Source organism: Pseudomonas sp. PAMC 26793 (genome assembly GCF_000313235.1).
Classification (GTDB): Bacteria; Pseudomonadota; Gammaproteobacteria; order Pseudomonadales; family Pseudomonadaceae; genus Aquipseudomonas; species Aquipseudomonas yamanorum.
In genome coordinates, this window is sequence record NZ_AMXG01000051.1 from 1 (window position 1) to 110202 (window position 110202).

The window sequence follows — 110202 nt, forward strand, 5'->3', positions numbered from 1 at the left end:
GATTGCGAACATGGGGTGTCCTTGCCGCGCTGAGCGGCTGTCGGAAATATTTGATAATCATTATCAGTTGAGAGTATCTTTGCCGCGCTCACCCAGCAGGAGAGGCTCTTTACCGGTCTATGGATGGCGAGGCTAACCCTGCTGGGTGAGCACCTCGCCCGCAGGGGGATTGGGGTGAGGGGTAGTTCTTGCTGACGCGCTGGGCGATGTCTTCGAGCCTTTCGGACATGCTCCACATGTCGTCGTTGTTGTCGGGGCGGGATACCACTGCTGCGCGCTGGACGTTGCGACCGATCAGGATTTTTGCGGCCAGCAGGATCAGCCAGGCCTCCGCCTTGCGGCGCATGAAATTACTCATGGCTTCGGCCCCTTGTAGATGAAGGCGTAGGCGAACCAGAGGGTGGCTGGCACCGTGAGCAAGATCATGGCGTCACCCGCTTGAACTCGACCACCCAGACCCACGGGTTGGCGTCCCAACTGCCTCCGACGGAGTTCCACAGATTGGCGAACGCCCAGCGCGGACTCCCGAGGCATTCCTCATGGCTGGTGGTTTTGTCCCAGGCCCATCCGGTGCGCTGCTGGTGGCCGACCACCGCCGGACAGATGCCTATGTCTTTCCAGCCGGTGCCGCCATGGGCGCACTGCTGGCCATAGTCGGTGAAGAAGCAACCCTCTGCCTTGGCCTGGTCCTCGCTGATGTCCTGCAACCGCTCGACGCGCACAGCGGTGATTTCCAGCAGGATGCGGCAGGCCCAGCGCGGCATGTGAATGCTTGGTCGCCACCGGATCAGTTCCTCTTCGCCCCCCAGTCGGGTGGTCCGTCGGCCCGGTAGATGATCTGGCAGTCTGCGCGCTCAGCCTCGGGCACCCCTCCGTCGCGGAAATCATTGATAAGGCAGGTCTCGCGCACCCACAGGCGGTCGCCGATCTGTCCGTATGGGCAGTCTGCGGTTATTTGCTGCTTGGCATTTGGGTAAAGCCAGTGGCCTCCGCGTTTATTTTTAAAAGTCAGCATTGGGCCGATCATGTCGACCATGCGTACTTCGGGCTGCACCTTCACCGCCCGGCGCGTGACCGTCTTCCGGCCTTCCAGGATGGCGCGCACCATCGGCGCCGAGAACAGGATGGGGCGTTCCTTTATTTCAGGCATGACTTCGTCCTTGCCGCTATAGAGGCTGACTTTGAAGGGGGAGTTGGAGGGGGTTTAATTCTTACGGGGTATTTCGTTCAAGTTGGTTCAAGGAGCATAATCCGCACCTATCAATTCAGGGACAAAACCCATGAGGATCAGGGGCGTTACATATTGGAACTGGGCCAATCCTAACTTGCACGCTCGATCTCATGACGAGCGGCTCACCGATGGGACGCTGATCAATATCCAAGTGCGCACCTCAAGCCTTGGACACACTCAGTTGTTCGTTGGTGCCTACGGTCCAAAAGGCGTGATGATTTTTGAAGAGGCCTTCGACTCTCGTCCCGGTGAAACCATGACCCAAGCTATGGCTTGGGGATTAAGTCATGCGATGGGACGTGTCACAACGAGTACAAATGACCGGACATCCGACGGCCAAGCTCCGCGATCCAGGGGGCGTAAACCCAGCGCCTGATTGATAGCCCGCTAAGTTAAATATTTCTTTAGTCTTGCGAGCGTCCATACTCATCAGTGTGTATACCGACTCGCAGTTCCGAGTCAGACCCATCACAGGCGGTACCAGTGATGAGCGTCAACGAAGAGTTCAGACAAAAATCCCACCTCCTTTTACTTGAGCTGGACGCTGCAACTATCGGAATGATGATGCTTGTGTCCGCCCGGGATATGGGGGGTATCGAGTGGGATGTGGCGACTAAACGCCACCATGACGCGTACGAAGTCTGGAACAACTTCCTGAATGAACCGGTGGCGGGCTGACCTGGTAGGTGTCACTCGCCAGATCATGGGCATTCACAACCGTCATGCCGAGGCGTTCGGCTATCAGGACCTCCAGGCGGGCACCCTTTGAATTTTCCCAGCCGGGCAGGGTGGCCACGGTGTCGCAGTCCATCAGGGCGGCAATGTCGCGGCGCATGCAGTCGTTCCAGGTGCCGCCGTCGGGGTTGAGTTCGGCGGGGTTGGTGACGGTGTGGCCACCGGCGCGCAGGTTGGTGGTCATTGCGTGGAAGGCGGCAAAGTTGAGGCCGGGCAGGCCGGTCATAGGCCCGCTGAGGTAAATGCGCTTCATGCGGCCTCCGCGACTGGCTGGCGAAACACCGGAAGGGCGCCGGCCTGCTCGCGCACAGCCTTCATGCCTTCGGCGTCGTAACCCCAGATGTTGCTGTCGCCGAACCGCTCAGGCCCAAGGTAACCAAGGTGCATTGGCTCCCCGGTGCGGATGTAATCCCGGAACTCCTCAACGAGCGACCGAAGCGTGCCGCCATGGCTGAAGCCTCGCCACCGGCCACCCCAGGTTGTTTTGTGCGTGAAGATCCGCCGCGCGCTGTAGTCGTCGATGAACCAGACCTTGCCGCGGTGATCCACTTCCATTCTCGCGTAACGATTGGCGACCTGGTTGAAGAAGAACCGGCGGCCGTGGGCACCGATGATCCGGATCACCTGGTTCACCCGTTCCGTGCGTTGCTGCTTCAGGGTGAGTTTGTTTTCTGTAGGCATGGGGAGTCCTTGCCGGGCCATGCCCGGGCGTTGGAGTAGGGCATTTATAAGTTGCTGATGCGCATTACCTCTTTCATCCATTGAGGTTTTGCATATGCGACGATTGAAGCGTCTTCTGGGGCTGGTCATAACCATCCTTCGGCTCATCGATGAACTCGACCAAGACGGAGGTGACAAAGACGGGGGCCGATGAACCGAGGTGATACGATGGGCCTTCTCTGAAGTGGGAAGGCCCATGACCAAGCACGATATTTACGATGAGATCGAAGGCTTTCAGGTTTGGAACTACATGGAGTGCGACAAGGACGAGGAAGGCCGGGAGACCTGGCGTATCAACGTCGAGGTAAAGCGCAGTGGTGAGGTGGTGGTGCCGGTTGTTGCGGGTGAACGAACCTATGTTGACCGCGGCCTGGCGCAGGTTGCTGGGCGTGAGGTCGGGGGCCGGCTGGTCGCCGCTATCTAAAATCTAGAATGGCTCTATCTCAAGGCTTTCGGGCAGGTATACAACCCTCAGATTTTTTTCATCATGATTTAGCAGGCCCCGAAATCATTCGTGTGGCCTGTCATCTTGTATGAATAGAGGGTTTGAGAATGAGTCAGCAACTGAAAACGTTCAAAGGTGTGGGCGGTGTTTTGGTGGAGTTCGTTGAGGAAACACGGCATACCTCAGCCGGGTTCGAATTCCACAGGCTATCTATCTGGCGATTCACTGCTGCCCAGCTGAGCGCGCTTCGAGACGCGCCGCGCCGTCGGAGCGATATCTAAGCGCCGCTGAGCCCGATGCCGGAATTCCGGCATCGGTCAGGCGGCCTGGCTTTCGAGCTTCGGCGGCCATTCCGTAAACCCAACCTTTGGCGCCTTCGTCTTCGGGTTGATGAGCTGTTCGCCATGTGCGTCGAGCAGCGTGCGCTTGGTCTTTATCCGCATGTCGCGGCACTTGCTGCCCTTGCGCGCCAACTCAATGAAGTGCTCTGCATACTGCGGTGCATCGAAGAGTGGGCTGAGCTGCTTTACCCTGACCCCCCCCATGATCTGTTCGGCCTTCTGGGTGACCTTGATCAGCCAGTCTTCGACCGAAAGCTCTATCTTGTGACCGGGACGCTTTGGGTCGGGCCGAGTGGTTTTGACGGTCTTCCTGGCCTCGGCCATGGCGACATCAAGGGTCATTCCAAACACTGCAAAGGTGCTCATGGGGTATCTCCAAGCGTGCGCCTGCCTCGCCGGCTGGCGTGATTGATTAAATTGAGTCTGTCAGGCAGAAAGCTCGACCAAGGGGATGCGGCTCATGTGCATCGTGTAGCCGGTCCTTTTCTCCATGGTGTCGTACTGGGCCAGCAGGCCAGGGTGATGCCGGCGACCATTGCGCAGATCCCCCTTGCTGCCGAACATGCAGTACACACAGCTGAGTCGCTCGTTGCCCTGGGCATATGCGTAGTGGGGCGCCTGGCCGGCGGCGGCGATGGTGCTGAACACCTCTTCGGTCTTCATGTCGTGCACCACCAGCCACTCGTACCAGGTCAGCACCGAATTGCTGATGCCCATCCGGCCAAACTCTTTGCGCTTGGCCCGCCCAGGGGATTCTTCGGCGCGCAGGCCCAGGCAGTTGACCACCACCTTGTATCCGTTGGCCTTGGCATACCGGCGAACTTCGCGCTGGATCGGGCCCCGCTTGAGGTCGCTAGTGCATTGCCTGGTGGATGCGGAGGGCCAGCTCGGCACCTCCGGGCGACTTTCGAAACGCCGCTCGACCATTTCCAGCAGGGTCTTGGATGCTCTGGCGACTATGAAGGGGATGCCTGCTGCTGCCGCCTGGTCGCGCGCCAGCTCAAGCGCGCCGGGCCATTCCATATCACCCAGGCAGGCATGGGCGACGATCAGCTGGCTGGCGGGTATCACCTCTAGCAGCTTGATCAGTTGGGCCTGTGAGTCCTTGCCGCCCGAATGATTGGCGACAAAAAGCGCGCCGGAAGCCACCAGGGCCTCAACGTCAGAATTGAGTTTCATGGATACCTCGCCGGCTGGCGTGATTCGTTGATATGGGGTATTACGAGTGACCGGCATGGAGCCGGATCAAGCGGTGAGGCGTTCGCCAATCACCGTCGTGGTGAACTGAATTGTGTACTCAGTGACAAGCTCGAACTCGCCGCCGCAGGTGTCGCAGGTCATTTTCTTGTCGCCGTAATCTTCAGACTCGATGTGGATGACCGCGGCGCAATGCGGGCATTTGCATTCATCCTGGCTGCGATAGTCCCACTCGTCGTATTCGCTCTCGGCTACCTTGGCCAGCGCTTCGGCTTTCACAACGGCGTCTTCTGCGTCCTGGCAAGGTTTGCAGGTGAAGCCGTCAGGATGGCCCCATGGAGTTTCCGTGAGCTTCGAGCGGTGGGTGCTGCACAGGCGGCAAACGTTGTGCTTGTCGCACACCGAGTAGCTGTACTTCTCACCTGTTCCGTTGCATTTAGCGCAGCCGGATACCCAGTACCAAGCACCATCGATACGCTCGGCATACAGGCCGTTTTCCGGGGGCCGCAGGCTGACTTCAGGCAGGTCAGTAGTGGTACGGTGAAATCGGTGATGATCCGCCCCGTTCCACACGTTGAGGCTGCCGTTACGCTGGCGCTGGGTCCACTCGCCCGGGATCTCCGGGATCAGGATCTTGGTGTTCTTGTCCATGGCACTCTCCCTTTAGGCAGCCTTCCGCTGATCCAGCACCAGTTGGCGAGCCGCTTCAAACTCGCTGCCAAGGATCTCGGCGGCGCCTTCGATGTTCTCGTGCCCATCCTCAAGCCTGAGGCCGAGATTCAGGTAAACAACCCCATCCAGCTCGAAGAACACACCGCCGCACATCCACAGTGCGCCCGGGTTCAGGCCGATCGCCTCCCAGGCTTCGTCCATATCGATGCTGGCAGGGCAATGTTCCTTCCAGAGAGCCGACAGGCGCTCATGCTCGGCGACCTGGGTGGCGCGCGCCTCCTTTGGCGTTCCTTTCGCAGGCTTGGAGCTGGAGCGGAGCGAGCGGTACCCGTATTGGTCGGGGCGGCACCAGTGCACGTCCAGCTCGCGGCTATCACTGATCTTCACGCCGCCGACGTAGCTTCGATTGCCTGAGCGCATCGGCGAGGCCGCCCCACCAAACGCCTGGCCAAGCTTGGCGCGCTGGGCGTCCCACTCTTTGCGTTTGGCTTCCCAGGCGATTACCGCGGCAACCACGGCCGGGGCGGTGGTCTTGTACATGTAGTTGCTCATGGATTATCTCCAGTCAGGCGCCGCCCTCCGTGACCGGTGGTGGCAATTTGGTTGGGGTTGGGGTATGTGTCTTCGGCGAAGGAGTGCGTCTCGTGCGCCCCACTCGAAAAGGAGTAAGGATATGGCTGGATCAGTGTGGGAGGCGCTCTCGGCTATTGGCACGTTGGCAGCGGTAGGTGTTGCCTTGTGGTTTTCCGTTCAATCAATGAGGGCAAGTAGCCGGATTGAAACCGATCGAGCTCAGTTGGTGGCCGCCAAGATGCTCAGTCCAATCTCAGCTCTTGAGCGAAAGGTGTCTTATCTTTTTCTTTGTTTTGCCTTCAATAATGAAGACCCTCCTGATCAGTACCTAAGCGTTTTGTTTGGTATTCAGGAACTCGACGTGATGGCCAAGGCGATTACCATAGAGGACTTGTATCCTCTACTTCATTTGGACAATCACGCAGCAAAACGAGCAGCAAGGGCGTTAGGTCTGATTCAGACATTTACTAGTGACGCTAACGCGATGCTTTCGCATCACTCTTGGAGCATTGTCGAGGCGCGTGAGATTCATCGCAAGAGATGGATTGTGATGCTCTCTGAGATTCAAGATCACCTGATTGTCGCGGTAAAAGTCTGCGATTTGGCTGCCGCGACGGGGGCACCCAGACCTACATCAGAAGAAATTCACGGGGAATAGCTGTCCATCTTCCGTTACCGGATGCAGCGAGTAGGGTGGGTTATTCGTCGCCGTCGTCTTCGGCGTTCATTTGGAGCGATTCGGCGAAGCCTGCTTGCCGTAATTTACGCGCCACATTTTCAGATACGGTCATATCGTGGCGCGGAATTGCTAGCAGGTAGGCGGACTTCTCGGCACCAAGCGAGTGAGCGTGTGCGATCAACCGCCAGATGGTGGACCGGTCTTTCGTCTCGCCCAGGTCGGCGGTGAGCGCCGCCAGTCGTTCACGCATCCTCTCGCGGAAGTAGTGGCGGATGATGTCGGACGGGCCTTTGACTTTCGGCGGCGCCGGCGGCAGATCCTCGGCCCGAACATTCAGCACCAGCAGTTGCACCGCTTCGCTGACTTCCTCGATCTCATGCCAGCGCATCAGCTCGTCGAGCATCTGCCGGGTGCCGTACGGGACCGTGTGCCGCAATTCCTGCTCGCCCAGTTCCTGCCGTTTCTCGGCAAGTTTGGCTGTGCGCTCCTTCTGTTCGGCAGCCATGGCCTACCTCTTCTATTCCGCTGGCCGGCAGTGCGAGCCAGGTTTGACGTTTGCGTTGCTGGGAGAGGGCTATGCGGCGCATGAAGTGCTGCCACGTTGCGCTTTGGGGTAGTCGATGCCGTGGGCGGCGATGATCCGCTCGAAGGCCTTGTTGCCGATCGCCAGCTTTCCGCAGCACTGGCGGCGGGTGATGCCCAGCTCAAGGAAGACGCGAATCCGCTCGGCGTACTTCGCGTCGCGGGCCTGGACCTGTTCGCTTCGAACTGCGCCATTGGCACCGCCCCGGGTCGGCTTCTTGAAGGTGATGCCGTACTCCCTTGCGAAGCTGTAGAGGGTGCGCCGGCTCAGGCCCAGGGCAGCCGACGCTTCTGTCTGCGTGTGCGTGGTGCCCAATTCCCGGATGCGCTCAGCAAGTTCGTCGCGTTCCTGCTGGCGAATATCCTTCGAGTGCAAGGGCAGGGGAGCTGCTTCAACCCGTCGCCGAACAAACGGCTTCGGCGCCGGCGGCATCTGGTTGCTGTAGGTGATTGGCTTGGGCTTGTAGCCGATGGGTGCCGCTTCTTCGATCTGGCCGCCGCCGGCCAGGAACTTGGCGACCTGGGCCGCCAGTTCATCCGAGGCCGGGCGCAGCGCCTCGACCAGGCTGAGGTGGTTGCTGATCATGCTGCCGCCTTGGCCAGCGTCACCCCGGCCATGCTGAAGGTTGAACCCTGCGCTGCGACCATCGCGTCGAGCGCTTCCCAGTTGACCAAGAGTACGGTGATCGGCGCCTGACCATATGCCACGGCCTTCACCAGGGCCTCGAAGTCCGTCACGTTGGCCTGCAGCGCTACCTGCTCCACGGTGTGGCTCGCCGCAGGCTTTGTGGCCTGGCCAACGGGTGCCGCCTGGACCGGAGCGGTGCGGACCGGCTCTGGCGTCGCCACCTTCTCCACGACCGGCTCTGGCTTGATGGCCGCCAGGCGCTGGGCTTCCTGCTCTTCAGCAATGCGCTTCGCGTCGGCCTTTTCCTTCTCTGCCTTCTGGTGTTCGGAGATTCGGAATTTGATCAGCGTCACCAGGTCATCGTTGGCTTTGGTCACCAGTTGCTGCACGTCGCTGAACAGGAAGGCGTAATCAACGGCGAGCTCCGCCAGGCTGGTCAGGTTCAAGCGAATGCTGTCCGCTGCCTGACTTGCGTCGATCTTTGCCCGGGCCAGCTCGGTATCGGCCGCGTCTTGGAGGCTGGCGATGGTGCGCTTGTTTTTCATTGCGCCAGCGAAGTCGACTTGCACATGAGGCAGCGCCACCTGGCCCAACGTCCTGTCGATCCCGGCGATGTGTTCCGCAAGTGCGAGCTCGGCCTTTTGCTTGATGGTGGTCTTCACCAATAGCTCCTGGGCCTGCACGAGCTTATTGACCTTCAAGCGCGTCTCGCGGGCGTGGGCACTGATACGATCCAGCGACGAGAACAGTTCGTCGATGCTTTGGGTCTGCGACAGGGCCTGCTTCTTGGCGGTAGCGACAGCCTCTTCAACGTCACCACACCATTTGACGGCCTTCTTCGCGTCGGCGAAGTCCTGGTCGGTGGAGAGTGTGGTTTTCACCGTGTCGATGACCGCCAGGGCCGAGTCTTCAAACACCTTCAGGTTGCTGGCGGTGACCATGCCGGTCAGCTCGATACACAGGGCTGGCAGCTCATCAGGCGCCTTGCCGACTACGATTGAAGGCGCGTCGGCCATTTCGAAGTTGGCCAGGTCTGCCTCGAACTGTTTCCAGCCTTCGATCAACTGGGCCGCGCGCCCGGCGACGGGCCGGTACTCCATGTGCACGAAGTTCTCCGGCGTGCCGTCCGAGCAAACAAATATGACCCGCTCAGCGCCGCTCACCAGCAGTTGCTGCTCAAGCTGCCAGTAATAGTGCGGAGCCAGGTCGCCCGCTTTCACCTGGGCGACAACCGACTCATTCCACAGCTTGTGCTCGAACAGAGTCTCGCCGAGCATCGTGGCGCCATCCATCGAGGCGAGCAGGTTGCCTGAAGTCCCAACGACCGGATACAGCTCTTCGCCGATCATCCCCTCAACCAGGGGGCGAGCCATCGCTTCGGTAGCGTGGCCTTTGTCGAAGATGTACTGCTGCGACTGCGTGACTTCTGGCGCAATGCCTGTCTTCTTCAACATCAGCAGGTCTGTGCGGGTCTGGTACTTCGAGGCGCCCATCATTGCCGGTGCTTCGGATGCGGTGAAGTGCTTGCCGCGCAGCGCATGCCACTCGGCGGAGCCTTGAGCTACGTTATGGATTTTCATGCTGACTCTCCGTCGATAGGTGTCATTCGATTGATTCTGTCGATTTGCGCTTCGCTGAGCGTGTATCGGGATTGAAGAAACGCGATCAGCGTCTCCGAGTTGGTCTTTCCTTGGTCAATGCCGGCCTGCCAGGTCGGAAGCATCGTTTCGAACTTTTCATCCGAATAGCTTGGATTTGCTTCAGTCTCTTTGGCCGCCGACGGCTTTGGCGTTACATCGCGCGGCGCTTCCTCGAAGGTCTTGCCTTCCATTTCGTCGGCGGTTGGCGCCGATCCCACTTCAGGGAAAGCTTTGCGCAGGGCCTGGGCCTCGGCGCATTTGGCGAGCTGGGCAAATGCCCGGCGCTTCCACATGGCGTTGGGCGCCGCAGTGTCCTTGCTCGACGTCGCGTAGTTTTCGAGCCAGCGTTCATTGGCCGTGTATTCGGCAACCAGGCCGTTGCTCATCTGCCGCTTAACGGTCACGCGGCACCACTCGGGATACGTGACTTCTACGCCGCTCAACTTTGCCGTTACTGGGGGGCCATATTCTGGCTCACTGATTCCGGCGTACTGGCCGGTGCGTGCCGCCTGGATGCGGTAAAGGCCGATGCCGGGCATCACTGTGTCCTGCATCTTTTTCGTCTTCGAGTTCCAGATCGGAACGATGTGCACCGGCTTCAACATTGGGTCCAAGTGCGCGGCCTGGCAGTAAGCCAACACCATCACTACAGAGTTCTTTTCTGCGCCGGGGTAGAGGCTGCTGCTTAGCACTTCAACGAGCGCGGCCTCCGACATCGCAGGCGTGTTGTCGTCCTGCTTCATTACTGCGGACATAGGGAATCCTTGCCGCGATGCTCGCAGCGATTGAAGGTGTTGGTTATTGAGTGATTCGATCAGATAGGGCGCTGGATTGATGTCACGCCGCGTCGGCCTTGCGCTGCTCAGCCAGGTCGGCGGCGCGATCCGCTGCCACCTCTTCGGCGCGGGCCCGGCCATATTCGTTGGCGTGCGGCCTGATCAGCGCCTCAGCAACATCGTGCAGGGCGGTGGGGCTGTACTTGCCTTTTGGCTGGCCCATCGCCTCGCAGGCAAGATCATGGGCGCCGCCGTGTACCCTGCGGCCGTCGGCGACGATTGCGCAGATCATGCGCTCAATAGGGTATTCACGATTGTCGGTCAGCAGCGGAGCGATGTGCTCCTGCGCGCCGAGGTGTTCGGCAAGTGCTTCCCACAACGACTGCGGAGTGACCAGGGCGACCGACTTACCGTGGGCTCGGGGCGCTGTGACGTTGTCGCCGCAGATCAGCGAGTTGATCGCATCGTGGAGCCAGTCGGGCCCCTCTGGTGTCTCGAGAAAGTCGATCATGATTCACTTCCTTCAAGGCGGCGAGCCAGGGCGCAGGCTTCGTTGTGGTTGCGGCGAAACCCTTTCACCTTGCCGGTGGCGGAATCAACGACGTGGAAGAACTCATTCCCGGCCGGGATGACTCGAAAAAGCGGCGATTTCTTCGGAGCGCTGGAGCCGACCAGCCCAAGACAAAGGGCCAAGGACATATTGCGGCGCTGGTGCATTGCGAGCGCTACATCACAGTAAGCGTGGTGACTTTGGTTCATGGTCGTCTCCAGGGGGGGGGCAGGTTACTCGGCGAGCTGTGTAAGGCGGTGGAGTGCTGCATCACGGCGCGCCACAAGGTCTCGCGGGTCTTGGTAGTGGGGCGTACGAGCCCAAGCGCAGCACTCAAGCCACCAGGAACTGTATTCGTGCGGCGATGCGCCATGGCTCATCGTGCCGTCGTTGTAGCGCTTGGCGCCTTTCAGCGCCGGCACCTTTTCGCAGTACGGGCAAGCGCATGGCTTGACGCCCTCTACGACCACCTCGCCATAGCCGTGCCACTGCACATCAGTGACGCCTTCTGCGGACTGCCACTGGACACCCTGCGGCAACAGAAGCCGGTAGCCGTCCCAGTAGTCAAACGAGGGCGATACAACGTTTTGGTAACCGGCACCACGGAGGCGCATGTGAGCCAGGAACGTTACAAACAGGCCGGGCGTGCCGGTGGAAGGCAGTCTCCAACGATAGGCGCCCGCCGTCTCAGGCTGGCGCTCGGTGTATTCAATCCAATCGCTCATGGCGACCTCCAGTGCTTGGGATTAGGCGGTGGCTTTGGCCGCGATTAGCCGCTTGGCCTCTATCTCTTCGTCGAATGACAGAAGGTGAGGCGCTGCTCGGTAAAGGTTGAGCAATCGTTCGCTTTCATCCGTTGACCATGTCTGGTCGGCTAAGCGTTCTTCGTCGCACTTGGCATAAGCCAAAAGAGCCGATTCGATAACTCCACTCATGGTTCGGCGCTGGATGCGACCCACTACATCAAGCATGTACTTAACGCGGGGGCTGATTCGAACGCCGATTTGGGCGCTCCTGGTTTTTACGCCAACCTTCTTGGCCATAATTTCTCCGTTCGTTGGTTCACCTGTATTCGTCAACACTCATGCCTCCCGCTGGTTGCCGATGGGCGCGGGGAGGAGTGCTGACGGGTAGAGGCGCACAGGGGCATTAGCGTTTTGTCTTGGCAGCTAATATCATCCAAGCGCTGCATACATGGATGATCATTACTTTCCCTATGGGGCTGCTTAAATGGAAAGAAGCTACTTTTTGACGATGCTTTTACTGGTCCTTCATCAGATAGATGCTGCCTTTTGGCGCGAGTGGGAGTTGTTTTTCTTGCCCGGTGGTGTTCAAGGCTTTCTGCTCTTCAATGCCTTAGTCATACCCGTGTTAATGATTGGGTATCGGCATGTTTTACTGGGCACGAGTCGCGCGTCGTTCTTTGCCAAGATCTGCGCTGGTTTAGGTACGCTGACATTCGTTATCCATGCCGGACTCGCTCTGGCTGGCGCGCATCAGTTTCATTTGCCCGCTTCTATTGCCGTCATAATTCTTTGTTTGATCAGCTCGATATGGTTGCTGGTCAATACCCGAAATCACGATGCTAGGCTTGCTGACTCTCCTGCGATCTGATGCGTTTAAGCGGCTAGGCCGCGCCTTCGTACGCATCGGACTGCTCTCAGGCTTCCGGTGGAGGTTCTTGAACAGTCTCAAGCCTGCCGTGAAAGGTGGAGAGCAGTCCGATGCGCTCTCATAGAGAGGATCGGGCAGTTAACGACAGGCTGTCGTGGCTGCTACAGGTGCCGGTACTGAGCAGAAGCTCTTCCATGGTTAGCGTGGAATCCGTACTCAAGCTCTGCTGCCTTACGGGCTGCGGCTGCGTCATTGATATCGGCGAACATCCCCAGGTAGATGTACTTCCCATCTACGCGGATCTGAGCGATCCACTTCCCGAACCTCTTGTGCCAGCAAACACCAGTCACTCCGCTTTTATTGCCTGACTGGAGCCGTTGATTTCTGCCGTTTTGCTTGTTGGAGACCAATCTCAAATTGCAAAACCGGTCATCCGAGCGAATGCCATTGACGTGGTCGATCTGTCCGTCAGGGTGTTCGCCAGTCATGTACAGCCAAGCCAGCCGGTTGGCGCGATGCTTGACCCCGTCAACCCGAACCACTAAATACCCTTCGATATCACTAGCCCCAGCCTTTGAGCCGTGCTTTACGCCCATTCTTCCCAGGTGATGCATATGTCCGGTGACTGGGTCGTATACCAGCACTTGCTTCAACCTCTCTTGGGTCAAACTTGAAGTCTTTGCCGTCATAAGTGACTCCCGGTTGTTTTCCCAATGCTCACCGCTCTGGATGGGCATCAGTGAAAAGGTCCGTCATGCGGCGAACAGCTCTTGCTGGCGTGGCTGCTGCATGCAGCGCTGGAGCCCGGCGTGTATGGCCGATTCCAGCAATTCGGCGTCTTGCTCAAGCTCAGGGAATTGCCCGGAAAATTCGCTCACTGCACTGCGCAGTCCGGCTGCCTCACGCTGCAGAGTTGGAATAACGATGCTGATCATGTTGCCGATCGTGCGCAGATCCAGGCTGCACTCCCGGCAAAGCCGGATGTAGTCGAGCATGTACTTCGGCATTTCACTTACTCCCGGTTGTCATCCCAAGCAGCCCTCGCGAGAAGGCTGCTCAGTGATGCTGTCCAGTTGAACCCCCGAGAAATCCTCGGTAGTTCATTTCTCCACCACGCGCATCGCCCGATTCATATCTCTGGCCGGCGTCACACATTTCGTGGACGGTGTTCTTCGCCGACCGGCTTGCGTGGTTTCGCGTACTCACATCTGGTGAGCACGGCCAGTTCCAGAGCTGGCATGGGGATCGAATTTGTTTTTCGCGCTGTTCGCCGTATTGGCGATGCCTCAAGGGCTTCCCGTTTCCGGGGATCGATCCGCGAAGATTTCAGGTTTTTAAAGAGCGGCGGGCGGAGGCCCTTCGCAGTGGCTGTGTGTCGCTGCGATGGAGTTAATTTAGCCGCAAGCTAAAATATCGTCAATAGCTCCAAGCTAAATATTTAGCGATGGGCGAAAATATTGCGATCCGCCAGGTCTCGCCGAGCCGATGTCTGAGGTTCATAAACGCTTTACGCGTCAGTTAGCAGTGAGCTATGATTTTTCCATTAGCTGTATGGATATACAGCATTTAACCGGGAGGGGATTTTATGGCGAAGAAGCAGGCGGCACCGGCAGCACGACAGGAAATGAGCGGTATGGCGCGCCTGGGTCTGCGCGTCTCATCGATGATCAATCACCCGGTCGCGCAGGCGCAGCGCTGGGTGACGATTCACCGCCTGGACACGGACGGGGATCGAGAGTGGGAAGAGGTTCTAGGGGTGATAGCCGAAACCGACGAGCTTGAGCTTACGCTCAATGATGACGGCAGCGTGACGGTGAGATGGGAGCAGCAGGAAGTCGAGGTAGCGGGGAGGGGAGAGGTCGAGTTTCAGCCAGAAGAAGAGGCGGCGCCTTTCTGACAGGCAACAAAAAGCCCGCATGTGCGGGCCTAAGTCGAGCATAGAGGGGGAGTGGTAGCTCGACTAAATGAGCTTAGACCAGGCTAGGCGAGGATCAAGGCAGACAAAGAAAAGCCCGCGATGGATAGGGCGGACTTAAAGGCTTTCAATAAGAGCCGGGGTAACCAAATGTGCATCATGGCGTAAAGCCACCATTGGTCTAAAACTCGACTTGATACTTGCCGCCGCGACTATGCTGAATTCAATCATAATCGTGATCGAGGCCCCAATGAGAGAGGCACAGCGAAGATTGGCCCTGACAGCCTGGCGCGAGCTTTCTGCGGTGGCTGGAGGTCGAATGGACCCAGATGATAAATACTTTGAATTACTGAGGCGGGCCGACTCCATGGAGCGAGCGGACCTCATCGACAGTGATGAGTGGAGAATACTTGTGCAGCGCGCGGGAGCATTGCTTTGCAGCACTGCGCAATGTATGGGCGGGTCGGGGTAGGGCAGATACAAGAAGCTCGACGCTAAATTATTCGTCCGCAGCAGGAAGGACTAAAGCCCTATAAAGTGCTAAAAACCAGCCGACTCCGGTCCACCCAGCTAGCAGGTTCAGCTTGAATACCGATATGCGCACATTCCTAGCCTGGCCGATTACACATATCGACGGGTAGAAATACAACGCCGTAGCGCTGGAGAAGAAGAGAATATTGGCAAATAGCGCGACCTCGTTGCCGCCGCTAATACCTAAATAGCTGAATCCGCAAAGTGGAATCAGCATACCAAGCGAAAAAACCTTCACCGATCCGCCCTCTACGCATGAATACGATCACGCCGGTAGGCGGCGTAATAGCATCAATGTACATAGGCGCATTTGGATAGTGAAACGAAGAAAAAACTATCCGTTCGATGGTCGTAAACAAGAAGCCCGGCGCTGGGCCGGGCTCACTAGTCGAGCAGATGGGTACCTTGTCGTGACATCACCATCTCTTCCAGGATCTCGCGGACAAGCTTATTGATTCCCTCTTCTCCGCAATAATGGCTGCGCTCTATCTGTGAGATGGTGAACTGGTTTGTGCCTGGTCCAGCCACGTTTATCGACAAGCACCCGTCTTCGTTAATCGAGCATGTGACAGTGCACTGCGGAAGCCGACCAGAAAGGAGGTGTTCGAGATCGAGCTTGCTTAGCGCGTCCATTAAGATTCCGTAATTATAGGCGTTAACACCTAAGCCTAGCTGCCAGGGGAAGTGTGTAAATGGTGGCCTATCGCTCGGTGAAGATGAGCCCGCGCTTTGTCAGGGAAACTCCCGAGACAGATGAGAGGAGCGGACCAATAGGGTCGCAATCCACGCTGTAGTGATAAGCCCCTGAGACCATCCCCAGCGTGATCATCTCTCGCAGACCAAATAAAACAAGGCCCTGATCGCCGACCAAGTTCACGGAGTCAATTTTGATCACAGCATGAATTTGCTTCAGTAAGGCTTGGATCAATTGGGCGTTGTCGTCTATGTACATAGCACTACGAAAGGTGGCGTGATGGCAGTTCGATTCTACACGGTGTCTAGAAGTTCATTCCGACCGCCTGTTTATATCAGGAGTGAGTTAAACCTCCAGGGCAGGCTTGGATATGGCTCCATTTCGGAGAGTGGAACACGTTGCCGCGGGCAAAAAAAAGCCCGCTTATGGGCGGGCCTAAAGGGAATTCTTCAAAGGAGTAGGGGGAGTTTGGCCCCGGCCCTGTAAATGCCAGGTGAAAAGGATGTCGCAAAAGCAGAAAGCCCGTGGTGTGCTGGCTGCTGCGATTGGTCCTTGTCGTTTGCAACACAAAGCTTACCAAGTCGCTACACGAAAAATATGACGTAACCCATTCTGCAGCTGTCATAAATCACGCGAATCAACTGTTTCTGAATAGAGAGCGTAGTTATGACTTTAAATCGATTGGTCAAGGTTGCAGCAGTTGTTGCTCTGCTGTCTTCTCTGTCGGGATGCTGGATTTTTATGCCGCCAGGAGGTGGTGGCGATGGTGGTCACGGTGGCCACGGTCAAGGCGGTGGACCTGGTGGGGGCCCTGGCGGTGGTCCCGGTAGTGGTCCGCGATAACGGATCAGTATCTGAAGGCAGTCGAGAGGAGTAGAGGCGATCATGAAGATCGCCTTCGCCGCGCGGGCTGATCTAATCGTGCCGAGCGCGGCTGGGTGGCGAGCATCTTGTAGCGGGCAGTGAATGGCCGAGACAAGAAACCCGGCAGCGGTCACGCTTCACACGATCAAATTTCAGGCAAAGAAAAGCCCGCTCTGTGGCGGGCTCTCTTTGACACTTGGGGCGCCGATCCTTCAGCGCACCCAGTGTGCAATCACGCGGATTGCCAGCTCAATGGTGGCACGACGAAGGGCACAAACAAGGAGCCCGGCGCTGGGCCGGGAGCTCTTCTCTTGATCGGAAAGATTAGGTGCCGACTTGCTGCAAGTCCAGAGCGTGCTATTATCGGTTAACGGTGAAAAAATAAAGAAAATCCAGATTGCGGGAATTGATCAAGATATGGCCAAAATTGATATTCAAGAAGAGGTTGAGAGCCTACTGGTAGCTCATTTCCCAAGAGATTTTTGGGTCAGGGCATTGGACGATCTGCATGCGGCATATGGTATGGCGTACGACACTATGACCGAACGTTTGCAGCTTCATAAGCATGAACTTGTCAGGGCATTGCCGCAGGCTAGGCACTATAAGCTGAGCTCAACCATGCGGAGCATCGCCGAGTCATCCGGGCTCGAAGTCCTAGATTTGAAGGCAGATAACTCGGGGGAGAACTACGTTGTATTAAGGTCTGGACCTCTTCAGCTTGGTCGAATTGGCGTGAATCAAGGTAGTTCTCTGCCTCGAGGGGCGAAGCATCGAGCGCTGATTGCAGCATTGAACGCAAGGCTTGAGGGTGTCACGCACGATTTGTTTTCACCAACTGTACATATGCTTCCCTCAAGCACGCTTGGCTTGCTCTTAGTTAACGTAAATCCTAAGCAGAACCTCGATCAAGACCGGATGATTGATCTTCAAGTCGGAGTTCCATATAGCGATCTTTCAGGCTGGCACTATCTTCAGCCATGCTCGAAAGTTCTGACAAAGTACTCAGATGTGCCGGCTGTAGAACAGCCTGCCGTACTGAAAGATAAGGCAGTAATTCGATTGAAAGAAGTGATTAGCGAAATCGAAGCATCGGAATCCAGAGATAAGTCATGAGAGTCGGAGTCTCGGGTTTTGTACCTGCTCGCCTCACCCAGGCGCGAGTACTGGCTTCACTGACCAGGCTTGAGTTGAGCGAGCGCATCGGAAAATCGTCTTCTTCTATTTCGCGATGGGAGAAAGGAGAGAGTGCTCCCGAGTCAGAGGCTCTCGAAAGTATTTCTTTTGTGCTTGGCTTTCCGGTTGCCTGGTTTACTCGTCCAATCTCAAGCAAGCCGCTATCGCCAGTTTTTTATAGAACACTAGCGAGTACGAGCAGCGATCTGCGCGGGAAAGCTGGAACAAGGATGGATTGGTTGCAGGAGATTGCAGGGTATCTGTCTACTTGGCTCGACTGGCCTGAATTGAATTTACCTAGCTGTGAGGTCACCGATCACCGAGAGCTAGATTTTCCCGAGATAGCGAGAGCTGCTTTAAAATGCAGGGAAATGTGGGGGCTTGGGCTCGGCCCAATAGCTGATCTGTCCATGGCAGCAGAAGGTGCTGGCATAATCTGTGCGCACGTCCATCAAGGAAATACAAAAATGGACGGGCTGTCTCAGTGGGACGAATCTCAGAAAAGGCCGTTTATTCTGCTTTCTAGCGATAAGGGTAACTATTATCGCTCTAGATTCGACCTTGCACATGAGATCGGTCATGTAGTTCTTCATAAAAATATAAAGACATTTGATATTTTACATCTCAAAGAGATTGAAAAGCAGGCAAACTATTTTGCTAGTTGCCTTTTGCTGCCTGAGGAGCTTCTGTCTATAGAGCTTCCAAGATATCCGTCCCTGGAGAATTTGCTTTCATTGAAGCGGCGCTGGAATGTATCTGTAGCTGCGATCATTTACAGAGCCGAGAAGATGCTGTTAATCGGTGAGCAAGAGGCGTTAAGGCTTAGGAAAAGCTACTCTGCTCGTGGGTGGATGAAGGGCGAGCCGCTCGATAATGATTTTGCTCTAGAGAGCGTTCGGCTAATGCCGAGAGCAATAAACGCCATTTTGGATGCGAAAATAAAAACAAAGGTATCGATAGTTCGAGACTTGATGATGCCTGTTAAGGATGTTGAACAGCTGTGCGGACTCGCTGACGGTTTCCTAGCGTTTCAGCCTAAGTTAATTAGTAACCCGCTTCCAAAGCTTAAGAGTCTCCAGGATGACTCGGGCTCTAATGTGTTCGAGTTTAAAAAGAAAGGTTGAGTTTTTTCTCAGGGCTGGGGTGGGCGACGCCCCCCAGCCTTTCAATGTAATGCTAACAATTCAGCGCTCGATTTATAAACCCTCCGCATAATCCTTCCCGCCTTCACCTCATCCGCATAGCCTACGACGGACTTCGTTAATCATTTTGGGCGTGGAGAAACAGGTGGGCTTGAAAATTTCCCCATATCACGTGCATCCATCTCTGCTTGACTGCAACCCATGCGCTTGGCCCGTTCCCGGAGCGCCCAGATTTCCCCGCCCGAATCTACCGGTCTGCCCTGCAATTTAAGGACGAATTCGTGCCCTTTAATGACGTTGCTTGTTCCGGCACATTCCCAAACTCGCTGCGCATCAGATGTTGGCATTGGCGCATCTAAAGTACCCTTTGCGCCCTCGGATAGCGAGGGAGGCGTGTTGGTACAACCCGTAAGGGCAAACGCGAGCAGAATAAAGGTAAATCTCATCTAAATTCCTTTTTTTTTGACGGATTATTCGCGCGACTTTCAAGAGCTGTCGTGCGTTCAACAGGGGGTTAGTTTGGCAGGTTTAGACCACCCGCGAGATTAAATTAACTCTACTGCTATTGAGCGCTGAGCCGCTTCATTGACCATCTCACAGTTTCTAGCGAAACCGGAGTTCCATCAGCCCAAACGGAGTTACCACTTTGCTCCATTTCCAGGCTGTCACCGCTAAAGTGCCCGGTGAAAGTTTGTGTAACCGTGAGTTGCAGAACCCCCTCACTGTTTTTATTAACAATACGCCGCTCGCCTTTTATCCAATCACCTTTGCGCGTGAAGATAACGGGGTTATTAACACCGGGGTGGTCATTGGTGTAATAGGTCCATCGCTTAAAGACTACTGCTTGCGCTTCTGTGGTACGCCACCATATGAAGCTGCTGGCGTCTTTGAAATAAACATATACATGATATCGCGAGCCAGGGTCTTCGTTATCTGCGTACCAAAGCCCCTTCGGTACGGGGACAACGGGAGCTGTGGCGCAACCCAAGAGAAGCAAGCTGATACAAAACGAGAGAAGTATTTTTTTCATAAAGTCCATTTTCAGTTACAAGGCGAATCGCCTAAACGCGTTTAGTGCACACCGGCATAGATGTAATTCAGCGTTATCAGCTCAACCACCGCCACGAAAACGCACAGAGCAATGAAATTAGGGCTGAACACCCGCTTGCGGCCGGAAGAGCCTCCGCCCAGCCCAGCGACATCGGAATAGCCGGGGAGCATCATAAGGAAAGCCAAGCAAGCAATGACCCCTACCTTGCTCCAGAAGGTCTGCTCTCGCCATGCAGTCACCTATCTTGCCACCCACGGTAAGGGCAATTCATCGCTTTAAGGCGGCGTCTAAGCGCTGGGGATTCAGAGGAATCGTATACCCAGAGGTCAGAGGTGGCACGTGGGGAGAACTGAAGTGCGTCTCTAACAAACGCCTGGCTTGCGAGCCTCTGGAATTCCCGACATTGCTCAACTCGCTCGGCTTCCGTAGCTGGCATTGGTATGGCTTCGATTTTCTTTTCGTACTCAGTTTTTTCAAATAGCTTGCTGTAGCAGCCTGAGACAAATAGTGGGGCGACTATCAGTGCCGCGACCCGTAAGGCATTCATTCCACATTCCCTTGTGCACGCGAGCGCTACTCAGCTCGCAGTAGTTCGATTTAGGTTGCCGCATAAGACCATGCGCCTACTCGGGCTTGCTCCGGATTATTTGCCCAGCCTTCACCTCATCCGCATACCCCGCCAGCTTGTCCTCTGCCTCCTGAAAGCTCAGCGCGATCTTCATCAGATCGTTGGCGCCTTGTTCATCACCTGTCGCCAGAAGGCGCTTGGCGAAGACAAACAGATCGACGCCCGACCATTTGAGCAGCGCCGCAGCCTCTTTCAGGTCGCGGCGCAGTTGCTGGTTGGGTTTAGTGAGGGCCATAACGTCACACCGGTTGTCCGTTCCACACGTAAAGCACTCGGGCAAGGATGTGGGTGTCATCAACCCGGATGTCCTCGGCGTCGTGGTGCTTGTTGTCCGAGATCATCTTGAAGCGGTCCTTGCCTTTCTTTTGCAGGCGCTTCACGTACAGCATGTCGTCGTGGGAGAAGAGGTAGATGCCGTCGCCTGTGAACTCCCGGATCGTGATGTCGACGAGCAGCGGGTCGCGGTCTTTGATCGTTGGAGCCATCGATTGACCCCAGCCGGTGATCATCTTCAGATGGAAGTGCTCTTTGAAGGTGACGCCCAGGTCGCGTAGATGCTTTGGGCTGACCCTGATGTCCTGAAGCATTTCCGGGTATTCGTGCGGGATCTGTCCGCCGCCCATCGCCGCGCGCACATCGTAGTGGGCAATCCACACCTCATCGCCGACCTGGCCAGGGCGAGAGAAGTCGACGGTTATGACGTTGCTCGACTCGTCAGCGGCCGCAATGATCCTGTCACGAGCCGTGCTCGTTAAACCTTTGACCTTCGAAAGCATCTGCTTTATCTGGTCCGCCGCTGTCTGTGCGGATGTCTCGCCTGCGCGATCGCTCGAAGTCAGCTCTTCAGCTGGAGTTATCGACTCACCTGGCGATATGGAGTCAAACCAACCTCTGGGCAGCCCCTCGATCGCCTCGATTCTCCGCGCTACATCGTCTCCCAAATTCTTCGCTGTCTTGTCCGACAAAATCTGGCTCAGGTGCGCAGGCGCCATCCCCCAGCGCTCGGCGCACGCGCCTTTTCGCTGGTTGCCTATGAGGCTGATCAGTTGCTGTTTACGAATCGCATAAATATCCATGCGGGCAAGAATGCCAGCGTTTAGCTCAATGCTAAATGTGCTCAAAGCTAAATATCCCTTGCTACCATATTAGCCATAAGCTAAATTTCTCCCATGTTTAAGGAGAGATCCCATGAATGACCATCTGCGTGACTGGCTCGCCAGCGCTTCAAACGAACGGCGCCAGTCAGTGGCTGCCGCTGCCAAGACGACGGTAGGGCACCTGTGGCAGTTGGCAGGCGGCCATCGAAAGGCCTCGGCTGACCTGGCGGAACGCCTTCAAGACGCATCAGGAGGCGAGATCACCATCGCAGGTCTGCGCCCGGATCTTCTCGACCTCGCCCACAAAGTCCTGCGCGGCGCCGCCTGATACCCCTGCCCTTCGATCCATGAACAAAGTTTCGCCCACCCACTGGCAGGGCGCCACGGAAACAAATTTGAGGTTTTACGAATGGAAGATTTTCTGCGGGCTTGCCAGAGCGCTGTTCTGGATAACGAGGCAAAGGTACTGGCGGCAAAGATGGGTGTTCCACACGTTGGCTTGCTTCAGCGTGCGAACCCGGACAACGAGGCTCACCACCTGACCGTGGAGCATCTGTTCGGGATCTTGCTGCACACCGGCGATATGCGCCCACTGCTGGCTCTGGCCAACGAGTTCGGCTTTGACCTGGTATCGAAGTCAGCGCCGGAGCCGCAAGCGCTCACCAAGTCACTGATCAGCGTGAGCAAGGAAGTCGCCGACCTGACGATCGCCGTTCACGAAGCGCTGGACGACAACCACGTAAGCACTTTCGAAAAGAGCCTGATCCGCCAAGAGATCAATCACGTACGCCAGAGCCTGGACGTGATGGATTCGTCGGTAAAGGCGGCCTGAATTGCAGACACAAAAAAGCCACCGGACGAGGGTGGCTTTTTCTACAGCGGTAAACAACTGGAGCGAATCATGCACCAACACACAGAATCGATCAATACCCCCAACATTTCCGCGCCACGTTTTCTGCAATCGCAAAACGTGGCGCGGGACAAGATGAGCAGTTTTGATCTGCTCGAACTTGTAAATTCCGCGCGCACCGAATTTGGCGAAAGCGAAGTTCGCCGCAATGATTTTACGGCCCGGTGCCGTGATGAGCTTGAAGGTGAATACTACGAAACTTTCGTAGTAAAGAATCAGCGCGGTCCAGCGTCCGAGGGGCTGATGCTTACCAAGGATCAGTGCTTACTGGTCTCCATGCGAGAGTCGAAAGCGGTTCGCCGCAATGTTGTCGCCAAGATCAATGCGCTGGAAGCACCTGAACTTTCCACCATTCAGATCCTGCAGATCGCCATGGAGTCTGAAAAGGCCCGCTTGATGCTCGCTGCCCAGGTTGAGCAGCAGGCGACCAAGATCCACTCCTTGGAGAACCTGTTCAAGGAAGGCATGACCCACACCCAATTCTGCAAGGGCCTCAATGGGGTCAACGTCATGCAGGTGGGCAAGTACCTGGAAGCCCGAAGCTGGCTCTACAACGAGAGCAAGTCCGGCCTACGTCACCGTGTTGGCTCCTACGCCCGCGACAAGTACATGACCGAGCACCAGCACGAAGTCACCCCACACGGCAAAGACCCCTTCATCTCCTACACGCCGATCCTGCTGAAGAAGGGCGCCGCACGCCTTTATGACCTGTACCTGTCCAACGAACTGCCTATGAAGAAGACCTGGGACGGTCTGTTTACCCATGACAAGGCTCTACGAGGTGCAGCGTGAGCGTTCAATCCATGACCTGGGCCCTTGATCAGCGAGATATTCGTGACGCTACTGCGCGTCATGTGCTGCTCTGCCTGGCGAACTATGCAGACAAGAATGGCAAGGCGGCTTTCCCTTCCGCAAACAGCCTGAGCGAAGACACGGGCCTTTCCGTTCGTACCGTTCGCTACAAGCTCGACCACCTTGAAGAGATCGGAGCAATTCGTCTTGGTAATCAAGCCATTGCTGCTGCCTACATTGACCGTCACGACCGTCGCCCAGTTGTCTATGACCTGTGCATTGAACGGGGTGCATCTCCTGCACCCGGTGATAAGCGGGGTGCAAATGAAGACACAACGGGGTGCAGATCAGAACACAACGGGGTGCAGCTCACGACCGAACGGGGTGCAGGAGCTGCAGCCAATCCACCCTCTAACCATCCATTAACCATCAATGAACCGAAAGAGCAGGGCGCTGACGCGCCGCGCAAGCCTGCCAGGTTTGATCCGCTGACTGCCAAGCCGGGAAACGTGACAGCCGAAACCTGGGCTGACTGGTGCCAACACCGCAAGGAAATCCGCAAGCCACTGACCGCAAAGAGCTGCGAGCAACAGGCTAAGGCACTAGTGGGGCACGCAGCGCCGGACCAGGTCCTCGCCACCTCGATCGCCAACGGCTGGACCGGGATCTTCCCAGAGAAAGGCCCGAGCAACGTCCACCAGTTCCCGCAATCCCGTCACACCGGCTTCGCTGACCGCGACTACACCGCCGGCCTGACTCAGCGGGAGGATGGCACCTATGCGTTCTGACAAGATCGTTTCGATACCAAGCACCACACCGGCGCCGCAGCAGGCCACTGGCGTGTGCGAAGACCACGGACAATTCCCGCAGAAGCTCACGGTGATATTCGGCAAGGAATTCAGGACGACATGCCCTGAGTGCCAGCGCATCCACGCCGAAGAGGAAAAGACTCGTAGTCAGGCGCACGAAGCCGCTCTCGCGCAGCTGCACATGTCGCAAAAGCTGGGTGCCGCGCTGATCCCTAAACGCTTCGCGGGCAAGACATTCGGCGGGTACATCGCCGACACCGCCGAGCAGCAGAAGGCGCTGAAGACCTGCACTAGGTACGCCGGCGACTTCAAGCAGATCGCCGCCGCCGGCCGGTGCCTGTTGCTGCTGGGTAAGCCCGGCACCGGCAAGACGCATCTGTCGGTCGCCATCGCCAACGAGATCATGGCCACGTCCAGCGCAACCGCCGTGTACCGCACGATCGGCTCTGTCCTGCAGGCCATTCGCGCGACCTACGACCACAGCGGCGACAAGTCAGAGAGTCAGATCCTCGCGAGCCTCATCAGCCCCTCGCTGCTAATCCTCGACGAGATTGGCGTGAGCAAGGAGAAGCCCAGCGACTTCGAGCTGACCACCCTGTTCGCCATCATCAACGGTCGGTACGAAGAGCTACGACCCACCGTCATCGTCTCCAACCTCGACGCGAAGGCCTTGGCTACCGCTATCGGCGAGCGTTGCGCTGACAGGCTCCGGGAGGGCGGGGTGATCGTGATCCCGTTCGAGTGGGAATCACAGCGCGGCAAGGAGGGTTTCTGATGAGTAGCGAAAAATTGATGTGCTGGGTTTTCGGTATCGGCTTCTGGGTGATGTTCATCCTCCTGCAATTTACGTTCAGCCAGCGAGACGATGCTCGCAAGTTCCAGGCTCAGTTCAATGACATGCAGCTGGTCTGCCGGATGGTGAAACCATGAAACGAGCAAACCCAGCCCAGCTACGCCAATCCCTCGAGATGGCCAACACCATGGTCAAGCACGGGATCCGCTTCGTGTGCATGCCGGTGGTGGATGAGGCGGACTTGGCCAATCTCGCCAGCCAGGCCGCTGAGCGCTTTGAGCGCATGGCATTGATCGCAGAAGCAGCGGAGCGACGGACATGACCATCGACAAGCAGAAACTTCAGAAGCTGCTGTGGAGTGAAGTCGCTTCTTGGAAGGCTGACTGCGCGGAGTGGAAGCAGAACACGGAAGCGCTCGGTGAGTTCCTCGGCGAGAAAACCGTGGAGGAGGTGGCGCTGGGGCTGCTAGTCGAGAACGAAGACCTAAAGAGCGCCTGTGCTGCCCTTGACCGCGATAATACCAAGCTCAAGGCGGAGGTCGAGGCGCTGCGTGAGGATGACGTGCGATTTGTCGCCCTCATGGCCCAAGGAGAGCAGTCATGACCTACGCCAAGCCAGAAAGCTACACCGACGCCGACTGGGAAATGGTCCAGGGCTACATGCGCGGAAAGGACTCGCTACCACCGCAGCGCCGGAACGCAGCCTACATGCATGGGCACCGCAATGGCGTGTCGGATGCGGCTGGCGTGCCGCATGAGCGAGCCAATGTCCTGATCCGTCGGGCGAACATGATCCCAGGCATCACGCCAATGGCGCCGATAAATGCGGGTGGGCGCCATGGCTAAGCCAGCCAAACCCCGCCCAATGCCCGTGTACCTGGTGCTGCGCCGCCTGGTCGATCCGGCTACCGGCAAGGAGGTGGCCGCGTTCGTGCCGTCCTCCGACGCCGACCGGTCGATCCTGCGGGAGCGCGAATTCAAGATGAACGCGAAGATCCGCGCCGACCTCAAGCAGCCGCGCAACCCACGGTTCAATGGTTTGGTCCACGGCCTGGGCCGGGTGCTGAGCCAGAACATCGATCGGTTCTCTGGCAAGCAGTCCCACGACGCGATCAAGGCCCTGCAACTGGAGTCGGGCGTGTACTGCGACGAGGAAGCGTTCGACATCCCTGGCCTGGGCCAGCTCACCCGCAAGACACCCCGCAGCCTTTCCTACGACTCGATGGGGGAGGAGACATTCCAAGACTTCTGGCGCCAGTGCTGCGCGTACCTGGTGCTGCACGACTGGCCGACGCTCACGGAAGAGCGATTGACCGAAATGGCCGAGTTCGAAGCATTCAAGGAGGCCGCATGAGCCATAACTTCAAGCCGGGCGATCTGGTGATCATTATCAAAGCGCTCCCTGAGTGCGCCGAAAACATTGGCCGGAGTGTTGAAGTCGTCGAGGTTGATAGCCCGGCCATCGATGATTATCCGATTCGTGTCGGGGGCGAAAACCTTCTGGGCTTGAATCAATTTACCGGAGCTCCAGAGCTGACAGACCAGTGTTGGGGTTCCTCTAAATGTTTTATGCCCCTACGTGGCGACTTCACCCAAGACCAGCAGAAAGCCAAGGAGGCTGAGCCATGCTTGTAACAACCAAGGAACGGAAAAAGAAAACCTGCAAGAACCCAGCATGCGGCATCAGCTTCCCGCCGCAGCGACTGGGCCAGGCCGTATGCAGCCCTAAGTGCGGCCTGGCCATCAAGGACGTGAACCAGGCCAAAGCGCGTAAGTCGCTGGCCCAGGTTGAGCGCCGCGAGATCAAAGTACGCAAGGAGAAGCTGAAGAGCCGCGGCGAACACATGCGCGAGGCTCAGCAGGCGTTCAACGAATACATCCGCACGAGGGACCAGGCTGCCGGCCATCTCTGCATCTCCAGCGGCAAGCCGTTGGACTGGAGCGGCAACGCAGTCGATGCCGGCCACTACCGCAGCGTTGGCTCCGCGCCGCACCTGCGCTTCGATGAGCGCAACTGTCACGCCCAGAGCAAGCAGGACAACCGTTTCCTGTCGGGCAATGCCGTGGACTACCGGATCGGCCTGATTGCGCGAATCGGCCAGGAGGCCGTCGACGCTCTGGAAGCAGACCAGAGCGTGCGCAAGTACTCCGTCGAGCAGATCAAGGGCATCAAAGCCTACTACCGGGCTAAGACAAGAGAACTGAAGAGGGCTGCAGCATGAAGATCAATTCAGCGCGCCAGGCGTGGCATGACTGCAACTACAGCCCCGCGCCGGGCCAGTCCTCAGATGCCGCGGAGCTTGGGGTGGTGGTGCAGAGCAGCGAACGGGGGCCTACGGCAAATCATGCGGTGCACGGTGCTTTGGCCGGCCATATCCAGTCGGCGATAGCGCGTCTCCACTACCAGTTGCGGGCCTTCGGCAACGCCATGTACGCGGCAGAGCCGACCGATGATGATCGGGAGGAGGCGGAAGATGCGGTTTTCAACCTAGCGTGCTCTCGGGTAGAGCGCATGACTTCCAGTAAGCGTGAACGTGCCGTGTACGTCGCAAAGGGCGTGTTTCGCCGCTATCGCTACATGCACCAGGGGGGGCAGTCTTCCAACCCTGATCCGCTCATCAAGCCAGAAATCTTTCGTGCATGGGTGGAAGGGGAGTACGGCATCAAGCTCCCCTCAGCAGCTTGGGGGAGGGATTGGGAGCCCTTCGTGCAACTCTGCTTCGATGCCTGCTACGACATCGACGCCAAAGCACTGAGTCCAATTGGCGGGATAATTTACAAGATGAAAGAGGCCGCTTGACTTCCCGCACGGCTGAGGGCAATATTTCCCCACAGTTAGTATTTTGCCTTCGGCAACTTGCACTGGAAGTTCAAGAAAACCCGGCCATCGCGTCGGGTTTTTTATTGCCCACGGAAAGGGCGATTCAGCAAAAGGAATTTGCAGATGTTGAAAGAATTCAGATGCGGTAACTGCAAAAGACTTCTCGCCCGTACGGGTGGGTTTACAGAGCTCCAGATCAAATGTTCCCGATGTGGGACGCTGAATCATGTGAAGGCCACGAGCCTCGAGCAATCGCCCATGAGCGCCATACGCCCAATACAGAGGCCTGAACTTAAATCAGCTAAGTAACGGAGTTTAAAATGGAAAACGCAAATTCGGCGTCTCAAACCTTGCAAGATCTTTGGACCCAAGTGCAACCGGTGGATAACACCGGCATGCTTCGGCGCGTGGTTTTTGCGCAAGGCAAGTTTTTTGCGGCTGGTGGCAACGGTCTTCCCGCAACCACTCAGCTTGTCAGTGGAGGCGCAACTGGTACAGCGTGGACCAAGCTTAAGGGCGTCGTCACCTCTAATAGCGGAATGGTCCTCAACGAGCTGTACTGGAACGGTATTGGGACATCGCTTCAAGCCCTTTCTCAATCCGGCAATCTGATCTTCGGCGACGCAGCACGGCCTGAAAGGGATTGGACAAACCTTACGGCAACTGTTCGCGCGTCCGCGGACTTGCAAGGCATTGTGTTTTATCAACCAATTTCCGGTAACAGCTACACCTGGATACTGGTTGGGTCTAACGGTAAAGTCTTTTCCCGTTATAGCGATTGGTCAGGCCTGGTGGAGCGCTCTACGACCTTCACTTCTAGCGAGACTGTGTATTGCGTCAACGTCATTGACAGTTTTGTGTTGGTTGCGGGATCGAATGGGAAGCTGCTTAGCGCTGTGAAGGTGGCGACGGATAATCTGCAAAACTTCACGCCCAGAACCAGCACCTTCGGCACTAGCACCATCCTTTCCATGAAGCTTTGCAACGGGAAAATGTTTATCGTTGGTGCGGATGGCAAGATGGCATATTCATCCTATGGGCTTAGCTGGACTGCTGTTGAAGATACCAGTTTCGGTGGAACCATCATCCGCGACATTGCTTACGGTAATGGCAAGTATGTAGCTGTCGGCGACGGCGGCAAGACAGCCGTTTCCGAGGATGGGATCGGCTGGGTTCAGCAAGCCAACACTTTCGCAGGAACCGATATCCGGAGCGTCGCCTACGGCAACGGCAATTTTATAGCTGTTGGTGCAGGCGGCAAGATTGCTTACTGGACTCCATGATCTTCTATCTCCTTGCGTAATAGAGCCCAGCCGTCGCGCTGGGCTTTTTCATTTCTGATTCAGGCTCGCCACAGCCAGGGTGGCCCTTCGGGGGATGCCTGGACGCGGATAAGCCGGTAGTGCCGCGCTACGGAAAAACACCGGCAGCCCGCGCGCTCTGTTCACACCTGACTTCCAGAGTGGCGCGAGACCAGATCAGCGAGATCGATGCATTTGGGCGTCGACGCTGGAATTGTCTGTGGCTGGCAGCGCGGAAAGACGCGCACACCTATTCATGGCCTCAGCATTCGCTGGGGCTTTTCTCGTTATGAGGCACAGCAAATGTCCCACACGATTCAGTCCGAAGATTACGTGCCGGGTGTTTCCGGCTGGAAAATTGATACTGATAAGGGGGCCTTCGAGCTTGCATCTGACCGGGTGAAAGTTTCAGGGGCTGACCCTAAAGCCGTGTACTGCGGCAAGTCCCTTAAAGAAAGCCAGAAGCCGTTCATAGTTATTGACGGTGTCACCTACATCAATGCGGAGTGCCTCAAGGAGGCCTCGGTTGAGAGCCGGCTCTCCGCGAATTGGTCTATTCGAGTGCAGCTAGGCGCCGATGGTCGACAATGCGCAGCCGGTATCGGCATCGGCGAGCGTGAGGGCTTCGAGCTCAACCTGGCCGACCAGGTCAAAGAAGTGATCCGCTCCGAGCTCATGCCTGGCGGTCTGCTTCACCGGTCACGCTAATTCCCGCTCGCCACTGCGCGAGCCTTTTCGTTTTCGGCCCCGCCACACCCTTCGCTCTGAGCAGGGAGTGCCGCCGGGGCTGACCTATTTCAAACATGCCCCACGGAGTCGAGCGCATGGAGTATCTACAGCGCCTGCTCGACAAGATCGACAGGTTCGAATTACTGATTGCGGGCCTTGTTGGCGCTGTGATCGCGAGTTGGTGGCACAAGGACGACCTGAACGACTGGCGTGCCTGGATGATCTTCCTCATCACCGGCATGGCCTGCTCGATCTACCTGACGAGCATGGTCAGCACCTACCTGGGCGTGACCGAGCCGAAGATCGTCGCCGGTATCGGCTTCCTGCTGGGGGCATTCGGCGGCTCGCTTCTGGCGGCCATCAATCGAGCCATCAAATCCGCTGACCTCTGGGCGCTCATTCGCCAGCGGTTCGGGGGAGGCAACCCACCATGAATCTTGAACTGATCAACTCCATCGCCTGCGGCCTTATCGCGCTGTGGGCAGCCTGGTGCGTACTGAGCGGGAAGGTGAGGGACGGCATTCTCGGCAAGCTGATCTACTCGGCCATCGCCATCAGCGGTTTCGTCGTTATGGCGCGCAGCCAGAACATTTTCTTCGGCCCGAGCAGTGCCGGACTGACGCTGCATGTTGCCCTGGCCATGGCCGGTGCCCGGCACATCTTCATGGTCACTTACTGGCAGCGGGTGAAGGTCTGGCTCTGCCGGACGCTGAACTGCGAGCACTGCCTGCACTGCGACAAGGGGCCAGGTGGTGTCGAGCGCCGGAGCAAGTAATCCGCGCCACGTTTTCAAAATAGCCGAATCGTGGCGCGAGTCAGGTCCATTCCAATGATGGTCGCGACCGCTGTCCTGAATGCTCGCTATCTAGCTGATGAGTTATCCTTCGGGAAACTAATAAGCGCTCTTCAGGTTATCTCTATGCCGCGATTCGAAGCTTTCAGTAATGGGCAGCATATTGGTTGGTCCGATTTAGAACTCGGCGATCCGCCCATGGGGGTTGCGTTCGGCGTATTTGTTCCGGCTCCTGGATATTCCAGTATCCAGGAGCAGGTCAGAGCCTGCGCTCAGTGTGATCAAAGCCATTTCAATTTTACTGTGCGCATAGTGGACGGAGAGGAAATTCGTGCTGCGGGAGTGTCCGTTGCGGACTATTCGGCCGATTGCGGGGAGGACGCAATAGAGCTAAGTGTCTTAGGTATCGAGTACCCAGCATATGGTGATGTCTTTCCTGAGCACGTCGCGGCCTACAAACGCCAATTGAGTTCGTAGATACACGTCGTGTTGCTAAAGGCTTGGGAGGCCAAGGTGTGCCGCAGGTGAGTGCGGCACAGGTTGGTCATTCGGCGTGTTCAGCGTTGAGCCTTGAGCAGACAGAGTCAGCCTCAGCCTTTTCTTCGTAAACTCCGTGCTTACTGCGTTGCTCGACGTCCTTGCTATCAACTATACGGTACTTTTTCTTGCCGGTTGTATTGCCTTGCTCGTCGATTAGGTCTGTGTCGATAACTTTGAATCTGATGTCCATGGTGGGCCTCTGTTGATTTTTGATCCCTACCAATACCGGCATGGTCGAACTCTTGCAACCACAGGTGACCCATGGACAGGCCATACCCGCCATCATCACTGCTTGAACTGTCGGACCTATTCGACTTGGGCATCCGATTGACCCCGGCACCTGATGTGTGGGAGTGGCTCCAAGCCGAGATCCTCGCCGACACCGGCAGCATTCACAACGAAGACCATGCCCACCTACTGGATGCAGACATCCGGGTCATGTGGGCGTCGTCGAGCTTCGAGAAGCAGGGCAGGACAGTCCTGGGCCAGGCCGAGCAGGTAGCATTCCGCGCTGGTGGTTGGCAGAAAGCCCGAATGGAGCAACAGATGCGTGACTGGTTCGGTGAGGTGCCGGACTTCATCATCACCTTGGCCGCTGACTACTGCGCCCAGTGCAGCGACCTCGAGTTCTGCGCGCTCCTGGAACACGAGCTGTATCACCTGGCTCACGCGACCGACAAGTACGGTCAACCAGCATTCACCCAAGACGGTGCACCGAAGATCAAGCTGCAGGGCCACGACGTTGAAGAGTTCGTCGGTGTCGTCCGCCGCTACGGCGCAAGCCCTGACGTACAAGCGTTGGTGGATGCAGCAAACAGTCCTGCTGAGGTGGGGAAGTTGAACATTGCGAGGGCCTGCGGAACCTGTCTGCTCAAGCTGGCTTAATCCTTGACAGCCCTTGACGGAAAACGAATCTATGGCAGCCCTGAAAGATGAGGTGAAGGCCTTTATTGTCCAAGCCCTGGCCTGCTTCGACACCCCTAGTCAGGTTTGTCAGGCCGTCAAGGAGCAATACGGCATCGAGGTGTCCCGCCAACTGTGTGAGCGATACGACCCAACCAAGTATTCCGGTCGAGACCTCGGGCAGAAGTGGAAGACCTTTTTTGAAGAGTGCCGTAAGCGCTTCAGGGAAGAGACTGTCGATATCCCGATTGCCAACCGTGCCTTCCGCCTGCGGGCCATGAACCGTTTCGTGGAGAAGGCCGAGACGATGAAGAACATCGGCCTGGCGATGCAGATCCTCGAACAGGCGGCGAAGGAAACCGGCGACATCTACGTCAACCGGGCCCGGAAGGAAGAGGTTGGCGATGAGCCGGTGATCCCGACCCGCATCCAGGTCGACGTGGTGGATGCGAGGAAGCCGAATGCCGAGCCTTAATGTTCCGCAGGCTCAGTTCCTCACGCTGCCCCACAAATTCCGTGCGTTCGTTGCCGGGTTCGGCTCAGGCAAGACCTGGGTGGGGTGCTCGGCACTGAGCAAGCACTTCATGGAGTGGCCCGGCGTCAACGCTGGCTACTTCGCACCGACTTACCCGCAGATCAGGGACATCTTCTATCCGACCATGGATGAGGTGGCCTACGACTGGGGGCTGAAGACCAAGATCAACCAGGCGAACCACGAAGTTCACATCTACAGCGGCCGGCAGTACCGCGGCACTGTGATTTGCCGTTCGATGGAGAAGCCGCAGACGATTGTCGGCTTCAAGATTGGCCATGCCCTGGTGGATGAGCTGGACGTGCTTACTGCCGTCAAGGCGCAGCAGGCTTGGCGCAAGATCATTGCCCGGATGCGCTACAACTTGCCCGGGCTGAAGAACGGGGTGGATGTCACCACGACGCCGGAAGGCTTCAAGTTCGTCTTCCTGCAGTTCGTGAAGCAGCTGCGCGACAAGCCGTCGCTCAAGGAGATGTACGGCCTGGTGCAGGCCAGCACGTTCGACAACGAGCTCAATCTGCCGGATGACTACATCGCCTCGCTGATGGAGTCGTATCCACCTCAGCTGATCATGGCGTACCTCAAAGGCCAGTTCGTAAACCTGACGTCCGGCACGATCTACACCGCCTACGACCGTAAGCTCAACGGATGCTTCGACACCGTGCAGCCTGGTGAGCCACTGTTCATCGGGATGGACTTCAACGTCGGCAAGATGGCGGCGATTACCCATGTTAAGCGTGACCAGGGGCTGCCCAGGGCCGTGGATGAGCTGATCGACGGCTACGACACGCCCGACATGATTCGCCGCATCAAAGAGCGCTACTGGCAGCACGACGGCAATGACTTCAAGAAGACCTGCGAGATCAGGATCTACCCAGATGCCTCGGGCGATTCGCGCAAGTCCGTGAACGCCAGTATCACCGACCTGGCCATGCTCAAGCAGGCCGGGTTCTCGGTCATCGCTCCAGCGGCAAACCCGCCGGTGAAGGACCGAATCAACGCAATGAACGCCGTCTTCTGCAATGCGCAGGGCGAGCGCCGCTACCTGGTCAACTCGCTCACCTGTCCGACCTACGCCGATGGCCTGGAGCAGCAGGTGTGGGGCGCGAACGGGGAGCCAGATAAAACCGCCGGCATCGATCACGCGAACGACGCCGGCGGCTACTTCATCCACCGCGAGTACCCGATCATCAAACCGGTCACCGCTATCAAAATGGGATACGCCCGATGAGCAACGACGTCTCCTTCAAGCGGGCGGAATACACGGCAGTGCTGGATCGCTGGGCGACCGTTCGCGACGTCTGCGCGGGCCAGCACCGGGTAGTCGATCGGCTGCCGTACATCAACGCGCACGACAAGTCGCCGGAGAACGAAGATCGGAACCTGGCTTACCGCGAGCGGGCGGTGTTCAAGAACGCCACCGGACACACCCGTAACGGGCTGCTGGGCTTGGCCTTCCATAAAGACCCGACACTCACGGTGCCAAAGAAGCTGGAATACCTGCAAGACAACGCCAACGGCTCCGGAGTGAGCATTTACCAGCACTCCCAAGGCACGCTGGAGAAGGTGCTTGAAGCTGGGCGCCACGGTCTGTACGTCGACTATCACCAGGACGACGGCATCGGCGGTCACTCGGTGATCCTGTCCTACTGCGCGGAAGACATCATCAATTGGCGCACGGGCATGGTTAACGGCCACAGCGTGCTGACGCTGGTGGTGCTGCGCGAGTCTCCGGAGATTCCTGACGGCTTCGGCTACAAGACAGCTGAGCAGTACCGGGAACTGGCGCTTGAGGATGACGGCTTTGTGTGCCGGGTCTGGCGCCGGTCCGGGCCGAAAGGTGGTGGGCCGCTGACGGTCATCGAAGAGTTCAGGCCGGAAGGCGTCACCGGGCGTCTCAAGGAGATCCCGTTCACCTTCGTCGGCGCGCAGAACAACGACCCAAGCATCGACGAGTCGCCGCTGTACGACATCGCCATGATCAACCTGGGCCACTTCCGGAACAGCGCCGACTATGAGGACAGCGTGTTCTGGTGCGGACAGGCTCAGCCGTCGATCACAGGCCTGGACGAGAACTGGCGCGACTGGATGGAGAAGCATGGCATCTACGTCGGTTCAAGGGCGCCGATGCTTTTGCCGGTGGGCAGCCGCTTCGAATACTCGCAACCGCTGCCGAACACTCTGGTCAGGGAGGCAATGAACGACAAGAACCAGATGATGATCGAGCTGGGTGCCCGGATGGTGGTGGCCTCATTAGCTGCCAAGACCGCTACCGAGTCGCGCGGCGACCAATCGGCGTCCACTTCGGTGCTCGCAGGCTGCGTGGCAAACGTCAGCGAGGCCTACACCCGGGCAATCATGTGGTGCTGCGCCTACATGGGCGTTGCAGACAAAAAAGTCGCCTACCAAGTGAATCAGGAGTTTGTAGAGCTGACGGCAGACCCGCAGATGATCACGGCCTTGGTTGGCTTGTGGCAGAACGGTGGCTTCGCCAAGGCAGACCTTCGGGCCTACCTGCGCAAGCTAGGTCTGATCGCACCAGAGCGTACTGACCAGCAGATTGACGGCGAGCTGGAAGAGCAGGGCGACGGACTGGACCTGGACGACGAGGACAAAACAAATGGCGGTAAATCCGGCAGTACTTGACGCGACCATCCGGCACGCGGTCTTCCTCGAAAAGCTCAAGGCTGGGGAGGTGGGCAAGTTCGCTCCCTTCCTCAAGGAGATTGACCGATCTATACGGGATCGGCTTACCCAGTCGGATTTGACCGAGTACAACGTCAAGCGTCTGGAAGCGCTGCTGAAGGAGGTGGATAGCCTGCTGCTGGGCATCTTCGACCGGTACAGCGCGCAGCTGAACCTTGACCTGGTGGACATCGCCAATTACGAGGCAGAGTTTGAGGCGACCAGCCTTGCCAGGTCGGCGCCGGTTGGCGTGTCGCTGGATGTGGTAGCACCAACGGCTGCTGCGATCCGTTCGGCAGTGCTGACGAATCCGCTCAGTGTGCGCGGCACAGGCGGCGGGAAGCTGCTGAAGGCGTTCATCAAGGGTTGGACCGGTGCAGAGCGTGAACGGGTTACCGGCACCATCCGGCAGGGCTTCTTCGAAGGGCAGACGAACTTCCAGATCATCCGCAACATTCGCGGCACCAAGGCGGCAGGATACAAAGACGGCATCCTGGCCACCACCAACCGCAATGCCAGCACGGTCGTGCACACCGCCATTCAGCATGTGTCGTCCCAGGCGCGAATGGAGGTGGCCAAGGCCAACACGGATATCGTCGAAGAGATCCAGATGGTCGCGACCCTAGACAGCAAGACCAGCCAGCAATGCCGCTCGATGGATAAGCGTAAGTTTCCGGTGGATTCCGGCCCAAGGCCGCCATTCCACCCTAATTGCCGCACCACCTTCGTCCTGCTGACCAAGCTCAGCGCGATGTTCGCCAAGGGCGCAACACGTGCCTCGGTGGGTGCTGATGGCGGACAGCAGGTCAGTGCCGACCTCGATTACTACCACTGGCTCCAGCAGCAGCCGGCTTCGTTCCAGGACGTGGCCATCGGTCCAGTCCGGGCCAAGTTGTTCCGGGAGGGTGGGTTGACCATCGAGCGTTTCGCCGAACTGCAGCTTGATCGCAACTTCGCGCCTCTGAACCTGGTACAGATGAAGAGGCTTGAGCCGCTGGCTTTTGAGCGGGCCGGAATTTAACCGAACACATTCAACCAGCCGCCTCCGGGCGGTTTTTTATTGCCTGCAAAGCGGGCGAAACATACCCAAGGGGTGAATCAACGTGGCAGAAGAAAACGAAATCGACCTGGAAAACCCGGCAATCAAGGCCGCTATCGCGACTGCCGTTGAAGCATCCGTTTCGGGTTTGAAAACCAAGAACTCGGAACTGCTGGGCAAGCTGAAGGAAACCTCCGGCAAGCTGACCCAGTTCGAAACCCAGTTTGAGGGCATCGACATCGACGCCGTCAAAGGCCTGCTCAGTCGTGCCGGCCAGGACGAAGAAACCAAGCTGCTGACCGAGGGCAAGGTGGACGAGGTCTTCAATCGACGCACCGAGCGCCTGCGGGGTGACTACGACAAGCAGTTGAAGACTATCAGCGAGCGCGCCGAGAAGGCCGAATCCTTTGCTGCCAAGTTCCAGGGCAAGGTTCTGGGCGACTCGGTGCGCGGCGCAGCGCTGAAAGCCGGCGCTCTGCCAGAAGCAACCGACGACATCATCCTGCGCGCCAAAGGCGTGTTCACTCTTAACGAAGATGGCGATGCAGTCGCCGTTGATGAATCCGGCCAGGTCATCCTCGGTAAAGACGGCAAGACCCCTCTGACTCCGCTCGAATGGGCGGAATCTCTGCGCGAAAGCGCACCTCATCTGTGGCCAAGGGCTTCAGGGACATTTGCCCCGGGCGGGGGTGGCGGCAAGGCTGCATTCAAGCGCTCCGAAATGACCTCCGAGCAGAAGCGCGATTTTCAGCGCAAGCACGGCCAAACCGCATATCTCGCATTGCCCAAGTAAGGGGATTGACCCATGGCTACAACCGTTAACAGCGACCTGATCATCTACAACGATGAGGCGCAAACCGCATACCTGGAACGTGTCCAGGACAACCTGGATGTATTCAACGCATCGTCCAACGGCGCAATGGTGCTGGACAACGAACTGATCGAAGGTGACTTCCGCAAGCGCGCTCTCTACAAGCTGAACGGCTCCTTGGAGCACCGCGACGTCAACTCCGACGGCAAGGTAACTGCCAAGAAGATCAGCGCCGGCGAAGCTGTCGGCGTCAAGGCTCCCTGGAAGTACGGCCCTTACCAAACCACCGAGGAGGCGTTCAAGCGCCGCGGTCGTCCGGTCGAGGAGTTCTCCCAGATCGTCGGCGCCGACGTTGCTGATGCGACCCTGGAAGGCTTCATCCAGTACGCAACTGCTGGCCTGCGTGCCGCCATCGGCTCCAACGTTGACATGGTGGTTTCGGCCAACATCGAAACCGATGGCAAGAAGACGCTGACTCGCGGTATGCGCAAGTTCGGCGACAAGTTCGGCCGTATTGCTCTGTGGGTCATGCACTCCAGCGCCTACTTCGACATCGTCGACGAAGCCATCACTAACAAGATCTACGAAGAAGCTGGCGTTGTGATCTACGGCGGCCTGCCGGGCACTCTGGGCAAGCCTGTACTGGTGACCGACACCGCGCCGGCGGATGTGATCTTCGGCCTGCTGCCAAACGCCGTAACCATCACCGAGTCGCAGGCGCCGGGCTTCCGTTCCTACGAAGTGAACGACGAAGAAAACCTGAGCATCGGCTACCGCGCGGAAGGCACCGTAAACATCGATGTGCTGGGTTATAGCTGGAAAGCCACCACTGGCGGTTCCAATCCAACCCTGGCTGCCGTGGGCTCCGCTGCCAACTGGGTCAAGCATGCGGGCAGCAACAAAGTCACCGCCGGCGTGATGATCACGCTGACCGCAACGCCTCCTGTTACTGGCGGTTAAGCCTCAAACTCAACGCGCGGTCAGCAATGGCCGCCTTGGAGAAACACATGGAACTGACTTACAGCAACCAGCTGAGCGGCTTCGACCCGGAGAAGCGTTACCGCAATCCGGAACACTTCGATAAGCCCGAAGCGGGTGTGACCAGCGTGCTGGTGATTGGCGATTGGCCGAGCGTGGTCAATGCGTACGAAGCAGCCGGCATCGATGTGTCGGTGAAGGAAGCCAAGCGGGCGCAGATTGTTGGTGCGGGCAACCAAGCCGAACTGGAAAAGGTGATCACGGCTTTGCGTGCTGAGCATGGATCGATCCTGATCCTTGTTGACGGCCTGGAAGCTGGCGAAATCCATCGTCCAGAGTCCGGCGACCTGGCGTTGCGCTTGTATGAAGTGCTGGGCGCCATCCATGCTTCGGTTGGTGAGTTGACCACAGAACGTGACGGCCTGACCTTAACTGTCGACGCACTGCGTGGCGAGGTTGAAGCGCTGAAGAGGTCTGCCCTCACGCCGCCGGCTGACGAGGCTAGTGATATCGCGGCTCTGAAAGCAACGCTCGATGAAGCCAAGGTCCAGTATCGGGCCAACGCCTCGAAAGAATCCCTGGAAAAGCTCGTCGCTGAGCTGACCAAGGAGTAATACTGCTGGCTGTCGGTGATCCGGCGGCCAATCTTCAAACCATTCCAGCGAGTTGACGCATGACACTCATCATCGAGGACGGCACCGGCAAGCCTGACGCCGAAAGCTACGCGAGCGCCGAGGACCTGGCCATGTATGCCGTGAGGTTCGGCACGGTCATCCCCGCAGGTGTTCCTGAGCAGGAAGCGTTGCTGCGCCGGGCCGCCTTGGCTATGGATGGCATGACCTGGAAGGGGCGCAAGACGAATAGCGAGCAGGGACTGTCCTGGCCGCGCCGGGAAGTGCTGCTGGACCACGAGATCAAGCCGAACAACTACCTGCCTGCGCGCATCCAGTACGGCCAGATGGCCCTGGCTGCCGAGATCCATCAGGACGATATCGACCCAATCGACAAGCGCAAAGGCGCTGTGACGCTGGAGCGTGTCGAAGGTGCGGTAACCCGCGAATACGCGACGATCTCCAACACCAGCAATCGGCTATTGCCGGCGGCGCCTGATCGACCGAGCGCTACGCAGTTTGCCGACTATCTACAAAAGCGCGGGTTGTTCGCGATCCGCGCATAGCAGCAACGGAGACCACCATGGCCACCTTCTACGACGAAATGGCCGTGATGGCTCTGGAGATGATCACAGAGTTCGGCCAGCCCGTGACCATCAGCAAGACGGTGCCGGGCGAGTATGACCCGGAGACGGGCGGGGAAGCGCCAGGCGCCGCTGTTGAGCAAACCGCCCAAGGCATCCTGCTCGACTTCACCGGCCAAGAGTTCCAGAACAACAGCCTCATCAAGCAGGGCGACAAGAAGCTCAAGATTGCCGCGCAAGGATTGGCCTGGGTGCCAGGCCTACTCGACAAAGTGGTCGTCCAGGGGCGTACCTGGTCAATTATTCCTCCGCTGAAAGAGGTCAACCCAGCCGGGACGTCAATCCTGTATGAGCTGCAGGTGCGCTCGTGAGCCGGGCAGGCGCTGGCCAGTCCGGCAGTTTCGCCCTGAGCCTGGCCGAGTTCGCCGCCCAGGCCACTGAAGCCATCGACGCGAGCCTGCGCGAGATCATCATCGAGATTGGAAGCAGCATCATTCGCATGTCGCCGGTGGGCAACCCTGAGATATGGGCCGCGAACGTCGCTCATCGGGAATCCAACGCCCGGGCGGCTGATGACTACGACTTCAAAGTCGCAGTCCGCAACACGCTCATCAACCTGGACGAGTCGAATTTCACGAAGGCAGGAAAACTCAAGCGAGGCGTGAAATACGCCAAGCCGCTGACGAAGACAGAGCGCGACCAGAACTTCAACGTGAATGGCCTAGTCGCTGGTCAGGACTATGTCGGCGGGCGATTTCGGGCGAACTGGAATTTCTCCATCGGCTCTGTCGACAACAGCTTTCGTATTCACCCGGACCCAACAGGGGCTGAGGCTACTGCGCGGCTTGTGGCGGGTGCAATCGAGTTCAAGGCCGGAGAAACGGCTTTCATCGTAAACAACTTGCCCTACGCGATACCGCTGGAGTTCGGCCATTCCACCCAGGCCCCCGGCGGCATGGTCCGAGTAACCGTGGCTCGCTTCCAGCAGATCGTGCTGGAGGCCATCAGGAAAAACCAGGTATGAGTCACGCAATCATCGCCTCGATCTACGAGGCAAAGCTCATCGCCTGGAACGCTGCCAGGTCGGAGAAGCTTAAGATCGTCTTCGAAAACACGGCCTACACGCCGGCGTCGGGCGAGACGTATCTGCGGACTTTCACGATCCCGGGCGACACCGCGAGCAACACACTCGGCGGCGACCACCGGCTGTTCACCGGAGTGTTCCAGGTGAGCATCATTGCGCCGGCCGGCACCGGCAAGGCCAAGACGAATCCAATCGCAGCAGAACTGACCGACCGGTTCCCCATTTACGCGCGGGACACGAAGGGCGCGTTTACCGTGGTGACCATGTCGCCAGTTGACCAAGGGCCAGGAATCACCGGCGATTCCACCTACACCGTCCCGATCTCGTTCTTGTACCGGGCCGACACCAACTGATCCCGCCCATTGGGCAAACCCACAAACCCGCCATTGAGCGGGTTTTTTCATATCTGCAAAGAGGAAATACCCATGGGCTACAAACTCCCGAACGGCGGCACCTTCCAGCACGCCGCAACCTACGGCGCGGCACTGGCGTTCGCTGCCATCAGCAATGCGAGCGAGGCCGTGGCTACTGTAGTCGGCGGCACCATTGCCGCCGGCGATATCGTTCTGCTCACGTCCGGCTGGAGCAAGCTGGATAGCAAGGTTGTACGCGTGAAGGCGGCCACCGCGACGGCTATCACCCTGGAAGGTGTCGACACCACCGATACTCAGGTTTTCCCGGCAGCAGGCGGTGCAGGCACTATGCGCAAGGTGCTGACCTGGGTGCAGATCCCGCAGATCTCCGACGTTGCCTTCTCCGGCGGCGAACAGAACTACCTAGATGTGGTGTTCCTCGAGGATGACCAGGGCAAACAGATCCCCACCGACAAATCGGCGGCAAGCATGGTGCTGACCATCGCTGACGACCCGGCCCAGGCATTCAACAGCGTTCTGCTGAAAGCTGACGCCGGCAAGCAGATTGAAGCAGCGCGCCTCAACCTGCCTGGCAATGACACCCTGCTGTACGGCACCTACACGTCGTTCTCCAAGCAGCCGGCAGTCTCCCGCAACAACCTGTTGACGCGCACCGTCAACCTGGCGCTGCAGGCCGAGCCGACCCGTTACCTGACTGCGGTGGCGTAACCCATGGCAAAGATCAGAATCGCCCAAAACCCGACGTTCAAGGCCTTCGTGTCGATCCCTATCGTTGGGGGTGAGCCCGAGAAAATTGAGTTCACCTTCAAGTATCGGGATCGCCCGGGTCTTGCCGCTCTGTTTGATGAGTGGAACCTGAAGCGCGATGAAGCCCGGACCGCCCTGGGCGAAAGCCCAACGCTTTCCGAAATCGTTGCTGCTGACACTGAGCAGCAGTCGCAGCAGATCAAGGACCTGGTAGTCGGCTGGGGCTTCGACGACAAGTTCGACGACAAGAGCATTCGGGCGTTGGTGACGTCCTGCCAGGGCGCCGCTGAGGCGGTCGTGATTGCCTACCAGAGCGCATTCAATCAGGCCCGCCTGGGAAACTGACGGACGCCGCCCGCGCACTCTACGCGCCGGCGGCGCCGGCTGAACTGATGGGCTTGTTCGGACTTGCCCCGGGCGACCTTGAAGAAGTGACCGAGGTCTGGCCCTGCAACTGGCCGGCGTTCTTCTTGTTCAACCGGATGTCGACCCAGTGGCGGGCTGGCGCCGGTGGCGCGATCGGTCTCGACTACACCTGCATCCGCGACGTGGCCGGGTTCCTCGGTATCAAGAAAAAGAAACTCGCTGAAATCTTCCCTGACCTTCAGGTGCTGGAAGGCGAAGCCCTGCGCGTTATGGCGGAGGAAAGGGAAAACAGCCCGTAACTACGGGCACTTATTCAAGGTGAGTCGATGAACATTGCAGAACTCGGCGTCAAGATCGACTCGGCCGATGCAATCCAGGCGAAAACGAGCCTGGATGAAATGGCGAAGGCAGGCGGCCGGGCCGAGCAGTCCGCCGTTTCGCTGATGAACGAAATGCAGGCGCTGGAGAAATCGCTTTCCACCAGCGCCAAGACCACGCAGGACCTGGCAAAGCAGCGTGACGCGCTGGCGAAGCTGACCAAGACCGGCGCCTATGGCGAGGCCGAGGCGGCGAAGATCTCGGCACAGCTCGATAAGCAGCAGATCGCCCTGGCCAAGTCTGCGATGGATGAGCAGAAAGCGCTGAACAGCTTGCTGGGGGCGATTGACCCAAGTCGAAAGGCGTTGGCGGCACTCGATGCCCAAGTCGACCTACTCAACAAAAGCTTCAAAGACGGCAAGGTCGATCAAGCAGCCTATGCCGCCGGCATGAAGAAGTTCGACGCGCAGTACGCGACATTGGAGCGAACTAGCACCGCTTTCGACAAGCTGCGCCTCGGTACCCGCCAGGCGCAGGAAAACGTTGTGCAACTGGGTAATGCGTTGTCGTCGGGTGACTGGGGTAGCGGCGTGCGCGCCGTGGCTCAGTTGGGCGCTGGTGCCGGGGCGGGCGCTGCTGGGCTGCTCGCGATTTTAGGGCCTTTGGCGCTTGCGACGGCTGCTGTTGGCGGTCTTGCATACGCCTACTACAAGGGCAGCGAAGAGCAAGACAAATACAACAAGTCGCTGATCCTCACCGGCAACTACGCGGGAGTGAGCGCTGGCCAACTGGGGGATATGGCGCGCCAGGTGAGCGCAACGGTAGGAACCACCGGCCAAGCCGCCGCCGTGCTTGCGCTGCTGGCCGAAAACGGCAAGATCGCCGGGGACAGCTTCACCGGCATCACCCAGGCTGCCGTGTCGATGCAGGAAGCCACCGGCAAGGCCGTGAGCGAGACTGTCGCCGAGTTCTCCAAGCTGGCAGACGACCCGGTAAAGGCGTCTGCTGCACTGAACGACCAGTACCACTACCTGACGGCATCGGTTTACTCGCAAATCGCCGCATTGGAGCAGCAGGGCGACCACGCCGGCGCCGTAAAGCTTGCAACCGAATCCTATGCCGATGCGATCAACGAGCGTACGCCGAAGATTCTCCAAAACCTGAGTTTCTGGGAGCGAGGCTACAACGCCGTTGCGCGTGCTGCCGACAATCTCAAAAACATCGGCCGGCCGGACATTGGTGCAGACATCGAGCAGGCTCGCCGCGACCTGACCGATGCGCAGAAAGGCAATATCGGCCTTTTCCAAAACCAGAAGGAGATGATCGAGTTCCGGCAGAACCGCCTGAACATGCTTGAGGACGAAAAGGCGGCCCAGGCCGATATCGCCAAGTGGGAAGGCGAACAGGCCAAGGCACAGGGCGATGCTGTTTCGTCGATGGCCAAGATCGATGCTCTGACCAAATCGTCGTGGACGAACGAGCAGAAGCGCACCGAGGCAATCAAGGATTACAAGCGGCAACTCGACGATATCCGCAAGGTTGACCCGAAAGACTCGCGACTCGATCAATCGGCAATCGACAAAAACATCTCCAACATCAACGATAAATTCAAGGATCCGAAGGCGGCTGCGAATCAGGTCGACTTAACCGGCTTCAACAACGCCAAAAATAACCTCGCAGCCATCGTTGATGCTTACAAAAACACCCAGAAGGAACTGGATGCGGCGGAAAAGGCCGGGCTGATCTCTCAGTCCGAATACGCACTGAAGCGTGAAGCCCTGATCGGCAACCAGCGTGATGAGGTGACCGCGGCCTATGAGGCCGAGATCGCAGCGCTGGAAGCCACCAAAGGCAAGAAGTCCACAACTGCTGCCCAGAGCATCCAGCTGGACCAGAAGATCGCTGACGCACGCGCAGGGATGGTCAAGGCGCAGAAGGAGGCCGACAGCCAGCTTGAGGTGTTGGCTACCAACGAAACGGGACGCCTGGCCAAGCAGGAGCGGTCAATCACCACCTACGTGCAGGCCCTAGCTCAGCAACAACGAGCCCTGGAGCTTGCCGGCCAGCGCGCGGTTCTCGGCGTAGGCCAGGGTGACCGCCAGAACGCGCTCAACGGCGAACTGAACAGCCAGCAAGACCGGTTCGCTCAGCAGTCGTTGGAGCTGGCCAACCAGAAATCCGATCCGTCGCGCAAAATGTCGGAGGAGGAGTTCAAGCGTAAGTCCCAGGCACTCGCAGACGCGAACAAAGCGGCGACCGACCAGATCCGGCAGAACTACGCAGATGTGGAGGCTGCCCAAGGCGACTGGACGAACGGCGCGACATCGGCCTGGGCTAATTACCTGGATTCGGCAAAGAACATTGCCGGCCAGACCAAAAGCCTGTTCGGCAATGCCTTCAGCAGTATGGAGGACGCGGTCGTCAACTTCGCAATGACCGGCAAGGCGTCGTTCTCGGACTTCGCCAAGTCGATCCTTGCGGACATGGCGCGCATTGCTACCCGCCAGGCGAGTTCGGCATTGCTGAGCAGCTTGGTGGGCGCAACGGCCAGCTACTTCGGTGGCGGCGGTGGTTCTGGCGGGGCAAGTCAGGCCGGCTACACCGGCACCGACCTGTCCAATTTCACCCCGGGCAGCATTCAGGCCAAGGGCGGCGCCTGGTCGGGCGGTGTGCAGATGTTTGCCGATGGCGGGGCGTTCACCAACACCATCGCCACAGGTCCAACATTGGCGCCCATGGCTTTATTTGGTGAGGCCGGGCCAGAGGCAATCATGCCGCTCACCCGCACAGCCAACGGCAAGCTGGGCGTTTCTGCGGTTGGAGGCGGCAGTGGCGGGGTAAACCTCAGCCTCAGTATGCCGATCATTCTCACTGACCAGGAGGCCGGCCGCCCGGACGGCGCCGAGTTCGATGCCGAACTATTCCAGCGCAACATGGAGGCGCGCACCCGGCAAATCGCAACAGAAGAGATCGCCAAGTCTTGGCGCCAAGGCGGCGTGAGCAGCCGAAACGTAAAAGGATGATTTATGGCAATCGAGCGATTCACCTGGGCCACTGAAAAGGGCGTCGAGGGTGATATCAAGCAGCGCGTACGCACCAAGCAGTTTGCCGACGGCTACGCGCAGTCGACCGAGGACGGGATAAACAACAAATCCCAGTCCTGGCCGGTCACCTTTACCGGCATGAAGAGCCGCATCAAGGAAATCATGGACTTCATCGACCGGCACAAGGGCGCAAAGGGCTTCCTCTGGGAGCCGCCCCTTGGCGACCTGGGCCTCTACAAGTGCAACGGCTACAAGCCCGTGCACCGCGGCGGCCAGGTCTACGCGATCACCGCGACCTTCGAACAAACCTTTCACCCCTGAGATAACCACCCATGGCACTGATCACGGACATCCAGAAGCTGGGGCCCGGCGCCGAAATTCGCCTGTTTGAAATTGATGGGACCGAATACGGCGCGGATTACCTGCGCTTCCACGGTCACGCCATCCCGCACACGCCCGAGGAGCTGCTGGCCTACGAACATTCGGAAGAGGATCTGCCGGCCAAGTCGATTTGGTGGCAGGGCGCCGAGTACGCGGCATGGCCAGTGCAGATCGAGGGCATTGGCTCCAACAGCGACGGCACGGCCACGAGGCCGACGTTCGCCGCCGGCAACATCAACGGGCGCGTCACTGCGTTGTGCTTGGCCTTCGAGGACCTGCTGAAGTTCAAGCTGACCGTTCGTGAGACCCTGGCTCAGTACCTGGACGCCGCGAACTTCGCCGAAGGCAACCCAACGGCCGATCCGACACAGGAAGGGCTGGAGATCTGGTACATCGACCAGAAAACCAGCGAGGACGGTGAGGCGGTGGTCTGGGAGTTGTCGTCCCCGGGCGAGATCGATAACCACGGTCTGCCCGGGCGCCAGATGACGACCTTCTGCCACTGGGCGATGACCAATGGATACCGGGGGCCGGACTGCGGCTACACGGGCGCCGCCATGTTCGATGATGAAGACAGTCCCACGGACGACCCGGCCAAGGATCAGTGCAAAGGCTGCCTGTCGTCCTGCAAGTTGCGATTCGGCGAAAACGAAGAACTGGGGCACGGTGGATTTCCCGCTGTGTCCCTCATTGCCCGGAGCTGACCATGCGCAAGCACATCATCGCGGCCATCCAGGTGCACGCGGCGGCGGAATATCCCCGCGAGTGTTGCGGGCTGCTGCTGGCCGTTGGCCGGGCGCAGAAGTACTTCTCGTGCCGTAACATCGCCACGGAGCCGAACGAAGAGTTTCGGCTCGATCCCGAGGACTACGCCGCGGCGGAAGACCTGGGGGAAGTCATTGGCATTGTCCATTCACACCCGGACGCCACCAGCCGGCCGTCACCGCACGACCTGGCCATGTGTGAGGCCACGGCTTTGCCCTGGCACATTTTGTCCTGGCCCGAGGGGGATTTGCGGACGATCACACCAACCGGCAGCACGCCGCTGCTCAAGCGTCCGTTCGTGCACGGTGCCTGGGACTGCTGGCAGGTCTGCGCTGACTGGTATCAGCGTGAGTGGGGCCTTGAGTTTGAGGCCTTCCAGCGCACTGATGGCTGGTGGGAGAGTGCGGAGAACGCGAGCCTGTACGAGCAGTACTACGAGGCAGCGGGCTTTGTTCGCGTCGACCGGCCGCAGCGCGGTGATCTGATCGTCATGCACGTCGGGCGGACGGCTCACCCGAACCATGCCGGGATCTACCTGGGCACTGATCCAGCTCTGCCTGGAGAAGAGTCGGGCGCCTTCGGGCCTGGCCCATTTCTTCTTCACCACCTGTACGGCAGGCCGTCCGAGATCATCGTTTTCGGCGGCCCGTGGCATGACAGGACACGCCTGATCCTCAGGCACAAAGATGCAAAACAACCATGACGCGGCAGGGCCGCCGGAGCAGGGCATGCAAACCTCGCAACGCTACATGCTGACCATTTACGACCTTTTCACCATTACCGACGCTGGTATCTGCGGCGCTGAAGCCGAAGTCGCCATTCTGGATGGCGGTGTCGAGATCGATCGCATGAAATTCTCCGGCAAGTGCCAGAGCAAAGGCGGCTACAGCCGCAGCTACTACGGCAAGCCGGGGCTTACCGCTGAGCTTGTGTCCGGTCCCGGGCGAATCCAGCTCCAAGCAGAACAAGGGACTCGCTCATGACCCTCATCGATAGGCTAAAAGCCTTAGGGCTGACGGAACTTAAGGAAGTCCCCATGGATAGCCGCTTCCAAACCTTTGAAAGCATTAAAGAGGCCCTGAATGGCAATTTCAAGGTTGTCCCAGGCGTTCGTATCCCCGTTACCGTAAGCATTGAAGTAGATGCAGAGCCGCAGACCTATACGCTCCTCTCGCTCCCCGGGAAGCTCAATGTAATCCGTCCGAGCCGCGGCAATATCAAAGATGCCGCAGTGAAAGTCGGGCCTTTCTACTTGGAGGTAGAGGCTCATCATTCGGTATAGCCAATGGACTGCTTCTGCTGAAAGGTTCGCGTCGAGTTTCCGAATAAAGAATTCGATTCTTCCGTGTGTTTTCCTGGTGAGTTGAAACTGGTCATCTGGGTTTTCAGCGGGAGGCCGGAAAAAACAGTCATTGGTTTCAAGAACGCCGTCGTCTCGGTTGAGCCACTCCAGCAGTTCGTAGAATTTTTGAATTGCGTCTTGGGATTCGAATGGCTTGAAGTCTTCGAGCACCTCGCGAATTAGCTCCGGTCGTTCTCGAAAGCTGAAATATTCCCCAGCATTTTCTGTGTAGGTCGTTTTTCCCCATGGATGGCTCCGCGAGGCGGATTCTTGAATTTCGTAATACGAGACGACAAGCATTGATTGCTCCCTTCCTTGGTAATTGAGGGCATAACGCTACTATGCCGACGATCACTCCAGTTACTGGCATTCCATCCACGCTGGATGCCTGGACAGGTCCGAGGTACAGTCCCTTCTTTCCTGGGGAGGACAACAATGAAAATTTGGCTAATGGTTCTGTCTGCAGCGATGCTCGCGGGCTGCGCGGACAGCGGGCCGATCAAGGTCGGGCCTGATACGTATACGATTTCAACCCGCGTTCCTTTCGGTGGGCCTGCATCCGCGAAAGGGCAGGCGCTCAAAGAGGCGAACGTATTCTGCGAGTCCCAAGGCCGAGAGATCCTGCTTGATCACATGCAAGCCAGTGAGTGCGCATTGCACGGCGGCTGCGGCGAGGCAGAGATTTATTTCTTCTGTATGGCAAAGGGCGATCCGCAGTTGAAGCGCCAAAAATACAGCCCAGACCCCACACAGAAGATTGAAATAGATCAGCGCTGATCAGTTAGGCCTGCTTAGTCCAGCAGCTTAGGTTGGGCTACAGTCCCGCCAAACCAAAGAGGGAACGACATGCGAATTTTGATAGCGGCGGTAGCGGTGGCGATGCTGGCGGGGTGCGCCTCCACGGCAATTTCAGTGCGCGACGCAAAGCCGGTGCCGGCGGATGAGGTTTATGCGTTCCAGTCCAAGCCGGCTGGCGAAAGCGGGAAAATTACGGTTGTGCGTGACTCCGGCGCCGTCGGTTCGGGCTGCGATATCGTCGTCTATGTAGATGGGCGCAAGGCTGCGAAAATAGGTACTGGTCAGCGGGCGACCTTTTATCTTCCGCCAGGCTCGCCAAATATAGGCGCCGGCCTCGCCGGATCAGGTCTGTGCGCAGGTGCTGCAATCCGCACCATCGCAGCAACGGTGCAGCCAGGTAAGGAAAGCCTTTATCGAATCAGTGGAGATATGGCCGGCTTCTACATTGGGCCCTATGTCGACTACAACTGAAAAACGAAAATCATAAAGCCGCCTCCGGGCGGTTTTTTATTGCCCGGAGAAAAAGATGCAGGCATCAGCGATCAACTACCAACCAATGACAACCATTCGACTGCACGGGCAGCTCCGTCAGTTTGGGAAGTCCTTCAGGCTTGCGGTGAAATCGCCTGCCGAAGCCATTAAGGCCCTGTGTATCCAGATTCCTGGATTTGAACGCTTCCTATCGAACGCCAAATCACGAGGCCTTGAGTTCGCAGTCTTTCGCGATAAGCGCAACATCGGCGAAAAAGAGTTGAGCTACAGCGGTGCCGGCGACATTCGGATTGCTCCTGTAGTGGTGGGTAGCAAGCGTGGCGGGGTCCTTCAGACCATCGTTGGCGCGATCCTGATCGTTGTCGGGGTCATTTTCGCGGCAACTCCGTTCGGCACCCCGTTAATTGGAGCGGGCATCGGACTGGTAGCCGGCGGCGTAATCCAAATGCTCAGCCCCCAGGCCGGCGGACTCAAGACCAGCGCTGCGCCTGAGAACACGCCGGGCTACGCCTTCGGCAGCGCCAAGAACACCACGGCATCCGGTAACCCGGTACCGCTCTGTTACGGCAAGCGGCGTGTAGGAGGCGCGATCATCAGCGCCGCTATCTACGCCGAAGACCAGATGTAGCCAACACCTGAAGCACCGCAGCCGCCCATGAGGCGGTTTTTTATTGCCTGGAGAAAAGCATGGGCGCAGCACGCAAGATTAATATCCAAGGCGCCAAGGGCGGCGAAGAGAAACCAAAAACGCCAACGGAAGCCCCGGACAGTCTGCGCTCGGTGGCCATCGCCAAAATGCTGATTGCAGTGGGAGAGGGTGAGTTCGAAGGAACGCCGACTGCTCAGGACATTTATCTCGACAACACCCCTCTGCAAGACCCTCAGGGCAACATGAACTTCCCGAACGTTAAGTGGGAATGGCGCACCGGTGCGGTGGACCAGACCTATATCCAGGGCATCCCGTCGATCGAGAACGAAACCACCATCAGCACCGAACTGCGTAGTGGTACTCCTTGGGTTCGTGCAATCAACAACGTCCAGCTTTCGGCAGTGAGGGTTCGCTTCGCCTGGCCAGCGCTCCAGTCTGTGGACGCCGGCGGCAACATCAACGGGTACCGGATTGAGTACAAGGTTGAACTGGCAACCGACGGCGGCGCTTACCAGCAGGTGCTGAGCGAGGCTGTCGACGGTAAGACCACCAGCGTGTACGAGCGAACCCGCCGAATCGATTTGCCAAAGGCTACTTCTGGCTGGCTGATGCGTATCACGCGACTGACGATCAACCAGAACAACAACAAAATCTCCGACACTATGCAGATCGCCGGCTTCACTGAGGTGATCGACGCCAAGTTGCGGTACCCGAACACCGCGCTGCTCTACATTGAATTTTCCGCCGAGCAGTTCCGGAGCATTCCGGCGGTGACCGTCGAGACCAAGCTCAAGAAGATGCAGGTGCCGAGCAATTACGACCCGGTGTCGCGTTCATACACCGGTATTTGGGATGGCACCTTTAAGCAGGCTTGGACCGATAACGCGGTCTGGATGACTTACGACATCACCACCGCCGACCGCTTTGGCCTTGGCCGGCGCATCAAGCCGTGGATGGTCGATAAGTGGGAGCTGTACCGGATCTCGCAGTACTGCGACCAACTGGTGCCGGACGGGAAGGGTGGCCAGGAACCGCGCTTCATCTGCAATCTGAACCTGCAGAGCAAGGCTGATGCCTGGTCGTTGCTGCGGGACATCTCGGCGATCTACCGGGGGATGACCTATTGGGCTCAGGGCCAGGTATTCACCCTGTCGGATATGCCGCGCGCCACTGACTTCGACTTTGCCTACACCCGGGCGAACGTCATCGATGGCAAGTTCACCTACTCGAGCGCATCAGAACGCACCCGCTACAGCCGGGCATTGGTCAGCTACGACAACCCTGCGAACAACTACGACACCGACGTCACGGCCGTGACCGACCAGAAGCTGCAGCGGCGCTATGGCGACAACCCGTTGGAGATCAGCGCGATCGGCTGTACGCGTGAGTCGGAGGCACAGCGCCGCGGCAAATGGGCTTTGCTCACCAACTCCAAGGACCGGGCGGTAACGTTTCGTGTCGGCCTGGACGGGCGTATTCCGCTGCCTGGCTACGTCGTTCCGATCGCCGATGAGTTGATCGCTGGACGGCCTGTCGGCGGGCGTATCTCTGCGGTGAACGGCAAGGTCATCACGCTGGACCGCGACACCCAGGCCAAGCCCGGTGACCGGCTGATCCTCAACCTGCCCGACGGCAAGTGCGAGGGGCGCACCGTGCAACTCGTCAGTGGCCGGCAGGTCACAGTAACCACAGCGTACTCCGTGGCACCTGAGCGGGAACTGGTGTGGGCGCTCGACGCTGACGACCTGGCCATCCCGCTGTACCGGGTGACCAGCGTTTCCCGGCCAGAGCCTGGCGTGTTCGAGATATCGGCTGTGCAGTACGACCCGAGCAAGTTCGCGCACATCGATACCGGCGCCCGGCTGGAAGAGCGGCCGATCAGCGTTATTCCGATCACCGTGGTTCCGGCGCCGGCCAGCGTCACGCTGACATCCAGCTACGCCGTGAATCAGGGCATTGCCATCAGCACCATGAACATCTCGTGGCCCGCCGTGAATGGCGCGATTGCCTACGACGTGGAGTGGCGCAAGGACAGCGGCAACTGGATCAAGGTGCAGCGCACCGGCTCGACGAGCGTCGACGTCACCGGCATCTACTCGGGCGCCTACGTGGCCCGGGTTCGCTCGGTGAGCGCCTTCGAGATCTCGTCGATCTGGAAAAGCTCGAACCTGACCAACCTGGAAGGGAAGGTAGGGCTCCCGCCGGCGGTGGCGTTCCTGACCACCACCAGCCTGGTCTATGGCATTGGCATTCAGTGGGGATTCCCGCCGGGCGCCGAGGACACCCAGCGCACGGAGGTGTGGTACAGCCAGTCGGCGGATCTGTCGACTGCGGCCAAGCTGAGCGACTTCAGCTACCCGCAGGCCGCGCACGAAATGCACAGCCTGCTCGCCGGTGCGAGCCTGTTCTTCTGGGCGCGCCTGGTGGACCGGACTGGTAACGTTGGTCCCTTCTTCCCGGTGCCCGGTGCCGTCAATGGCCAGGCCAGCTCAAAGCAGAGCGATTACGAAGCGTATTACGCGGACAAGATCGGTAAGGGGGCGCTTTACCAGAGCCTGCGCGAAGAGATCGAGTTGATTTCGGGTGATGGGCCAGAGTCGGTGAATGCGCGCCTGAGAGAGGCCAAGGCGGAGCTTGAGGGACTGCTCGGCCAGATCACCGGCGCCGTGCCATTCGATCCGGCCAAGCCGTACCTGGCCGGCTCATTCGTTCAGCAGGACGGCCACATCTACCAAGCCACCCAGGCGGTGCCGGCAGGCGTAACGCCACCGAATGCGACCTACTGGAAGGACATCGGTACGATTCTGGAAACGACCAACGCGCTCACCCAACAGGTTGCGCTGGTCAGCAACAAGATCGAAGAGATCGACGGAAAGATCGTGGCCACCGCCACCTCGGTGGAGGCTTTGCGCTCTGCTGCTCGTGGTGATGACGGCGCCGGCGATCTGGCCGACGCAATCAAGGGCTGGACGTCTACGGCTGATCTTGCTGTAGAGCGTAAAACCCGTGCCAGCGAAAGCGATGCGATGGCTCAGCAGCTGCTCACCCTGGGCGCGCAGGTCGGCGACAACAAGTCCTCGCTGACTGTACTGGAACAGGTTGTTGCATCGAACCGCGAGACGTCCGCAGCGCAGATCACCAAACTGAACAGCGATCTGTCTGTGGTTGATCAAAAGGCGACCGGCAATGCCCAGGCGCTCACCAGCCTGGATACAAAGGTCACGAACCTCGACGGGAAGATCACATCCCAGGCGTCGAGCAATGAGGCGCTGCGGGCTTCCGTTCGCGGTGACGATGGCTCTGGTGATCTGGCAGGAGCGATTAAGGCATGGGAGTCCACCGCGGCCATCAGCACAGAGAAGCGCGTGCGCGCATCTGAAATCGAGGCCCAGGCCAAAGTTTCGGAAACGCTGCAGTCGAGCATCGGCCAGACAAGTGCCTCTGTCCAAACGGTCAGTGAAACCGTGGTTCAGCTCAACGGGAAGGTGTTGTCTCAAGTCACCATGAAGGCTCAAACGGTAGTGGATGGCCGAAAGGTCGCCACGGGGTTTGCGTTTGGTTCGAACGGCGAGCAGTCCGAGTTTCTGATCATGGCTCAGCGGTTCGGCGTCGTGAATGAAATCGACGGCAAGGTTATTCCGATGTTCGTGCTGGAAAACAATCAGGCTGTCTTCAACACGGCGATCATCAGCAAGGCGATCATCCAAGAGATCATCTTGGGGATGGTTCTGCGGTCGCCGACCGTGGACTCGAAAGGGAGGCCTTTGCTGGAAATCAATATCCCGGCGGGCACGTTCACGGTTCGCGGTGAAGGTGCTGACGGTTCAACTCTGCTCGACAATACGGGCGTGGCTGTGTACGACGGAAACGAGAAACGGCGCGGGAAGTTCGGGAGGATTTCTTAATGGGGGAATATGGCTTGGGAACGTGGGACGGAAACGGCGTTCAGCTGCTCGGCCCCGCTTCATTCACGATGAGGGTGGTGCTATCCACCCTTGTTACTTTCGCCAGCGGCGGGGGAGCTTCGACCCAAACGTTCAGTGTTCCTGGCTGCACGCCGGAAAACAGCTTTGCGGTAATCGTGCCTATAGCTGCGTACAACGCAGGCAACCAATTGCACCAAGTTCAATTTGAGCCAGAGATATTGAATGGCTCGGTGCGAGTTTGGCGAGGGCATCGAACAGCTGTGAATGGCTTGTATGCCTTCGGAACTCAGCGACTTATCGTGGCGAGGTTCAGGTAATGTCCTACGGGTTTGAGTTCATCAATAATTCGGATGCAGTGGCGGTTGACTCGGAGTTTGCTCGCATTGTCGTTCTGTCTAAAGGCCGCTTTATCCCAACCCAAGAGTCAGGAATGGGGTCGATGACTTACTTCGAAAAAGTAGTCACCACTCAGGAGCCGCCGTTGGTTTTCGTAAAGCCGGATCGTGTTGCTGCTGTCGCTGGACTTTGCAGGATCCTAATCACGGGATCGGCGGGTAACTGGACGGGTTTCTACGTGCGGGCCTACAACAACGCCACAGCGCAGCCAAATGGCAGCTACTTTGTGGCTGCATTTCAGGTGAGCCCCAGTGCCGGGTACGGCGCCCAGCTGTTTGATGCGAATGAAAGTCTGATTTTCGATACCGGCAGTCCCGTCGCCGTGTTCACGAAGTCATATCAGTCTTGGTCATACGTAACGTCGGGCACGGACTCTCAAGGAATACCCATGGTTTACTTCAGCGTTCCGTTTGATTTCTCTTCGCCCGACTACATGCTGATTAACAATTTCGGCATGGATATGGCCGGGGCACAGACAAGAGACGTCAGCCTCTACTGCTGGTGGGACTTCCCAGGTAAGCGACTATGGGCGATCACCATCGGCGCAACAGCTATGAGCACGCTGTACCTGCCTGCAGTTTTTGCCCGCAGCCAAGCGTAAGTCTTAATTGATATAGAGCCCGCCAAGTGCGGGTATTTTTTTGCCTGGAGAAACCTATGGCTTCTTGGTTTACAGAAGGAACGGTAACAGTCACCAACGGAAACGCCGTGGTGGCTGGTGTCGGCACGAAGTTTTCAAACTGCCGATCTGGTGACATGTTCGTCGGGCCTGATGGCGGAATCTATCAAATCGTTAATCCATCCAGCGATCTCGCAGTGTCAATCTCGCCGGCCTACCGTGGCCCTACCGTCGCCGGAGCTGCTTACGGCATCGTCCCCGTTAATGGCTACCCAAAGGCTTTAGCTGACGCGGTCAACCTGATGGTGCAGCAGTGGGGCGCAACACTGGCAGGTCTGGGTACGGTCTCCACGCAAAACGTGGTTCCTGTGACCATGGGCGGCACCGGTGGCACCAATCAGGCTACAGCACGCTCTAGCTTAGGGCTTGGCAGCGCCGCAGTGGCCAACATTGGCTACGAAAACGGAAACGTGGCGAACTCGTATTCGACTGGTCGAACGCTAACGAGCGTGGCCCAAAGCTGGTTGACCAATGCGGTACATGGGTTTGATCCAAACCTTTATCCGCCAGGCTCTCCGAACATGCCAGGCGGCGGTACAGGCTACTGGTATAAGCAAATCATACGTCACTCTGATTCGGCCAACAGGCTGACAATCGCCTGGCCTTATGGGCTTGATGGGAACTCGGGCACCATTAAGTTTCAGTCAATTTTCAATGGCGGCCTTACGCCCTGGATTGAGCTGTACCACACCGGGAACACCACTCGCGCCGCTGACGGCACACTGAAGGCTATCTAATGACCACTCGCGCAGCAGTAAACATTCTCGGTGCCGACGGCGCCGTCATCGATGTCACGTCCCTGGGCGTTAGCGCCATCACCACCGAGCACCCGGGCCCCGGCCAGTATCTGGTGCACGGAACGCTTGGGATGGTTCCACCACCAGAGGGGTGGGGCTACGTCTTGAACCAGGTCGACGCCGCTTGCTCGGTAGCCATCAGTTACAACGAGGACGTGCTGGCCGTAAGCGTGGCCAAGGATGGCGAGCCCGTCGACTTGGCCCACAGCATCACTTTGCACGTATCCGTGGATTCCTTGCCCGTTCAGGAGGTGCCGGAGCTGACAGCACCTGCAGCTGACCCGCTGGAATTGGCTCAGGCCGAGATCACCCGGCTACGGGCCGTCGCTGACTATGCGATCGCGCCACTTCAGGACGCCGTGGATGTCGACGAAGCCACGGACGCAGGCCTCGCGGCACTCAAGTCCTGGAAGAAATACCGAGTAGCGCTGAGCCGGGTTATTGAGCAACCGCAGTACCCGGATGCCATTGAGTGGCCCGTCGTGCCTACGTAACTGCAAACGGTCGAAGCCGCCCGCCTTGAGCGGGTTTTTTATTGCCTGGAGAAAAGCATGTCGATCACCGAAACCCGAGGGGTGCGCAACCGCAATCCTGGAAACATCGATTACGTTCCGGCCAACCAATGGCAGGGCCAACTCAAGCCGGACCCGGCCATCGAGAAACGCTTTGCCCGGTTCGATACGCCGGAGAACGGCATCCGTGCCCTGGGCAAGCTGCTACTGACCTATCAGCGCAAGCACGGGCTCAAGACCGTGAAGGCGATCATCAGTCGTTGGGCGCCGTCTGTGGAGAACGACACCGCCGCGTACGTCCGCGCCGTCGAGGCGAACACCGGAACCCAGTCCGGCGCCGAGATTGATCTGGCCCAGGCTCCGGTAATGGCCGGTTTCGTCAAGGCGATCATTCATCACGAGAATGCTGGCTATGCCTATCCTGATGCGGTGTTGGCCGAAGGCGTGCGGAGGGCGCTGGCATGACGCCGGTGCAGAAGCTGGCCGTGATCCTGCTGGCCATGGCCGTGAGCTTCGGCGCCGCCTGGCAGGTGCAGGACTGGCGGTATGACGAGAAGCTGACAGAGCAGGCTGCGCAGTTCCAGACGGACCTCAACGCGATCGGCAATGCAGCAACCGCCCAGGCGCGCGCCGAGCAAGACAAGCGCCTGGCCATCGAGCAGCAACTGGCCACCTCCGACCAACAACACACCAAGGAATTATCCAATGCTCAGCGCAACCAGGCTCTGCTGCGTGACCGTCTTGCTACTGCTGATGTGCGGCTGTCAGTCCTCCTTGCCGAGGATCCAGCCAGTGGCTGCGACGTGCCTGCCACCCCCGGCGCCGTCGGCGTGGTTCATGCAGCCCGTAGAGCCCAACTTGACCCAGCGCATGCTCAAAGAATTATCGGCATCACCGACGATGGGGATAACGCCGTGATCGCGCTGCGGGCGTGCCAGGCGTATGTCAGAGCTATTGCGCGCTGAGGGTGATGAGCTACGCTTTCCGCTTGAATGCTAAGGACGGCAATTTTCTATCAAAACTGACAGGCTATTATGGACAAGCAGCTGGCAGGTCTTTCATTTCTTTTGACGCTTGGATGGGTAATTGCTGTAGTGGGCGTCATATGGTTTTTCGGTAGATGAAAAAACTGTAGGAGGGAACTTGCTCCGCATTTAATGGCTCCCATGAGTACACCCATTTGGATATGCAGTCATGAGCATCGGTGCAAGATTGAAATCTGAACGTCTGAGACTTGGATTGTCCCAATCTGCGATTGGTACGATTGGTGGAGTGGAAGTGAACGCTCAGGGACGGTATGAGAGCGGGATTCGGCTTCCGCGGGCGGATTACCTCGCATCGGTCGCGAAATCCGGCGTCGACATCCTGTTCGTGATCACTGGCAAACGCACCGAAAACGGTAACGCGGATTCGGTTAAAGCTGCTGAGGCATTGGACAGTGCAACAGAGTGCCTCGAAAAGGCAAAACAGCTGATGCACTGATTTATTTCTAATCTTTGAAGAGTGGCACGGTGATCAAGTACACAACTGCGCTGCCGCTCCTGATGACTCTCACGTGGGTCATAGCAGCCGGATCGTGCATCTACGCGTTTTCGTAAATTCAGTCGCCCATGGGCTGTATTAAAGCAGGCCCTTTGTTCCGCACATTGCCCAAGGCCGTGTCGACCTTGAACCATTCGAAGGCCTCGGCCGGCTCGCCTTGGTGCAGCACCATCTGCTCGGCGCGCTCCTTGGGCGTGGCTGGGTCCAACCATTCCCGGGCCAGGTCCGGCGTCAGCACCACAGGGCGCCTGTCGTGGATGTCCACCATGCCGCCGGCGCTGTCGGCGGTGATGATCACGAAGCCGTCATGCTCGCCCGGTCCTTCATCGCTGTCAGGCAGTTGGCCAATGGCTGCGCACAGCACGGGCGCGCCATCCCGCCGGCGGATCAGGTAGGGGTGCTTTTTCGGGCCGCCTTCATCGACCCATTCAAACCAGTTATCGATGGGCGTGATTGCCCTGTGCGGCCAGATCGCGCGGAAGAACGGTCCGTGGGCCACCTTCTCGACGCGGGCATTAATCGGCGCGGCGCGATCTTTGGCCCAGTGTGGCCGCCAACCCCAGCGCACCAAGTCGGCGTGCAGCAGGTCGCCCTGCAGGTGGAGCAGGGCAACTTGGGTTGTCGGGGCGACGTTATAGCGCTCTAGCGGCAATTCGCCGACGGAGTTCGCCAGTGCATTGGGCATGCTCAGCGCTGCAACGAAGTCATGAATGCCGCTGTACTGGGAAAGTCTTCCGCACATGGCCAAGTCCTCAATCTGAAACCTGAGCTTAGACAATGGTTTTCGGGCGAGACGTTAGCTCGTTCAGCATCCCGCGTAGCCTCTCGACTTCGCGCACGTTGACTCTTTCCGATGTTGTGAGGGTGTCGATCTGCTTGCGCATGACCGCTGCTTCGGCGCCGCGCTGCCTTAGATATCCGGAGAATTCGTCTTTCTTTGCCTGCGCTTCAGCCAGCATCGCGATCAGGCCGAAGATGTCTGCCCTGGCTTTGCGCAGTTGCAGGTTCAGTTCCTGGATCTCATTCTCCAGGAGGCGGGCATGCTGCTTGTGCATTTCGAGAGGCGAGGGGATGCCAAGCCACCCGCAGGTGTCTTCATCGATGTTCATGGGTGAATATTCCGAATGCTGTATTTGTGTACAGTATTCGAGATTTTGACGTGACGCGATTTGAGGCGACGAGAGGCGTCCAGATTGTTGGGAACTGCTGTACTTTATACTCCCGTTGTCGGGACAAGTCGCCGCTCTCAGTGCATTGATACACTTAGCTTCACAGTTGCTTAGCAAATCTTTCAACTGCCCCTAGAACCTCGCGGGCTCCAGATTGAATTTCCAGTATTACGCTTCCCGCCTGTTGAGCCAGCATCAGCCCTTGCTCGGCCTGGGAGCGACTATTACCCATGTTTGCTACAGCTTGATCGACTAGAAGCTGATTTTTTTGCACTACCGCTACGATTTCCTCAGTCGCGTTACTGGTTCTTCCTGCGAGTTGCCGTACTTCGTCAGCGACAACCGCGAATCCTCTACCTTGTTCTCCTGCGCGAGCAGCCTCGATTGCCGCGTTCAGTGCTAAAAGATTAGTTTGAGCAGCGATTCCACCGATAGTTTGTACCATTGAACTGATCAGATACGATTGCTTACCTAGTGCTTCAATGCCTTCTGAAGCAGACGATATTTGGTCGACAATTTTGTTCATTGTACCGACCGTTTTCTGTACAACATCTGCTCCTCGATTTGCCGAAATATCAGTTTGCTGTGATACGTCGTAGGCAGTGCTAGCTGCCGAACTAATCTCTTGTTCTCGCTGGACTTGATGGGTGACTACTGTGGCGAATTTTACAATCTTATAAAGTTTTCCACTGTTGTCATAAACTGGGTTGTAGGTAGCCTCAAGCCAAATTTCCCGGCCAGAACTATCTATTCTTTTGAATCGATTTGCCACGAAATTTCCCTCATTCAGAGTTTTCCAGAACTGCTGGTACTCTGAAGAAGAGGCATAGGTGGGATCACAAAACAAGCTATGATGCTTTCCTACTAATTGTACAAGTGAATAGCCCACAGCATTTAAGAAGTTAGCATTCGCGGTGATAACTCTTCCTGATGTATCAAATTCTATCACTGCGGTGGATCTAAGGAGCGCCTGGATGAATTCGCTATTTTCACGCGCCTTATCTATAGATTTGGTAGCATCTAGTCCATAACAACTCATATGGGTTACACGACCATTCTCATCTTTGATTGGGCACCAAGCTGCGTGTATCCAAACCATTCGTTCGTCGGCTGCAATATATCTGTAGTCATCGCTGACTGCTCTCCCTTCAGACATTGCTCGCATAAAGTTTTTATAACAAGGCAGATCTTTGACGTATGTGGGGGAAATGGTACCTAGCGAGGTACCTATTAATTTATTCTGTTCGTAACCTACCAGGTTTGCAAAGTTTTTATTAATGCAGGTGATCGTCATGTTGCTATCGACAGTCATGGTGAGCATTTCTGCATTGACTCCATCCTGTAGCTCTTGCTGTCTTTTAACCTCACCCTTTAATTCCGTTAGCTCTGTTTTTAAAGTTTTATTAAACATATAGACGCCCGAAGTTAGGGTGCGTGGGTCGCTTAGGTAAAGCATTGGCAGCAAAGAAAAAAGTTAGCTAGCTAAGCGCGTTGGTTGTTCGATTTTGTGCCAATTTTTAGTGTAGGTTAATTCTTGCGCTTGGAGTGGAAATATTAAATCGGCCGTTTTTTCGTAGTTATCAAGGTTGATTCTTGATAAGTGAGGCTTTGTCTATTCGATTGAGTGTGTGGCTTTCAGTTAGTGCTCAAACGAGTTTCGGCCTATGGTGAGACACGGCGGTTGGGGTAAGCATTTGAATTCGTTGAGCTTGATATGCTTTGGATGAGGAGCTTTTGAGCGATTACCAGTGTTTTTAACGCTGTATAAGGGTTTCTCAACCGTCTCGTATCCAATATGCCTTCTCCAACTGACATATTACGTCTGCGGGCCGGCCCCACCGCCACGGCAGGCAGCAGTGGATGCGCTCGATTAGCTTTCGCCATGCCTCTTTCCGTCCAGCTGGTTCCTATAATCGATTGCTTTCGATGAGTGCGCTGATGGCAAGCGCTATTTAGAGCTCTAGTCGGGCGTCATTAGAACAGCCAGGGTCAGCTTGATGAACTCATCGTTACCTTCGATGGTGTGCAGGGCCCCGCGTATGTTCTCAGCCACTTCAGCGGATCCGCGCTGTTCGACCCAGTTCGATAGCTCCATGATCGAGGCTTCAAGGGCTAGCTGGTTTTCGTACAGTTTGGAGAGCAGGGAAGGGAGCAGGTCTGAGTTGGGCATCGGCGTTCCTCTGGTGGAGTGAACAGCGTAGCAGTTGGCGATTGGGGCTTATCCCAAGGTCATGAGTATCCGCTCTCGACCCAAGGCGGCCTTTCGAGGAAGACAGCTGACGGCCAATTAGCCGCCATTCATGAAAAGCCGCTTTCGATCACAGCAGATGCTCAACGGTGTCCAGGAAAGCCGGAGCGATTCAGCTGGCGTATTAGTGGCACGCTAGGCGGTTATGCCGCGAAAGCAATCAGTGCTCGTAATTCTGAGAGATCGGGGGCCATCCCATTTAGCAGATAGATCATTAGTACAGACAGTGAAGAAGGTTCTCTGGCCAATTAGGACTCTGTGATTCGTTATAGGGTGTACTATCAACGATTACCCATCAGAAATCAGCTAGCCATGTCCGCGCAAAACAAAGAGAGCCGCCAGATCGTAGCTGCTCTGGCGCACCGGGTTGGCCCCAATGCTGATACTGCAAGCATCGCGCAAGCGACTGTCTCGATTTTGGAGACTATGCGCGCAGCACTTACCCCCATCATTGGTCAGCAGGGGGTCGCAGCGCTTTATCGACGCAGCCTTCATCTCTGCGCCTCCCGCCAGCCGCACCTGGCCCACATATCTGATCGTGTGCAAGCCGCGCTGGACCTCAACGCTCTTAATTCTGAACTCGTTACAGAAAGCGAAGCAGACGCCTTGTTGTTTGGTGAGGTGATGCTGACCACCTTCTACGAACTGCTCACTACGCTGATCGGGCCCTCGCTCACCGCACGCTTGCTTCGTGACGTGTGGAATCCTTCTTTGAGCGACACATCTGCGCAGGAAAATTCGCCATGAACACCAAAGTGACTATCAACCGCTTGGCCACCGGGGTGCCAGGATTAGACGAGGTGCTGGGCGGGGGATTGCCGGAGTTTTCGTTCAACCTTATCGCCGGCCCGCCGGGCTGTGGCAAAACCACCCTAGCGCATCAAATGATGTTCGCCCTGGCGACGCCCGAGCGTCCGGCATTGTTCTTTACCGTGCTCGGCGAGCCTCCGTTGAAGATGCTGCGTTACCAACAGCAATTCGACTTTTTCGACGACGAAGCTATAAATCAATCGATCCGTTACATCAACCTGGCCAGTGACACCCTGGCGGGGGATTTGGATGAAGTGTTACGCCGAATCGTCGCGGAGGTGGAGGCATACTCACCGGCGCTGGTGTTCGTCGACTCGTTTCGTTCAGTGGTGCTAGCGAGTCAGACTCAGGACAACCCCAATAACAACTTGCCGCAGTTCGTTCAGCAATTGGGCATGTTGATGACCACTTGGCAAGCAACAACCTTCCTGATTGGCGAATACTTTAGCGAAACTGATACCAACCCAATTTTCACCGTAGCCGACGGCCTGATCTGGCTGCGCCAGAGCGTGCAGCGCAATTCCATGGTGCGCAAGATGGAAATCATGAAGATGCGCGGCCAGCCGACGCTGCCGGGGTTGCACACCTTCCGCATCGCCACGTCAGGCATAAAGGTTTTCGCGCCGGCACCGCTCAACCACGTTAATCCTCCCCCGACGTTTCCGATGCAGCGCCTGAAAATGGGTGTGCCACAACTCGACGAAATGCTTGGTGGTGGCTTGCCCCGTGGATACTCGTTATTGGTGGCAGGCCCGTCAGGTTCGGGCAAGAGTATTCTCGCTGCGACGTTCCTCGCCGAGGGCGCGCGCAATGGCGAGACCGGCGTGATTGCGGTATTTGAACAACGCCCCAATCATTCCCAGAACGCCACTCTTGCGGGGTTGATTAAGGATGGAAAAGTCGGTCTGGTTGATAGCCGTGCACCGGACTTATCCATCGACGAAATCGTCCAGTTGCTGTTGAGCGAAATAAGCCGTCTAAACGCCACGCGCGTCGTGATTGACTCCCTATCAGGTTTCGAACTGGCGCTGGCCCCGACATTTCGTGAAGACTTCCGTGAGTCGCTGTCGCGCATGGTGACGGCTCTTACTGGTGCAGGCGTCAGCGTATTGATGACCTCCGAGCTGGAAGACCGATACACCGACCTGCGCTTCAGTCCTTACGGCACGGCATTTCTTACCGATGCAATCATCGTCCAGCGTTACATTGAAGTGCAGAGCCGCTTGTTGCGGATCATGGCTGTGGTCAAGGTGCGGGCCAGCGCTCATTCCGATGAGCTGCGGTTGTACCAGATAGACGATGATGGCTTGCAAATCGGCAAAATGTTGCCAGATAAGGAAGGATTGTTAGGGGGGCGACCTACCCAACAGCGTACGGTCACATTCGAAGGATGAGCGAAATATAATGAGCGAGGCCGACGGCAAGAATGACCAAGCTATAGCTACTGCAGCACGTGAACTGTTCCTTCTCGGCCAGAAAACGGTCGCGGCGCGTGCGGTTCTAGCAGCGGTTCATAAGGAACTCAATCAAGCCAATACTCAACTCGTCGATAGTCTCCATGTCGAGCAATTGATTGAGGCCAACCAGCAGTTGGTGCTGTCAATTCTATCCGCGCAGTCGGATGCGGAAAATCCGACAAGCTCCCAGACAGAACAGCAAATGTACCTCGAGATGCGCGAGGCAAATGAGCAATTGGTGATAGCCGCGCTTAGCGCACAAGACCTGCAGGTTGCAGCGGAACATGCGCTGGAGCAGCAACGCAATTTTCTAAACCAGGTGGCCCACGAACTGCGAAATCCTCTGACGCCCATTAGCTTGATTGCTGGCAGGCTGGTACGTGTCCCTCGCGAAGAATTACCCCGCATGCAGATGTTGATTGAAGGCCAGGTGAAGCAGATGTCCCGACTGGTCGAAGACTTACTCGACATTGCACGCGCCAGCACCGGCAAATTTCGCCTTGATTGCCACATTGTCGATATGGCTCAAATCATCCATGAGGCAATAGACATCTGCACCCCGATGATGGTCGCTAATAACTTGCATTTCAGTTCGAAACTGCCGGATTGCACTTTGATGGTTAACGGCGATGCAGCGCGCCTTACTCAAATCCTTGGCAATCTACTGGGCAACGCAGCGAAGTACACGCCTGCGGATGGTACGGTCATTCTGACAGCAACAACTCAAGCCGAATATTTGGAGATACTTATTCGCGACAACGGTATTGGTATAACTCCCAACGCACTACCGTTTATTTTTGAGCCCTTTGTACAGGATGTTCACGCGGTGGGTTTCAACGGGGCGGGCCTGGGCATTGGTCTGACGGTCGTGCGTGAGTTGATCGAGGCCCATGGAGGTACGGTGACTGGTACTAGTGAGGGAGAAGGGAAGGGAAGCGAGTTTGTAATGAGACTACCCCTAGCGAGCCATTGACGGCGCCTAGACGGGAAAAGGCTTTCCAAAGGCCTAACTGTAAAGCATTGAATGACTGCTTTTGGCCGAAAGCGGCCATACGATGTGTCTCACGAGTCGTGGGCTATTGGTGGTTTGTGTTCGGTCGGCAGGACGCCGGGGGCGGGTGTTATGCATTTCCGGCATGGCCGGGAATTTCCCCGCTGGGACCACTTCTGGAACCAACGGGTGCATTTCTGTGCGTTACGGGTGATTACTCATGGCGACTAGGCCCAGCAAACACTGATCATCAGCAATCACCGCAATGCATTTTATACTGCATGGTGATGTTAGCTGTGGAGATCAATTACTTTACCTATCAATAGCTTGGAGTGCGCTAATGTGAGCCGGGCCCATTTTGTGGCCCAGGCCAACGGGCATACGTCGGCAGCGACATCAAGGCTTGAGGCCCAGTCGCTGAGCAGAAAAATGGGTGCATGTTGGAATTTGGCGCGCATTGTCGCATATGTCAGGCGGGAGTTGTATGGCGGTGCAAGGTTGGATTTGCCTGAGTCTCCGGCATCGCCACCCACAACAACCCCAATGCAACCGCGGCCACACCCGCCAGGGTCAGGAACGCGGCGTTGTAACCCGCCCACTGCACGACAAAACCCGCCAGGCTGCTGCTCAGGGCCGCGCCAAGGCCGAATGCCGTGGACAGCGCCCCCAGGCTGACATTGAAGCGCCCGGTGCCCTGGGTGAGGTCTTTGACGATCACCGGAAACAGCGCGCCGAACACCCCGGCGCCTACCCCGTCAAGCATCTGTACCGCGACCAGCCAATAGGGATCACTGGACAGCGTATACAGCACGCCCCGCAGCGGCAGGATCATAAAGCCGGCGAGCAGCAGCGGCTTGCGCCCCCACACATCGGCCTTCACGCCCACCAGCCAGGCCACCGGCACCATCACCAACTGGGCCGCGACGATGCAGGCCGAAGTCAGCGGCGTGGCCATCTGCAGGTTGATCTGCGACAGCTTCTGGCTGACCAGCGGCAACATCGCCGCATTGGCCAGGTGAAACAGCGCGCAGCAGATTGCAAATAGCATTAAGGGTTTGTTTGCCAGAAGCACGGACATCCCCGAGGGCTGTTCGTGTTCGACGCTATGGGCAGGGTCGAAGCCCCGCGCTACCTCGTGGTCGATTGCCTTGGCTGAAACACAACTGACCGCGATGACACTGGCCACTGCCATGACCGCCATCAGATAGAACACTGCCACCGGGCCGAACAGGTAGGCGAACCCGCCAGCGAGCAGGGCAGCCACCGCGTTACCGGCGTGGTTGAAGGTTTCGTTGCGGCCGGTGCGGCGGGTGAACGCCCGTGGCCCGGTAATGCCAAGGGAAATCGCCGAGATGGCTGGCGCGAACACCGAGGCCGCTGCTGCACTGGCTGCCTGGGTCAGCGCCACCAGGCTGAAGGAACTGACGAAGGGCAGGAGCAGGCAACTGGCGGTGACCAACAACGCGGCGATCACGATCACCGTGCGTTTGCTGTGGGTTCGGTCAATCAATGCGCCGGCCGGCGTCTGGGTGAGCAACGCCGCAATCCCGGCGAGGGTCATGACCACCCCGATACTGGCGGGGTCCCAGTGGTGCACCGCCAGCAGATAAATCGCCAGGTAAGGCCCCAGTCCGTCACGGACATCCGCCAGGAAGAAGTTCAGGCTGTCCAGGGACAGTGTGTTGCGCAGGTCAGAGCGAGTGGCCATGGCACGGTCTTCAGGCGAGAGGTCGGTAGCCATAGTGACCTATGGCATGAGGGGATAGTTTCTGGCGCAGGCGCCGCACAAGCACAAAGATTTACAAAGTGGCGCCTATTGCATCGAAATATAACGCTGGTGGGGATTTTTTCAGGGGATTTTATTGTTAACAGTTGAACATCCCATAAGCCTGGCTTATTTTCCGTCCGTTCGCCCTACAGCGAAGGCTCTTTACCGGTTCATGGATGGCGAGGCTTTTGGTGTAGGGCGAACCTCTTTTGTCGCAATGACTAGAAAGTTTAGGAGACGCAATGGACATGCTGTCACCCCAAGAGGCTATTTCCAGCAATAAGGAAGCCTGGAACGCGTCCGCCAGGCTGCATAAAAACACTGCCAGTTGGAAGGCCTTGCTTGAGGATGTCGCCAAGCCCGACTTTTCGCGTTTTGACCCGACGTTGACCGCATTGCTGCTCAAGGTCGGTGTCGATGGCAAGGACGTGGTGCAACTGGGCTGCAACAACGGTCGGGAAAGCCTGTCGCTTTTCGGGCTTGGCGCGCGAACGGTGGTGGGAATCGATCAGTCCGAAGCTTTTCTGCAACAAGCTCGCGAGTTGGCCGACGCTTCGCCCCACAAGCCGGAGTTCATCGAAGCTGACATTCACCATCTCCCCCGGGGGCTCACCGAGCGCTTTGATGTCGCCTTGATCACCATCGGCGTGCTGAACTGGATGCCGGACATCGCGTTGTTCATGGCCCATGTCGCCAGCACCCTGAAGCCCGGCGGCAGCCTGGTGATTTACGAAACCCATCCGTTCCTGGAAGTGTTTGACCCAACAGCGGCCAACCCGATGCTGCCGGTCAGTTCGTACTTTCAACGTGAACCTTTCGTGCAGCAGGAGGCCATCGTCTACGAAGGTGAGACCGAAGGTGTTGCAGCTGCCTCCTATTGGTTCGTGCACACCTTGGGTGCGATTGTCAGCGGTGCCATCGCCGCCGGGTTGCAGATCACTCATCTGCAGGAGTTCGCGCACTCCAATCGCGAGGAACTCTACGACCAGTATGAACACCAGCCCGCGCAACTGCCCCTGTGCTACACCCTCACCGCAATCAAACGCCCGGGCTGACTGACGGTCGCGCAGGCAAAAAAAAGCCCGCGAGGAAGGCGGGCCAAGGTGTTCACTGGAGTAGGTAGCCTTCACCCTATCGCTCGATAAGTGAAGGCCATGTGAAAACCGTGTCGCAAGGACGGATGTTCAGTCTCTTCAGCTTCTGCGCACAAAGGTACGCATGGTTTGCCCCGGGCCAGTACTGAAACGGGTAGGGCGGGGCATGCCTTCATCTGCTGCGATAAACATGAAGTGATCACCTTCCAGCTGGTAACTCGCAAGCAATCGCTTGCCAGCATCTTCACCCATCGAATCAACCCAGGTAATGCTTTTGGGTGCCGTGCTGGCATCGAGCGTGAAGCTGCCTGCCAGTAACACCTCACCGTCGACGGTCACTACCCGGAATTGATCTCCCGCGATCGTGGTAATGGCACCGGGAGCACTGTGCGCATCGGCAGGGTTGGACACGCCGCTGTCTTCGAGCGCCGTTTGTTCCCAGGCGCCTTGAAGCGCTTGAAAATCATCCATTGAAACAGATGTCATACAAATTCCTTTTTTGGTTGAAAAATGACCAGTCAATGGGGCGGATTTCCAAGGCCTGACGGATTACCTGAATCGATTTTGTGAGAAATGTCTTGTTTCACATGACTGCGTGCGAATTTTCCTAATAATGCCGGGTGCTTAGCGCTATTTTATGCGCTGTTTCGGACACGGTTCTTTACAAGTTCGTCTACGCTCAGCGCATCGGCAATGACATCCAGGTATCTGAACGAAAACAACCTCCAATTGTGTGGGACTTTTCTGGAGTCTCAGTGGTCCGATGACCATCGGTAGATCGTGTGTGTCTTGTGCACAGGGCGTTGTCCCTGTTTTTCAAGTGGTTGTTCAGTCTTTCATGAATATGTGCGGCCGTTGACGTCGACTTTTTAAGGTGCTCCAGTTTTGAATAAAACTCCTCGGTTCCAAGCTCATGCGGCATCGGACGAAATTGACCTGATTGAACTGTGCCACGGGATCTGGCGACAAAAAAAGTTAGTGCTGGGCTGTACGATCCTGGCGGGTGTCCTGGGGGTAGGCTACGCATTTCTGGCACCCAGGGAGTATCAGGTCAGCAGCGTGCTGCGTCCCGCTGCTATCAATGAACTCGATGCACTGAACCGTTCCGAAGTCTATAAGCTGCCCCCGGCTGATGCCTTGAACAAAGTGGGAGCACAACTGGATTCCTACGAAGCCCGCCTGGGGTTCTTCAAGTCCCATGAAGAGCTGTTCAAGGCGTTCCAGAAATCCGGCCAAAGCCTTGAGCAGAGTTTTGAGGAGTTCAACCGAAACTCCATCAACCTGATCCTGCCTGACCCGAAAAAAGCCGACTCTCTGAGCAGTTACATCCGGCTGGAGTTGCAGTACCCCAGAGACATCGACGGGGTGGCTATTCTCAACGGCTTTGTGGATTACGCCATTGATATGGAACGTGCCCAGGTCGGTGCGGACCTGAAGGTGATCGTCAATAACCGGCTGAACGAACTCAAGGGCAAGATTGACGCGGCACGCGCCAACTACGACACCGATAAGGAATCGAAAATTGCCAAGTTGCTTGAGGCCGACAGGCTCAAGCGAGCACAGCTGGAAGACGAGTTGGGGGCTCTGCGCTTACAGATGAAAATGGAGCGAACGGATCGACTGGCGGAGCTGGCTGAGGCCATTTCCATCGCCAAGTCGATGGGCATCAAGACCCCGACCACGCCTTCCTCGATGGCGGATGCCTCGCGTAGCGGCTCGAATCAAGTCATGCGCACTGAGGTCAATAATCAGAAAATCCCGCTGTACTTCATGGGTACGGAGGCGCTTGAGGCGGAACGCACGGCTTTGCAGGCGCGAACCAACGACGACTTTACCAACAGCCGCATTGCAGAAATTGGCAAAGAGTTGCAGATGTTGCAGGTCAACCGTGAAGTGGAAGTGCTGAAAAAGCGTGGGAATGAAGACATCTTCTTGCAGGATGTTGAACCATTGCGAGCTGAAGTCGCGCGGTTGAAGGGCCTTAATATCGACATGAGTAGCCTGAAACTGGTCACCATTGACCGGCGTGCCCAAGAGCCGCTGAGCCCGATCAAGCCTAAAAAAGGCTTGGTGATTGCGCTGAGTCTGGTGGGAGGATTGGTGTTGGGTGTGCTGATTGCGCTGGGCCGCCATTTTGTCTTGGCGCGACGCGAGTCTGTGCCCTATTCGCAGTTGGATGAGCATCGGCTTTCTCAGCGTCCACGCAAGGATGACGAACCGCACGTTTAAGGCCGGCTGCCCTCGGGCTTGCCGCCTGGCAAGCCCTCTTCCGCGCTTCCCAGCACACTCAGTGGACACCTTTTCACAATTCTTGATTAACCTTTGGTTACAAAGTGTGGCTAAAATAGCTGCCAATGGCCATGACCGGATTGTCACCCCAGCCGATCGTGTTGCCTGTTTGTGAATTGTGATTTCAGGTGCTGCATCTTCAATCCTCGGCCGTCGTGGGCACGCAGGAGCAGCCTGTTCTCTTCTGACTTGTGACGAATAACTTGAAACTCATCATTGTTGCTCTCTACGTTGCCTCCATTGCCTACGTTCATCTGCGCGGCCGTGTGCGGCACAAGCTGGGCCGCCAGCTCAGCGATCATTCGACCTTCCTGGCTCCGGTGAACTGCTTTCTGTACCTCTTCTCCAAACTGCCCAGCCGACCATACCTGTCTCCCAGCGACTTTCCCGACCTGAGTCCGCTCCAGGAGCATTGGGAAGAGATCCGCCAGGAAGGCCAGAACCTGCTGCACGCGGGCGAGATCAAGCGTTCCGACCAATACAATGACGTGGGTTTCAACTCGTTCTTCAAGTCGGGCTGGAAGCGTTTCTATTTGAAGTGGTACGGCGACAGCCATCCTTCCGCGATGAAGCTGTGCCCGCGCACAACTGAGCTGGTGCAAAGCATTGGCTCGATCAAGGCCGCGATGTTTGCCGAATTGCCACCGGGCTCCAAGCTAGTACGCCACCGTGACCCGTACGCCGGTTCCTACCGTTACCACCTGGGGCTGGACACGCCGAACTCCCCGGGCTGCTACATCAACGTGGACGGTGAAAACTACTATTGGCGCGACGGCGAACCGGTGATGTTTGACGAGACTTTCATCCACTACGCCGAAAACACTACGGAGCAGAACCGGATCATTCTGTTCTGCGATATCGAACGCCCGATGAAGTATCGCTGGGCGGCGGCGTTCAACCGTTGGTTCAGCCGCAACGTCATGGCTGCGGCCGGCTCGCCCAACGATGCCGGGGACAAGACCGGTGGCTTGAACCGTGCCTTTACTCGCCTGTACAAGATCCGTCTGCGGGGCAAGGAGCTGAAAAAGCGCAATCGCACCCGCTACTACCTGGAGAAGTGGGCGATCTTCGCCGGTTTGGCGCTGATCTTCATCCTGATCTGAACCTGGCAGGGGAGCGCATCAGCCTGGCGGATGCGCGCCCAGCTTCTCCCACATCTTCTTGCTGATCTTCTGCCGATTGGCATAACCCGCCCACGGGTCCTTCTTCAACTCCTGCAACCGCTCGTGCAGGTTGGCCACGGTCCATTGCTGGGCGCCGTGCAAACCCTTCAACTCGTCACGACTCACCGGCACCGACACCGGCAGGCCGGGTCGCGCGCGCACTGAGTAGGCCGCCACCGTACTGGCGCCCCGGGCGTTGCGCAGGTAGTCGATAAAGATTTTGCCAACGCGGTTTTTCGGGCCCGAGGTTGCGGTAAAACGCTCTGGCAACTGCTGCGTCATGAACTGGGCGATCGCCTTGGCGAACGCTTTTATCGTGTCCCAGCCGTCCCTGCGCGCCAGCGGCACCACCAGGTGCAGGCCTTTGCCACCGCTGGTCTTGATGAACGCTTCAAGCCCCAACTCATCCAGCACAGACAGGGTCAACTGCGCCGCTTCGAGCATGCTTTTCCAAGGCAGCGCCGGGTCCGGGTCAAGGTCGAGCACAAACAGGTCCGGGGTTTCGATTTTGTCCGCGGTGGCGCCCCAAGTGTGCAACTCGACGGTGCCCATTTGCACCGCACCGATCAGCGCGGCGGGGCTGTCGATTTCCATCAGCCGCGCATGACCCGGATCCAGGGCCTGGTCCAGATGTTTGATATTCGGGATCGCCAAGTGCTCGGAGTGCTTCTGGAAAAACTGTTCGCCGGCAATGCCTTCCGGTGCCCTGAGCAAAGACACAGGACGGTTGCGCAAGAAGGGCAGGATCCATTCACTGATGCCCTCGTAGAACTGGGCCAGTTGCAGTTTCTGCGTGACGCTTTGGGGATCGATGACCCGGTCGGGATGAGTGATCTTGACCCCAGCCACGGTGCCGGTCTCGGTTGCCTTTTTGCGGGGTTTTTCCTTCAGCGATTTGGCCGCCCGCGGCTGTTCATGAACAATCTGCTCCGCCGGCTTGTCGGTGCGCAACCCGACAAAGGCCGCCTGGCGCACCACGCCTTCGCGGGTCCATTCGGCAAATTGCACTTCGCCCACCAATTGAGGTTCGACCCAGTGCACCCCACGTGCCTGGGCGCTGGTCAGCGGTGTGGCCAGCGGTGAGGCATCGCGCTGCAGCGCTTTCAACTGATCGCTGATTTTCTTCAAGGCGGCCTGATTAAATCCAGTGCCCACGCGCCCGGCATATACCAGGCCGGTGTCGTCATTGACCGCCAGCAGCAGTGCGCCAAACCCACTGCGTGAACCTTGCGGACGAGTGAAACCGACGATCACGAACTCCTGGCGCAGTCGGCACTTGAGCTTGATCCAGTCCGGGCTGCGCTTGGAGACGTACAGGCTGCCCGCACGTTTTCCGATCACGCCCTCCAGCGCCAGGTCACAGGCGCTTTCGAAAATATCCCGCTGATTGGCGGCGAAGGACTCGGAGAAGCGCAGCAGCTTGCTCCTGCTGCGGGCCAGCACGCTTTTCAGCGCGGTGCGGCGCTCTTCGACGGCGGTTTCGCGCTGGTCACGACCTTCCAGAAACGGCGCGTCAAACAGGTAATAGACGATGTCCAGGCTGCGACCGATATCAAAGGCATTCTGCAATGCCTGGAAGTCCGGTAACCCATCCGCGTTCAGGCTGACCACCTCGCCGTCGAGCCAGCTGTCCTTGAGCTTAAGCGCTTCCAGGGCCTTGACCTGGCGCGGCAGCCGGTCGGTCCAGTCATGACCATTGCGAGTGAACAACCGTACCTCACCGTCACGAATACGCGTGAGGATCCGGTAGCCGTCGAATTTGATCTCGTACACCCAGTCGCCGTCCGGTGCACGGTCTACCAGTGTCGCCAATTGTGGGGTGAGCTGATCGGGCAGGGCAGTTGAGGATTTGCGCGTGGTTTTCTTCGCAGCAGCTGGTTTTTTCGGGCGCCCCACCGTTGCATCGCTCAACACGCTTTTCGGCTCGGCCTGGACCACGTCGTAATCAGCCAACGAGCGCGCCTGTTGATCGTTTTCCTTGATCAACAGCCATTGCTCCTTGTCGCCGCTGCCTTTGAGTCGCGTGCGCACCAGCGTCCAGTCGCCGGCGAGCTTTTCGCCGATCAGGGTGAATTTCAGCTTGCCGGCCGCGTAGGCTTTGCCCGGGTCGTCGTGGGGCTGCCACACGCCGCGATCCCAGACAATCACGTCACCCGCGCCGTACTGGCCGGCGGGGATGCTGCCCTCGAAACTGCCGTAACCCACTGGGTGATCTTCCACATGCACGGCGAGGCGCTTCTGGCTCGGGTCCAGGCTAGGGCCCTTGGGCACCGCCCAGCTTTTGAGCACGCCATCGAGTTCCAGGCGAAAGTCGTAATGCAGGTTGCGCGCATCGTGCTTTTGAATCACGAAGGTTAGGGCCTGGGCGCGGTTCCTGCCGCGAGGCGTACGGCCTGCAGGTTCAGCGGTCACATCGAAGTCGCGCTTGGCGTTGTATTCACTCAGGGGCTTGGCCATGGCGGTCTACCTCATGAAGCCTTGCGGGTTTTTTTCGCGGCCGGTTTCTTCGCCGGGCCCTTGCCCGCCAGGCTGCGTTTGAGCAGCTCTGTCAGGTCGATCACATCGGCTGATTTGCGCTCATCCTCACCCTCGCTGGATTCCACATCTTCGATCTTGCCGGCCTTGGCCTTCTTCGCCACCAACGCCATGATCTTTTCCTGGAAACTGTCGCGATAGTCTTCGGGCTTCCAGTCGGCGCTCATGTCTTCCACCAGTCGCTTGGCCATGTCCAACTCGCCCTTGGCCAGGGTCGGTTTGGTCACGTCACTGCCCAGTTCCAGCTCATCCAGGCCGCGCACTTCAGCGGGCCAGCGCAGCATTACCAATACCAGTGCCGACTCCAGCGGCATCAGCGCCGCCAGGTGCTGCTTGGTGTGCAGCACCACGTTGGCCAGGGCGACCTTGCGGGTTTTCTTCAGGGTTTCCCGCAGCAGCGCATAGACCTTGCCCCCGCGTTTGTCGGGCGCCAGGAAGTAGGGCGTGTCGATGTTCTGCAACGGGATCTGGTCGCTGGCCACAAATGCGATGATTTCGATGGTCTGGGTGGACTTGGGGTGGGCCGAGCGGATTTCGTCTTCGCTGAGGATCACGTAGCGACCTTTCTCGTAGGCCACGCCCTTGACGATATTGTCCTTGGTGACTTCCTTGCCGGTGGTCTTGTTGACGCGCTTGTAACCCACCGGGTCCATGCTGCGCTTGTCCAGCCAGTCGAAGTCGACGCCTTGGGAGGACGTGGCCGAGACCAGCGACACCGGGATGTGTACCAAGCCAAAACTGATTGCGCCTTTCCAGATAGCCCGTGGCATGTCGGTTTTCCTGAAGATGTAGGGGTCTTCAGGTGACACGGCGGTTTCGGCAAAAGTTTCCCTGGCCAGCCGGCTGGCACTGGGGTTTCAGACAGATCGTGTTACACCTGATGAGAAACTATTTAGTTACCAAAGCCGAACCCAAGGCGTAGCGTGTTATCGAAAGCACGTGTTACTTGCGCCCAGAGAGGCTTTTGTCATGAACACCCGTTTGCGCAACCTTGCCGTATTGGCGTTGGGCCTGGCCATGAGTTCGTTGGCACAGGCGCAAAACCTGCCCGGCAGCAGCAATAACCCCTACAACGGCCCCATCCATCAGGCCAACCCCAACAGCATGCAGGGCACCCAGCCCAACGCGCCGGCAGCGCGGGGCACCTACATCCCACCGGCGCAGCGGTCGCCGACTCTGCAAAACGGCGGCATTGGCAACAGCGTCCAGCGCCGCGACAGCCCACAGACCCCGCCGGCCATCCAGCCCAAAGCTCCCACCCGTGATGCCAATGGCAATCGCGGCGATTGAGTGTGTGAAGACGACAAGGAAACCCACCGTATGTTTCTACGCAAAACCCTTCTAGCGACCTTCTACGCCGCTGCCTTGCTGCCCCTGGCGCTGCCCGTTTCGGCGGCCGACACCCAACAGTTCCCCAGCGAGCAGGGAAGTATCACCGTCACCCCGATTGCCAAGGGCCTGGATCACCCGTGGGCGGTGGCGTTCCTGCCGGACAAGCAAGGTTTCCTGGTCACCGAGCGTCCCGGCAACCTGCGCTTTGTCAGCCCGGACGGCAAGCTGTCCGCGCCCCTGAGTGGCGTGCCTAAAGTGTTTGCCAAGGGGCAGGGCGGCCTGCTGGACGTGGTGCTGTCGCCAGACTTCAAGGAGGACCGCCTGGTGTATCTGTCGTACGCCGAAGGCGGTGGCAAGAATGGCACGGCTGGCACCGCAGTCGGGCGTGGTCGCCTGAGCGATGACCTGACTAGCCTGCAGGACTTCAAAGTGATCCTGCGCCAGGAGCCCAAGCTGTCCACGGGCAATCACTTCGGCTCGCGGCTGGTGTTTGACCGCGATGGATACCTGTTCGTGACCCTGGGGGAAAACAACGATCGCCCGACCGCCCAGGACCTGGACAAGCTGCAGGGTAAAGTGGTGCGGATCTTCCCGGACGGCCGTGTGCCGGAAGACAACCCCTTCGTCGGCCAGGAAGGCGTGCGGCCGGAAATCTGGTCCTACGGCCAGCGTAATCCTCAGGGCGCGGCACTGAACCCGTGGAGCGGTACACTCTGGGAAAACGAACACGGCCCGCGTGGCGGGGATGAGATCAACATCATTGAGCGTGGGAAAAACTATGGCTGGCCGCTGGCGACCCACGGCATTAACTATTCCCTGACGCCGATTCCCGAGGCCAAGGGCAAGACGGTCGAAGGCACTGTTGCACCGCACCATGTGTGGGAGAAATCCCCCGGCGTGAGTGGCATGGCGTTCTACGACGCCGACCGGTTCAAGGCCTGGCAGCACAACGTGTTTATTGGTGCACTGGTGAGCCAGGAGCTGATTCGCTTGCAGTTCGATGGGGACAAGGTCATCCACGAAGAGCGCTTGCTTGGCGGGTTGAAAGCGCGGATCCGTGATGTGCGTCAGGGGCCGGATGGTTACCTGTATGTGCTCACGGATGAAGATAACGGCGTGTTGTATCGGGTGGGTTTGAACCAGGACTGACGGATACGGCAAATACCAATGTGGGAGCGGGCTTGCTCGCGAAAGCGGTGGGTCAGTCGCTAGAGATGCTGGCTGAACCATTGCCTTTGCGAGCAAGCCCGCTCCCACAGGTGAGCAGCGTCCAGCCTACAACCCAAGCTCTGACAACCCCGGATGCTCATCCGGGCGCCGCCCCAGCGGCCAGTGGAACTTGCGCTCGCTTTCCTTGATCGGCATGTCGTTGATGCAGGCAAACCGGTTCGCCATCAGGCCATTCTCATCAAACTCCCAGTTCTCGTTGCCGTAGGAGCGAAACCAGTTGCCGGAGTCGTCATGCCACTCATAGGCATAGCGCACCGCAATACGGTTGCCGGTAAACGCCCACAACTCCTTGATCAACCGATAATCCAGTTCCTTGGCCCATTTGCGGGTCAGGAAGGCTTTGGCTTCTTCGCGGTTATGGGCGAACTCGGCGCGGTTACGCCATTGGGTATCCAGGGTATACGCCAGGGATACCCGTTGCGGGTCGCGGGAGTTCCAGCCGTCCTCGGCCAGGCGAACTTTTTCAATCGCCGATTCACGGGTGAATGGCGGCAATGGCGGGCGTATTTCAGCAGTGGATGGCATGGGACGGCTCCTTCACAGGTTTAAAAGTCAGGTCAAAGTTGCAATAAAGTGCGCGCCATGGCTCGCGCATTATCGGCAGCGGTGGTGTCGCCCATCACCAGGGCAACGGTAATGGCGCCATCAATCAGGATCAGCAGGTGCGCGGCCTGGCGTTCCGGGTCGGGGGTGCCATGTGCTTGACACAGTTCGAGGACGTATTCGAACAGTTTCTGTTTATGGGCCTTGGCCAGCAGGCGCACCGGGTCTTGCGGGTCGCCGGTCTCGCCGCTGGTGTTGATGAAGGCGCAGCCGCGAAAGTCATCGGAGCCGAACCAGCATTTCAGCGCGCTGAACACCCCCAGCAGGCGCTCGCCCGTGGTGGTGTGGTGTTCCACTTCGCTGCGTAGCCAGTGCATCCAGCGCTCGTCGCGGCGTTGCAGGGCGGCAATCACCAGTTCGTCCTTGTTGGCGAAGTAGCGGTAGACGCTTTTTCGGGAGACGCCGGCGGTCTTCACCAGAAGATCCATGCCGGTGGCAGCGATGCCATTTCGGTAGATCAACTTTTCAGTGACGTCGAGAATAATGTCGCGAGTGATATCGCTCATGCTTACTACAGTAGAACGATCGTTCTCCTTGGTCAATTAACTATTTTTTACCCGCGTGCGGGAAGACCTGAGCCAGCCCATGGTGTAAGCTCTCGAGTCCTTCGGATTCGACCCATTGCGAGCCCTATGCCGTCGTTATTCAAACGCTCCCTGTTGCCCAAGCTGCGCGGTTTTCCCCTTACGCCCGACGCCATCGAGGTGTTGTCCGGCGCGGCCGAGTACCGCCGCTGCCTGCTGGAGAAAATTTCCCAGGCCACCCGGCGCATCTACATCGTGGCGTTGTACCTGCAGCAGGATGAGGCCGGGCAAGAGATCTACGACGCGTTGCACGCTGCCAAGGCCGCCCGGCCCTGGCTGGATATCGTGGTGGTGGTCGACTCGCTGCGGGCCCAGCGCGGTTTGATCGGCGCAGGCAAGCAACCGGGCAACAGTGCCTGGTACCAGGCCATGACCCAATCCCACAGCACTGAAGTGCCGGTGTATGGCGTGCCGGTACAAACCCGCGAATTGTTCGGCGTGCTGCACCTCAAGGGCTTTGTGATCGATGACAGCGTGCTGTACAGCGGCGCCAGCCTGAATAACGTGTACCTGCACAAGTTCGACAAATACCGCTACGACCGTTACCACCTGATCCACAACAAGGCGCTGGCCGACTCGATGCAGCACCTGGTGGAACACGGCCTGGTGGCCGCCAAGGCGGTGCATCGCCTGGACCTGCCCAACCCACCGACCACCCGCAGCCTGCGCAACGACATCGGCGACCTGCGCAGCCGCCTGAAACACGCGGTGTATGACACCACGGCGGGGCAGTTGGCCAACGGCAACCTGACGGTCAGTCCGTTGTTGGGCGTATGCAAGAACAACCCCCTGAGCCGAGTGATCTGTGAGCTGATTGCCAGCGCCCAGCACCAGCTGACTATCTGCACCCCATACTTCAACCTGCCGCTGCCGGTAACCCGGGAAATCAACCGCGCCCTGGCGCGCGGGGTAAAGATCGACATCATCGTCGGTGACAAGACCGCCAACGACTTCTACATCCCGCCGAGCGAGCCATTCAAGGTCATCGCCGCGCTGCCGTATCTCTACGAAATCAGCCTGCGACGTTTCGCCAAGCGTCACCAGCGCATGATTGACAGCGGCCAGCTGAACCTGCACCTGTGGCGTGACGGCGACAATACCTACCACCTCAAGGGCATGTGGGTCGACCAGCGCTACACCTTGCTGACCGGCAACAACATCAACCCGCGGGCGTTTCGCCTCGACCTGGAAAACGCCTTGCTCATCGATGACCCCAAGGGTGAGTGGGTTGGGCCACGGCGCGCCGAGCTTGCCGAGATTTTCCAGCACACCTCGCGTATTGAACGCTACCAGCAGCTGGAAACCCTGGTGGAGTACCCGGCGGCCGTCGGCAAGTTCTTGCGCCGGGTCAGCCGGGTGCGGATCGAGCGGTTGTTGTATCGGATTTTGTAGGGCCCGTGACCTAAGAGGTTAATCCGGTATCAACCCGCGAGGGCCGTTATCCAAGCCCAGCGATGGGGCCCGCTTTCTCCTGGCAAGGCAGGTGGCCTCAGCGTTCTGGCGGAACACCAATAATGTGCAACTCCCCGAGTTTAAACGTTCTGTCTTGATCTTGTTCCGCCAGCGTTGTCCAAACCAGGATCAAACTCTTATCTTCTGGTTTCAACGGTCCGGTGGTAATGGGAATGCTGATGATGGTGCCTAAACCTTGGAAGGTTACCTCTCGCTCAACCAATCTTTCTTTTGAGGGTACGGTAATGGTGAGTTGTACACGGTGACGCCCTTCGCCTGTGAATCTGAATGCGTATTCGCTATGGCTTTCCAGCGGCAATGATTTCGACAGCCTAAAGAAGGGAATCGGTGACGCGTGTCTGACCAGGTTGTACTGATTGCCACTTCTCTCGATCTTGGATGGCGCGCCTTCTGGGTGCCAGCCGTTCATATCGAAGTTATCAAAGGTGGTGAGGTCGTTCAGTTCGCTGCTCATGACTCGGCTTCCATAAAAGGGAGGCGGGTACTGACACCCGTCAGCGCCCCATGTCCAATGAGAGGCCACTTCGAGCTGAGCGTCTACTGTCAAGGTTGACAGGTACAGACGAGTGTAACGAGGGCGCTGGAGCGGGGAGTACTCGCGGGCACGAAGGGCCCGCGAGTGAGGTGCATCAGTTCAAGCCAAGCTTGCCACGCAAGGTGGACAGGTCTTCTGCCAGGGTGTTGACCGGGCCAACCAGGGCTTTACGGTCGGCTTCCTTGACCTTGTCGTAGGTCTCGAAACCGCCATCCTTGGTTTTGTACTTGGCCAGGATCTTGTCCACGGTGGCGAAGTTCTTGTCGACTTTGGCGACGAAGGCCTTGTCTTGCTTCTCGATCTGCGGACGGAACAGGTCGACGATTTTCTTCGCGCCGTCGATGTTGCCCTGGAAGTCATACAGGTCGGTGTGGCTGTAGCGATCTTCTTCACCGGAGATCTTGGTCGCGGCCACTTCTTCCAGCAGGGCAGCAGCGCCACCCACGACTTTTTCCGGCGGGAAGGTCAGGCCGTCCACGCGGGTTTTCAGGTCCAGTACGTCGCTGTTGAGCTTGTCCGCCAGGGCGTCGAGGCCTTTGGTGGTGTTCTCGGAGAACAGGCTGTACTCGATGCGGTGGAAGCCGGTGAAGTCTTCGGCTTTCACGCCTTTCTCGTGGTCGTCCACACGGGAGTCGATGGAGGCGTCGAGGTCGCTGAACAGCTCGGCGATCGGCTCGATGGACTCATAGTGAACGCGGGTTGGCGCGTACAGTTTCTTGGCGGCGGACAGGTCGCCTTTTTTCACGGCGTCGGTGAACGCCTGGGTCTGGGTAACCAGTTCGCCGATTTCTTCGGTGACGTAAATCTTGTAGTCCGACACCGGCCCTACCAGGTCCAGCGGCGCGGTGGCGGCAAAGGCCGCCAGCGGCGAAAGGCTCATTAACAACGACAATGCGAGAGACGACTTCTTCATGGGACGATTTCCGCTCTGGGGTTTGTTTTAGGTTTTGGCAGTGGTGTGTGGATGTGTCGCATCAAGCAGCGTGCGCCCGATGAAATCCTTGTCCCCGGTGACGCCTGGCAAGGTGAAGAAATAACCGCCGCCGACCGGCTTCAGGTATTCCTCCAGGGGCTCGCCGTTGAGCCGGGTTTGCACGCTGATAAAGCCTTTCTCCAGGTCAGCCTGGTAGCAGATGAACAACAGCCCCATGTCCAGCTGACCGTTTTTGTTGACGCCGTTGGAGTAGTTGAACGGCCGGCGCAGGATCAGGTTGGCCTGGGTCTGTGGGGTGCGCGGGTTGGCCAGGCGGATGTGGGCATCGAGCTTGGTCAACTTGCCTTCCGGGTCCTTGCTGTAGTCCGGCACCTGGGTTTCTTTCTGGCCATCCATGGGCGCGCCACTGGTCTTGATCCGGCCAATGATGCTTTCTTGCTCTTGCAGGGGCGTGCGGTCCCAGCGCTCGACGAAGTTGCGGATGATCCGCACCGCCTGGTAGCTGCCATTGGCGGCCCAGGCCGGTTCGTCACTGCCCGGTTGCACCCACACAATCTGGTCCATCGCCTTGTTGTCGTTGGAGTTCGGGTTGGCCGAGCCGTCGCGGAAACCGAGGAAGTTACGCGCGCTTTGCGCCGGCTCGCCAGGGCGGGCAGGGGCCTGGGGCGGCACGCTGCCTTCCTGTTTCCAGCGCACCAGCAGCAGGTCCGGCAGGTTTTTCACAATGTCGCGCAGGGCGTGGATATTGGTGTCCGGGGTGTTGGAGCTGAACTGCAGGCTCAGGTCGCCGTGGCACTGCGCCGGTTCCAGCGCATCGTTGGGGAAACCGACCATGCGGATCAGGCGCTTGGGCTTGGCCGCGGCCAGGCCGAAGCGTTCGTCGAACAGCGACTCGCCCACCGACACGGTGATGGTCAGGTTGTCCGGCGTTACCACCGGGCCGAGGATGCCGGAGTCGGTGGGGGGCAGTTTCGGGTCGACTTGCACCACGGTGCCGCCGGTCATCAGGAACGCGATGCGCTCGTTCAAGGTGCGGAACAGCCGCTCCAGGTCCTCGCGGTCGCTGGCCAACACGTCGAATGCCACGAGCATGCCGCAGGCCGGGCGCGGGGTGACGATGCCGGTCTGGTGCTTGCCACGGTAATCGTGGTGGTCCTGGGTCTTTTCACTGCTGGGCGCGGTGGTGACTTGCGCGGCAGCGTTGGCGGCCATCGCCGGGCAGCTCAGGCTGCTGCCGGCAATCGCGGCGCCGGTGGCGGCCATGCCCAGCAATACACGACGGCGCTGGGATGAAAACTGTTCTGAATCACTCATATCTACGGTCGTCTTCACTTCAGGCCGGAAAGGCCAAGGGCGGGGTCGATTCCATCGAGTGCAACGGCCAGAGCCTTGGCCTTGTCGGCGATCTGCTTGCGCTGATCGGCGGTAACGCTGTCATACGAGGCGTAGCGGCCATCGACTTTCAAACCGTTGAGTTCGGCGTCGAGGGCGCTGATCGCACTGTCGATCCCCGGCAACAATTGCGCGGCGGATTTGGTCAACAGCGGACGCATCAGGTCGACCACTTTGCGGGCGGCGTCCAGGTTGGCAGCGAAGCCGTTGAGGTCGGTGTGGCTGTAGCGTTCTTCCTCGCCGCTGGCGGCGCGTACGTCGGCCAGGCTGTTGAGGTTGCGCACCACGATGCTCACCAGTTGCTCCGGCGGCAGCGACTGGGCCAGCAACTGTTGCTTGAGGCTGGTCACATCGGTGACCAGGCGCTGGGCAATCGGCGCCAGGCCGTCGAGGTTGCGTTGCTGGAACAGGCCGTACTCGAGGCGGTGGAAGCCGCTGAACGCCGGGTCCTGCTCGCGTTTTTCAAAGTAGTCGGCGCGGGCGTTGATCGCGTTGTCCAGTTCCGCCAGGCGTTGCGAGGCCGGGGCCAGACGCTGGTAGGCCTCGCGGGCCGGTACATAAAGTGCCTGGGCCTGGGCGAGGTCGCCGGCTTCGATGGCCTGCTCAAGTGCCGTAACGGCCTTGACCAGCGCGCTGCCCTGGCTGCTCAGGTACACGCGGAATTCCGACAGCGGGCCGATAAACGCCACCATCGACGGCTTGGCCTTGGCTTGCGCGTCCGACTCGGCAGTCGGCGTCACCGTCAAGGTGCCTCGTGGGTTGCTCAGCAGGCCGCAGGTGATCTGGTAGTCACCGGGCAGCAGGTTGGCGTTGATCACCTGGCTCAGGCCCGGGGCGATGTTTTCGCGCTCTTCGACCACCAGCACGCCGTCGAGGATTTCCCATTCCACGGCACGGTCCGAGCGGTTGATGATGCGGAAACTGGCGCGTCCGGCCGGCACCGTCAGCGCATTTGGCTCGCAGCTGTGGGCATGGATCGTCACCGCGATTTCATTGTGGTTGGCCTGGCGCTTGGAGGCAGCCAGTTGCGAGGCGTAGTAGAACAGGCCACCGGCGGCGATCATCACGACCACCGAGCCGCCCACCGCCCAGCGCAAGGCGCGGGACGGCGGAGCCGGTTGAGGGGTTTGGTTGGACAAGAGGCGGTCCTTACTGGCTGGAAACGGAAGAAGTTGTGCGGGTAGCCGGCTTGCTGGGCGGCGCGGGCAGGAAGAACATCACCAGGGCCACCACCAGGTAAATCAGGTAGGCGCCGAGGGTGCTGACGGTCGGGGCGTCCTGATAGCCGAACATGCCGGCCAGCACCGAGCCCAGCGGGCCATCCATCGGCAGCGTCGCGCTGAAATCGAACAGGACGGTTTGCAGGTGGTTCCACACCCCGGCTTCGTGCAGGGCTTGTACCGAGTTGGCGAGGATGCCGGCGGCAACCACCAGGATGAACAGCCCGGTCCAGCGGAAGAACGCGCCGAGGTTCAGGCGCATGCTGCCGGTGTAGATCAGGAAGCCGACGATGATCGCCAGGATCAGGCCGAGCAGGGCGCCAATCGGCGCACCCGGGCCTTCGCTTTGCTGGAACACCGCCAGCAGGAAGAACACGGTTTCCAGGCCTTCCCGGGCTACGGCGAAAAACACCATGGCGATCAGCGCTGTGACCTGGTGTTTGGAACCGGCGAGGGCGTGATCAAGGGATTCATGCAGGGAATGCTTGATGGAGCGCGCCACCTTGCGCATCCAGAACACCATGGAGCTGAGAATGCCCACAGCCACCAGGCCGACGATGCCTTCGAACAGTTCCTGTTGTTTCTGCGGGAATTCGGCACTCACCAGTTCCAGGCCACCGCCGACCAGCAGCGCCAGGGCTGCAGCCAGAAACACGCCGATCCACACTGCGGGCATGTACTGGCCACGGCCAGTTTGCTTGAGGTAGCTGGCAATAATGCCAACGATCAAGGCGGCTTCTATGCCTTCGCGCAGCATGATGAGAAAAGGAACAAGCATTCGGCACCGAATCGTCACTAGATAGGAGGCTAAGTTGTAACATAATGATACTCATTGCTAAACAAGAAATATTGACCTTTACTGAACCTTGACTGAACGATGGTGGCAAACCGTAACCGCCACTAGAATGCGCGGCATCGTCCCAGCCACCGGATTGCGCCATTCCCCATGTCGGAAAAAGACACGATTTCCATCCAACTGGTCCGCGAAGCCCTGTTGCAGAGCTGCGCGCCGGGTGCGGCGACCGATGAAGTGTTGAGCAAAGTCGGGATCAGTCCAGCGCTGCTGGAACAGCCAAACGCACGTGTTCCGGCAACGGCTTACGCGCGCCTCTGGCGCCTGCTGGCACGGCGCATGGACGATGAATTCTTTGGCATGGATCCGCGCAAGCTCAAATCCGGCAGCCTGGAATTCCTGTGCCGGGCCTCCATGGCACAACCGACCCTGGCCGCCGCGCTGGAAACCGGCCTGGGCTTCCTGTCGCTGATGCTCGAGCGCATGCCGGCGCAACTGGTACGCCAGCAGAGTCTGGCGGAAATCGTATTGTTGGAGCCAGAGCACGAACCGAAGCGGGCCTTCACCTACTTCGCCTACTGGATGATCGTCCACGGCGTCGCCTGTTGGCTGGCGGGGCGACGCATTCCGATCCTGGCGATTGAGCTGCGCTGCTCGCCGCCGGACTTCTGCGACGACTACCAAGTGATGTTCTCCGACAACTTGCGCTTCGACCGGCCGCGCACCCGGATGATTTTCTCCGCCGACTGCCTCGACCTGCCGATCAAGCGCAGCCCGGAAGAACTCAAGCGTTTCCTGGCCCACGCGCCCGCCAACATCCTGGTCAAATACCGCGACCCGGACAGCCTCGCCACCCGCATCAAGACCGACCTGCGGCAGATGCCTGCCGACACCTGGCCGGAAACCGAAGGCCTGGCCGCTTCACTGTGCATGTCGGCCTCGACCCTGCGCCGGCGCCTGGCGGAAGAAGGGCAGACCTACCAGGGCCTCAAGGACAGCGTGCGCAAGGAATTGGCGATCGTCTGGCTGGCAGACGCCGACATCAGCTTTGCCGAGATCGCCATGCGGCTGGGGTTTGCCGATGCCAGCTCGTTCTACAAGGCGTTTCGCAAGTGGTCGGGCTCCAACCCCGGACACTATCGCAGCCTGATATTGAACGAAGCACTGAGCCAATAGGTCACTGCCAGGCTGCACTGACTATCCACGGCTTTAATGACCTGGCTCACTTACCTGTGCCTCCATGGGTGTGATATTCGGCGCCACCGCTCCATCGTTCGTTTCCTGACGCAGCCTGATCGGCATTTGTCGCGATCAACGTCTACGCCATTTCCCTCATTCAAGAGCAGGATTTCATGGCACTTCACAGAACCGTAGAGACTCAGGACCAAGCCATCGAAGACGTCTATTCGAGTGGCTCCGCCCAGCACAAGCTGCCCAAATATCGCCTTCCGGACCACTCGACCACGCCGTCCGCCGCCTACAACCTGGTGCGCGACGAACTGCTGCTGGACGGCAATTCCCGGCAAAACCTGGCGACCTTCTGCACCACCTGGGTCGAGCCCGAAGTGCAGCAGTTGATGGCCGACGCCCTCGACAAGAACATGATCGACAAGGACGAGTACCCGCAGACGGCCGAGATTGAAAACCGGTGCGTGCACATCATTGCCGACCTGTGGCACGCGCCGAAGTCCTGGCAAACCGTTGGCTGTTCCACCACGGGCTCCAGCGAAGCGGCGATGCTCGGTGGCCTGGCCCTTAAGTGGAGCTGGAAAAAACGCCGGGAAGCGGCGGGGTTGCCCACCGACAAACCGAACTTTGTGTGTGGTCCGGTGCAGATTTGCTGGAAGAAATTCGCCCGCTATTTCGATGTGGAAATCCGCGAAGTGCCGTTGCGTGGTGATGCATTAGGCCTGCGCCCGGCCGACCTGCGGGAATATTGCGACGAGAACACCATTGGCGTGGTGGCGACCCTGGGCGTGACCTTTACCGGGATCTACGAACCGGTCGCCGCCTTGGCGGCCGAGCTGGACTCGATGCAACGCGATCTTGGCCTGGATATTCCGATTCATGTCGACGCGGCGAGCGGTGGGTTTATCGCCCCGTTCATTCAGCAAGAGCTGCAATGGGACTTTATGATCGAGCGCGTCAAGTCGATCAACGCTTCCGGCCACAAGTACGGCCTGGCGCCGCTTGGCGTGGGCTGGGTGATCTGGCGCTCCACTGAAGACCTGCCGGAAGAGCTGATTTTCTACGTCGACTACCTGGGCGGCAACATGGCGACCTTTGCCCTGAACTTCAGCCGGCCCGGCGGTGAAATCATCGCCCAGTACTACAACTTCCTGCGGCTCGGGCGTGACGGCTACACCCGTATTCAACAGGCGTGCTCCGATACGGCGCAGTGGCTGGCATCGGAAATCGCCCAGTTCGCCCCACTGGAACTGGTGTACGACGGCAAGGACGGGCTGCCGGCGGTCTGCTACAAGCTCAAGGACGGCGTAGACCACGGCTTCAGCCTCTACGACCTGTCGGAGCGTGTGCGCATGCGCGGCTGGCAGATTGCGTCTTACCCGTTGCCGTCCGACCGTCAGAACATCGTGGTACAGCGCATCCTGGTGCGGCATGGCGTGAGTCGTGACCTGGTGGCGTTGCTGCTGGAGGACCTGCGCAAGGCCGTTGCCTACCTGCAGAAAAACCCGGTGGAGCATTCCGACGCGGGCCCCAGCTTCAGCCATGGCGCCATCGCCGACCCGGTCATCCCGGCCGACACCCCGAACCTCGACTGAACGCACTGAACACTCACCGGGCCTCGCGGCCCGGTACCTTTAGCGTTGCATCGCCAGGTACGAATCATCGTGACTGCCTTCTTTACTTTCCTGCACGACAACCCTTACATCCTGCTGTTCCTGGTGGTTGGCCTGTCCGTCTGGGTAGGGCGCGGCACCATCAAGGGCTACGGCCTGGGCGCGGTGGCCGGGGCCATTGTGATCGGCTGCGCGATTGCGACCTGGGCGTCGTACTACGGCGTGCATTTCGAACTCGATAACTTCACCAAGAGCCTGTTTTATTACCTGTTCATGTACGGCGTCGGGTTGCGGGTCGGGCCTTCGTTCATCAACAGCCTCAAGGGCGATGGCCTGAAGTTTACCTTCCTGGCGATTCTGTCCTCGTTCCTGGGGCTGGGCATCGTGGTGCTCGGCGTGCGGCTGCTGTCCCTGCCGGTAGGCGCGGCAGGCGGGATTCTCGCCGGTTCGCAAACCATGTCGGCGGCCATTGGTTCCGCCGAACAGGCCATCACCTCGGGCGTGGTGCCACTGCCGCCGGGCACCACGGCGGCAGCGGCCACGGCGATGATCGCGCTGTCCTACGGCATCACCTATATCTGGGGCACAGTCGGGATCATTTTGATCTGCAAATACCTGCCGCGCTGGTGGGGCGTGGATGCGCGCAAGGCCGCCAAAGAGTTTGAGGTGGAGCACGGCGTGCCGAACGTCGACGATGCCGGGCTCAGCGGCTATCGACCGTTTGATCTGCGGGCTTATCGCCTGGTAAACCCGGAGCTGGTAGGACAAAGCATCGCGCAGTTTCGCCAGCGCTTTGCGCTGTACCAGATCGAGAACATCGAGCGTGGCGACGAGTTGCTGGGAGCCGATCCGACATTGGTGTTGCAGTTGGGCGATGTGATTGCCCTGGGTGGCAGCCTGGATGCACTGACCGACCACATGGGCCTGATCGGGCCGGAGGTGCCGGATGCCCGGGCCCTGAATATACCGCTGGATGAAGCGGTGATTCTGGTGACCCACAAGAATGCAGTGGGCAAGGCGCTCAAGGAATTCAGCCAGTCGCCGATTGCCGGGCAGGTGCAGTTGGTGGGGATTGAGCGGGGAGGGGCACCGATTCCGGTGGGGCTGGAAACGCGGTTGCAGCGTCTGGATGTGATGCACTTGATTGGCTTGCGCAGTGCTATCGACAAGGCCACGGCGTTACTGGGCAAGGCGGGGCGGCCGAGTACGGCGACCGATTTGCTCACGCTGTCGTTGGGCATGGTGCTGGGGTTGCTGATCGGCCTGATTCAAGTGCCGGCGTTCGGGGCGGCGGTGGGCCTGGGGAATGCGGGTGGGTTGCTGGTGTCGGGGATTATCGTCTCGTCGCTGGTGTCGCGGGTGCGGTTTTTTGGGAATACGCCGAATGCGGCGCGCAACATTCTCGAGGACATGGGACTGATTTTCTTTGTCGCGATCGTGGGGGTGAATGCCGGGGCCAATCTGGTTTCGCAGATCAGCGCGATCATTGCGTTGAAGATCTTTTTGCTTGGGTTTGTGGCTTGCACGATTCCACCGTTTATTGTTTGGGCTGTGGGGTTTCATGTGTTCAAGATTAATCCGGCGATTCTCATGGGCGGTGTTGCGGGGGCGCGGAGTCACTCGGGGCCTGCGCGGGAGGCGGCCAAGGAAATTGATAGTACGGTGCCGTGGATTGGGTTTCCGGTGGCGTATGCGGTGTCGGGGATTTTGCTCACGGTGTTTGGGTATTTTGCCATGGTGCTTGCGCGGTAGCTGTATTGGGTACATATCCGTTGCTGCGGTAACGGCGGCTTATGGTTCCGCTCTTACAGCGGGTCACTTTTGGCAAACGCCCGGAATGCCGGCCCAGCCAAAAGTAACCAAAAGGTCTTTGCCCCACCACTCGGTGCCTCGCCTAGGCTCGGCATGCCCGCACTCCGGCCCGATTCCGCGGGCCGCCGCGACGGGCCATCCATGGCCCGGCGCGGCTAAATCGGCATCCCTGCCGATTTACACGCTCCACCGTGCCTACTTGCGGCCATCGTGGTTAACGGGGCCCGCAGATCAAGATCAAAAGCAAGATCAAGAGCACAGCGGCCTCCCGGCGTTTTTCAAGGTAGTTGTCGCGTCCACCGTGGTGCTACGCGACCTTGATGCTCACTGTCAGCTCCCTTTCGGGGTTCAGATATACCGTTCCGACTGGTTTCCAGTTGCGTGTCTCACCTGACCAACGTTCCGGTCTTCTTTCTCTAGCCTGCCCATAGATTGCGTCGCGCCGGGCCAGGATTTCCTGATCTTTTCCCTCGTGACGTTGAGCCGGTGTCACAAAACGGATTCGGCTATGACGATGCTCGGTGTTGTACCAGGTCATAAAATCCCTCACCCAAACACGCGCATCATCCAGGCTGTTAAAACCACCTAGCGGCCACTGCGGGCAATATTTCAGTGTCCTGAACAGTGATTCCGAGTACGGGTTGTCGTTGCTGACCCGCGGTCGACCACGCGATGGCGTGATGCCCAGATCGTACATCTTGGTCAGCAGGGTCACCGACTTCATCGGCGCGCCGTTGTCGGAGTGCAGCACCAGCGGCTGGCGCCAGCACTTTTCCTGGGTCACGCTTCGTTGCAGTAATACCGCTGCTTTTTCACCACTTTCTACGTCGTAAACTTCCCAGCCCACCGCCTTTCGGCTGTAGATATCCTCGATCAGATAAAGGTAGTAAAACTTCCCGCGAACGGGTGACGGCAAGTACGTGATGTCCCACGACCACACCTGATTAGCAGAAGTCGCTGCATAAGTGGTGGGTGCCTGATGACGATGGGGCCGCTTGGCACGCGAACGATGCTGCTGCTGGCCAGCGGCATGCAACACACGATAAAACGTCGCTTCTGAGGCCACATAACGCCCCTCGTCTGCCAGTTGCGGCACGATCTGACTCGGTGGCAGGTGCGCGTATACCTTGCTGTTGCACAGCGCCACGATGGCCTGGCGCTCGAACTCACTGAGCGCGTTGCTGGGCGCAGGTCTTACCGTTGTGGTACGCCCATCTGCCAGCATTTCTTCAGGCAAACTCCAGCGTTGCAGCGTTCGTAGCGAAATGCCGACCTCCAGACAAGCAGGCGCCCTGCGGGCGCCCGCCGCGATGGCTTCATTGAGCCAACCGACGAGTAAATACCGTTCTGGCAACAAGGTCAGCTGCCCTCGTCGTCGCTCCCCCAGTAGGCATTGAGCTTTTTTCGCAACACCAGTAACGCCGCCGTCTCCGCCAATGCCGCATCCTTGCGCCGCAGTTCGCGTTCAAGCTCGCGGATACGGTTTTTATCGTTCTTCGACTGGCTGGTGTTTACATTTTTAACCTTTGTTTGCTGGGTGCTACTGGCGATAAATGCATTGCGCCAATCAGTGATTTGCTCAGGAAAAATCCCTTTGCGCCGGCAGTACTCACCCAGTTCCAGCTCTGACAAAGCTGCTGTTTCTATGATGACCGCCATTTTGGATTCGGCTGACTAATTCTCAACAGGTTGTTTGGCGTCGGACAATTGCGTTCCTCTGGCAGCGGCTTGTTTGCGCCAATAATGGAGAGACATATCACTGCAACCCTCGCGGCGAGCAACCTCCGCCGCCGAGAGGTTCAGGGGCGGAAGCATCATTTTTAGCAGCGCAGCTTTGCGTTCTTCTGAGTAGAAAGGCATGACCACGCTCTTGCCGCCCCGGAATGTTTTTTAAAAAATGGGAGACACGACAACTACCCTGACACCGGGGGCTCCCGGCCGGCTTGAGTGTTGAAGAGCAAAAGCAAAAACCAGAGCGAAAGCAGAGCTGCTTTTCTGTGGGAGCGGGCTTGCTCGCGAAAAACTTGAGGGCGGCGCGTTCATCCAGAATGCCAACGTCATCGTTAACGACCTTCGCGAGCAAGCCCGCTCCCACATTTGGACCGTGACCGCTTTAGATTTTGATTTGGCTCTTCAACACTCAAGCCGGCCGGGAGGCCGCTGTGCTCTGGTTTTGATTTGATCTTAGGCGCCCCGTTAAACCACGCTGGCCGAACGCAGGCTTTGGAGCGTGGGTAACCCGGCAGGACGCAGGGTTAGCCGTCCTGGGCCAAGGATGGCCCATGACGGCGGCCCACGGTCCAAAGCCGGAGGGCACACCGAGCCCAAGCGAGGTGCCGAGTGGTGGGGCAAGAGCGTTTTGCTTACTTTTGCGCTCTTCAAAAGTGAGCCGCTGTAAGAGCGGAACCAATAGCAGCCCTGACCGAAATAACGGATATGTACCCACCACAAACGAGCCAAAAAAAACCCCCGCGACCGAATGACGGCACGGGGCTAAAAATTGGCTGGATGCGACCAACCAAAGGAGCTCTTTAAATCACATCACTTGGCACTGGCAATGGTGGTACTCGGCTGCCACCCACCCCCCAACGCCTTGTAAATCGCGACAATCCCCCGATACAGATCCACCTCGGCCTGAGCCTGCGAATCCTCGGCAGCCAAACGCTCACGTTGCGCGTCCAGCAACACCAGGAAATCCACCGTCCCTTCGCGGTAACGAATCTCCGCCAGATCCGCAGCAGCCCGGCTCGACTCACTCTGACGAATCAGCGAAACCAACCGCTGCTGGCGTTTACCGTAATCACTGAAGGCGTTCTCCGATTCTTCCAGCGCCAGCAACACCTGCTGCTCATAGCTCGCCAGAGCACCATCCGCCTCGGCATCCGCACCACGCAACCTTGCCCGCACACTGCCCAGGTCAAACGCCGCCCAGGTAATGCTCGGCCCCAGGGACCACGCATTCGCCGCCGCCGAACCAATCTGTGAACCCCGCCCAGCGGTAAACCCGAGGAACCCACTGAGGCTCACCCGCGGAAACAGATCAGCCTTGGCCACCCCAATCCGCGCCGTGGCCGCTGCCAACTTACGCTCGGCACTGAGAATGTCCGGACGACGTTGCAACAGTTGCCCCGGATCACCAATCGGCAAGGCCTTGGCAATCGCCGGCAAATCTTTCGGGCTCAAGTCCACGGTCAACTTGTCCGGACGCTGGCCGAGGAGGGTAGCGATGCGATTACGCTCGCGCACTTCCTCAGCCTGCAGCTGCGGCACACTGGCTTCTACAGCCGCCAGCCGCGCATCGGCCCGCACCACATCGAGCTGATCACCCACACCGGCATCCCGCAGGCTGACGGTGATGCCGCGCGAGTCTTCCTGGTTCTTCAGGTTGGCCACCGCGATTTTCTCGCGCAGTTGCGCGCCCCGCAGTTGACCGTAAGCGTCCACCAATTCGGCAATCATGGTGACTTGCAGTTGATACAGGTCGGCCTCGGCAACCTGTTGGTCAGCGTCGCTGGCCTCCAGGTTGCGGCGGATCCGCCCGAACAAGTCCACTTCCCAGGCCATGTCCAGGCCCAGGTCATAACGCTCGCTGTTGACACGTTTAGTGGTCTGGCCCGGGATCTGGCCTTTGCCCACGTCGCTGCTGGCGCGGCTGGTGATCACCGGCATCACGTCATTGGCGGCGTCGTCACGAATCGCCCGGGCTGCCCGCAGGCGGGCAAATGCCACCCGCAGGTCACGGTTACCGTTCAGGGATTGAGTCACCAACTGGTTAAGGGTCGGGTCCTCGAACTGCTGCCACCAGATGCCTTCGAACTTCGCGTGGTCGTACTGCTTGGCGTCGGCGGCGGCCGTTACGTTGGCCGCCTCCAGTGGCTGGGTTTTATAGTCCGGGCCCACGGCACAGGCGCTCAGCGCCAGTACCAGCAAGCTCGGCAAAAATACTTTCACGCTCATTGCTGTGTCTCCAGCTTCAAGGCCTTGGCTGCTTTGCGCGCTTCACCGCGTTCAACAAACCGGCGGATCAGTACATAGAACACTGGCGTCAGCAGCAGACCGAAGAAGGTCACGCCGATCATCCCGGAGAACACCGCCACACCCATGGCATGACGCATCTCGGCACCGGCACCGCTGGACATCACCAGCGGCACCACACCCATGATGAAGGCAAACGAGGTCATCAGGATCGGCCGCAGACGCAGACGGCAGGCTTCCAGTACCGCAGCGAGCGGGTCGAGGCCTTCCTGCTGTTTATCCTTGGCGAACTCGACGATCAGAATCGCGTTCTTACACGCCAGGCCCACCAGTACGATCAGGCCGATCTGGGTAAAGATGTTGTTGTCGCCGCCGGAGATAATCACCCCGGTGATGGCCGACAGCAGGGTCATCGGTACGATCAGGATCACCGCCAGTGGCAGGCTCCAGCTTTCGTATTGGGCGGCCAGTACCAGGAACGCCAGCAGTACGCAGAGCGGGAACACGAACAGCGCGGTGTTGCCCGAGAGGATTTGCTGATAGGTCAGGTCGGTCCACTCGTAGGTCATGCCGTTGGGCAGTTCGTCTTTCAACAGTTTCTCGATCGCCGCCTGGGCCTGGCCGGAGCTGTAGCCCGGTGCGGCGTTGCCGTTGATCTCGGCCGTGATGAAGCCGTTGTAGTGCATCACGCGGTCCGGGCCGGAGGTGTCGCTGACCTTGATGAAGGTCGCCAGCGGGATCATCTCGCCTTTGTTGTTGCGCACTTTCAGCTGGCCGATCTGGTCTTCATCCTGGCGGAACTGTTGCTCAGCCTGCACGTTGACCTGATAGGTGCGCCCGAAGCGGTTGAAGTCGTTGGCATACAACGAACCCAGGTAGATCTGCAGGGTGTCGAAGATGTCGCTGATCGCCACGCCGTGGGTCTTGGCCTTTTCGCGGTCGATGGCAGCATCGACCTGGGGCACGTTGACCGTGTAGCTGGTGAACAGGCCGAACAACTCAGGCACGCCACGGCTCTTGGTAATGATGTTCTGCACTTCTTTGTACAGCTCGTCGTAACCCAGGTTGCCACGGTCTTCGACCTGCAGGCGGAACCCGCCGATCGTACCCAGGCCCTGTACCGGCGGCGGTGGGAAGATCGCCATGTAGGCTTCCTGGATGCTGCTGTACTTGCCGTTCAGTGCACCGGCAATCGCACCGGCAGACAGGCTCGGGTCCTTACGCTCATCGAACGGCTTCAAGGTCACGAACACGATGCCGTTGTTCGGGCTGTTGGTAAAACCGTTGATCGACAAGCCAGGGAAGGCAATCGCGCTTTCCACGCCGGGTTGTTTCATGGCGATGTCGGACATGCGCTTGATCACGTCTTCGGTGCGGTCCAGGCTCGCGGCGTCCGGCAATTGTGCGAAGGCCACCAGGTATTGCTTGTCCTGGGCCGGTACGAAACCGGTCGGCGTGTGGGCAAAGCCCATCCAGGTCAGGACCATCAGGCCGGCATACAGGAACAGCGCGATGCCACTGCCGCGGATCACCCGGCGTACGGTGCCGACGTAACCATGGCTGGCCTTGTCGAAGAAGCGGTTGAACGGTTTGAACAACCAGCCGCCCAGCATCTTGTCGAGGAACCTGGAGAAGCCGTCTTTCGGTGCGTTGTGGCCTTTGAGCAAGACCGCTGCCAGGGCGGGCGACAGGGTCAGCGAGTTGAACGCCGAAATCACCGTCGAGATCGCAATGGTCAAGGCGAACTGCTTATAGAACTGGCCGGTCAAGCCGCTGATAAAGGCCGCTGGAATAAACACCGCACACAGTACCAACGCGGTCGCGATGATCGGGCCAGTCACTTCGCTCATGGCCTTTTCGGTGGCCGGGAACGGTTCCAGTCCAAGCTCGATGTTGCGCTCGACGTTCTCCACCACCACGATGGCGTCGTCCACCACGATACCAATCGCCAACACCAGTCCGAACAGCGACAGCGCGTTGAGCGAGAAGCCAAACAGGTGCATCACCGCAAAGGTACCGATCAACGATACCGGCACTGCCACCAGCGGAATGATCGATGCGCGCCAGGTCTGCAGGAACAGGATCACCACCAGCACCACCAGGATCAGTGCTTCAAACAAGGTGTGAACCACGGCCTCGATGGAACCCCGCACAAACACGGTAGGGTCGTAGGCGATGCGGTAATCCATGCCCTCCGGGAAGCTCTGTTTCAGCTCCGCCATCTTGGCGCGTACTTCATTGGAGATGTCGATGGCGTTGGAGCCCGGGCGCTGGAAGATCGGGATCGCCACGGCCGGTTGGTTGTCGATCAACGAGCGCAGGGCGTACTGGCTGGAACCCAGCTCAACCCGCGCGATGTCTTTCAGGCGCGTGATTTCGCCGTTAGCCCCGGCACGGATGACGATGTTCTCGAACTCTTCCTCAGTGACCAGTCGGCCCTGGGTGTTGACCGACAGCTGGAAGCTGGTGTCAGTCGGCGCAGGTTGCGCGCCCAGTGCACCGGCCGCTACCTGGCGGTTCTGTTCGCGGATGGCCGTCACCACATCGGTGGCGGTCAGGTTGCGCGAGGCGGTCTTGTTCGGATCGAGCCACACACGCAGGGAGTAGTCGCCCATGCCGAACAGCTGCACGTCACCCACGCCGCCCAGGCGTGCCAGCTCATCCTTGATATTCAGGATCGCGTAGTTGGACAGGTACAGCATGTTGTAGCGCTGATCGGGGGAGGTGATGTGCACCACCATGGTCAGGTCGGGAGAGGCCTTGTCCACGGTAATACCGATGCGCGTCACTTCCTCGGGCAGTTTGGGCTGAGTCCGGGTTACCCGGTTCTGCACCTGCACCTGCGCGTTGTCCAGGTCGGTGCCCAGGGCGAAGGTGATGGTCAGGGTCAGCTTGCCGTCGGCGGTCGATTGCGAAGACATGTACAGCATGTTCTCGACGCCCGTGATGGCTTGCTCCAGGGGCGCGGCCACGGTTTCACCGATGACCTTGGGGTTGGCGCCCGGGAAGTTGGCACGGACCACGACGGTCGGCGGTACCACTTCCGGGTATTCACTGATCGGCAGCTGGAACAGTGAAATCGCGCCGGCGATCAGGATCAACAGCGACAGCACCGCTGCGAAGATCGGCCGCGAAATGAAGAACTTGGAAAAATTCATCTTGAGTCGTATCCCTTAACCGCGTGGAGTCGCGACACTGGCGAGCTTGGGCGCGGCTTTATCCGGCGCCACTTGCTCCAGGTTGCTGGCTTCAAGCGCTTGTCGTTGTTGTGCCAAGGCGGCGAGGGTTTCCTTGCTGGCCATCGGGATGGTTTCCGGCGCCACCGGCGATCCCGGGCGAACGCGCTGCAAGCCCTTGACGATGATCGTGTCGTCCTTGGTCAGGCCGCTGCGCACGATGCGCAAGCCTTCGATCTTCGGCCCCAGTTCCACGGCGCGATAGGCCGGCTTGTCGCCGTCCATCACCAGTACGAATTTCTTGCCCAGGTCGGTGCCCACGGCTTCGTCGCTGATCAGCACGGCGGAGTAGGTGCCGCTGCCCACCAGCTTCAAGCGGGCGTACAGGCCAGGGGTGTATTCGCCCTTGCTGTTATCAAACACGGCGCGACCGCGAATGGTGCCGGTGGCCGGGTTGACCTGGTTGTCGACGAAGTTCATCTGGCCCAGGTGCGGGTTGCCGGTTTCATTGGACAGGCCCAGGTACACCGGGGTGGTAGCGCCACGGCGACCCTGGCGCGCGAGTTCGGTGTACTTGAGGTACACACGCTCATCGGCGTCGAAGTAGGCGTAGACCTTGTCGGTGGAGACCACGCTGGTCAGCGCGGTGACATCGGCGGTCACCAGGTTGCCGGCGGTGATCTCGGCACGGCTGACACGGCCGCTGATGGGCGAGGTGACACGGGTGAAGCTCAGGTTCAGCTTGGCCAGGTCCAACTGCGCCTGGATCCCGGCAACAGCGGCGCGGGCTTCCTGGGCGGCGGTGGTGCGCGAGTCGGCCAGTTCGGCGGAGATCGCATTGCTCTGGCGCAGGCGTTCGCCGCGTTGGGCTTCGTTATCGCTGCGGGTGGCGGCGGCCTTGGTTTGTGCGAGTTGTGCTTCGAGGCGGCGCACCTCAGCCTGGAATGGGCGAGGGTCGATCTGGAACAGCAGGTCGCCTTTCTTGACCAGCGCGCCTTCAGTGAAGGCGACCTGATCGATCTGGCCCGACACCCGCGGACGGATCTCCACGGTTTCCGGCGCTTCGAGGCGGCCGGTGAATTCGTCCCATTCGTTGACCGGTTGTTCCAGCACCTTGGCCACGCTGACGTGGCTTGGTGGCATGGCGGCCGCTTGCTCCGGCGCCTTGCCGCAGGCGCTCATCACCATCACGGCCAAAATGGCCAAGGGATAGCGCAAATGTTTGAGTGACTGTTCCATGAGGTGCATCCGCCAATGTATTTAAGATGGGCGGATCATGCTCGGCAGGGTGCTATCTCACGAATCGAATGAAACAAAGGTAACTATCATTCGGAATGATATAAGCGTAAAGCGAGCCCTCTAGCATGCAGGTTTCGTTAGGGAGCTATCAATGCGATTGATGACAAAGGACTGTTGCGCAGGATGCAAGGAACAGTGCGCCCCACAAACTGTCGGCGTGCTGGCTATTCAAAGGTGCAGAGCGCCGGGTTGGTTGCCGTGCATTCGTTGCCTGCCCATGCGCTGCCAACGGGCTTGGCATTGACCGGGTTTTTCAGGGTCATGCTCACCGGCTCATGGTTCTGATCCAGGTAGTGGCATGCCACGGACGACTGACCCTGGCTGCTTTGGATCACCGCCTTTTCGAAGTGGACCTGGTGCAGGTCTTTCTGCTCTGTCATCGGGTTTTGCCCGGTCCATTGCTGACCGCCCGGGCCGGACGCGGTGTAGACGACCACTTCCCCGGTCGGCGTCTTTTTGAACGCGTCTTTAAGGGCATCGGTGGGCGGGCAGGCGCCCGTGCCGGCGTAGGCGTTGCCCGCCAACGCCATCAGGGTCATCACGAGGACTGAGGTTATCTTGAGCTGCCTGTTCATCACGCGTGCTCCTGGCCTGGAGAAACAGTGAGGTGAAGACTAGCCCAAACAGGCAACGCGGGAGGGTGCTAAATCCACACGTCGTTGATTGCCGTACGCTCTCCACCTTCGGCGCCGGTGTTCAACACACCGCAGGGCTCGATCAACAGCAACTTCACCTCACCCAACGCGTGCGGCTTGTGCTCGACGCCTTTTGGCACCACGTACATTTCCCCTTGGCCGATGGTCACCGCGCCGTCGCGGAAGTCGATGCGCAGCGTGCCTTCCAGGACGATAAAGGTTTCATCGGTGTCGGCATGGTCGTGCCAGATGAAGTCACCTTCAATCTTCACCACCTTGAACTGGTAGTCGTTCATCTGCGCGACGACCTTGGGCGCCCATTGCTCGCTGAACAGGGCGTACTTCTGGGCGAAGTTGATCGAAGCGTAATTCGTCGAAGCTTGGCTAGCAGGCATTGTAGGTTCCAGGGTTTCAGGACATTGGAGCCTTAAGTTAGGCCCAACGGCCGGCCGGATATTGAATGATCGTGCAGCGCGCGACGGTCCTGGGGGCGTGCAACTGTTGGCTGTGCAACAGCAGTCGAACAGTTGTGGTTTGCTCGAGACAGCACAACATCGCCCGTTGTTTTTATCGCATTGATTTTATTGAAAGTAATTTGTGGCATGGGCTCTGCAATACACACAGGTGAACCCTTTCACCCGTCGCTCAGCGGAGCCTTGTATGCCTTGCACTTTTTTCTCGCGTTCCCGTTTCATCTGGCTTGGCGCAGCGCTGTTGCTGGGCCATGCCGCGCTGTCCCAGGCCGCCGAGGGCGACGATGCAGTGCCGTCCCTGGCCGGCAAGCGCATTGCCGTGAGCATGACCGGCACCAGTCACTATTTCGATATCAAGGCATTCCAGGCCCAGGTCGACGAGATCAAGCGCCTCGGCGGCACGCCCATCACCCTCGACGCCGGGCGCAATGACAAGAACCTGGTGACCCAGCTGCAAACCGTGGTCACCCAGAAGCCCGATGCGGTGATCCAGACCCTCGGCACCCTCAGCGTGATCGACCCGTGGCTCAAGCGCATCAGCAAGGCCGGCATCCCGCTGTTCACCATTGATGCGCCTTCGCAGTACAGCCTCAACAACACCACCTCGGATAACGTCGCCACCGGCAAGGCCCTGGCCGATCAACTGATCAAGGACGCTGGCGGCAAGGGCAAGATTCTGGTGTTCAACGGCTTCTACGGCGTGCCGGTGTGCGCGATTCGCTACGACCAGTTGAAGCTCGCGCTCAAGGACCATCCGCAACTGGAAATCATCGAGCCGGAGTTGCGGGATGTGATCCCCAACACCGTGCAGGATGCCTATTCCCAGGTGTCGGCGTTGCTCAACAAGTACCCGGCCGGGAGTGTCTCGGCGATCTGGGCGGCGTGGGACATTCCGCAACTGGGGGCGAGCAAGGCGTTGATCGATGCCAAGCGCACCGAAATCAAGACCTACGGTGTGGACGGCACGCCGGAAGTGCTGGAGCTGCTCGGCCAGGCCAATTCGCCGGTGGGCGCGGTGGTCGCCCAGCAGCCGGCACTGATCGGCAAGACTGCGGTGCAGAACGTGGCCCGTTACCTGGCCGGGCAGCGTGACCTGCCCAAGGAAACTCACGTAGCGACGCTGCTGACCACGGCTGCCAACCTGGCGCAGGTCCAGCAACTGCGGGGTGATTGATGGCCGCGTTGCACTTGCAGCACCTGCACAAACGTTTTGGCGCCACCGTGGCGCTGGATGATGCGAGCCTGAAAGTCGAACGCGGCACCATTCACGGTCTGGTGGGCGAGAACGGGGCCGGTAAGTCGACCTTGATCAAGATCCTGGCGGGTATCCACGCGGCGGACTCGGGGCAGGTGAGCATTGATGGCCAGGCATATGCCGCGCTGTCGCCGCGCCAGGTGGACGCGCTGGGCGTGCAGTTCATCCATCAGGAGCGGCTGTTGCCAGCGAGTTTTACCGTGGGCGAGGCGTTGTTTTTCGGGCATGAATTACGCCGTGGTCCGTTTGTGGATCGGCGCCGGCAGCAGCGCGAGGCCGAGCGTCTGCTGGCGGAATATTTTGAACTGCAACTGCCGGCCGGCGCGTTGGTCGGCGAGCTGAACAGCGCCGAGCGCCAGGTGCTGCAAATCACTCGGGCATTGATTCGCCAGCCGAAGATCCTGGTGTTCGACGAGCCCAGCGTGGCGTTGGTCAAGCGTGAGGTCGACCAGTTGCTGCGGATCGTCAAGCGCCTGCGGGACCAGGGTTTGTCGATCCTCTATATCTCTCATTACCTGCAGGAAATCGACAGCCTGTGCGATGAGGTGACGGTGTTGCGCAATGGCCGCGATGTGGCGGTGGTGAAGCCACGGGATACCTCCAGCGCGCAGATTGCGCGGTTGATGGTCAACCGCGAGGTGCAGGACATGTATCCCAAGGTTCAGGTCGAACTGGGTGAGCCGTTGCTGCAGGTGCGGTCTCTGAGCCTGGCCCGGCGTTACCGGGAGATCGACCTGGAGCTGCGCCGAGGCGAAATCGTCGGCTTGACCGGGCTGGTCGGGTCGGGTGCCAAGGACTTGCTCAAGACCCTGTTTGGCGTCGTGCATGCCGACAGCGGCAGCATCCACCTGGAAGGCCGTTTGTTGCGCCTGCGTTCACCTGGTGACGCCATCGCCCAAGGGATTGCCCTGGTGCCGGAAGAGCGCCGCAGCCAAGGAATTTCGCCGCTGCTCTCGGTGCTGGAAAACCTGACCCTGGCCGGGCTTGGGCGTTTCAGCCGCTGGGGTTTGCTCAACCAGCGCCAGGAGCAGGCCGAAAGCCTGCGGCTGATCGACGAACTGGCGATCAAGGCGCCGGGGCCGCAGGCCGCCGTCAGCCAACTCAGCGGCGGTAACCAGCAGAAAGTCGCCCTGGGCAAATGGCTGAGCCGCCGTTCGGCGGTTTACCTGCTGGACGAGCCGTGCGTGGGGGTAGACATCGGTGCCAAAGTCGAAATTTATCGCTTGATCGGGCGTCTGGTGGAAGAGGGCGCTGCGGTGCTGGTGCTGTCTTCGGACTTGCCCGAGCTGCTGGGAATTTGCGACCGCATTCTGGTATTGCATCGAGGCGAGATTGCCGGCGAGTTCCTGGCCGGTGAGGCGGACAGCGATCAACTGCTGGCGTGTGCCACGGGGGCTGTGCCGCCCACGGTAACCGTGCCGATGAATCGGGAGGTGGCGCATGTCCCTGCTTGAAACGGCTGCGCCGGGGTTGTCCCAACGGTTGTGGGTGCTGTTGTTGCGGCGAGCTTCGGTGGGTGTGTTCCTGGCGATCCTGCTGGGGTTTGCAGTGGCCGCGCCAAACTTCCTGTCGGTGGGCAATATCGCCAATGTGTTCAGCCAGTCGGCCATCCTGGGGGTGCTTGCCTTCGGCCTGACCTGCGTGATCATCGGCGGCGGCTCCAACGTGGTATCCGGCGGGCTTGACCTGTCGCTGGCGGCCAACCTGGGGTTGTGCGCTGCGGTGTTCAGCCGACTCAATAATGCCGGTCTCGACCTTTGGGCCAGCCTGCTGCTGACCTTGGGCTGCGGCCTGGCGGTCGGCCTGCTCAATGGCCTGGCCGTGGTGATACTGCGTTTGCCACCGTTGCTCGCGACCCTGGCAAGCATGAATGTGCTGGCCGGGCTGGAACTGGTCTTGACCGAAAATACGGTGGTTTCCACCGACTCACCGTTGCTCGACCTGCTCAGCGGCGGGACCTGGCTGGGCGTGCCGGCACTCGCCTGGGTGTTGCTGGTGACAGGCTTCGTGCTGACGTTGCTGATCCAGCACACCGCCTACGGACTGCGTCTGCATGCCGTCGGGGAGTACCCGCACGCCGCCGAGGCCGCCGGGATTCGAGTGCCGGCGTATGTGCTTTCCAGCTATCTGCTGTCGGGGGGGGGTGCGGCCGTGGCGGCCTTGTGTTCAGCGGCGTTTTTCAGCGGCAGCACCACCGGCTCCGGCGACATGCTGCTATCGGTGGTGGCGATTGCCTTTCTCGGGGTGGTGTTCTCCCGGCGACTGGTGGCGAGCATTCCCGGCACCTTGCTCGCAACCTTGCTGATCGGCTTTTTGATCAACGGGTTTCAACTGCTCAACCTGTCGAGCTTCTGGGTCAACGGTGTGCAGGGCGTGCTGATTTTGCTGGTGGTCGCGGCTTCCAGTGCATTGAACCGGGGAGAGCCTTCATGAGTCAGGTTTCAACGCTACAAGCGCGTGGTGGCGGCCGGCGTTCGCTGTTGCCCCTGACGTTGCCGTTGGTGTTCGTGGCCATCGTCGTGGTGTTTGCCTGGCAGGCACCGGGGTTTCTCAGTGGCGGCAACTTGAAAAGCCTGGTGCTGAACAACTTCGTGCTGCTGGCGATTGTCGCCATCGGCATGACCTACGCGGTGGCGGCCGGTGGCATCGACCTGTCGGTGGGCACCGCGCTGGACTTTACCAGCTTCAGCTTTGTGGTGTTACTTAACGCCGGGCACGGGCTGGGTGTTGCGATTGCCGGTGCGTTGGCTGCCGGGCTGCTGGTAGGGCTGTTCAATGCCGGCTTGATCGCGGGTCTGCGGATCAGCCCGTTCCTGGCCACCCTGGGCACCTTGTTTATCGGTACCAGTGCCCAGCAGTTGCTCTCGGACGGCGGCCAGCCGATCTACATCGCCCAGGGTTTCAAGCCGGAGTTGGCGAGTGTCAGCCCGTTGGGTGTGCCGTTGCCGTTGCTGGTCGTGCTGGTATTGGCAGTGGTCTACGGCCTGCTGCTGGCCCGTGGGCGCCTGGGGCGCGAACTGCTGGCCCGGGGCACCCAGCCGCTGCTGGCGTATTACTCGGGGTTATCGGTTCGGCGCATCGTCACCATCACGGTGCTGGCGGCGGCGCTGGCGTGCGGGGTAGCGGGGATTCTGCTGAGTTCGACGGTGAGCGCTTATGTGCCGCTGTCGGGCAATGCATTCTTGCTGAATGCGATTGGCGCGGTGTTTATCGGCACCACGTTGAACCGCCAGGGCCGGGCGAATATTCCGGGCACGCTGCTGGGGGTGTTGTTTATCAATGTGATCGCCAACGGCTTGTTGTTGATCGGCTGGAATTTCTACTGGCAACAGGTGGCCACCGGCGTGCTGATTTTTGTGGTGCTGGCTTTCAGTTTTATCAGCCGCAGGATCGCCCAGAACACCTGAGGCGCGCGCCCCAGGGTTCAATCCGGCGATTACTTTTCCCAGTCAGCCTTGGGAATCAACAGGCCATGGTTGCCGTTATAGGCCGCGCGCTCGGGCTGTTTCCAGCCTTCCAGCAGCGCGTCGTCGAGGCGGTAGATTTCCACTCCCAACGGACGGCAGACCTTCAGCGGGTCTTCCGCGTCCGGCCCCCACATCGGCAGCGACAGGTCGCCACCGGGGCAGGTGGAAAGGGCGCACAGCAGGTCGATTTCGGCAAAAAACTCCAGGTAGTCGCCCTGTTTGGCCGGGCAGGCTTTCATGAAGTACATATCGTCGTGATTGAGGCCGGTGCACTGGAAGATGTTCAGCACATCGTGCACGTCGAACTCGGTCAGGCCATGGGGCAGTACAGCGCGAGTCAGGTTGGAATGGCAGTGGTGGTGGAAGTCTTCGCCGGTGAGCATCTTGTTCACGTAGGGATCGCAGCGCGTGCCGAGCAAATCGTGCAGGCGCCCGCCGTGCTCGTCGATGCCATAGTCGGCCAGGCTGTCGTCGGTGATAGTGACCATCGGCCGCAAAAATGGGAGGTTCGACCACAGGCGGTCGTAGGTGGTGACGTGAGCGCCTTGCAGCTGGCGAGTACGCGATGCCCACATGCGTTCGCGGGGGTCATTGGCATTCCACACGTTGAAGTCACCCACCTGCGGGCCGACCGGCGTGGTCACGCGGAATACATGGCCGGCCGGTACTTTCCAGGCGCGGCCGGTGCGGATCGGCACGTCGAACTGCTCGATCAGGGTGCGCCCATCCCGGGACTCGCGCACGCGGTCATAGAAGGCTTTGTCGACCTGCAAGGCAGCGCCTTTGCTGACTTGGTAGGCCGCTGGATAATCCTTGTACATGGTGGGACCTCTTTTCAAGGGAATGGGAGGCTACGCAAGCGTCTATCGTGCCAAGTGTTGTCCAGCAGGGAAATAAAGTTCAGAGGCGCGCCTGAAAAAAATCGCTTATTGATAAAGTACCGGTTCGAAACCCTGAGTGAACAGCAATGACGTCGACCTCCCAACGCCGCTCAACCTTGATTGCCTTGTTGGTCGCCGTCACCTTCTTCATGGAAAACCTGGACGCCACGGTGATCGCCACCGCGCTGCCGGACATCGCCAAAACCTTCGGGGTGGGGGCGGTGGACGTGAATATCGGCATGAGCGCCTACATGCTGGCCGTCGCGGTGTTCATTCCCATCAGCGGCTGGCTGGCGGACCGCTTCGGTTCGCGGCGGGTATTCGGTTCGGCGATTGTGCTGTTCAGTGTCTCGTCGTTGCTGTGCGGGTGGAGTGACAGCCTGCAAACCTTCGTCGCCGCGCGCGTGTTGCAGGGTATCAGTGGGGCGATGATGGTGCCGGTGGGGCGCCTGGCGGTGCTGCGTAGCACCGAGAAAAAAGACCTGGTGCGGGCGATTTCATTTATCACCTGGCCCGGCCTGGTGGCGCCGATACTCGGGCCGCCGGTGGGCGGGTTTATCGTCACCCACGCGTCCTGGCCATGGATTTTCTACCTCAACCTGCCACTGGGCCTGCTGGCGTTGATCGCCACGCTGATGTTGATCCCCAAGCATGACGAGGTCACTGCCCGCACCTTCGATTTCAGCGGTTTCCTGCTGGTGGGCGTCGCCAGCGCAGCGCTGTTGTACGGCGTGGAACTGCTCGGGCAAAGCCGTGGCAACTTGTTGCAGGGCCTTTTGCTCTGCGGTGCCGGTTTGATGCTCGGTGCCTTTGCCTGGCGCCATATGCGCCGACATGCCCAGCCATTACTGGCGCTGGGGGTGGTGAGTGTGCGCACCTTCAGTGTGTGCCTGTGTGGCGGGTCGATTTTCCGGGTGGCCATCAGTACCTTGCCGTTCCTGCTGCCCTTGATGTTTCAACTGGCGTTCGGCCTTTCTGCCTTCGATGCGGGGTTGCTGGTGCTCGCGGTATTTGCTGGCAACCTGGCGATGAAGCCGTTCACCACCTGGGTGATGCAGCGTTGGGGTTTTCGCCCGGTGCTGATGATCAACGGCATTCTTGGCGTACTGGCGATTGCCGCCTGTGCATTGCTGGATGAGCGCATGAGCTGGGCGCTGATCCTGTTCATTCTGTTCGTGGGCGGCCTGTCACGCTCCATGCAGTTCACATTGTTCAACACCCTGGGGTTCGCCGATATACCCAAGGCGCAGATGAGTGATGCTTCAACCTTGTTCAGCCTGTTTTTCCAGCTGAGCATGGCCATGGGCGTGGCGATTGGCGCGCTGTTGTTACGTTTTGCCATGAGTTTTCACGGCAATACCGGGCAGGCCGCCACCGCCGATTTCCAGCTGACGTTTCTGTTGGTCGCGGTGATTGCCGGCGTGGCGCTGCTGGATAACCTGCGGCTGCCGCCCCAGGCCGGGGAGTCAGTGCTGCAACGCAAGTGAACCCACGATACCTGCGAGGTATGAAGCAACACCTATTGAATATTGGACGGTTCGAGTCCTCCGCATCACTCTGCGGCGACGTACAGACGCAGGGCCCATAACAATAAAAGGCGCAACCATGACCGTGCTATTGAGTGAGCGCAGCCAGATTTTTGATCGTGCAGATGCCTATGCCGTGTCCGACTACGTCAACCAGCACGTAGGCAGCCACTGCATCCGCCTGCCACCCAAGGGCCGCCCGCAGGCGAGCATCAGTCACCGAACCTTCTCCAGCCTCGACCTGTGCCGCATCAGCTACGGTGCGCCGGTGCGGGTGACGTCGGTGGCGTTGGAAACCATCTACCACCTGCAAATCCTGCTGCACGGCCACTGCCGCTCGAATTCCCGTGGCGAAGAGCAGGTGCTGGGCCCGGGGGAGGTGCTGCTGATCAATCCGGATGAGCCGGTAGACCTGACCTATTCCGCCGACTGCGAGAAATTCATCGTCAAAGTGCCGGTGCGCCTGCTGGAAAACGCCTGCCTTGAACAGCACTGGACGTTGCCGCAGCCGGGCATCCGTTTCGCCGCACCGCGCCATGCACTCACTGAAATGGGCGGGTTCCTGCAACTGCTGGGCTTGATCTGCCACGAGGCCGAAAACGCCGCCGAACCCGAAGTGCAGGGCCTGTACGAGCGCATCGTGGCCAATAAGTTATTGGCGCTGCTGGCCAGTAACGTCCTGCGGGTGGTCCCGCGGCCCGATCAAGGTGGCGGCTTTGAAGCGGTGCGCCAGTTTATCGAGGAGCACCTGACGGACGACATCAGCGTCGAGCAACTGATGGCCATCGCCAGGGTCAGCGAACGGTCGCTGTATACCTTGTTTGAACGCCAGGTCGGCCTGTCACCTCGGGACTACATGCGCCAGCGCAAGCTGGAGCGGGTGCACGCCATGCTGCAACGGGCCACGGCGCGCAGCGTCACCGAGGTGGCGCTGGATCACGGGTTCGTGCACCTGGGACGCTTCTCCGAGGCCTATCGCAAACGCTTCGGCGAGTTGCCCTCGCAGACCTGGAAGCGCCGGCTTGCGCCAGGCGGATAGCGAATTGCAGTCAGCGGATATTGATAGGTCGGGCAAGCAAATAGGGTGGGAGGGCCTGATACAAGAACAACCGAAGGCCTACCCCATGATCAGCACATTCGACCGACTCGCCCGACAATTGCGCGACTCCGTCCAGGAAGATCCCGCCACCGGGGTGTTCCGCTGCCGCCGCGACATCTTCACCGACCCCGACCTGTTTGCCCTGGAGATGAAACACATTTTCGAAGGCGGTTGGGTCTACCTGGCACACGAAAGCCAGGTGCCCGAGATCAATGACTACTTCACCACCTGGATCGGTCGCCAACCCGTGGTCATCACCCGTGACAAACAAGGCACGCTACACGGCCTGGTCAACGCCTGTGCCCACCGCGGCGCCATGCTCTGCCGCCGTAAACAAGGCAACAAAGGCTCGTTTACCTGCCCGTTCCACGGCTGGACCTTCAGCAACGCCGGCAAGCTGCTCAAAGTGAAGGACGCCAAGACCGGCGCCTATCCCGAGAGCTTCGACTGTGACGGCTCCCACGACCTCAAGCGCCTTGGACGCTTCGAAAACTATCGCGGTTTCTTGTTCGGCAGCCTCAGCGAGACGGTGCCGGAACTCAGCGACTACCTGGGGGAAACCCGGGTGATCATCGACCAGATGGTGGACCAGGCACCCCTGGGCCTGGAAGTGCTGCGGGGCAGTTCGTCGTATGTGTATGACGGCAACTGGAAGCTGCAGATCGAGAACGGCGCCGACGGTTATCACGTCAGTTCCGTGCACTGGAATTACTCGGCGACCATGGGCCGGCGCAATTACGAAGCCGAAGGCACGCGCACTGTCGACGCCAATGGCTGGTCGAAAAGCCTGGGCGGCGTCTACGCCTTCGAGCACGGGCATATCCTGCTGTGGACGCGCCTGCTCAATCCCGAAGTGCGTCCGGTGCACGCACACCGCGAAGCGCTGGCCGAGCGCCTGGGCCAGGAGCGTGCGGACTTTATCGTCGATCAAACCCGCAACCTGTGCCTCTATCCGAATGTGTACCTGATGGACCAGTTCTCCACGCAGATCCGCGTGGTGCGCCCGATTGCCGTCGACAAGACCGAGGTCACGATCTACTGCATGGCGCCCAAGGGCGAAAGTGCCGAGGAGCGCACCACGCGTATTCGCCAGTACGAAGATTTCTTCAACGTCAGCGGCATGGGTACGCCGGACGACCTCGAAGAATTTCGCGCCTGCCAGACCGGCTACCAAGGCGCGACCACCTTGTGGAATGACCTCAGCCGCGGCGCGAAACAATGGGTGGAAGGCGCCGACGACAACGCACGGGCCATGGGCATGAATCCGCAACTCAGCGGCGTGAAAACTGAAGACGAAGGCCTGTTCGTGCGTCAGCACGCCCATTGGGCCCAGAGCCTGCAACGGGCGATCGAGCGCGAACAGCAAGGATTGATCGCCACAGACAAGGAGGTGCTGTCATGAGCAGTTCCCGTGACCGCCTGCTGGACTTTCTATACCGCGAAGCCCGCCTGCTGGATGACCGTCAATGGGACGAATGGCTCGAATGCTATTCACCCAAGGTCGAGTACTGGATGCCGGCCTGGGATGACCACGATACGCTGACCGAAGACCCCCAGAGCGAAATCTCGCTGATCTATTACCCCAGCCGCGACGGCCTGGAAGACCGGGTGTTCCGGATCAAGACCGAACGCTCCAGCGCCAGCACCCCGGAGCCGCGCACCGCGCACCTGATCACCAACCTCGAAGTGCTGGCCGACGACGGTCAGCACGTGGAGTTGCGTTTCAACTGGCAAACCCTCAGCCATCGCTACAAGACCACGGATACGTACTTCGGCACCTCGTTCTATCGCCTGGACATCCGCGCCGAACAGCCGCTGATCACGCGCAAGAAGGTGGTGCTGAAAAACGACTACATCCATCAGGTCATCGATATCTACCACATCTGAGGACACGCCCATGACGTACTCCATTGCCCTGAATTTCGAGGACGGGGTGACCCGTTTCATCGACTGCAAGGTGGGTGAAAAGGTCCTCGACGCGGCCTTTCGCCAACGTATCAACCTGCCCATGGACTGCTCGGACGGCGTGTGCGGCACCTGCAAATGCCGCTGTGAAACCGGCACCTATGAGTTGGGCGACGACTACATCGAAGACGCTCTGAGCGAGGATGAAGCCAGCGAGCGCCAGGTGTTGACCTGCCAGATGGTGCCGCAATCCGACTGCGTGATTGCCGTGCCGGTGCCGTCCGGTGCGTGCAAGACCGGCACCGCGCAGTTTGCCGCGACAGTAGCGAGCATTACCCGGCATGCCGATGCCGCCCTGGAGGTGAGTTTCGAGCTGGACCAGGCACCGGTATTCCTGCCGGGCCAATACGTGAATATCGGCGTGCCCGACAGCGGGCAGACCCGCGCGTATTCCTTCAGCAGCAAGCCCGGCGACAAGCGCGCCAGCTTCCTGATCAAGCATGTGCCCGGCGGGTTGATGAGTGGCTGGCTGGAGCGCGCCCAACCCGGTGACGCGGTGCCGATGACCGGGCCGCTGGGCAGTTTCTACCTGCGTGAAGTGGCGCGGCCATTGCTGTTGCTGGCGGGCGGCACGGGGTTGGCGCCATTCCTGTCGATGCTCGAGGTGCTGGCCGAACGTGAGGAAACCCGGCCCGTCACGCTGATCTACGGCGTGACGCGGGACCAGGACCTGGTGATGGTCGAGGTGCTGGACGCCTTCGCCAAGCGCCTGCCCAACTTCAGTTATGTCACCTGCGTAGCGGACCCACAGACTGCGCACCCGCAGCAGGGCTATGTCACCCAACACATGGCCGCCGACGTACTGAACGACGGCGACGTGGATGTGTACCTGTGCGGGCCGCCACCGATGGTCGACGCAGTACGCCAGCACTTCAAGAACCAGGGGGTAACGCCCGCCAGCTTCCATTACGAGAAGTTCACGCCCAACGCCATCGTCACCGGCGACGCTGCCTGAGGAAAGCACCATGAACCCACGTTTCAACAACAAGGTCGCGTTGGTCACCGGCGCCGCCCAAGGCATTGGCCGGCGTGTTGCCGAGCGTTTGCTGGAAGAGGGCGCCTGGCTGGTGGCGGTCGACCGCTCGGAGCTGGTGCATGAGTTGCAGCATGAGTGGGCGCTGCTCCTCACTGCCGACCTGGAGCAGCACGCCGAATGCGCGCGTGTGATGGCCGCCGCCAAGGCGCGATTCGGGCGTATCGACATTCTGGTCAACAACGTCGGCGGGACCATCTGGGCCAAGCCCTTCGAACATTACGCCGAGAACGAAATCGAGGCTGAAGTGCGTCGTTCGCTGTTCCCCACGTTGTGGTGCTGCCATTGCGTGTTGCCCTACATGCTGGAGCAGGGCAGTGGTGCCATCGTCAACGTTTCGTCCGTCGCCACCCGTGGGGTGAACCGCGTGCCGTACGGCGCGGCCAAGGGCGGCGTCAATGCCCTGACCGCATGCCTGGCCCTGGAGACTGCGGGCAGCGGCATTCGGGTCAACGCCACCGCACCGGGCGGCACCGAGGCGCCACCGCGCCGGATCCCGCGCAACAGCCAGTCTCAGAGCGACCAGGAGCGGGTCTGGTACCAACAGATCGTCGACCAGACCCTCGACAGCAGCCTGATGAAGCGCTACGGCAGCATCGACGAACAAGCCGGCGCGATTCTGTTTCTCGCCTCCGATGAGGCCTCCTACATCACGGGTGTCACCTTGCCGGTAGGAGGCGGCGACCTCGGCTGACCCATCGCTGTACCTGCGGACGCTGACTCACAACAACAATAAAGAGAGCATTGCCATGCGTACTCATGACGTTAATTCGATTATCGATAACGCCCGGTTCAACCGGTTCCACTGGCTGGTAGTCAGCCTGTGTGCCGTACTGTTGATCTTTGACGGGTATGACTTGTTCATCTACGGCGTAGTCTTGCCGTCGATCATGCAGGAATGGGGGCTATCGCCTTTGCAGGCCGGCGCCCTGGGCAGTTATGCGCTGTTCGGCATGATGTTCGGCGCGCTGGTCTTCGGCAGCCTGGCCGACAAGTTCGGTCGCAGGAAAGGCATCGCCATCTGCTTTGCGTTATTCAGCGTCGCCACCGTGGTGAACGGCTTTGCCAGCAACCCGACGGAGTTCGGCATCTGCCGGTTTATTGCCGGGCTCGGCTGTGGCGGGTTGATGCCCAACGCTGCTGCACTGATTACTGAATACGCGCCGAAGAAAATGCGCAGCATCCTGATGGCAGTGATGTTCGGCGGTTATTCGCTGGGCGGCATGCTTTCGGCCGGGGTCGGGATTTTCATGTTGCCGCGTTTTGGCTGGTCGTCCATGTTCTTCGCGGCGGCCATCCCGTTGCTGCTGATGCCGTTGATTGTGTATTGGCTGCCGGAATCCATCGGGTTCCTTATCCGTCAGGGCCGACAGGAACAGGCGCGTGCGCTGCTCAAACGCCTGTCACCGCACACCTCGATCAACCCGGAAGATGAGCTGCACATCAGCACCGGAAAAGGCAAAGGTGCCTCCGTGCTGGAGTTGTTCCGCCATGGCCTGGCCTTGAGGACGGCAGCGATCTGGGTCGCGTTTTTCTGCTGTCTGTTGATGGTTTACGCCTTGAGTTCCTGGCTGCCCAAGCTGATGGCGGGCGCCGGTTACAGCCTGGGATCGAGCCTGTCCTTCCTGTTGGCCTTGAATTTTGGTGGCATTGCCGGCGCGCTCGTCGGCGGTTGGCTGTGTGACCGGCTTAACCTGGTGAAGGTGGTGATCGGCTTCTTCATCGCCGCGCTGATGTCCATCAGCCTGCTGGGGATCAATAGCCCGATGCCGGTCCTGTACCTGCTGATCTTTTTTGCAGGCGCCACCACCATCGGCACACAGATCCTGCTGTACGCCGGTGCCGCACAACTCTATGGCCTGAAC

Annotated in this window: 125 protein-coding genes and 3 pseudogenes (1 of these 128 only partly in view); 79 read left to right on the plus strand and 49 right to left on the minus strand. The window is 58.9% G+C overall.

Annotated elements, in window-relative coordinates; translation table 11 throughout:
• Positions 1-109: 109 nt before the first annotated feature.
• Positions 110-358, minus strand: coding sequence for a hypothetical protein (locus tag D109_RS01000000132170; protein ID WP_256219590.1), 249 nt, complete (start codon positions 356-358; stop codon positions 110-112).
• A gap of 64 nt (positions 359-422) precedes the next feature.
• A pseudogene (locus D109_RS1000000133325) lies at positions 423-1150 on the minus strand (hypothetical protein).
• A gap of 130 nt (positions 1151-1280) precedes the next feature.
• Between D109_RS1000000133325 and D109_RS1000000135040 the strand changes: the two are divergent.
• A complete protein-coding gene (locus tag D109_RS1000000135040) occupies positions 1281-1607 on the plus strand; it encodes a hypothetical protein (protein ID WP_081585400.1) in 327 nt (108 codons plus the stop codon).
• Positions 1608-1844: 237 nt separating this feature from the next.
• On the opposite strand, the gene D109_RS01000000132180 is transcribed toward D109_RS1000000135040, so the two are convergent.
• Both D109_RS01000000132180 and D109_RS0126690 read right to left on the minus strand, forming a co-directional pair.
• Positions 1845-2219 carry a DUF4406 domain-containing protein gene (locus D109_RS01000000132180; RefSeq protein WP_017479570.1) on the minus strand — a complete coding sequence of 125 codons (375 nt, stop codon included), beginning with the start codon at positions 2217-2219 and terminating at the stop codon, positions 1845-1847.
• The gene (locus tag D109_RS0126690) at positions 2216-2647 is read right to left on the minus strand and encodes a hypothetical protein (protein ID WP_017479571.1); all 432 of its coding nucleotides are present in this window, start codon (positions 2645-2647) and stop codon (positions 2216-2218) included. The genes D109_RS01000000132180 and D109_RS0126690 overlap by 4 nt, the downstream gene beginning before the upstream one ends.
• 235 nt (positions 2648-2882) lie before the next feature.
• On the opposite strand from D109_RS0126690, the gene D109_RS0126700 reads away from it, so the two are divergent.
• On the plus strand, positions 2883-3110 hold the full coding sequence (locus D109_RS0126700; RefSeq protein ID WP_017479573.1) for a hypothetical protein: 228 nt from the start codon (positions 2883-2885) through the stop codon (positions 3108-3110).
• Positions 3111-3448: 338 nt separating this feature from the next.
• Here D109_RS0126700 and D109_RS0126710 read toward each other — a convergent pair whose 3' ends face one another.
• The 4 genes from D109_RS0126710 to D109_RS0126725 form a co-directional block, all read right to left on the minus strand.
• A complete protein-coding gene (locus D109_RS0126710; protein ID WP_017479575.1) occupies positions 3449-3838 on the minus strand; it encodes a hypothetical protein in 390 nt (129 codons plus the stop codon).
• 60 nt (positions 3839-3898) lie between these two features.
• Positions 3899-4651, minus strand: coding sequence for a phosphoadenosine phosphosulfate reductase (locus D109_RS0126715; protein ID WP_017479576.1), 753 nt, complete (start codon positions 4649-4651; stop codon positions 3899-3901).
• Positions 4652-4717: 66 nt separating this feature from the next.
• A complete protein-coding gene (locus D109_RS0126720) occupies positions 4718-5320 on the minus strand; it encodes a hypothetical protein (protein WP_017479577.1) in 603 nt (200 codons plus the stop codon).
• A 12-nt stretch (positions 5321-5332) separates the two neighbouring features.
• A complete protein-coding gene (locus D109_RS0126725) occupies positions 5333-5893 on the minus strand; it encodes a hypothetical protein (RefSeq protein ID WP_017479578.1) in 561 nt (186 codons plus the stop codon).
• A 121-nt stretch (positions 5894-6014) separates the two neighbouring features.
• On the opposite strand from D109_RS0126725, the gene D109_RS0126730 reads away from it, so the two are divergent.
• Positions 6015-6572 carry a hypothetical protein gene (locus tag D109_RS0126730; RefSeq protein ID WP_017479579.1) on the plus strand — a complete coding sequence of 186 codons (558 nt, stop codon included), beginning with the start codon at positions 6015-6017 and terminating at the stop codon, positions 6570-6572.
• Positions 6573-6612: 40 nt separating this feature from the next.
• Here D109_RS0126730 and D109_RS0126735 read toward each other — a convergent pair whose 3' ends face one another.
• The 8 genes from D109_RS0126735 to D109_RS0126770 all read right to left on the minus strand — a co-directional run bounded on the left by D109_RS0126735 (position 6613) and on the right by D109_RS0126770 (position 11812).
• Positions 6613-7098 (minus strand): hypothetical protein, encoded by a 486-nt coding sequence (locus tag D109_RS0126735; RefSeq protein ID WP_017479580.1) that lies wholly within the window; start codon positions 7096-7098, stop codon positions 6613-6615.
• Positions 7099-7167: 69 nt separating this feature from the next.
• Positions 7168-7761 carry a hypothetical protein gene (locus D109_RS0126740; RefSeq protein ID WP_017479581.1) on the minus strand — a complete coding sequence of 198 codons (594 nt, stop codon included), beginning with the start codon at positions 7759-7761 and terminating at the stop codon, positions 7168-7170.
• Positions 7758-9383 carry a YqaJ viral recombinase family protein gene (locus D109_RS0126745; RefSeq protein ID WP_017479582.1) on the minus strand — a complete coding sequence of 542 codons (1626 nt, stop codon included), beginning with the start codon at positions 9381-9383 and terminating at the stop codon, positions 7758-7760. Before D109_RS0126745 ends, D109_RS0126740 begins: the two co-directional genes overlap by 4 nt.
• Positions 9380-10186, minus strand: coding sequence for a phage recombination protein Bet (gene bet / locus D109_RS0126750; protein WP_026078233.1), 807 nt, complete (start codon positions 10184-10186; stop codon positions 9380-9382). The genes D109_RS0126745 and bet overlap by 4 nt, the downstream gene beginning before the upstream one ends.
• A gap of 94 nt (positions 10187-10280) precedes the next feature.
• Positions 10281-10730: a hypothetical protein gene (locus D109_RS0126755; RefSeq protein ID WP_017479584.1), complete on the minus strand. Its 450-nt coding sequence runs from the start codon at positions 10728-10730 to the stop codon at positions 10281-10283.
• Positions 10727-10978: a hypothetical protein gene (locus D109_RS0126760; RefSeq protein WP_017479585.1), complete on the minus strand. Its 252-nt coding sequence runs from the start codon at positions 10976-10978 to the stop codon at positions 10727-10729. Before D109_RS0126760 ends, D109_RS0126755 begins: the two co-directional genes overlap by 4 nt.
• 24 nt (positions 10979-11002) lie before the next feature.
• Positions 11003-11494 carry a hypothetical protein gene (locus D109_RS0126765; RefSeq protein ID WP_017479586.1) on the minus strand — a complete coding sequence of 164 codons (492 nt, stop codon included), beginning with the start codon at positions 11492-11494 and terminating at the stop codon, positions 11003-11005.
• A 21-nt stretch (positions 11495-11515) separates the two neighbouring features.
• Positions 11516-11812: a hypothetical protein gene (locus tag D109_RS0126770; RefSeq protein WP_017479587.1), complete on the minus strand. Its 297-nt coding sequence runs from the start codon at positions 11810-11812 to the stop codon at positions 11516-11518.
• A 187-nt stretch (positions 11813-11999) separates the two neighbouring features.
• Here D109_RS0126770 and D109_RS0126775 point away from each other — a divergent pair, with 187 nt between their 5' ends.
• Positions 12000-12383, plus strand: a complete 384-nt coding sequence (locus D109_RS0126775; RefSeq protein WP_017479588.1) for a DUF6713 family protein — start codon at positions 12000-12002, stop codon at positions 12381-12383.
• A gap of 161 nt (positions 12384-12544) precedes the next feature.
• Here D109_RS0126775 and D109_RS0126780 read toward each other — a convergent pair whose 3' ends face one another.
• Together D109_RS0126780 and D109_RS0126785 are read right to left on the minus strand one after the other, a co-directional pair.
• The gene (locus tag D109_RS0126780; protein WP_017479589.1) at positions 12545-13120 is read right to left on the minus strand and encodes an HNH endonuclease signature motif containing protein; all 576 of its coding nucleotides are present in this window, start codon (positions 13118-13120) and stop codon (positions 12545-12547) included.
• A 15-nt stretch (positions 13121-13135) separates the two neighbouring features.
• The gene (locus tag D109_RS0126785; RefSeq protein ID WP_017479590.1) at positions 13136-13390 is read right to left on the minus strand and encodes a hypothetical protein; all 255 of its coding nucleotides are present in this window, start codon (positions 13388-13390) and stop codon (positions 13136-13138) included.
• Positions 13391-13968: 578 nt separating this feature from the next.
• Here D109_RS0126785 and D109_RS0126790 point away from each other — a divergent pair.
• Entirely contained in the window at positions 13969-14280 is a 312-nt protein-coding gene (locus tag D109_RS0126790) for a DUF1654 domain-containing protein (protein WP_017479591.1), read from the plus strand.
• Positions 14281-14797: 517 nt separating this feature from the next.
• Here D109_RS0126790 and D109_RS01000000132185 read toward each other — a convergent pair.
• The gene (locus D109_RS01000000132185) at positions 14798-15046 is read right to left on the minus strand and encodes a superinfection immunity protein (RefSeq protein WP_017479593.1); all 249 of its coding nucleotides are present in this window, start codon (positions 15044-15046) and stop codon (positions 14798-14800) included.
• A 1677-nt stretch (positions 15047-16723) separates the two neighbouring features.
• Here D109_RS01000000132185 and D109_RS0126820 point away from each other — a divergent pair.
• On the plus strand, positions 16724-17500 hold the full coding sequence (locus D109_RS0126820) for a hypothetical protein (RefSeq protein WP_017479597.1): 777 nt from the start codon (positions 16724-16726) through the stop codon (positions 17498-17500).
• Positions 17497-18684, plus strand: a complete 1188-nt coding sequence (locus D109_RS0126825; RefSeq protein WP_026078236.1) for an ImmA/IrrE family metallo-endopeptidase — start codon at positions 17497-17499, stop codon at positions 18682-18684. The genes D109_RS0126820 and D109_RS0126825 overlap by 4 nt, the downstream gene beginning before the upstream one ends.
• A gap of 140 nt (positions 18685-18824) precedes the next feature.
• Here the strand turns inward: D109_RS0126825 and D109_RS1000000133340 are convergent, their stop codons facing one another.
• From D109_RS1000000133340 to D109_RS0126845, 5 genes are all read right to left on the minus strand, one after another.
• Positions 18825-19148: a hypothetical protein gene (locus tag D109_RS1000000133340; protein ID WP_081585402.1), complete on the minus strand. Its 324-nt coding sequence runs from the start codon at positions 19146-19148 to the stop codon at positions 18825-18827.
• 116 nt (positions 19149-19264) lie between these two features.
• Complete coding sequence (locus D109_RS1000000134375; RefSeq protein ID WP_177325545.1) at positions 19265-19732, minus strand: hypothetical protein; 468 nt, start codon at positions 19730-19732, stop codon at positions 19265-19267.
• Positions 19733-19773: 41 nt separating this feature from the next.
• Complete coding sequence (locus tag D109_RS1000000135045; RefSeq protein WP_026078237.1) at positions 19774-19992, minus strand: hypothetical protein; 219 nt, start codon at positions 19990-19992, stop codon at positions 19774-19776.
• A gap of 384 nt (positions 19993-20376) precedes the next feature.
• Positions 20377-20616 carry a hypothetical protein gene (locus D109_RS0126840; RefSeq protein WP_017479600.1) on the minus strand — a complete coding sequence of 80 codons (240 nt, stop codon included), beginning with the start codon at positions 20614-20616 and terminating at the stop codon, positions 20377-20379.
• Positions 20617-20620: 4 nt separating this feature from the next.
• Positions 20621-21457 carry a S24 family peptidase gene (locus D109_RS0126845; protein ID WP_017479601.1) on the minus strand — a complete coding sequence of 279 codons (837 nt, stop codon included), beginning with the start codon at positions 21455-21457 and terminating at the stop codon, positions 20621-20623.
• A 112-nt stretch (positions 21458-21569) separates the two neighbouring features.
• On the opposite strand from D109_RS0126845, the gene D109_RS0126850 reads away from it, so the two are divergent.
• The 19 genes from D109_RS0126850 to D109_RS1000000134380 all read left to right on the plus strand — a co-directional run bounded on the left by D109_RS0126850 (position 21570) and on the right by D109_RS1000000134380 (position 30902).
• Positions 21570-21806, plus strand: coding sequence for a hypothetical protein (locus D109_RS0126850; protein WP_017479602.1), 237 nt, complete (start codon positions 21570-21572; stop codon positions 21804-21806).
• 81 nt (positions 21807-21887) lie between these two features.
• The gene (locus D109_RS0126855) at positions 21888-22310 is read left to right on the plus strand and encodes a phage regulatory CII family protein (protein WP_017479603.1); all 423 of its coding nucleotides are present in this window, start codon (positions 21888-21890) and stop codon (positions 22308-22310) included.
• A 69-nt stretch (positions 22311-22379) separates the two neighbouring features.
• Positions 22380-23180 (plus strand): hypothetical protein, encoded by an 801-nt coding sequence (locus tag D109_RS0126860; RefSeq protein ID WP_017479604.1) that lies wholly within the window; start codon positions 22380-22382, stop codon positions 23178-23180.
• Entirely contained in the window at positions 23177-23968 is a 792-nt protein-coding gene (locus tag D109_RS0126865) for a helix-turn-helix domain-containing protein (RefSeq protein WP_026078239.1), read from the plus strand. The genes D109_RS0126860 and D109_RS0126865 overlap by 4 nt, the downstream gene beginning before the upstream one ends.
• On the plus strand, positions 23958-24764 hold the full coding sequence (locus D109_RS0126870) for an ATP-binding protein (protein WP_017479606.1): 807 nt from the start codon (positions 23958-23960) through the stop codon (positions 24762-24764). Before D109_RS0126865 ends, D109_RS0126870 begins: the two co-directional genes overlap by 11 nt.
• On the plus strand, positions 24764-24919 hold the full coding sequence (locus tag D109_RS1000000134685; protein ID WP_017479607.1) for a hypothetical protein: 156 nt from the start codon (positions 24764-24766) through the stop codon (positions 24917-24919). The genes D109_RS0126870 and D109_RS1000000134685 overlap by 1 nt, the downstream gene beginning before the upstream one ends.
• Positions 24916-25104, plus strand: a complete 189-nt coding sequence (locus D109_RS0126880) for a DUF1382 family protein (protein ID WP_017479608.1) — start codon at positions 24916-24918, stop codon at positions 25102-25104. Before D109_RS1000000134685 ends, D109_RS0126880 begins: the two co-directional genes overlap by 4 nt.
• Positions 25101-25385, plus strand: a complete 285-nt coding sequence (locus D109_RS01000000132190) for a hypothetical protein (protein WP_017479609.1) — start codon at positions 25101-25103, stop codon at positions 25383-25385. Before D109_RS0126880 ends, D109_RS01000000132190 begins: the two co-directional genes overlap by 4 nt.
• A complete protein-coding gene (locus tag D109_RS0126890; protein WP_017479610.1) occupies positions 25382-25627 on the plus strand; it encodes a hypothetical protein in 246 nt (81 codons plus the stop codon). Before D109_RS01000000132190 ends, D109_RS0126890 begins: the two co-directional genes overlap by 4 nt.
• Complete coding sequence (locus tag D109_RS0126895) at positions 25620-26135, plus strand: hypothetical protein (protein WP_026078240.1); 516 nt, start codon at positions 25620-25622, stop codon at positions 26133-26135. The genes D109_RS0126890 and D109_RS0126895 overlap by 8 nt, the downstream gene beginning before the upstream one ends.
• A complete protein-coding gene (locus D109_RS0126900) occupies positions 26132-26416 on the plus strand; it encodes a hypothetical protein (protein ID WP_017479612.1) in 285 nt (94 codons plus the stop codon). The genes D109_RS0126895 and D109_RS0126900 overlap by 4 nt, the downstream gene beginning before the upstream one ends.
• A complete protein-coding gene (locus D109_RS0126905; RefSeq protein WP_017479613.1) occupies positions 26407-27003 on the plus strand; it encodes a recombination protein NinG in 597 nt (198 codons plus the stop codon). The genes D109_RS0126900 and D109_RS0126905 overlap by 10 nt, the downstream gene beginning before the upstream one ends.
• Complete coding sequence (locus D109_RS0126910) at positions 27000-27581, plus strand: hypothetical protein (protein WP_017479614.1); 582 nt, start codon at positions 27000-27002, stop codon at positions 27579-27581. The genes D109_RS0126905 and D109_RS0126910 overlap by 4 nt, the downstream gene beginning before the upstream one ends.
• Positions 27582-27725: 144 nt before the next feature.
• A complete protein-coding gene (locus D109_RS1000000133345; RefSeq protein ID WP_081585403.1) occupies positions 27726-27911 on the plus strand; it encodes a Com family DNA-binding transcriptional regulator in 186 nt (61 codons plus the stop codon).
• A gap of 11 nt (positions 27912-27922) precedes the next feature.
• Entirely contained in the window at positions 27923-28885 is a 963-nt protein-coding gene (locus D109_RS0126915; protein ID WP_017479615.1) for a hypothetical protein, read from the plus strand.
• 207 nt (positions 28886-29092) lie between these two features.
• Positions 29093-29611 (plus strand): DUF1983 domain-containing protein, encoded by a 519-nt coding sequence (locus D109_RS1000000132385; protein WP_152416414.1) that lies wholly within the window; start codon positions 29093-29095, stop codon positions 29609-29611.
• A gap of 116 nt (positions 29612-29727) precedes the next feature.
• On the plus strand, positions 29728-30066 hold the full coding sequence (locus D109_RS0126925) for a hypothetical protein (RefSeq protein ID WP_003218335.1): 339 nt from the start codon (positions 29728-29730) through the stop codon (positions 30064-30066).
• Positions 30063-30407 (plus strand): hypothetical protein, encoded by a 345-nt coding sequence (locus D109_RS0126930; protein ID WP_017479617.1) that lies wholly within the window; start codon positions 30063-30065, stop codon positions 30405-30407. The genes D109_RS0126925 and D109_RS0126930 overlap by 4 nt, the downstream gene beginning before the upstream one ends.
• 54 nt (positions 30408-30461) lie before the next feature.
• Positions 30462-30902 (plus strand): hypothetical protein, encoded by a 441-nt coding sequence (locus tag D109_RS1000000134380; RefSeq protein WP_017479618.1) that lies wholly within the window; start codon positions 30462-30464, stop codon positions 30900-30902.
• A 67-nt stretch (positions 30903-30969) separates the two neighbouring features.
• Here the strand turns inward: D109_RS1000000134380 and D109_RS0126940 are convergent, their stop codons facing one another.
• Entirely contained in the window at positions 30970-31197 is a 228-nt protein-coding gene (locus D109_RS0126940) for a hypothetical protein (protein ID WP_017479619.1), read from the minus strand.
• Between the two features lie 29 nt (positions 31198-31226).
• On the opposite strand from D109_RS0126940, the gene D109_RS0126945 reads away from it, so the two are divergent.
• The 20 genes from D109_RS0126945 (at position 31227) to D109_RS0127040 (ending at position 47170) form a co-directional block, all read left to right on the plus strand.
• Entirely contained in the window at positions 31227-31850 is a 624-nt protein-coding gene (locus tag D109_RS0126945; RefSeq protein ID WP_017479620.1) for a putative metallopeptidase, read from the plus strand.
• A 31-nt stretch (positions 31851-31881) separates the two neighbouring features.
• Positions 31882-32343, plus strand: a complete 462-nt coding sequence (locus tag D109_RS0126950; RefSeq protein ID WP_017479621.1) for a DUF2280 domain-containing protein — start codon at positions 31882-31884, stop codon at positions 32341-32343.
• Positions 32330-33631 (plus strand): terminase large subunit domain-containing protein, encoded by a 1302-nt coding sequence (locus D109_RS0126955; protein WP_017479622.1) that lies wholly within the window; start codon positions 32330-32332, stop codon positions 33629-33631. The genes D109_RS0126950 and D109_RS0126955 overlap by 14 nt, the downstream gene beginning before the upstream one ends.
• On the plus strand, positions 33628-35046 hold the full coding sequence (locus D109_RS0126960) for a DUF4055 domain-containing protein (protein ID WP_017479623.1): 1419 nt from the start codon (positions 33628-33630) through the stop codon (positions 35044-35046). The genes D109_RS0126955 and D109_RS0126960 overlap by 4 nt, the downstream gene beginning before the upstream one ends.
• Entirely contained in the window at positions 35021-36106 is a 1086-nt protein-coding gene (locus tag D109_RS0126965; protein ID WP_017479624.1) for a minor capsid protein, read from the plus strand. The genes D109_RS0126960 and D109_RS0126965 overlap by 26 nt, the downstream gene beginning before the upstream one ends.
• An 82-nt stretch (positions 36107-36188) precedes the next feature.
• Complete coding sequence (locus tag D109_RS0126970; protein WP_017479625.1) at positions 36189-36917, plus strand: hypothetical protein; 729 nt, start codon at positions 36189-36191, stop codon at positions 36915-36917.
• A 12-nt stretch (positions 36918-36929) separates the two neighbouring features.
• Entirely contained in the window at positions 36930-37895 is a 966-nt protein-coding gene (locus D109_RS0126975) for a major capsid protein (protein WP_017479626.1), read from the plus strand.
• Positions 37896-37942: 47 nt separating this feature from the next.
• A complete protein-coding gene (locus tag D109_RS0126980) occupies positions 37943-38527 on the plus strand; it encodes a hypothetical protein (protein WP_017479627.1) in 585 nt (194 codons plus the stop codon).
• A 59-nt stretch (positions 38528-38586) separates the two neighbouring features.
• Positions 38587-39090: a DnaT-like ssDNA-binding protein gene (locus tag D109_RS0126985; protein ID WP_017479628.1), complete on the plus strand. Its 504-nt coding sequence runs from the start codon at positions 38587-38589 to the stop codon at positions 39088-39090.
• Between the two features lie 17 nt (positions 39091-39107).
• Positions 39108-39479 carry a hypothetical protein gene (locus D109_RS0126990; protein WP_017479629.1) on the plus strand — a complete coding sequence of 124 codons (372 nt, stop codon included), beginning with the start codon at positions 39108-39110 and terminating at the stop codon, positions 39477-39479.
• Positions 39476-40132, plus strand: coding sequence for a hypothetical protein (locus D109_RS0126995; RefSeq protein ID WP_017479630.1), 657 nt, complete (start codon positions 39476-39478; stop codon positions 40130-40132). The genes D109_RS0126990 and D109_RS0126995 overlap by 4 nt, the downstream gene beginning before the upstream one ends.
• Complete coding sequence (locus D109_RS0127000; RefSeq protein ID WP_017479631.1) at positions 40129-40545, plus strand: phage tail terminator-like protein; 417 nt, start codon at positions 40129-40131, stop codon at positions 40543-40545. Before D109_RS0126995 ends, D109_RS0127000 begins: the two co-directional genes overlap by 4 nt.
• A gap of 72 nt (positions 40546-40617) precedes the next feature.
• Positions 40618-41274: a phage tail protein gene (locus D109_RS0127005; RefSeq protein WP_017479632.1), complete on the plus strand. Its 657-nt coding sequence runs from the start codon at positions 40618-40620 to the stop codon at positions 41272-41274.
• Between the two features lie 3 nt (positions 41275-41277).
• Positions 41278-41658: a phage tail assembly chaperone gene (locus D109_RS0127010; protein ID WP_017479633.1), complete on the plus strand. Its 381-nt coding sequence runs from the start codon at positions 41278-41280 to the stop codon at positions 41656-41658.
• A gap of 47 nt (positions 41659-41705) precedes the next feature.
• Entirely contained in the window at positions 41706-41978 is a 273-nt protein-coding gene (locus D109_RS0127015) for a DUF1799 domain-containing protein (protein ID WP_017479634.1), read from the plus strand.
• 27 nt (positions 41979-42005) lie between these two features.
• Entirely contained in the window at positions 42006-45020 is a 3015-nt protein-coding gene (locus D109_RS0127020) for a phage tail tape measure protein (RefSeq protein ID WP_017479635.1), read from the plus strand.
• Between the two features lie 3 nt (positions 45021-45023).
• Entirely contained in the window at positions 45024-45362 is a 339-nt protein-coding gene (locus D109_RS0127025; RefSeq protein WP_017479636.1) for a phage tail protein, read from the plus strand.
• An 11-nt stretch (positions 45363-45373) separates the two neighbouring features.
• Complete coding sequence (locus D109_RS0127030) at positions 45374-46126, plus strand: phage minor tail protein L (RefSeq protein ID WP_017479637.1); 753 nt, start codon at positions 45374-45376, stop codon at positions 46124-46126.
• Positions 46127-46128: 2 nt separating this feature from the next.
• The gene (locus tag D109_RS0127035; protein WP_017479638.1) at positions 46129-46890 is read left to right on the plus strand and encodes a C40 family peptidase; all 762 of its coding nucleotides are present in this window, start codon (positions 46129-46131) and stop codon (positions 46888-46890) included.
• Between the two features lie 25 nt (positions 46891-46915).
• Entirely contained in the window at positions 46916-47170 is a 255-nt protein-coding gene (locus D109_RS0127040) for a hypothetical protein (protein WP_032869099.1), read from the plus strand.
• A gap of 23 nt (positions 47171-47193) precedes the next feature.
• On the opposite strand, the gene D109_RS0127045 is transcribed toward D109_RS0127040, so the two are convergent.
• A complete protein-coding gene (locus D109_RS0127045) occupies positions 47194-47829 on the minus strand; it encodes a hypothetical protein (RefSeq protein ID WP_017479640.1) in 636 nt (211 codons plus the stop codon).
• A gap of 135 nt (positions 47830-47964) precedes the next feature.
• Between D109_RS0127045 and D109_RS0127050 the strand changes: the two genes are divergently transcribed.
• The 10 genes from D109_RS0127050 (at position 47965) to D109_RS0127100 (ending at position 57260) form a co-directional block, all read left to right on the plus strand.
• Positions 47965-48306 carry a hypothetical protein gene (locus D109_RS0127050; protein WP_256219591.1) on the plus strand — a complete coding sequence of 114 codons (342 nt, stop codon included), beginning with the start codon at positions 47965-47967 and terminating at the stop codon, positions 48304-48306.
• A gap of 69 nt (positions 48307-48375) precedes the next feature.
• Positions 48376-48798 (plus strand): hypothetical protein, encoded by a 423-nt coding sequence (locus tag D109_RS0127055; RefSeq protein WP_017479642.1) that lies wholly within the window; start codon positions 48376-48378, stop codon positions 48796-48798.
• A 55-nt stretch (positions 48799-48853) separates the two neighbouring features.
• On the plus strand, positions 48854-49447 hold the full coding sequence (locus D109_RS0127060) for a tail assembly protein (protein ID WP_017479643.1): 594 nt from the start codon (positions 48854-48856) through the stop codon (positions 49445-49447).
• Between the two features lie 59 nt (positions 49448-49506).
• Positions 49507-53373, plus strand: coding sequence for a phage tail protein (locus D109_RS0127065; RefSeq protein ID WP_017479644.1), 3867 nt, complete (start codon positions 49507-49509; stop codon positions 53371-53373).
• A 337-nt stretch (positions 53374-53710) separates the two neighbouring features.
• A complete protein-coding gene (locus D109_RS0127075; RefSeq protein WP_017479646.1) occupies positions 53711-54391 on the plus strand; it encodes a hypothetical protein in 681 nt (226 codons plus the stop codon).
• A gap of 56 nt (positions 54392-54447) precedes the next feature.
• The gene (locus tag D109_RS1000000132390) at positions 54448-55206 is read left to right on the plus strand and encodes a hypothetical protein (protein WP_017479647.1); all 759 of its coding nucleotides are present in this window, start codon (positions 54448-54450) and stop codon (positions 55204-55206) included.
• A gap of 131 nt (positions 55207-55337) precedes the next feature.
• Complete coding sequence (locus D109_RS0127085; protein WP_256219593.1) at positions 55338-55760, plus strand: tail fiber assembly protein; 423 nt, start codon at positions 55338-55340, stop codon at positions 55758-55760.
• Positions 55761-55817: 57 nt separating this feature from the next.
• Positions 55818-56243 (plus strand): structural protein, encoded by a 426-nt coding sequence (locus D109_RS0127090; RefSeq protein ID WP_017479649.1) that lies wholly within the window; start codon positions 55818-55820, stop codon positions 56241-56243.
• Positions 56240-56743 (plus strand): lysis system i-spanin subunit Rz, encoded by a 504-nt coding sequence (locus tag D109_RS0127095; protein WP_017479650.1) that lies wholly within the window; start codon positions 56240-56242, stop codon positions 56741-56743. The genes D109_RS0127090 and D109_RS0127095 overlap by 4 nt, the downstream gene beginning before the upstream one ends.
• A gap of 229 nt (positions 56744-56972) precedes the next feature.
• A complete protein-coding gene (locus tag D109_RS0127100; RefSeq protein WP_017479651.1) occupies positions 56973-57260 on the plus strand; it encodes a helix-turn-helix domain-containing protein in 288 nt (95 codons plus the stop codon).
• A gap of 118 nt (positions 57261-57378) precedes the next feature.
• Here D109_RS0127100 and D109_RS0127105 read toward each other — a convergent pair whose 3' ends face one another.
• The 5 genes and pseudogenes from D109_RS0127105 to D109_RS0127120 all read right to left on the minus strand — a co-directional run bounded on the left by D109_RS0127105 (position 57379) and on the right by D109_RS0127120 (position 60659).
• A complete protein-coding gene (locus tag D109_RS0127105) occupies positions 57379-58062 on the minus strand; it encodes an SOS response-associated peptidase (protein WP_017479652.1) in 684 nt (227 codons plus the stop codon).
• A 28-nt stretch (positions 58063-58090) separates the two neighbouring features.
• Positions 58091-58429, minus strand: a complete 339-nt coding sequence (locus D109_RS0127110; RefSeq protein ID WP_017479653.1) for a hypothetical protein — start codon at positions 58427-58429, stop codon at positions 58091-58093.
• A 160-nt stretch (positions 58430-58589) separates the two neighbouring features.
• A complete protein-coding gene (locus D109_RS1000000135380) occupies positions 58590-59111 on the minus strand; it encodes a methyl-accepting chemotaxis protein (protein ID WP_256219614.1) in 522 nt (173 codons plus the stop codon).
• A gap of 12 nt (positions 59112-59123) precedes the next feature.
• Positions 59124-59945 (minus strand): annotated as a pseudogene (locus D109_RS1000000135385) (PAS domain-containing protein); the annotation flags it as partial.
• A gap of 504 nt (positions 59946-60449) precedes the next feature.
• Positions 60450-60659: a hypothetical protein gene (locus D109_RS0127120; protein WP_017479655.1), complete on the minus strand. Its 210-nt coding sequence runs from the start codon at positions 60657-60659 to the stop codon at positions 60450-60452.
• Between the two features lie 390 nt (positions 60660-61049).
• Here D109_RS0127120 and D109_RS0127125 point away from each other — a divergent pair, with 390 nt between their 5' ends.
• The 3 genes from D109_RS0127125 to D109_RS0127135 are packed head-to-tail and all read left to right on the plus strand — an operon-like array spanning position 61050 to position 63977.
• The gene (locus D109_RS0127125) at positions 61050-61484 is read left to right on the plus strand and encodes a hypothetical protein (protein ID WP_017479656.1); all 435 of its coding nucleotides are present in this window, start codon (positions 61050-61052) and stop codon (positions 61482-61484) included.
• On the plus strand, positions 61481-62941 hold the full coding sequence (locus D109_RS0127130; protein ID WP_017479657.1) for an ATPase domain-containing protein: 1461 nt from the start codon (positions 61481-61483) through the stop codon (positions 62939-62941). Before D109_RS0127125 ends, D109_RS0127130 begins: the two co-directional genes overlap by 4 nt.
• Before the next feature lie 10 nt (positions 62942-62951).
• Positions 62952-63977, plus strand: coding sequence for a HAMP domain-containing sensor histidine kinase (locus D109_RS0127135; protein WP_017479658.1), 1026 nt, complete (start codon positions 62952-62954; stop codon positions 63975-63977).
• A 487-nt stretch (positions 63978-64464) separates the two neighbouring features.
• Here the strand turns inward: D109_RS0127135 and D109_RS0127140 are convergent, their stop codons facing one another.
• Complete coding sequence (locus D109_RS0127140; RefSeq protein ID WP_026078245.1) at positions 64465-65703, minus strand: MFS transporter; 1239 nt, start codon at positions 65701-65703, stop codon at positions 64465-64467.
• 302 nt (positions 65704-66005) lie between these two features.
• Between D109_RS0127140 and D109_RS0127145 the strand changes: the two genes are divergently transcribed.
• A complete protein-coding gene (locus tag D109_RS0127145; RefSeq protein WP_017479660.1) occupies positions 66006-66818 on the plus strand; it encodes a bifunctional 2-polyprenyl-6-hydroxyphenol methylase/3-demethylubiquinol 3-O-methyltransferase UbiG in 813 nt (270 codons plus the stop codon).
• A gap of 138 nt (positions 66819-66956) precedes the next feature.
• Here the strand turns inward: D109_RS0127145 and D109_RS0127150 are convergent, their stop codons facing one another.
• A complete protein-coding gene (locus D109_RS0127150) occupies positions 66957-67343 on the minus strand; it encodes a TIGR03067 domain-containing protein (protein ID WP_026078246.1) in 387 nt (128 codons plus the stop codon).
• 399 nt (positions 67344-67742) lie between these two features.
• Here D109_RS0127150 and D109_RS0127155 point away from each other — a divergent pair, with 399 nt between their 5' ends.
• Both D109_RS0127155 and lpxO read left to right on the plus strand, forming a co-directional pair.
• Positions 67743-69086 (plus strand): Wzz/FepE/Etk N-terminal domain-containing protein, encoded by a 1344-nt coding sequence (locus D109_RS0127155; protein ID WP_017479662.1) that lies wholly within the window; start codon positions 67743-67745, stop codon positions 69084-69086.
• A 263-nt stretch (positions 69087-69349) separates the two neighbouring features.
• Positions 69350-70249, plus strand: a complete 900-nt coding sequence (lpxO, locus tag D109_RS0127160) for a lipid A hydroxylase LpxO (protein WP_017479663.1) — start codon at positions 69350-69352, stop codon at positions 70247-70249.
• An 18-nt stretch (positions 70250-70267) separates the two neighbouring features.
• On the opposite strand, the gene ligD is transcribed toward lpxO, so the two are convergent.
• Together ligD and D109_RS0127170 are read right to left on the minus strand one after the other, a co-directional pair.
• Entirely contained in the window at positions 70268-72766 is a 2499-nt protein-coding gene (gene ligD / locus D109_RS0127165; RefSeq protein ID WP_017479664.1) for a DNA ligase D, read from the minus strand.
• 11 nt (positions 72767-72777) lie between these two features.
• A complete protein-coding gene (locus D109_RS0127170; RefSeq protein ID WP_017479665.1) occupies positions 72778-73614 on the minus strand; it encodes a Ku protein in 837 nt (278 codons plus the stop codon).
• A 199-nt stretch (positions 73615-73813) separates the two neighbouring features.
• Here D109_RS0127170 and D109_RS0127175 point away from each other — a divergent pair, with 199 nt between their 5' ends.
• Together D109_RS0127175 and D109_RS0127180 are read left to right on the plus strand one after the other, a co-directional pair.
• The gene (locus D109_RS0127175; protein ID WP_017479666.1) at positions 73814-74134 is read left to right on the plus strand and encodes a hypothetical protein; all 321 of its coding nucleotides are present in this window, start codon (positions 73814-73816) and stop codon (positions 74132-74134) included.
• Between the two features lie 30 nt (positions 74135-74164).
• A complete protein-coding gene (locus D109_RS0127180; RefSeq protein ID WP_017479667.1) occupies positions 74165-75325 on the plus strand; it encodes a PQQ-dependent sugar dehydrogenase in 1161 nt (386 codons plus the stop codon).
• 126 nt (positions 75326-75451) lie between these two features.
• On the opposite strand, the gene D109_RS0127185 is transcribed toward D109_RS0127180, so the two are convergent.
• Together D109_RS0127185 and D109_RS0127190 are read right to left on the minus strand one after the other, a co-directional pair.
• Positions 75452-75931 carry a nuclear transport factor 2 family protein gene (locus D109_RS0127185; RefSeq protein WP_017479668.1) on the minus strand — a complete coding sequence of 160 codons (480 nt, stop codon included), beginning with the start codon at positions 75929-75931 and terminating at the stop codon, positions 75452-75454.
• Between the two features lie 32 nt (positions 75932-75963).
• Entirely contained in the window at positions 75964-76515 is a 552-nt protein-coding gene (locus tag D109_RS0127190) for a TetR/AcrR family transcriptional regulator (RefSeq protein ID WP_017479669.1), read from the minus strand.
• 126 nt (positions 76516-76641) lie between these two features.
• Between D109_RS0127190 and pssA the strand changes: the two genes are divergently transcribed.
• Entirely contained in the window at positions 76642-77985 is a 1344-nt protein-coding gene (pssA, locus tag D109_RS0127195) for a CDP-diacylglycerol--serine O-phosphatidyltransferase (protein ID WP_017479670.1), read from the plus strand.
• Between the two features lie 97 nt (positions 77986-78082).
• Here the strand turns inward: pssA and D109_RS0127200 are convergent, their stop codons facing one another.
• The 5 genes from D109_RS0127200 to efeU form a co-directional block, all read right to left on the minus strand.
• Positions 78083-78520, minus strand: a complete 438-nt coding sequence (locus tag D109_RS0127200; protein ID WP_017479671.1) for a hypothetical protein — start codon at positions 78518-78520, stop codon at positions 78083-78085.
• 175 nt (positions 78521-78695) lie between these two features.
• Positions 78696-79514 carry an iron uptake system protein EfeO gene (efeO, locus tag D109_RS0127205; protein WP_026078247.1) on the minus strand — a complete coding sequence of 273 codons (819 nt, stop codon included), beginning with the start codon at positions 79512-79514 and terminating at the stop codon, positions 78696-78698.
• A gap of 27 nt (positions 79515-79541) precedes the next feature.
• Complete coding sequence (gene efeB, locus D109_RS0127210) at positions 79542-80849, minus strand: iron uptake transporter deferrochelatase/peroxidase subunit (protein ID WP_026078248.1); 1308 nt, start codon at positions 80847-80849, stop codon at positions 79542-79544.
• A 14-nt stretch (positions 80850-80863) separates the two neighbouring features.
• Positions 80864-82066: an iron uptake system protein EfeO gene (efeO, locus tag D109_RS0127215; RefSeq protein WP_017479674.1), complete on the minus strand. Its 1203-nt coding sequence runs from the start codon at positions 82064-82066 to the stop codon at positions 80864-80866.
• Positions 82067-82076: 10 nt separating this feature from the next.
• Positions 82077-82925, minus strand: a complete 849-nt coding sequence (gene efeU, locus D109_RS0127220; RefSeq protein ID WP_026078249.1) for an iron uptake transporter permease EfeU — start codon at positions 82923-82925, stop codon at positions 82077-82079.
• A 168-nt stretch (positions 82926-83093) separates the two neighbouring features.
• Here efeU and D109_RS0127225 point away from each other — a divergent pair, with 168 nt between their 5' ends.
• The 3 genes from D109_RS0127225 (at position 83094) to D109_RS0127235 (ending at position 87493) form a co-directional block, all read left to right on the plus strand.
• Positions 83094-84116: an AraC family transcriptional regulator gene (locus D109_RS0127225; protein ID WP_017479676.1), complete on the plus strand. Its 1023-nt coding sequence runs from the start codon at positions 83094-83096 to the stop codon at positions 84114-84116.
• A gap of 176 nt (positions 84117-84292) precedes the next feature.
• Positions 84293-85723, plus strand: a complete 1431-nt coding sequence (locus D109_RS0127230; RefSeq protein WP_017479677.1) for a glutamate decarboxylase — start codon at positions 84293-84295, stop codon at positions 85721-85723.
• Positions 85724-85792: 69 nt separating this feature from the next.
• Positions 85793-87493 carry an aspartate:alanine exchanger family transporter gene (locus D109_RS0127235; RefSeq protein WP_017479678.1) on the plus strand — a complete coding sequence of 567 codons (1701 nt, stop codon included), beginning with the start codon at positions 85793-85795 and terminating at the stop codon, positions 87491-87493.
• 367 nt (positions 87494-87860) lie between these two features.
• Here the strand turns inward: D109_RS0127235 and D109_RS1000000133355 are convergent.
• The 6 genes and pseudogenes from D109_RS1000000133355 to D109_RS0127270 form a co-directional block, all read right to left on the minus strand.
• Positions 87861-89413: pseudogene (locus tag D109_RS1000000133355) on the minus strand (IS3 family transposase).
• Positions 89414-90094: 681 nt separating this feature from the next.
• A complete protein-coding gene (locus tag D109_RS0127250; RefSeq protein ID WP_017479681.1) occupies positions 90095-91510 on the minus strand; it encodes an efflux transporter outer membrane subunit in 1416 nt (471 codons plus the stop codon).
• Positions 91507-94686: an efflux RND transporter permease subunit gene (locus D109_RS0127255; protein WP_017479682.1), complete on the minus strand. Its 3180-nt coding sequence runs from the start codon at positions 94684-94686 to the stop codon at positions 91507-91509. Before D109_RS0127255 ends, D109_RS0127250 begins: the two co-directional genes overlap by 4 nt.
• Before the next feature lie 15 nt (positions 94687-94701).
• The gene (gene mexE, locus D109_RS0127260) at positions 94702-95943 is read right to left on the minus strand and encodes a multidrug efflux RND transporter periplasmic adaptor subunit MexE (protein ID WP_026078251.1); all 1242 of its coding nucleotides are present in this window, start codon (positions 95941-95943) and stop codon (positions 94702-94704) included.
• 224 nt (positions 95944-96167) lie between these two features.
• Positions 96168-96578 (minus strand): DUF3757 domain-containing protein, encoded by a 411-nt coding sequence (locus tag D109_RS0127265; RefSeq protein WP_017479684.1) that lies wholly within the window; start codon positions 96576-96578, stop codon positions 96168-96170.
• 68 nt (positions 96579-96646) lie between these two features.
• Positions 96647-97033 (minus strand): cupin domain-containing protein, encoded by a 387-nt coding sequence (locus D109_RS0127270; RefSeq protein ID WP_017479685.1) that lies wholly within the window; start codon positions 97031-97033, stop codon positions 96647-96649.
• Positions 97034-97298: 265 nt separating this feature from the next.
• On the opposite strand from D109_RS0127270, the gene D109_RS0127275 reads away from it, so the two are divergent.
• From D109_RS0127275 to D109_RS0127290, 4 genes are read left to right on the plus strand one after another with little or no spacing between them, the layout of a single operon-like run.
• Positions 97299-98285, plus strand: coding sequence for a sugar ABC transporter substrate-binding protein (locus D109_RS0127275; protein ID WP_017479686.1), 987 nt, complete (start codon positions 97299-97301; stop codon positions 98283-98285).
• Complete coding sequence (locus D109_RS0127280) at positions 98285-99820, plus strand: sugar ABC transporter ATP-binding protein (protein ID WP_017479687.1); 1536 nt, start codon at positions 98285-98287, stop codon at positions 99818-99820. Before D109_RS0127275 ends, D109_RS0127280 begins: the two co-directional genes overlap by 1 nt.
• Entirely contained in the window at positions 99807-100799 is a 993-nt protein-coding gene (locus D109_RS0127285; RefSeq protein ID WP_017479688.1) for an ABC transporter permease, read from the plus strand. Before D109_RS0127280 ends, D109_RS0127285 begins: the two co-directional genes overlap by 14 nt.
• Complete coding sequence (locus D109_RS0127290; RefSeq protein ID WP_017479689.1) at positions 100796-101773, plus strand: ABC transporter permease; 978 nt, start codon at positions 100796-100798, stop codon at positions 101771-101773. The genes D109_RS0127285 and D109_RS0127290 overlap by 4 nt, the downstream gene beginning before the upstream one ends.
• 29 nt (positions 101774-101802) lie before the next feature.
• Here D109_RS0127290 and D109_RS0127295 read toward each other — a convergent pair whose 3' ends face one another.
• Positions 101803-102654, minus strand: coding sequence for a DUF1989 domain-containing protein (locus tag D109_RS0127295; protein ID WP_017479690.1), 852 nt, complete (start codon positions 102652-102654; stop codon positions 101803-101805).
• 146 nt (positions 102655-102800) lie between these two features.
• Between D109_RS0127295 and D109_RS0127300 the strand changes: the two genes are divergently transcribed.
• The 7 genes from D109_RS0127300 to D109_RS0127330 form a co-directional block, all read left to right on the plus strand.
• On the plus strand, positions 102801-104201 hold the full coding sequence (locus tag D109_RS0127300) for a DHA2 family efflux MFS transporter permease subunit (RefSeq protein ID WP_017479691.1): 1401 nt from the start codon (positions 102801-102803) through the stop codon (positions 104199-104201).
• A 118-nt stretch (positions 104202-104319) separates the two neighbouring features.
• Positions 104320-105279 carry an AraC family transcriptional regulator gene (locus D109_RS0127305; protein ID WP_017479692.1) on the plus strand — a complete coding sequence of 320 codons (960 nt, stop codon included), beginning with the start codon at positions 104320-104322 and terminating at the stop codon, positions 105277-105279.
• An 85-nt stretch (positions 105280-105364) separates the two neighbouring features.
• Positions 105365-106741: a Rieske 2Fe-2S domain-containing protein gene (locus tag D109_RS0127310; protein ID WP_017479693.1), complete on the plus strand. Its 1377-nt coding sequence runs from the start codon at positions 105365-105367 to the stop codon at positions 106739-106741.
• A complete protein-coding gene (gene benB, locus D109_RS0127315) occupies positions 106738-107226 on the plus strand; it encodes a benzoate 1,2-dioxygenase small subunit (RefSeq protein ID WP_017479694.1) in 489 nt (162 codons plus the stop codon). Before D109_RS0127310 ends, benB begins: the two co-directional genes overlap by 4 nt.
• A gap of 10 nt (positions 107227-107236) precedes the next feature.
• Positions 107237-108259, plus strand: coding sequence for a benzoate 1,2-dioxygenase electron transfer component BenC (gene benC, locus D109_RS0127320; protein ID WP_017479695.1), 1023 nt, complete (start codon positions 107237-107239; stop codon positions 108257-108259).
• A gap of 10 nt (positions 108260-108269) precedes the next feature.
• Complete coding sequence (locus D109_RS0127325; protein WP_017479696.1) at positions 108270-109031, plus strand: 1,6-dihydroxycyclohexa-2,4-diene-1-carboxylate dehydrogenase; 762 nt, start codon at positions 108270-108272, stop codon at positions 109029-109031.
• Positions 109032-109086: 55 nt separating this feature from the next.
• Positions 109087-110202 carry the 5' portion of an MFS transporter gene (locus tag D109_RS0127330; protein WP_017479697.1) on the plus strand. 219 nt of this gene lie beyond the right edge of the window, so the window shows 1116 of its 1335 coding nt (coding positions 1-1116); its start codon is at positions 109087-109089; its stop codon lies off the right edge, out of view.

Bases quoted from the DNA above. Each gene is read 5' to 3' on its own strand.
- D109_RS01000000132170 (WP_256219590.1), bottom strand. From the start codon at position 358: ATGAGTAATTTCATGCGCCGCAAGGCGGAGGCCTGGCTGATCCTGCTG.
- D109_RS1000000135040 (WP_081585400.1), top strand. From the start codon at position 1,281: ATGAGGATCAGGGGCGTTACATATTGGAACTGGGCCAATCCTAACTTG.
- D109_RS01000000132180 (WP_017479570.1), bottom strand. From the start codon at position 2,219: ATGAAGCGCATTTACCTCAGCGGGCCTATGACCGGCCTGCCCGGCCTC.
- D109_RS0126690 (WP_017479571.1), bottom strand. From the start codon at position 2,647: ATGCCTACAGAAAACAAACTCACCCTGAAGCAGCAACGCACGGAACGG.
- D109_RS0126700 (WP_017479573.1), top strand. From the start codon at position 2,883: ATGACCAAGCACGATATTTACGATGAGATCGAAGGCTTTCAGGTTTGG.
- D109_RS0126710 (WP_017479575.1), bottom strand. From the start codon at position 3,838: ATGAGCACCTTTGCAGTGTTTGGAATGACCCTTGATGTCGCCATGGCC.
- D109_RS0126715 (WP_017479576.1), bottom strand. From the start codon at position 4,651: ATGAAACTCAATTCTGACGTTGAGGCCCTGGTGGCTTCCGGCGCGCTT.
- D109_RS0126720 (WP_017479577.1), bottom strand. From the start codon at position 5,320: ATGGACAAGAACACCAAGATCCTGATCCCGGAGATCCCGGGCGAGTGG.
- D109_RS0126725 (WP_017479578.1), bottom strand. From the start codon at position 5,893: ATGAGCAACTACATGTACAAGACCACCGCCCCGGCCGTGGTTGCCGCG.
- D109_RS0126730 (WP_017479579.1), top strand. From the start codon at position 6,015: ATGGCTGGATCAGTGTGGGAGGCGCTCTCGGCTATTGGCACGTTGGCA.
- D109_RS0126735 (WP_017479580.1), bottom strand. From the start codon at position 7,098: ATGGCTGCCGAACAGAAGGAGCGCACAGCCAAACTTGCCGAGAAACGG.
- D109_RS0126740 (WP_017479581.1), bottom strand. From the start codon at position 7,761: ATGATCAGCAACCACCTCAGCCTGGTCGAGGCGCTGCGCCCGGCCTCG.
- D109_RS0126745 (WP_017479582.1), bottom strand. From the start codon at position 9,383: ATGAAAATCCATAACGTAGCTCAAGGCTCCGCCGAGTGGCATGCGCTG.
- bet (WP_026078233.1), bottom strand. From the start codon at position 10,186: ATGAAGCAGGACGACAACACGCCTGCGATGTCGGAGGCCGCGCTCGTT.
- D109_RS0126755 (WP_017479584.1), bottom strand. From the start codon at position 10,730: ATGATCGACTTTCTCGAGACACCAGAGGGGCCCGACTGGCTCCACGAT.
- D109_RS0126760 (WP_017479585.1), bottom strand. From the start codon at position 10,978: ATGAACCAAAGTCACCACGCTTACTGTGATGTAGCGCTCGCAATGCAC.
- D109_RS0126765 (WP_017479586.1), bottom strand. From the start codon at position 11,494: ATGAGCGATTGGATTGAATACACCGAGCGCCAGCCTGAGACGGCGGGC.
- D109_RS0126770 (WP_017479587.1), bottom strand. From the start codon at position 11,812: ATGGCCAAGAAGGTTGGCGTAAAAACCAGGAGCGCCCAAATCGGCGTT.
- D109_RS0126775 (WP_017479588.1), top strand. From the start codon at position 12,000: ATGGAAAGAAGCTACTTTTTGACGATGCTTTTACTGGTCCTTCATCAG.
- D109_RS0126780 (WP_017479589.1), bottom strand. From the start codon at position 13,120: ATGCCCATCCAGAGCGGTGAGCATTGGGAAAACAACCGGGAGTCACTT.
- D109_RS0126785 (WP_017479590.1), bottom strand. From the start codon at position 13,390: ATGCCGAAGTACATGCTCGACTACATCCGGCTTTGCCGGGAGTGCAGC.
- D109_RS0126790 (WP_017479591.1), top strand. From the start codon at position 13,969: ATGGCGAAGAAGCAGGCGGCACCGGCAGCACGACAGGAAATGAGCGGT.
- D109_RS01000000132185 (WP_017479593.1), bottom strand. From the start codon at position 15,046: ATGCTGATTCCACTTTGCGGATTCAGCTATTTAGGTATTAGCGGCGGC.
- D109_RS0126825 (WP_026078236.1), top strand. From the start codon at position 17,497: ATGAGAGTCGGAGTCTCGGGTTTTGTACCTGCTCGCCTCACCCAGGCG.
- D109_RS1000000133340 (WP_081585402.1), bottom strand. From the start codon at position 19,148: ATGAGATTTACCTTTATTCTGCTCGCGTTTGCCCTTACGGGTTGTACC.
- D109_RS1000000134375 (WP_177325545.1), bottom strand. From the start codon at position 19,732: ATGAAAAAAATACTTCTCTCGTTTTGTATCAGCTTGCTTCTCTTGGGT.
- D109_RS0126840 (WP_017479600.1), bottom strand. From the start codon at position 20,616: ATGGCCCTCACTAAACCCAACCAGCAACTGCGCCGCGACCTGAAAGAG.
- D109_RS0126845 (WP_017479601.1), bottom strand. From the start codon at position 21,457: ATGGATATTTATGCGATTCGTAAACAGCAACTGATCAGCCTCATAGGC.
- D109_RS0126850 (WP_017479602.1), top strand. From the start codon at position 21,570: ATGAATGACCATCTGCGTGACTGGCTCGCCAGCGCTTCAAACGAACGG.
- D109_RS0126855 (WP_017479603.1), top strand. From the start codon at position 21,888: ATGGAAGATTTTCTGCGGGCTTGCCAGAGCGCTGTTCTGGATAACGAG.
- D109_RS0126860 (WP_017479604.1), top strand. From the start codon at position 22,380: ATGCACCAACACACAGAATCGATCAATACCCCCAACATTTCCGCGCCA.
- D109_RS0126870 (WP_017479606.1), top strand. From the start codon at position 23,958: ATGCGTTCTGACAAGATCGTTTCGATACCAAGCACCACACCGGCGCCG.
- D109_RS1000000134685 (WP_017479607.1), top strand. From the start codon at position 24,764: ATGAGTAGCGAAAAATTGATGTGCTGGGTTTTCGGTATCGGCTTCTGG.
- D109_RS0126880 (WP_017479608.1), top strand. From the start codon at position 24,916: ATGAAACGAGCAAACCCAGCCCAGCTACGCCAATCCCTCGAGATGGCC.
- D109_RS01000000132190 (WP_017479609.1), top strand. From the start codon at position 25,101: ATGACCATCGACAAGCAGAAACTTCAGAAGCTGCTGTGGAGTGAAGTC.
- D109_RS0126890 (WP_017479610.1), top strand. From the start codon at position 25,382: ATGACCTACGCCAAGCCAGAAAGCTACACCGACGCCGACTGGGAAATG.
- D109_RS0126895 (WP_026078240.1), top strand. From the start codon at position 25,620: ATGGCTAAGCCAGCCAAACCCCGCCCAATGCCCGTGTACCTGGTGCTG.
- D109_RS0126900 (WP_017479612.1), top strand. From the start codon at position 26,132: ATGAGCCATAACTTCAAGCCGGGCGATCTGGTGATCATTATCAAAGCG.
- D109_RS0126905 (WP_017479613.1), top strand. From the start codon at position 26,407: ATGCTTGTAACAACCAAGGAACGGAAAAAGAAAACCTGCAAGAACCCA.
- D109_RS0126910 (WP_017479614.1), top strand. From the start codon at position 27,000: ATGAAGATCAATTCAGCGCGCCAGGCGTGGCATGACTGCAACTACAGC.
- D109_RS1000000133345 (WP_081585403.1), top strand. From the start codon at position 27,726: ATGTTGAAAGAATTCAGATGCGGTAACTGCAAAAGACTTCTCGCCCGT.
- D109_RS0126915 (WP_017479615.1), top strand. From the start codon at position 27,923: ATGGAAAACGCAAATTCGGCGTCTCAAACCTTGCAAGATCTTTGGACC.
- D109_RS1000000132385 (WP_152416414.1), top strand. From the start codon at position 29,093: ATGCATTTGGGCGTCGACGCTGGAATTGTCTGTGGCTGGCAGCGCGGA.
- D109_RS0126925 (WP_003218335.1), top strand. From the start codon at position 29,728: ATGGAGTATCTACAGCGCCTGCTCGACAAGATCGACAGGTTCGAATTA.
- D109_RS0126930 (WP_017479617.1), top strand. From the start codon at position 30,063: ATGAATCTTGAACTGATCAACTCCATCGCCTGCGGCCTTATCGCGCTG.
- D109_RS1000000134380 (WP_017479618.1), top strand. From the start codon at position 30,462: ATGATGGTCGCGACCGCTGTCCTGAATGCTCGCTATCTAGCTGATGAG.
- D109_RS0126940 (WP_017479619.1), bottom strand. From the start codon at position 31,197: ATGCCGGTATTGGTAGGGATCAAAAATCAACAGAGGCCCACCATGGAC.
- D109_RS0126945 (WP_017479620.1), top strand. From the start codon at position 31,227: ATGGACAGGCCATACCCGCCATCATCACTGCTTGAACTGTCGGACCTA.
- D109_RS0126950 (WP_017479621.1), top strand. From the start codon at position 31,882: ATGGCAGCCCTGAAAGATGAGGTGAAGGCCTTTATTGTCCAAGCCCTG.
- D109_RS0126955 (WP_017479622.1), top strand. From the start codon at position 32,330: ATGCCGAGCCTTAATGTTCCGCAGGCTCAGTTCCTCACGCTGCCCCAC.
- D109_RS0126960 (WP_017479623.1), top strand. From the start codon at position 33,628: ATGAGCAACGACGTCTCCTTCAAGCGGGCGGAATACACGGCAGTGCTG.
- D109_RS0126965 (WP_017479624.1), top strand. From the start codon at position 35,021: ATGGCGGTAAATCCGGCAGTACTTGACGCGACCATCCGGCACGCGGTC.
- D109_RS0126975 (WP_017479626.1), top strand. From the start codon at position 36,930: ATGGCTACAACCGTTAACAGCGACCTGATCATCTACAACGATGAGGCG.
- D109_RS0126980 (WP_017479627.1), top strand. From the start codon at position 37,943: ATGGAACTGACTTACAGCAACCAGCTGAGCGGCTTCGACCCGGAGAAG.
- D109_RS0126985 (WP_017479628.1), top strand. From the start codon at position 38,587: ATGACACTCATCATCGAGGACGGCACCGGCAAGCCTGACGCCGAAAGC.
- D109_RS0126990 (WP_017479629.1), top strand. From the start codon at position 39,108: ATGGCCACCTTCTACGACGAAATGGCCGTGATGGCTCTGGAGATGATC.
- D109_RS0127000 (WP_017479631.1), top strand. From the start codon at position 40,129: ATGAGTCACGCAATCATCGCCTCGATCTACGAGGCAAAGCTCATCGCC.
- D109_RS0127005 (WP_017479632.1), top strand. From the start codon at position 40,618: ATGGGCTACAAACTCCCGAACGGCGGCACCTTCCAGCACGCCGCAACC.
- D109_RS0127010 (WP_017479633.1), top strand. From the start codon at position 41,278: ATGGCAAAGATCAGAATCGCCCAAAACCCGACGTTCAAGGCCTTCGTG.
- D109_RS0127015 (WP_017479634.1), top strand. From the start codon at position 41,706: ATGGGCTTGTTCGGACTTGCCCCGGGCGACCTTGAAGAAGTGACCGAG.
- D109_RS0127020 (WP_017479635.1), top strand. From the start codon at position 42,006: ATGAACATTGCAGAACTCGGCGTCAAGATCGACTCGGCCGATGCAATC.
- D109_RS0127025 (WP_017479636.1), top strand. From the start codon at position 45,024: ATGGCAATCGAGCGATTCACCTGGGCCACTGAAAAGGGCGTCGAGGGT.
- D109_RS0127030 (WP_017479637.1), top strand. From the start codon at position 45,374: ATGGCACTGATCACGGACATCCAGAAGCTGGGGCCCGGCGCCGAAATT.
- D109_RS0127035 (WP_017479638.1), top strand. From the start codon at position 46,129: ATGCGCAAGCACATCATCGCGGCCATCCAGGTGCACGCGGCGGCGGAA.
- D109_RS0127040 (WP_032869099.1), top strand. From the start codon at position 46,916: ATGCAAACCTCGCAACGCTACATGCTGACCATTTACGACCTTTTCACC.
- D109_RS0127045 (WP_017479640.1), bottom strand. From the start codon at position 47,829: ATGCTTGTCGTCTCGTATTACGAAATTCAAGAATCCGCCTCGCGGAGC.
- D109_RS0127050 (WP_256219591.1), top strand. From the start codon at position 47,965: ATGAAAATTTGGCTAATGGTTCTGTCTGCAGCGATGCTCGCGGGCTGC.
- D109_RS0127055 (WP_017479642.1), top strand. From the start codon at position 48,376: ATGCGAATTTTGATAGCGGCGGTAGCGGTGGCGATGCTGGCGGGGTGC.
- D109_RS0127060 (WP_017479643.1), top strand. From the start codon at position 48,854: ATGCAGGCATCAGCGATCAACTACCAACCAATGACAACCATTCGACTG.
- D109_RS0127065 (WP_017479644.1), top strand. From the start codon at position 49,507: ATGGGCGCAGCACGCAAGATTAATATCCAAGGCGCCAAGGGCGGCGAA.
- D109_RS0127075 (WP_017479646.1), top strand. From the start codon at position 53,711: ATGTCCTACGGGTTTGAGTTCATCAATAATTCGGATGCAGTGGCGGTT.
- D109_RS1000000132390 (WP_017479647.1), top strand. From the start codon at position 54,448: ATGGCTTCTTGGTTTACAGAAGGAACGGTAACAGTCACCAACGGAAAC.
- D109_RS0127085 (WP_256219593.1), top strand. From the start codon at position 55,338: ATGGTTCCACCACCAGAGGGGTGGGGCTACGTCTTGAACCAGGTCGAC.
- D109_RS0127090 (WP_017479649.1), top strand. From the start codon at position 55,818: ATGTCGATCACCGAAACCCGAGGGGTGCGCAACCGCAATCCTGGAAAC.
- D109_RS0127095 (WP_017479650.1), top strand. From the start codon at position 56,240: ATGACGCCGGTGCAGAAGCTGGCCGTGATCCTGCTGGCCATGGCCGTG.
- D109_RS0127100 (WP_017479651.1), top strand. From the start codon at position 56,973: ATGAGCATCGGTGCAAGATTGAAATCTGAACGTCTGAGACTTGGATTG.
- D109_RS0127105 (WP_017479652.1), bottom strand. From the start codon at position 58,062: ATGTGCGGAAGACTTTCCCAGTACAGCGGCATTCATGACTTCGTTGCA.
- D109_RS0127110 (WP_017479653.1), bottom strand. From the start codon at position 58,429: ATGAACATCGATGAAGACACCTGCGGGTGGCTTGGCATCCCCTCGCCT.
- D109_RS0127120 (WP_017479655.1), bottom strand. From the start codon at position 60,659: ATGCCCAACTCAGACCTGCTCCCTTCCCTGCTCTCCAAACTGTACGAA.
- D109_RS0127125 (WP_017479656.1), top strand. From the start codon at position 61,050: ATGTCCGCGCAAAACAAAGAGAGCCGCCAGATCGTAGCTGCTCTGGCG.
- D109_RS0127130 (WP_017479657.1), top strand. From the start codon at position 61,481: ATGAACACCAAAGTGACTATCAACCGCTTGGCCACCGGGGTGCCAGGA.
- D109_RS0127135 (WP_017479658.1), top strand. From the start codon at position 62,952: ATGAGCGAGGCCGACGGCAAGAATGACCAAGCTATAGCTACTGCAGCA.
- D109_RS0127140 (WP_026078245.1), bottom strand. From the start codon at position 65,703: ATGGCCACTCGCTCTGACCTGCGCAACACACTGTCCCTGGACAGCCTG.
- D109_RS0127145 (WP_017479660.1), top strand. From the start codon at position 66,006: ATGGACATGCTGTCACCCCAAGAGGCTATTTCCAGCAATAAGGAAGCC.
- D109_RS0127150 (WP_026078246.1), bottom strand. From the start codon at position 67,343: ATGACATCTGTTTCAATGGATGATTTTCAAGCGCTTCAAGGCGCCTGG.
- ligD (WP_017479664.1), bottom strand. From the start codon at position 72,766: ATGGCCAAGCCCCTGAGTGAATACAACGCCAAGCGCGACTTCGATGTG.
- D109_RS0127170 (WP_017479665.1), bottom strand. From the start codon at position 73,614: ATGCCACGGGCTATCTGGAAAGGCGCAATCAGTTTTGGCTTGGTACAC.
- D109_RS0127175 (WP_017479666.1), top strand. From the start codon at position 73,814: ATGAACACCCGTTTGCGCAACCTTGCCGTATTGGCGTTGGGCCTGGCC.
- D109_RS0127180 (WP_017479667.1), top strand. From the start codon at position 74,165: ATGTTTCTACGCAAAACCCTTCTAGCGACCTTCTACGCCGCTGCCTTG.
- D109_RS0127185 (WP_017479668.1), bottom strand. From the start codon at position 75,931: ATGCCATCCACTGCTGAAATACGCCCGCCATTGCCGCCATTCACCCGT.
- D109_RS0127190 (WP_017479669.1), bottom strand. From the start codon at position 76,515: ATGAGCGATATCACTCGCGACATTATTCTCGACGTCACTGAAAAGTTG.
- pssA (WP_017479670.1), top strand. From the start codon at position 76,642: ATGCCGTCGTTATTCAAACGCTCCCTGTTGCCCAAGCTGCGCGGTTTT.
- D109_RS0127200 (WP_017479671.1), bottom strand. From the start codon at position 78,520: ATGAGCAGCGAACTGAACGACCTCACCACCTTTGATAACTTCGATATG.
- efeO (WP_026078247.1), bottom strand. From the start codon at position 79,514: ATGAAGAAGTCGTCTCTCGCATTGTCGTTGTTAATGAGCCTTTCGCCG.
- efeB (WP_026078248.1), bottom strand. From the start codon at position 80,849: ATGAGTGATTCAGAACAGTTTTCATCCCAGCGCCGTCGTGTATTGCTG.
- efeU (WP_026078249.1), bottom strand. From the start codon at position 82,925: ATGCTTGTTCCTTTTCTCATCATGCTGCGCGAAGGCATAGAAGCCGCC.
- D109_RS0127225 (WP_017479676.1), top strand. From the start codon at position 83,094: ATGTCGGAAAAAGACACGATTTCCATCCAACTGGTCCGCGAAGCCCTG.
- D109_RS0127230 (WP_017479677.1), top strand. From the start codon at position 84,293: ATGGCACTTCACAGAACCGTAGAGACTCAGGACCAAGCCATCGAAGAC.
- D109_RS0127250 (WP_017479681.1), bottom strand. From the start codon at position 91,510: ATGAGCGTGAAAGTATTTTTGCCGAGCTTGCTGGTACTGGCGCTGAGC.
- D109_RS0127255 (WP_017479682.1), bottom strand. From the start codon at position 94,686: ATGAATTTTTCCAAGTTCTTCATTTCGCGGCCGATCTTCGCAGCGGTG.
- mexE (WP_026078251.1), bottom strand. From the start codon at position 95,943: ATGGAACAGTCACTCAAACATTTGCGCTATCCCTTGGCCATTTTGGCC.
- D109_RS0127265 (WP_017479684.1), bottom strand. From the start codon at position 96,578: ATGAACAGGCAGCTCAAGATAACCTCAGTCCTCGTGATGACCCTGATG.
- D109_RS0127270 (WP_017479685.1), bottom strand. From the start codon at position 97,033: ATGCCTGCTAGCCAAGCTTCGACGAATTACGCTTCGATCAACTTCGCC.
- D109_RS0127275 (WP_017479686.1), top strand. From the start codon at position 97,299: ATGCCTTGCACTTTTTTCTCGCGTTCCCGTTTCATCTGGCTTGGCGCA.
- D109_RS0127280 (WP_017479687.1), top strand. From the start codon at position 98,285: ATGGCCGCGTTGCACTTGCAGCACCTGCACAAACGTTTTGGCGCCACC.
- D109_RS0127285 (WP_017479688.1), top strand. From the start codon at position 99,807: ATGTCCCTGCTTGAAACGGCTGCGCCGGGGTTGTCCCAACGGTTGTGG.
- D109_RS0127290 (WP_017479689.1), top strand. From the start codon at position 100,796: ATGAGTCAGGTTTCAACGCTACAAGCGCGTGGTGGCGGCCGGCGTTCG.
- D109_RS0127295 (WP_017479690.1), bottom strand. From the start codon at position 102,654: ATGTACAAGGATTATCCAGCGGCCTACCAAGTCAGCAAAGGCGCTGCC.
- D109_RS0127300 (WP_017479691.1), top strand. From the start codon at position 102,801: ATGACGTCGACCTCCCAACGCCGCTCAACCTTGATTGCCTTGTTGGTC.
- D109_RS0127305 (WP_017479692.1), top strand. From the start codon at position 104,320: ATGACCGTGCTATTGAGTGAGCGCAGCCAGATTTTTGATCGTGCAGAT.
- D109_RS0127310 (WP_017479693.1), top strand. From the start codon at position 105,365: ATGATCAGCACATTCGACCGACTCGCCCGACAATTGCGCGACTCCGTC.
- benB (WP_017479694.1), top strand. From the start codon at position 106,738: ATGAGCAGTTCCCGTGACCGCCTGCTGGACTTTCTATACCGCGAAGCC.
- benC (WP_017479695.1), top strand. From the start codon at position 107,237: ATGACGTACTCCATTGCCCTGAATTTCGAGGACGGGGTGACCCGTTTC.
- D109_RS0127325 (WP_017479696.1), top strand. From the start codon at position 108,270: ATGAACCCACGTTTCAACAACAAGGTCGCGTTGGTCACCGGCGCCGCC.